Consider the following 115,343-nt stretch of genomic DNA (forward strand, 5'->3'; position numbering starts at 1 on the left):
GTGTCCTTAACCGTTTTTTTGGCAGTTTTTTGTACGGGGTAGACACAGGCATGAACCATCCGGCTCCCGCCCGGCCAAAAATAATTCTGGCAGGCAGGTTTCCACATCAGTTCCTTTTCAGCAACGCACGACAATAGCATTTCTTTGCCGATCAGAAATCTGCCGATGAGCGCCCTTTCTTCATGGCGGCATATCTCGCTTTTGGGAGACGAAGACGTCATCCCGCTCGTAAAAAAAAATAACGGGTTCTCCCGATGGTTTTTCTAACCCATAACGGTCCGGGATAAAAAATTTCATCAAAATTTACCGGAAATCGGCTGTACTGAGGAAAAACCGTAAACCGGTATGCCGACACAACAAGAGCACCTTGTTCCTTAGCAATTCATCTTTAATCTGAAATGAACTGGGAGATCACGCCGAAAAAAAGGCGACAACCGGGAACGTTACGATGACGGATGGATATCATTAAAACCCGTTAGTCCTATAATTCACCATACCGCCCGGACTGCCGGAATCCCACCTGCCGGAGAGCGGAGGATCATACCATGATTACTATCCTCCTTGTTGACGATCAGCCGGAATTGTTGGAAATTACCCGCATTTACCTTGAAAAAGAGGGGGATATTACCGTTGAAACTGCCTCTTCTGCCGAAGAAGCGTTCAAAAAACTGCGGGAGAAAAAGTACGATGCGGTGGTTTCCGACTATAATATGCCGGAGATGGACGGGATCGAGTTTCTCGATGAATTCATGAAACAGGCGATCGACAAGCCGTTCATCATCTTTACCGGCAAGAGCCGGGAAGAGATGGTCATCCGTGCCCTCAACGCAGGTGCCGATTTCTACCTCCAGAAGAGCGGGGATCCAGTCAGCCAGTTCGCCGAGCTCCGGAACATGGTGAACCAGGCCGTAATGCGCAAGCGCGTGGAGGATGCCCTCATCCGCTCGGAGATCAACCACCGGAATATTGTCGAAGCTATCGAAGATTCAATTTATCTGGTGGATAAAAACTGCCGTTATCTTTTCATGAACGCTTACCACCAGCAGCGCCTGGGTATCCGGGACAAAAACTATGTTGGCCGTCATTACCGGGAATTCCACACGCCGGAAGAGAGCGAACGCTTTGCACGGGCCGTCCATGAAAGCATTGAATCTGAAACATCCATCCAGGATGAATACAGCACGAACGGCCGCTGGTTTATCCGGCGCTTAAGCCCGGTCCGGAATGAGACCCTGGAGAGGGTTTTTGCCGTTACGGTCATCTCTGCGGAAACAACCGGGCGGAAACAGGTTGAAGAAGCACTCCGGGTAACTGATGAGAACTACCGGATTCTTGTTGAAGCAACGCAGGACTCAATTTATACCGTAGATCCAAAGGGAAGATACCTGTTCATGAACGGGCATCACAAACAACGTCTCGGCCTCAACGATGATGACTATCACCAGCGATCGTACGGAGATTTCCATACTCCTGAAGAAAACCGGGTCTTTTCTGATTCAGTCCGCCATGTGATCGAGACCAAATCCTCACATGAAGATACCTATACCCGGAATGAGCGGATGTTTCTCCGGAGGATGTACCCGGTTTTTGGATCATCAAAAGCTACAGTTGACGCGATTACCGTTATCTCTCTTGAGATTACCGGGCGTTAACCGGCCATCTTCTCCCCACAGCCGGATCAGGCGCCAAGATCCGGATCTGCCAGTTCCATCCGGATAAGCTCTGTCAGCGGTTCGCGCCCGCGAAAAGGCAAGATCCAGAAATAAAAAAACAGTCCGCTCTCCTGGGGAGAGTACCCGGTAAAAAATGGGAACAGGGTCTTGAGGGATTCATGGAGAAAGGAAAATCCGCTGGATGGCGCAGATACGGAAATCACGGGATGAGCAGGGTCGTTTCCGCGCAATCCTGACCTGCATAACGGAACGATCCTTTTGGCACCCGGATCTCAAACCGGGCTCCTTTTCCCGGCATACCGTTCTCGCTTATGGTAATTGCGGTAATCGAGAGAATCTCCCGGACAAGAAAGAGGCCAAGACCGGTATGATGACCAAACCCCTTTTCAAAGAGACGCTTCTTGTCTTCATGGGATATACCATTCCCGTCATCTTCGCAGACAAGAACCATCTCATCTCCGGCCGCTTCGGCATGGATTTTGATCAAAGTCATTTTCGTGCCACCATACCGCAGGGCATTGTCGATAAGATTGTAGAAGACTTTCTCAAAGAGCGGGTCTGCAAATACTTCGAGATCCCTGACGTCAGAAAAAGTGCGGACATCCCTCATAGGCAGAGAGGCAATTGACCGGTTAATGGACGCAGAAACAGCCTGCCAAACAGGAGAACTCATACCCATGGTCTCATAATCCTTTGTGAAGGTGATCTGTTCTTCGATAACCTCGGAAATCGTTTCCATCTTATCCAGGTATCCTTTCGGATCAGAATCACGAGGGGCATTCTTGAGGAGCTCGATATAGGATTTGAGGGCCGTGAGCTGGTTGAGAAGGTCATGGCGGGTGATACTGGAGAGCAGGGCTAATTTCCTGTGAGCCAGTCCCAGGGCTTCCCCGGCTTCCTTGAGCTTCGTTATATCCCGGCCAACCGACTGGTATTCAGTGATCTTCCCGTCAGCATTGAAAATTGCCCTGTCCGTCCACCTGACCCACCGGACCGATCCATTGGGAAGAAGGATGCGGTTGGTTGCCGTGATGAACGGTCTCTTGCGTGAGAGAGATGCAACCGTATCTCTTACCATATCCTTGTCATCGGGATGCACCAGCAGCTGCATTTTTTTTCCTATCACCTCATCACGCGTTCTTTCAAAAAAACGGCAATAGGCATTGTTGACAAAGACATGAGTCCCGTCCGGCAGGAATCTGCTGATAAGTTCGGTCTGGTCTTCCACAACATTCCGGTACCGTTCTTCCGACGCACGAAGGGCAGAGTCCCGTTCTTTGAGTTCGTGGAAAAGGAGATAGAACGGGTTGCTGATACCAACAACAACGATAGCCCGGTAGAAGAAGTAGAGCGCAACGAACCGTAAACAGAATCCCAGGAAATTGGTAAGAGCAAAACCCGACCCGGATATTGCAAATGCCAGTTCTCCTGCAATCATGAGAATCAGCGCAATGAAAAAATAGAACCAGACAGTGGAGTCAAAAAATTTCCGCTTTTTTACATGGATTGCGGCTATCGCTATGAAAATCGCGGAGATTACGTACTCACTTCCAATCTTGAACGGGGTATATCCATGGAGTTCACAGGCCGGGAAGTTATGCCAGACAAGGATACTCATCGTAAGAAGTAGTACGGTAACGGCATAGAGCGGAATAAGGATCGCAGTATCAAAGGATCCTTTTTTTGTCAGGTTTCGTCCTACAAGGACTGCCGCGATAAGCAGCGTAAACGCCTGGAAATACCGGGCAGCAATGCCGATCTGGATCGCATTATTAAAGCTGAATTCCTGGAGGACGGATGTGTCCATGATCGATATGGTAAAGAGGGTATCAAGAACTGCCGTGAAAAGAAACGAGAGGCCAAGGGCAATAAGAAACGAATCCCTCACATTCCGGCGACTGTTCCAGACCAGCATGAAAATGGAGACGCCGACTGCGATGCTGATTAGCTCAATGACGATAATCAGCAGGAGATTATTGTTGATGATCACAAGCAGAAGGATGAGAAGGAGAATGGCGATTGTAAAACTTACAAGGTACTGGAGTTTGATGGATTGGCGATAATTCTGCAATACTTCTGTAAACATGATCATCTCATTCAGATCTGATGCATCCAATACAGCGGATTGAGTGATAATATCACCAGGTGGGGATCGATAATAAAATCTCCTGATAATGGGAACAAACCAGAAACCCACGGTTTCCCCAACCGGTTTACAGAACTAACCGTAAGTAAGATTCAGTTCATCGTCCAGATTGGCAATGAACAGGACAAGAAAAGCATGTCGTTTCTCTGCAATCTCCCGTGCGGTACTCGTGTACATGATATCTTTTAAGGTCAGCAGCTTGACATCAAAATGGTGCCGGGCATTGGAAAAGCTCCCACCCGTCTCTCCTGCCCGCATGAATGTCCGGGCAATGCCTACTGCACCCATGGCATCCAGCTTGTCGGCATCGGATAGGATCCGGGCCTCCAGAGTTCCGGGTAATTCCGCTGAACTGAACCGGTGGGTCCGGATTGCCTGGACAATTCCAGGAATCAGATTCTCGTTATAATGGATGGACAGAAGGTAATCCTCAGCCAGTCTTGCTCCTTCCGTTTCATGGGGAATACCCCGGGCGGTCTCAACAGGACGTGCAATGTCGTGAAGAAGAGCTGCCGGGATGAGGATATCCAGTTCCGCATGTTCCCGCATCCCAATAATCTCGCAGAGCCGGGTGACCCGCATAATATGATCCATACCATGGGATCCCTCCGACTCAAGAACGCCCTGAACGTGTGCACAAATTCCCATAAAATTATTATTCATAATTATTGTCTCCTGCAGGAATTCTTGATCCGTTCCTGTATAAAATCAGGGCGGGTATCAGATCTGACGGGTTCCTGCCCAAATCATAAGGGTATTTTTTTATCTTGACATCTAATTATTCTTCAGGAATTAGGCAATTACCATGAATGAAACTGCTCGGTTCGCAGCCGATTCGCTGCACAAAGAGTACCCGGAACCAGATCAGCTCCCGGAGGATGCACTCCTGATCTTAGTTCTTGAAAAAGACGTATTTGCCCAGAAAGGAAACCGCCCGACACTGTTCATAAAAAACGCTCGCAGAATGCCAGTTCCAGCACAAGAGTATCTCCATTACCTTGGACATTACGGATCATTGCCCTGCTATGCGTGCGAAATTATGGAAAAAACACAGATCCCCGGGGGGTTCACGAGATCGGGCGTCCGTGAACTTGCGGATATCATTCCGGATGAGGAACTCGCAATTGCCGGACTGGCGGTACAGATCATTGATTATGACAGAACTACCCGGTTTTGCGGACGGTGCGGCACAAAAACCAAACCTGTCCGGACCGAGAGGGCAAAAGTCTGCCCTGCCTGCCACCAGATCACGTATCCACGGCTCTCGCCAGCTATTATCGTTCTTGTAAGAAAGGATAACACAATCCTGCTGGCCCGTGGGAAACATGCGCCGCCGGGAAGGTACAGTCTTGTTGCCGGGTTTGTCGAGCCAGGGGAAACAATCGAACATGCCGTGCATCGCGAAGTGCGGGAAGAGACGGGAATCAGTATAACGAACGCCCGGTATGTTGCAAGCGAACCCTGGCCGTTTCCGAACTCGCTGATGTTTGGTTTTATTGCCGATTATGCCGGGGGTTCCATAATGCCGGATGGCAATGAGATCGAGTCAGCGGAATGGTTTGACCGAAACCATCTCCCGGAGTTCCCGTTAAAACTCAGTATTACACGCCGGCTTATTGACCATTGGCTATCCGGCTGACCGGCCATGAAATCCCGGATTGCTCCCGGAAAAAATCGGGCCGCCCGGAGCACGAATCCTGTTACGGATTATCCGCAGGTTCTGGCAAATGGGGTGTATTTAAATGCACATTTCTTTCCCACAATCGGATGATAATGCCGGTGCCAGGGTATTTCCAAAAAATGCAGTCAGTATTTTTTTATATTATACTCTCCATTAACCACTATACACGAGGAATTGTCATGAAATGTACCCGTATCTGGATTGCGGCACTTATCCTGCTGCTCACGATTGCCTGTCTTCCTGTGACTGCTGCCGAGCCAATTGGCGGAAACCAGGGTTGGCTCAGCGTTCATTGTAATGTTGATGGGGCCCAGGTTTATTTTGACGGCAAGTATCAGGGTGAAATTACCGGGGGTATCCTGACCATTGCAGTCTACAGCACCGGAACACCGTACAAATCATATATCGTGAGCAAGAGCGGGTATAACACCTATACCGGCAGTATCCCCTACATGCCCGGCATTGGTGAGACCGAAAACCTGTTTGCAACGCTGAACCCGGTTGTCCCCACCACGCAGGCAGTCATTGGGGGAAACCAGGGATGGTATACGGTCAACTGCAACGTGAACGGAGCAACGGTAATGTTCGATAACCAGGTTGTCGGCACCATCACGCAGGGTACGCTCACGGTCCCGGTCTATACCACCGGAACACCCTACAAAACCTATACGGTTTCCATGAACGGGTATCTTCCCTACACCGCACCCATGCCCTCCGTCCCGGCTGCCGGACAAACGGTCACCCTTTACGCCACTCTCAACCTGGCACCAGCCACTTCTCCAGTACCTGCACCAACAAAATCCCCCCTGCCGATCTGGATCCTCCTTATCGGTATCGGGATTGCCGGTACTCTTGCAGTCCGGAACATGCGGAATTGATTGCATCCCCTTTTTTTGAACTATTTTCCTGAATTGGAAAAAACCGGAGTGTGGCGTCAGATCCGGTTGTCCAGAAAAAAAACCTCAAACACAAAAGGAAAAAATAGTATTTTTAGCCCCGCACGATACCGTTACAGAACCTGCTGGCGGAGCCGGGTTCCCAGCCAGGGCAGAAAATCCAGCTTTCGCGACATGACACCCTCAAGCCGGACCGGGAGGACATCCTTAAACAGTGCCTGGACGAGCGCGGGATCCGAAACACCATAGATATCGCTTGCATTTTCAAGGACATTGGTAACAAGAAGGAGAACAATATCTGCACCGGTTGTGCTCCTGACCCGTGCAAGCTCCTGGGCAATTGCATTGTTCCGCTCCCGGTTCCAGGTAAACGAGGGCACCATGACCTGCCCAATCTGGACCTTTTTCCCCGAGAGTTCAAAAACCTTGGTATCTCGGGCGAGAATGACATCAAGCGGGGCTCCCGACAGGTCCATTGCCCGTTCGAGCAGGGCAATTCCCAGTTTTTCCGGATCCTCACCGGCGAGAGGGGCCAGGTAGCTGACCGCTTTTTTATCCCGGTGCGTTGTTGTCGACATCTTAAGGGCCAGAGTATCCGACAGGATCCCACAGAGAAGCGCCCCGGCTGTTTCACGGGTTGGTGTAAGACCGGACTCCAAAAATTTCATGGCAATGATGGTTGACGTTGCCCCCACGGGTTCGTTGAGGAACCGGATAGGTTTGAGCGTCGTGATAGCCCCAAGCCGGTGGTGATCGATGATCTCAACTATTTCTGCCTCCTCGATTCCGTCAACTGCCTGCGAGGCCTCGTTGTGATCGAGGAGGATAACCGGTCTCCTCACGTCATCAAGGAGCGTGGTCCGGGTGAGAATGCCGGCAAGCGTCCCGCTCGCATTGACCACGCAGGCAGCCCGGAACTTTGAACCGGATACAACCTTGCGGGCATTGGCTACCGTATCGCTGCAGGCAAGGACTGGGACGTTGGCCTCCATCACTTCGCGTGCTGGCAGGGAGAGGTTGATCATCTTGCCCACACCAAAAGCATCGAGTTTTGTTGAAAGGACACAGACACCCCGTTGTCCCGCTGCTACGGCAACGCGATCCCCGACCGGAGCACCTTCGGCAATGATTAAGCAGGCAATACCTGCAGAGATAAATGCCAGCTGCGCCGGTTCATCGTCCCCGACAACAGCGATATCTTTCTGTGTCATCTTCCCAAGCGTTACGTGCAGGGCATCGATGGCAATATAGACCCGGCCTTCAAGCGGGTTTTGGGCAGCAACAACAACCTGTGCATCCAGGATCCGGGCAAGGGTACCGACCGGAATCGGGGTCACCGCAAATTCCGAGAGGCGGATGGTATCAATGCAGGTAACCGCAAGGGCATGCTCGCCAACCATGCCAACCGGTTTTCCCTCACTATCAGTAATGACAATATTCCGGATCCCTTCCCGGGCCATCAGGGTGGCCACATCGACCGTGGGCACATCCTCATGGAGGGAAAAGACCGGTTTATACCGGATGTCGGAAAGGTTGGGTTCAACTGATGCTATGTAAACGGGTTCTGGAAGAGAGAAACGCTCAAGCATAAACCGTGATTCCGGGTTCAGGTCCCCGCAGCGCGCGGGAATGTACCGGCCCGGCTCGGACCGGTTCCTGAATTCGGCATAGCCAATAACGCTTGCAATACTGTCCGTGTCGGGTTTCTGGTGGCCGAAAAGATAGATCTGGTTCATAAGCTCCCTGTGCAGGATAGTATCCTCAATCTCGCGATACATTTGTTCCGCAAGCTCATAAGGTACAGCAAAAAAAAATTTGCAATCCAGAGAGGAAATCCAAACACCATAGAAAAAGCGGTATTTGAATTCAGGTAATGATGAAACCCTCTTTGATCAGGACCTGAATGTTCCCGTACGGTCCCGCCCCTTACTGCGGTCAGTCCCTTTGGTCTGGTCCCTGCCATCAGTGAGTCCCCAGCCCCGGTCCCGCTCAATTCCCCGGGCCCAGTCCAGAGTATGGTACATGGACGGGCGTCTCTCGCGCGAATCCTGCCGGACCGGGGCTGGTTCGGTCAGATTCCTCGGAATTATCCGGGGCTCGGATTTCACGTCCGGTTTTTTGGGGGGCTGATACGCGGGCCTGTTTTTTGGACGGGGACCGGCTGCCATGACAGTACATGAGTAGTTCCGTCTTTAAATACTGTATATATTAACGGAAAAAAACAAAGTTCAGCGTACTTTTTTGTAGTTTTTTGACGGAAACAAAGAACTCATTTCAAAAAAAACTCATTTCAAAAAATGTGTTTTAGGAATTTTTTCCTGATTCGCGGAAAATGTATGGAAGTAATCATAGGATCCCCAGAAACCAGCTGACGGGGAAGCTGATACCCATTACCGATACCATCCTGCGATAAATTTGTCTTGCAGAATGTGGATTGCACTCAATAAATGGGAAATGTGCCGGGATCTCGTACCACTCACACAGTAAGTCGGGAGAAACTGCGTATATACGCAACTGCGTACACAATATCCACGGGGCGGGATTGCAGTGGACGGAAGAATCACGATTGTAAGGGACATGCCAAAAGCTGCCGGAAATATCGGGTTTGGCACATTCAGTCATCTCGCACACCGAATCATCAGTTATATGAAAACCGATCCGCAGACAAGGCCCGCAATTAATTTGCCAATTGCCCGGCAATCTCCCGATTGCTTGAAAAATATTGCTCAGCCAAAGGAAACCGTACGTTCAATTCCCGAATCAGGACAGGTACGGATAATAAGCGCAGCCGGTACCATCCCTCATGTAAAATGAAAAGGAAATTACGTATACTCATAATTCGAAATATAAACGGGAACTGATGAAAAAGAAAATTCTCGCAGCTATCGTCATATCGGTCTGGCTTATCATTATCAGTATCTTCATGCTCCTTGCCAGCCGGATAGACCTTGAAATTTTTTTTGTTCTCTGGCTGATAGGTCTTCTTGTCATTGTCGAACTGATGGATACCCGGTTCACTCTCCCGCCATACCTGCGATGCATAAAATATCTTGTTGCAGTCGGGATTGTCATATTTGGCGCGATTGTCACCCAAAAAATCCTGGAGATCCTGGTTAAATGAGATCGCTCGTGCGCTACGCGGTTCTGGTTCTGCTTGCGGCAGGTATTCTTGCTGCGCTTCTGTTTACCGTACATGCACCCCTTATTTATTCCCTTGAACAGGATTCCTTTGTCTCACGATACCACGATAATACTGAAGTTCTCAAAAGCCAGGCGGTTAACAGCACAACCGATTTTCTGCCCCTGATGCAGGATCTCCTGGATTATTCCGGGCCAATTACCGTGAATATCAACATGAACAACATGGATCAGGTAAAGCGGGATCTCAACAATTACGCAAAATACAATAAAAACCTGGATAATCTGATAGTCAAGCTCGATATGAGCCAGAGCGAAATTGATACCTTCGCAAAAAGCACCAGGAAACAACGGGAACTCTTAGCGGAACTGGCGAATTCATCTCTATCGCTGGAGGAACTCAAGACCCTGCAGGTCCAGTACCGGGATCAGAACAACCCGGACATGCTCGTGTCAGTCACGATCCAGCAGGAGACCATCCGGAAAAAAATACGTGAACTCTCAGCTGAATATAAAAATGAGACCGCAATCACCCAGGCAATTGGTAAAAAGAATAATCTGGATATCACAAAAACGGAAGAGAGCGTAAAGGAAGTTGAAAAATTTGTCGGAGCACAAAAAACGGAGAGCCCGCTCATCCAATCTCCAAAACTCACCCTCCTCCTGATACCCGATAACGGCCAGTACCTGGATACTATTGATTTCTCCGGCCTTTATTATGATGGAAACACGGTACGGAACAATTATCCTATCGTATTATCCGTCGATAACCGATTGGTCGCACAGATTACTACCGGAAAAGATGGTATATACCACTCGGCATTCCGGATAGAGCAGATATCAACCGGTCTGCATACGGTTTCTGCATCGTCAGGGGCATTAACGTCCGGCACAAAAACCCTGACCATAAAACCCGCAAATTCCGTAACGTCACTCATCATTACTCGGATAAATGATAAACCTGAGATCCAATGCACAGGAAAAGTTATTGCAAACAAGCCCGTGCAAAATGCACCCGTTGCAATATTAACAGATAGCCGCACGGTTCTGCCCATTACTACAAAAAATGACGGTACGTTCCAGACCAGGATCCGCCTTTCGTCGGGGATTCACCGTGTACAGGCACAATTTATGAATACAACCTATCCGATCTCATCCTCGAAAAGCCGGGTATATGAGATCGAAGCTGGCAGCAATGCAATTTCCAGCATCAGGCTTCTTGATACCGCGATGAGTGTAGATGACATCAGTCTGGCAATTACACCCACAAACGGTACATATAAAGATAATCTCAATTTCACCGGAATACTGACGGGATCAGATCCAAAACAAAAGAGAATTGACGTATTTATCGATGATGCATTGTATCGCACCATGCTGACCGATGCTATAGGTTCTTTCACGGAATCATACCCGATAGAAAAAATGAGAGCGGGAAACCATACCGTCTTTATCCGGTACAGTGAACCAAACATTGGGGAGATCTATTCTGAATCACTCCAGTTCATCGTACATCCCGTGGATTCGGTTACCACCCTTCACATTGAAATGACAGGTAATGGAACAAGACTAACCTGTACCGGAAACGTAACCGCGAATGCACATGGTGTCTCGTCTGCCCCGGTAGAGATTGTCTGGGATGATCGTAATGTAATCAACATCCGGACAGATGCAATAGGATCATTCCGACAGAGCATTGCACTTCCTGCGGGCAATCATAGTATCTATGCCCGGTTCGCGAGTGTGGATTATCCGGTAAAGGCATCCCGGAGCGGAAGTTATCCGGTTACCATTGTTCCTGCTCCGGAGGGATTATCCCTTGAAATTACCCCGGCATCGGTCACGTATAAGGATCGACTCACATTAAAAGGGGCGTTGATCAGCTCAGATTCCCGCGAGAGCACGGTTGATATATTCCTTGATAACAGGTTCGTTGCAACAACAAAGACGGATCGCACCGGACAATACTCGTATCAGATAACAATTGAACAAATCCCCAACGGAAAGCACACAGTTCAAGTGCGAACAGCAACACACTCATCGGGGGTTAAATCATTCCAGGTTCTCCTGGCAGAGTCCCGGACATCCATAACAATTGAAAAAACCAGTAATTCATCCATAGGAACCTGCAATGGATCGGTCATGGCCTTTGGCCGGTCTGGTAATACTATCAGAAAACCGGGAAACATACCGGAAGTGCTGGAGATCATTGCCACACTGGGAAGGGATCCGTTTGATGCTGAACTCATTCCTGTAAGTTCAGCCCCGGTTTTAGTCATAGTGAATAACCGGACTCTTTTTGAGTCATATACAGATCAAACCGGGAAATTCTCAACTCAGGTTACTCTCCCGCAGGAAGACTGCACAATTACCGCACGATTTATGAATGAAAGTTATCCGCTGTTATCCTCACAGAGTGCGGGGATCGTCATGAACCGGCCCTCGACGGTAATTTCACCCGCTCCCGTTATAAGAAAGAGTTTATCAAACGGGTTTCTCCTGCCTGCTGTTGCAGCACTCATCCTGATCCTGTTTGCAGGAGGGGCATACATCTACCTGAATCGGCGATCGATTTTTGTCAGGTCCGGAAAAACATCTGCGGAAAAGATCCCTGGACCGGAGGCATGGATTTCTCCCGATATCACGCAAGATGCAGTGATGGAACCAGACCTGTTTATCCCGCCGGTTCCCCAGCCGGAGGAGGATCCGGCATCCGTGGATCCGATCCTTCTCCGCTACCACCGTATTCTCCATGCGCAGGGACTGAGCACGGCTGCGCGGGAAGTCTACCTCCATTTCACCGGTCAGATCGCGCAGAAACTGCAGATCCACTGTCACCGGGCCCTCACCCCCCGGGAGTTTTTGCGCTCCTGCAACAAGAGACCTGTTGACAATGCACTTGCACCGTTTATTGCTATCTATGAAGAGATACGATATGGCGGAGCCAAATCCAGGGAAACGGAAGAGGAATTTAACGAGATGGTAAAGACAACCGAGAAATCACTGGGAGATGACGATCATTAAAGCAGAATTCTGGTTCTCGGGATTAGTTCTTCTCTTCGCGATTCTCATCCTTTTTGGGCATCTCACTACAAACAACCAGGAATTTTCACGGTATAATACCGCGTGGAACGGGACATCGCAGTTTTTCTCGGATCTCGACCGTGACCGGGTTGTGGAAATTTCCGGCCCGGATCAACTGTCGGCCTATCCGGCGAATGCTACACTTTTGATCATAGCGCCGGTCCGACTGCCAACGGATGAGGAACAAATCGCATACCGGACATTCATTGAACGGGGCAACACGATCATTCTCGCCGATGACTTCGGCACCGGGAATGCCACATTAAAAGCGGTTGGCAGCCGGATCTCAATACAGCCGCTCAGCCTGTCCAGCGTAGACCGGGAATTTGCAGACGCATACTCAATCGTTGTTTATCCCGTAACGAATGAAACTCCCGTAAAGGATGTAAATAAGCTCCTCCTGAACCACCCTGCCCCGTTAAACGGAGGAAACACACTTGTGCGGACATCTGTCATGAGCTGGATTGATGCCAACAGCGATCGCCGAATCAGTAAAAACGAGATGCTAAGTACATTTGCGGTGATCTCATCAGAGAAAATAAGTAAAGGCAGGATTATTGTCATTTCAGATCCGAGTCTCTTTATCAACTCAATGTATGCAGAAGATAACCGGTGGGACAACCGGCTTTTCATAAGGAACCTGGTAAATGAGCCGGGTCCGGTATTAATCGACCAGATGAACTCCCGGACCCGTGACGCGGAAGGACTCAACGAAATACTTCATGTCATAAGAACCAATGTAATAATAGAACTCATTATTTTTGCAGGGTTATTGCTCCTTGTTGCGGGAGTATGGAAGACGAAGAGGATATAGGTGGCCAGGATGGATGCGACTGCACAGGAAAACGGAATTGCAGAGATTGCCCGGTTATATTCAACCGTGAACGAAAAGATTGGGACATTTGTTGTGGGCAACCAGCAGCTGATCGATTTTATCCTGGTTGCCATGTTAAGCGAGGGGCATATCCTTATTGAAGGTGTGCCGGGCACGGCAAAAACTACGATTGCAAAATCCATTGCACTTATCACGGGCTGTGGGTTCAACCGTATCCAGGGTGCAATCGATCTCCAGCCTACCGATATGGTCGGTGTGCGGATCTATGACCAGGATAAAAAAGAATTTTCCTTACGAAAAGGCCCGGTCTTTACCAATATTCTCCTTGCTGATGAAATCAACCGCGTCAACCCGAAATCCCAGAGTGCATTTATCGAATCAATGAGCGAACGACAGGTAACGATTGACGGGATCACGCTGTCACTCCCGAATCCGTTCTTTGTGATCGCGACCCAGAACCCGTTTGAATTTGAAGGAACATTCCCCTTGATCGAAGCCCAGCGGGACCGGTTCATGTTCGGCATCAAGTCCTCCCAGCTGAACCCGGAAGAGGAACTCAGTATCATCCGGAGGATTAACTCGGGAGAGCTCCACTGGGATTCGTTTGCAAAATCACTCACCCCGCATCTCTCTCCTCAGAAGATCCAGGAGCATATCGGGATAGTCCGTAATGTCCGAATCGAGGATCCGGTCCTTGAATATATCCGCGACCTTGTTATCGCCACCCGCAACCATTCGGATATCGATCTCGGCGGGTCCAGTCGTGCTTCGATTGCACTCGTAACCGGCGCAAAAGCACTCGCAGCACTCCGGAACCGGTCCTACGTAATCCCGGATGACGTCAAGCATATTGCTCCCGCAGTGCTCAATCACCGCATCCTCCTCTCCCGGGAAGCGGAAATCGGTGGCGTTACTGCCCAGCAGGTGCTCGACGAGATCCTCAACAAAGTCGAGGTGCTCTGAGTCGTGCAGATGCGGCGGTGCGCGCAGGGACTGGCTCTTGTCCTTATCCTTGTATTCACCTGTGCGTATATCCTCGATGACATGGCGCTCCTCCTTGCCGGGGGAACTCTCCTCTGCGCGCTGTCAGGGCAGTATCTCCTCTTCGACCACCGGTTCCGGAAGGTTGTTACGTCCATTCAGGTACAGCGGACACCGGAGCGTTCCCAGGTACGAAAGGGCACAACCCTGCGAGTGTCAACAACGGTCTCCGTGACGGTTCCCCATCCCATGAGCGTAAAAATCACGGAACAACTCCCGCCCCAGGTTGTGATCCAGGACGGGAATACTGAAGCAGATGCCGGGCCGGATCCTGCGCCACAGACCTGCCAGTTCAGGTACCGCATAACACCGGTTGTTCATGGGAACGTGCAATTTCCCGGTATCAGTCTCTCGGTACGGAATGCATTTTTTGAGAACAGCATTGATCTGTTTTCCGAAGCGTTCAGCGGACCCGGTCTTGTTATCCAGCCGGTTGGCTTTTTCGAACCGTCATCCAGGAGATCATCCGCTGAATCGCGCGAAGTTGAGAAACTCAAGGTGGTAAGCGGGTTTGGCATACGAGCGCTGCGGGAATATTATGCCGGGGATGACTTTCGACGCATTGACTGGAAACTATCAGCTAAGCACAACAAGCTTTTTGTCCGGGAATATTCCGGCATGGTGACTATGCCACCATTACTCATTATCGATCTCCCGTGGCGGGGAGCACCCTATCCGGAACATGACCTGAACCGCATGGTGAGCGCAGTTACCGGTATGGCGGAGCATTCAATTCGATCGTTCCAGTACGTCTCTATCCTTATCATATCAGGACCAAATATCCTTCACTTTACCCCCCAGGAAAAAGATCTCCAGCAGGGAATTGCCGTACTCCGGGAATGGATGCACCCGGTGGAACGGACAGTACACCAGTACCGCATCCCGGACCGGGCGGATATCCGGGGAGCCGTCCGACATCTGGAAATGGTGATAATTGAGGGTAAAAACTCCCGGGTGAATGCCTTTTCCGATTCCCTGCGAAAGAAATATATCAGTATGCTTGCGCACATGCAGGTTCCGGCATTTGCCGGTCAGGTTGCCCGTACGCTCGCATCCATTGAGATTGATGAGATCTATCTCTTCACGCTTGGGTGCGGGGATTCGAGCCACATCCGGCAGGTTATCCGGCAGGCAAAGATCGCACAGATGGTTATTCATACCCGGATTCCCGATGCACGCGTGCACATCATCAATCCGGATTCAATCTATAAGGGTGCTGATACGCTGGAGACATTTACATGAAGCCGGTGATATGGGATTACGGGTTTCTGGCAGCGCTTGCAGTAGGAATTGCCGGCATCACCCTCATGAGTGCATCTCCTGTATGGTATCTCACCATCATATTTTTCTGCCTTATCGCAGGGGTCTGGTATGGAACCCGAACCTGGCCTGACCGAGCGTTCTATCTGGTATGTGCCGGAGAACCACTCATCCTAGCCTGTGGTTCGATTAACCTCTGGACAGGGCTGTTTGTCATATGGATGGTAGCCGGACTTGTCTGCAATGCTTTGAGGATTCTCGTATTACACGAAGAAATCCGGTTTTTTATCTTGTTCTGTGGAGCAACCGTGCCTGTTGCCGTACTTGCCCGGGTATCAAACCATGTTGTTCTGCCCTTACTTCTGCTCTGCACGGTCACCGGAATTATTATCGCAATCCAGGCAATTCGCAACTACAAGTTCAGGAAGCAGTACAGCGGAGTACGTCCATGAAAATTCCCCACCTCAATCCCTATTACCGTGCGGCCCTCATCCTCATTGCGGCTGCATGTGTTCTTATTGCTATCGCGGTCTTAACCAACCGTCGGGATATCACCACTGCGGCGGTCGTTATCTCCGGTGTCATCTGCCTTTTAACCGGCATATTCCTTGCAACCCTTTCCCGCAGTGAACCTCTCGATACCCGGTACGTGAGCCTGCTGTCAGTCCAGGGATCCATCAATCTCAGCCGCGTCTGCGCTGACCTGGGCATCCAGGGGAATGCAACAATCATTCCCAAAGGACGAGATGGCAGATCCGAGACGGTACAGTTCGTTCCGGTCGCAGAGTTTAAAGGGGCACCCTCAACGGCAGGATCCTTTGTAACCGGCGCAGATACTGCAGGGCTCCAGATAATACCCTCCGGTGACCCGCTCTTCCGGGAGATCAGGGACCTGGAGCAGATGATAATTCCGGAGGATATGCCGGCAATAAAAGATCTTATCAGGGAAGTAGCAGTAGAGGTTCTTGAGATTGCCGAACGGGTTGAAGTTACTGATGACGGGGATATTGTTTCCGTTACCATGAAGAACTACCGGCTGATTAACGGGTGCCGCGAGATATCCCGCGAATCCCCGCGTTGCTGTACAGCAGTCCCCTGCCCGGTCTGCAGTCTCTTTGCCTGTATCCTTGCCGAGGGAAGTGGAAAGGTTGTGCAACTGGAGCACTGCAGCGCAGAGCCCGCAACCGGATCCGTCAAAGCCGTATTCACGCTCTTACCGTGATCGGATCGTGACCCAGAGGTGAAGATCCCGGTAACTCGCGTTGATCCTGTCCATTCCCTGTACTCCTGCATCCGGGACAGCAGTATCGTTGAACAGGAGAAACTCGAGACGATTATATCCGGTTGTTTTGGGCGCAAATGAATACGGGGTTATTACGGTCTGGTTATGCGCAACCGGTACAATAAACCGATTGACCGGGGTCATGGCACTCACGGTTGACGTGTTGGTCTTTTCGTCAAAGTTCATCTGCACGAGATAGGTCTCGACCGTGTAGGAAATGTTGCGGTATTCGTGATTGCCGACCCCGATGAAGAGGGAACGGTTCTGCCCGACGATAAGGCTCGTGGGATAGTCGGCAGCTTTCTGTTTTTCCCCGAGGATAAAAAATTCTGTAAATTTTTCACCCTCCTTGGGTACTACGATCACGTAGACAGTGGTCGTTACTGCTGCAACAATTGCAAGGAGTAAAATTATGGAGAGCACCCGGTCCAGCTGTGAGGATTTTTCAGGGAAAAATTCAGCGACAACGGCTTTACGGATTGCTGGAAATGGGACTTCGAACCGGTCTTCCGGCGGCAGTAGTGCCCTGCGGTATTGCGCAACAACACCCATGGCAAGGGTAAAGATAGCAAGGCTGATAACGATTGGATCGAGCCGTATTCCCCAAGGGGTATAATTCAGGGCAAGCCCGATGAGTGGGACGACTGCGATCGAGAGCCCGAACGAAAGGGCAACCCGTTCAATACCATCAATATCGCTTTTTTTGCTGAAAAGTGCTGCAATGAGCGTATAGCCGGGAATAAACAGTACCACCGGAAGCCCGAAGAGGATCCGGAGGAATGTGTCATTGACATAGGGCACAAAAATGGCGAGAATTGCAGCAATTAGCCAGACGTAACAGACAGCAAGATCGAGAGGAATCCGGTGGGTAAAAAATGCGTCGATGACGGTATCGAACGGGCGCTTTTGCTCCATCTGTAGGAAATAATGGTTGCCGTTATTATTTATGCTGTATGAAAATTCCGGTTATCTGGTCTGTACCGGAGTCCGGGAGGAAAAACGAGAGAATAATACTGAGTGAATAGCATGAACAGACATATACCGGGAGTTTGGCTCATAAAGCACAATAAATAGCCAGAATGTGAAGGGTGACGAAGATTCATTCCAGGGTAAACCTTCAAAAAATTCGGGGAATTGTTGTTTTTACTACCGTAAGTGAGATGTGAAGAACAGATGTACGGTCATACTGGGGAAGTTTGCATTTGCTTACTGCATTTATGGTCTGTTGTGAACGATTTCTCCCGGACATTTAAAGGGAGCCGGAAAAAATTGCTGTGTACCATGTTCACGTGATTTCCCGGGAGCGAGTGAGGATCCTGGAGAGGGGAAGAAGTGAGATGCCGTCGCGACATGCCATTCCATTTTTCAGCAATGGTTTGTGTTACACGAAAGAATTAACTGAGGCCGCATTGAGGACTCACAAAAAAAGATTATTGATTATTACTGTTTTCTGCTGACAATGAAATACCCCACGAGACCTACAATTGCGATGACGGCAATTGAGGGCACGAATGGGCTCTTGGGCGTTGTTGTCGGGGATGCTTTGGGAGCAACCGGCGTTGCCTGGGCGCCGGGAACATTAGCAGTTGCCGGGGTTGTTTCCTGGATTAATGATCCATATGTCTGAGCGGATGTGCTGACTGGGGACACTGCACCGCTACCAACGCCGAAGACCTGGAAGACTGTGAAATGCGTGGTTGTACCGGAGATTGTGCGCCCGCTGGGAGCGTTCATCGTGATACCCTGCCATGCCTGGGTTGTCGGGTTAAAGTACTGGATAACGATGTTTGCCGGAACTCCGCCCGCCTTGGCAAGAGCTGTAGCATACTGAGCTTCTGTCAGGGTAAAGGAGACGGTAACCGGCTGGTTGAAGGTTGCACCGGCAGGAGAACATTCGATTGCTGCTCCCTCAATGGCAAACACGCCCGCTGCAGGAGCGGTCCCGGCTGTGACAGCGGCAACTTCAGTTGCGGTAAGAGGTGTAACGGATACTGAACTTATTGGCGTTGATGCACTTGTGAGTGATTTTGTACCCTGGGGGATGCTCACGGATGCAGCAACGGGGGCAACTGCGGTGGTTGCGATGTTATACGGTTCAAGGGTCTGACCCGTGGTAGTTGTAAGGAGAGGTTGTGTAACCATGCCTGGAACTGCTTGTGCAACTACCGGCGCTGCTGCAACTACTGCGGCAGATTTGCTGCCGGAAACACTTCCCCCGGAGGTGCTGTCGCCACCATTGATCGGTGCAGGGTTCGGGCGGGTTCCCCTGAAGGTAAGGGTTTTATCGAGCACGGTAGAGGCACCGTCTTTGACCTTGATCGTGAGGAGCCCGCTGTTGATGTTGTTGACGGTGAAGGTAAGATCCGAGGGATTGATTCCGGCATCTGCAACCGTGCCACGTTCTGAGAAGTCTACGGTCACTGCCTGGGTGGGAGTGACAGGATAGCCAATGATTGAGATATTCTGATAGGTCTGCTTCATGACATCGTTCGTTGCAACGATTTCATACGGAGCAGCCATGTCAGACAGATCCAGCACGGTTGCCGTACTTCCCTGGACATGGAGTGTCAATCCATTTGCTACATCAAGGTTGTCTGCAAGTAACAAGGTTGATGCCGGAGTCATTGAAAACGGCATCGCATAGCTGGTAATTGAGAACATTCCACCATTTGTATACAAGTTTGAGGACGTCATGTTCAATTGGAATGTATTCGTTGCCGCAAGTCCGGTTATCCTGACGGTAACCGTATCTCCATTGTAGACATTGTTGATATCCGAAGGGGATGTAAGCTCTGCAGTAAATGCAGATACCGAAGGGATCGCTACAAGAATCAACATTGCACATACCAGGAGCAACATTGATTTTCTCTGCCAGGATAAGGCACCAGTTTTCACATTCATGATCATAACCTTCCTAAGTTAAAGATACTGTCCTTTTTATTTTAAAAATATATTAATCATTCTGTCTTGAGGAGCACTAAAAGCGCGGTCTGGTGTAGTAATTCATAAAGTCAATCTTAAAACTCATATATCCCCAGGGGAATATTATTTTTACAAAATAGCATATCCGGTCTCTCGGGAATTGCCAGATACTATTCACTGAGTCAATGATAAATTATCACGCTCGCGAATATTCTAACAGAATTATGCCCAACTGCGAACCAGGATTCAAACTCAGCATTCTAAAAAAAGGTAGTGATTCTTGTTGTTTTTTATGAAAAAAAATTGGATCCCACACGTTCTGCATGATGATTTTTAAAAAAGACACATACCCATCAGATTGTTCAAAAAAAATCATTCAACAAAAAATTTTTACAGATCCAGAACTTCCCTAATTTTTCTTCATGAATCCAGGGCCGGTATAAATCAACAGCACTCACCAATCAATCGACATTTCGAAGAACCGGAATAACCGGTAACTAATTTAAGATTTTTATGAATCCCTTCCCGGATGAAGTCCCAAAAAAAGATAAGGACGGGACAAATCATCATCGGTTGTACTCTGTCGCGATCGAACCCGGGAGAAGAACATCCGTTGAAAGAGACCAGCTATTCTTTAAAAGAGATGAGATTATCTTCAGAAAAAACCGGATCACACTGTATCGGAAAACGGTTTGGCATCCACAATATTCCGCAAACGTTCTGAAAACATGACGGCAAAACGTTTCTTGCAGATTGGGTGGATCTCTCTTGGCATTCCATCAATGCCCTGCACGAAGTAACTGAGAGTCACATTTCCGGATTTCTTTTTTTTCCCTAAAGGGAATGGACATCAATAGCCTGGGTAAACTCAAACGGTTCTCCGGTAAAAGGGAGTTCCTGGCGGAAAGCGTTCAGTTTCTCCAGAGGGGGCGCGACTCAGATGTACCAAAACCATCAGTTGCAGCGGTTCACATCCGTTTATTTTCTACCACAGTACTTCACTAATTTTAGAATGGATCAATAACCCTAAATTTTCCTGCATATTCCGAATCAGGATTATCGCCCATGTTGGCCTCCTGGGACCCAGTCAGGTGCCAGATGATACAAAGTTCGACCAAAAAACACTCCTTTCAGAACACCGCTAAAGGGAAAAATAAAGGACCGCAATTTGACCGGTTTTGGATTTTCGGCACAAATTACGGGAATAATTTCCATGGTGGACAAAATAGTCCCATTTTTGTGTTCACCTCCGGACCCTGATGGGGAAATAAGCCCGTTTCTATCCCGGATTGATGAGCGTGAATGTATGTCTGATGGCAGGGCAGTTTTAGCCCATAAGGTGTGCGATTATTAAGAAGTACTATACCCGGGTAATATTCCAATCAATTCGGGATAAATGAAGATTCAGGGGATTTAAAAAAAATATCCTCACTAAAAAAGGAATGAGCCACTGAAATAATAATTGGGATCTAATCTTTTATGGTCCGGGTCAGAACACTCCCGTCAGAGCCGATGATCTGTTCGGGCAATACAATGCCGGGGTATCTCGGGTCTTCATGGGCGGGTACGAGTTTGAATTGCCGGATGATCTGTGCACCGCCCTGGGCGGTTGGAAGAACCTTGATGTAATACGACATATCCCCGAGGGTTACCCATGTGCCGGATGCTTCTGATACGATATTGGTGATGATGATATTATCGGAAATGGTTGTGATAAAGCCGATACGATAATCCACGGTTCCCCCCGGATAGAATTTTAATTCATGGCCCATGGGTCCGTCTGCCGTCATGTATTTGTAAACATACCGGTGAATGATGGGATCGGTTGGGGAGAACGTTGTAATTGCCGGTATAACAGGTGCAGCCGTTGTTGATGCCGTGGATATTTCAGGTTCGGGGGTGACCGTCACTGTTACGTAAACTACCTGTGGCGTAGATGTGACTGCCGGCGTAACCGCCGTGACCGGGGCCGCTGCTGTGCATCCGGCCAAAAAGATCAGACTAATGAGCAGAACAGGCAGGACCGCGGCATATATCCCTTTCATAGTCATCCATTAGGTATTCCAGCTCTTAAATCACTTCTCATCTCCCACGGAGTATCGCATCCTGCCAATATACCAGGTCTGCATAGCCCGGTTTCCCGGGCCGGCCTCATTGACCTCACAATGCCATTACTCATTGTCGAACAACAATCCGATCAAAGAAGATATTCTTTCCGGTTGCCGCAAGCGGGATTGCGTACGCAACCGTGCATTCTCCCCCGAGAAGGCCAAGGTCAACTGCAGCTACCCCGCCGGAGTACATAATCCGGTTGTCCACATTATGGATCTGGGCGGTTTTGACTGCAGAGCCGACAGCAATCCCCAGGTCTGTCATTCGTATCGCACAATTTGGCCCGGAAAAACGTGCGGGTGCCCGAGCCCGGCCACGACATGCAGTTTCGAACTCATCGCACGATGCGTACCCGCAGGCTCCGCAGTTGACGCCAACCATCATGGCTCCTTTCGATCCAACGATGAGACATGCATCCGATGCCGCGATATTCTGTGCGTCCCGCAGGAAGAACCCGATCTTATGCTCCCTGCCGAGAGATTCCAGGTGAGATGCAAGGAGATTGAGCTCATCGCCCGAGATTATTTTCAGGATAATAGTATCCACGCCTTTTCCCTTGGGAGCCGTTCTCGCTGCCAGTGCCATGAGGTCGGCCACTGCCAGGACTGCCCGTCTCATTTCATGCATAAACCAGTATTGGCTGGAGAACGGGAAAAAAGGTTCCGGATGTTCCTGACAGGCAATATTTCAGATTACCGGGATTCCCGAAAGTGAACGAGAAGAAAAAATTTGGCTTTTGAGGGGTTTGTATGCGGGGAAAAACTGATTCAGAATGGACATCCACCTTTACGCTATTCAACCCGAATGGGTGCGGGAAACTCATGATGTCCCATAATTACCGGTTGAAGGATTTTTGTTTTTTATAAACCGGTAATATGATGTTATCGCAATACGCTCCATCGCCAGCCAAGACTGGTGGCGAAGGAGTGGTAAATCGGATGAAATGATTATCAGAATTCTCTTCAAGGTGGGAATTTTTTAAAAAAACGCACCATGCACCGGGCGCACAGGAGCAGATCAATGGATGGTGATGGCGTGGTGCCTGGCGGGAGAATCTGGTCCCCGTGGCGGTAAAGCCGGATTAAAAGGACCTCACGTTCTCGGATTTCACCCAGCCCTTGTCAAGGCAGGTCACCAGGTTATTGATAATCACGATCTGCTCTTCGATTTTGGATGAATATTCACTTTCTGATAGTGCCACATATCCCCGGATTGCCTGGAGAGAATTTCGTATCTGGTCATTGAGAACCTGGGACTGCTCCATGTTACACTCGATCCGGGAAAGCCCTTCCACATTCAGCTCCGATTCTCACTTTCTCACTGTTTCCAGTCAGTGATATCATGGGACTGGATGGCATGGAGTATGATCACCCGATACAGGTTGAAAAGCATTCTGGAAAACATTAATGAGAATAGGGGAATTCAAGGATCGCAAATCACGCGAGGAGGATTATTCAAAAAATCGGAAATACCGGTTGGCAGTCACTTTTTTGTCGCCTTACCATTCGTGAACGGAACACGTCAGGGAAGTTACCTTGGCTGTTTTGGCCGATCAGACCCTGTTTTTCTCATAAAAAAGGATTTCAGCAGAATAGAGAATTTTTTCTCCTGCGTTAAGAATTTGTTAAACGATCTGTTTAACAGAATACTGGTTAAAGGAAATACAACTGGTTATTAAAAAAAAATACATTGTTAATCGAATTTTTTCTTTCCCATGGATTCGATGTACATATACTCTTTCCCAACCTCGATGACCCCTTTCTTCTCATCAGGGATTGCAACTTCGAAATTGGTATAGTCTTTCATGTCCATAAGTTGCGCCATATTGCCTGCAATGGAAAGAACCTGGCCGCTCTTGCGCTCAACAACCGGTACATAGGTTTTTGCCGATACGGGCTGGACAATTGAGCGCTTGACGCCGTCAAAGATCCCGACTGCATCGATACGGGCTTTTGCAGCGCCGTGTTTTCCGGGCTTGGACGTGGCAATCCCGACAACACGACAGGGTTCTTCTTCAATTACTATATAGCGGCCTTCCTTGATCTTTCCGATTTCTGTCTGTTCCTTCATTGTTCACACCTAGATTAACAATAACGTAACCGTGTTAGTAATTTATCTCTATTGCATTACATAAATACAGCGTTGATCGGGGAACCAGCTCCTTATGGATTTTTTCTCTGCATGCGATGAGATGGCAAATGACGTCCTTGAGAGTATTTCTGACCTTGTGGGGACCGAGGAAGGTGGAATTACGGTCAGGATGGGCGCAGATCTCACTCCGACAAAAAAAATTGATCAGGTTGCAGAAGATTGCATTGTTAAGTATCTGCAGGAAAATCCCCTCTGCTCTCTTCTAATCAGTGAAGAGGCCGGGAATGTTACAATGACCGGCGAACAGGGCACGATCTTTCTCGATCCTGTTGACGGCACCTTCAACGCCCTTGCGGGGATACCGTTCTATGCACTTTCCCTGGCCTATGCCGAAGAGGGCATAATACGAAAAGCATACGTGCGCAACCTTGCCTTTGACGAAACCTTTACTGCTGAGATCGGAGCTGGCGCGCGGTGTAATGGCAGGGTCATCCACACATCCACAGTTGCCAATCTCGATGAATGTGCTGTAAGTGTTTACGGCCGGAAGTTCAATCCCTCCGGAGTGATGCAGCTGGGACAGAAAATAAGGAGATGGCGTCTTTTAGGTGCATCTGCGCTCGAACTCTGTTATGTTGCGTCAGGCCGTATCGATGCATTCATTGACCTGCGCGGAACGCTCCGCATTACCGATGCCGCAGCCGGCATGCTTATATGCGCAGAATCCGGAGGTCGTGTAACTGATATAAATGGAAAAAAGATCCAATTCCCCAATGATGTCAGCGTTGGCCGGTGCCTTATCGCTACCAATGGAATACTCCACCATAAAGTGATTGAATACCTGAGGTGAATTGGTGAAAGCACTCATAGTTTCCCGGATTGATAACAGGGATGCTCTGGCGTTTGCCCTGAAAATTCAGAATATCCTGGAACAGGAAGGCTGCTCAACAGTTTTTGATTCTGATACAGCCGCAGCGCTTCATATGACCGGTACTCCCGTTCAGAATGTTGTTGCCGATTTTGGGATCATCGTTGGTGGAGACGGGACCATTCTCCGGACAATCCAGCAACTGGGTACCCAGATTCCGGTTCTCGGTATCAACTGGGGGGAAGTGGGCTTTCTCGCAGATCTTGAACCTTCAGAAGCCCTTGATTTTATCAAAAATATCCCATCCGGCTTTATGGTAGAAGAACGAATGAGAATCGCACTTGTTAAAGAGGGGACCTGCCTTGGTGTTGCCCTCAACGAAGCGCTGATTGTAACAACACGGCCGGCAAAAATGCTCCGGTTCACGATCGTAGTTGACAATGTAGCCGCTGAACGGTTCCGGGCAGATGGCCTCCTGATAAGTACCCCGACCGGCTCAACAGCATATGCGATGAGTGCCGGCGGCCCGATTGTCGATCCCCGCATCCATGGATTCCTGCTCGTACCCCTTGCACCGTATATGCTCTCTTCCCGCCCGCATTTGATCTGCAGCAACCGCGACCTGAGCATCCGCCTTGAGAGCTCCAAGTCCGCGAATCTTGTTATTGACGGACAACAGACCTTTGAACTGGGAACCCTTACAACCATCGATGTGATGATGTTTGATAAACCCGCCCTGTTTATCGATGTCAAACGCAATTTCTTTGAAAAAGTGGATGACAAACTTCGCCACTTATAACCACCCGGTATACCTGCCGGAACCTCCCGGACAAAGACGGGAGGTACGGAGAAAAATTTTCACCCAATTCTTCAGGTTTTTCTTCGCTGATTTTAATCAAGACAAGTCTGAATAATCCTGTGACGCGACAATCCGCATGGGGCTTTTTTCGCATTCATAATCCGGAAAAAGCCGCCGTTAATTCATACAATTTATCTTGAAAGCCGATCTACTACATGAAAGGTGGTTCCGTGCAGGTCTCCATGAAACTCGAGATGAAAGATTCACCGGGTCAACTTGTCGCAGCGTTGAAGCCAATTTCCGATGTGGGAGGAAACATCATCGCTGTCATTCACCAGCGGGAACCCGATTCGGATTCCGATACCCTGGATGTCCAGATCGTTCTTGAATTGCCGGAAGGGCGGCTGGAAAAACTGAAGGTTCTCCTCCAGGAACAGGGCGTCCGCATCCAGCGCATTGGTGAGGAACGCCTCCTGTATACCCGGACCGTTATCATGATCGGTCATCTGATGCATACCGATTTATCCGATACTGTCGGTCAGATCGATTCAACCGGGTTTGCCGAAGTCAGTGAACTTTCTATGAGCATGCCGGCAGTCAACGACAGATCATCCTCGCGCATAACCATAAAAGCAGTCAGCAAAGAGGATATGGCAGCGGCTCTTGCAATCCTTCGCCGGGTCGCACTCCAGAAATCACTCCTTCTTGTCGAACCCCTGGAGGATATCGCATGATGCGGGTTGCACTCATAGGTATGGGATCCGTTGGACGGGGGGTCTTAGAGACCCTGGTGAAAAAAGATCTCGGAATCGTGGTTACAGGTATTGCGGATTCCCGGAGCGGCTGCATGGATAGTACGGGTATCGATCTTCCTTCAGTCTTATCGGCCAAGAAAAATGGCAGGCCTTGTGGCAGCCCCGATATTTCTGCAACTGACGTTATAAAAAATGCAGATTACGATGCCCTTATTGAAGTTACTCCGACAAACGCATGTTCCGGGGAACCTGCTATCGGGTACATAAAAACAGCCCTTGGGCGACAGAAACATGTGGTTACTTCAAACAAAGGCCCGATTGCTCTCGCATATAAGGAGTTGCGGGGCCTTGCGCAGAAAAACCATGTGGCACTCCGCTATGAGGCAACAGTTGCAGGTGCGATTCCCATTATGCACACGCTGGAACACGGTTTAAGCGGCAATGAAATTTTCGGGCTCTATGGTGTGCTGAACGGGACCTGCAATTACATTCTTACCCGGATGGCAGCCGAGGGCCTGACCTATGACCAGGCCTTAATGGAAGCCCGCGAGATGGGATATGCCGAAGCGGATCCGACCTATGATGTGCAGGGAATTGATGCAGCGATAAAACTGGTTATCCTTGCAAACACGATCTGGGATAATGGCGTGACGCTCGATAATGTTGAACGTACCGGTATCGATCTCCTCACAGCCGATGCCCTTCGCCTGGCAGAAGAAGAGGGATGCACAATTCGTCTTATTGCAGAAGCGATTCCAAGAAAGAACATCCTTCGGGTCACGCCACGGATCATTGAGAAAAACCACCCACTTGTTGTTGAAGGAACCCTCAATGCCTTGACCCTTGAGACAGATCTTGCAAAAGAGATCACGCTGATTGGGAAGGGTGCCGGGTCGATTGAGACCGCAAGCGCAATCATCGGCGACCTGCTCTTTATCCGCGATCATCATGTCCAGCGTACTTGAGCACCGGCGCGGTTACCTGCGCCTGATGCGCCAGTTCACCCTGGACAAGGGTTTTTTTACGGTGACTGATGTTCAGCAGGCCGCCGGTATTCCCCGCAGTACAGCCCAGGACTGGGTGAACCGGTTGCTGAACGAGGGGTGTGTCCTCTTGCGGGAAGAGAAACGCGGGAGGAGTGCTGCCCGGTACGCTGCCATCAGTGCTATGCCCGCAAGCACCTGCAAGCGCATTTTTACTACGGTGGATGGAGATCAGGTTGCCATATATCACGACTGTATGAGCGGGGCCTGTGCCGCATTCTGCGGGTACCATCATTCGCTCGCCGGGGGTGTACTCTCCCGGGTCCAGCGGGACGGAACGTTACTTGCGGAATCCGCTGACATCGGTATGAAAGAGATCTCCGTAGGATTATCACCCCTTTCAGCCGTGGGTGTTTCCGGAGTTTTACGCGATGGCGATGCAATCGTCCAGCATATTCACTCCATTGGCGGGCCGGCATATTCTCTCTCGGATATGATGGCGAGAGCGGATGGTGTTCTCCGGGTTGAATCCCGGCATGACGGGCACCTTGTCAAAGGCAAAGTCTGGACCCGGGCCCTTACCCAGGTGACAATCGGCATTGATGACACGGATACGAAAGATGGCGGAGCCACATTTGCCCTTGCCCTGGCACTTCTCAATCACCTGTCCAACATACGGGGGATTCTGCCCATCAGCCACCATGTTGCCATGCTCAACCCGGATGTTATTTCCAAAACAGCCGGCAACTCGTCAAGTTTCATCGAAGTTGCAATCATGCCCGACCGGTACAATCTCCTCATCGAAAAAACCCTGAAATTTGTTGCGGATGAGGCCCTCTCAAAGGAATGGGGAATTGCGGTCATGAGCGGGCTTCGGATCCCTCCCGATCTCCGGTTATTTGGAAAGATGGTACGGGAGCAGGAGATTTCCCGGTCGGTTGCTGAAAAAACTGCAGAGTTATCAGGGATTTCACTCTTTGGCGGAAACGGTGTGATCGGTGCATTGGGGGCGGTGGCACTCGCCGGGTTGCCCCATGAGATCCTCCTGGACCCTGCGAAGAATGATTTTTAACCGGCATTTTCCTGCACCAAAGGCGGGTTTAAAACCCGTGATTTATTAAAAATGCGGGATATCTTTTTTCGTTATAACAACGGGATACTGATTATCTGGTTCTCATTCACGGCATCTTGGAATCACGAGAAAAGTATGGAAACCCTTCATTCCTGATTTCGGATTTTTTTCTGCATCAGATCAACAAAATCCTGAATTGTGTTGATCTTCATTGTCAGGATGAACAGTTTTTCTTCATCAATTCCATGATATTCATGAGAAAGAAGGTCCCGATAGGTTACCAGCTCGATCATATTGTGAGATCGATTGTCGCTGATAAATCCGTTTTTTCGAAGAAGCGTGAAAATTTCCCGATACGTTGAAGGGATTCCCATATTATGTGCAATGTTCACTTCGTTCCCCAAATCGAAGACCCTGTTTAAAAGGGAGAAGAGAATCATGGAAACCGCATAAAAATTGCGCTTGTCAAAAAGATCCTCTTTGGAGTGGATGTCAAGTCCGTTGAGATCTTCAATATACTATCGAATATCCGCTGATATGGATCCTATCCTCTCAATATTGTAACTTATTTTCTTTGACATGTCACTTACTCCCGGTAATGCCAAGGATGCGAATGCAGTTTCTTCGGATAAATGGAGCAATGTCAAGATATTCACGGACGGTGTCAGCCATGAGAGCTTGAAGGGTTGGTTTGTCCCTGCAGAACAGGATTTTTCCTTCATGAATCACCCGGAACCTGATTGCGATAGGAAGATCCTGGAAGAAACTCACATCAATTTTATCCGATCCAAAACTTAGCAGATACATTTTTACGGATTCGGAAACATTCTTTTTTGTAACAGCACAGAGATCTATGTCGGAGATCATCCGTGCCTGACCGCGAGCCAGAGAGCCGAACAGGATGATTGCAATAACTTCGTTACATAGTGCGAGTTCATCGATGACATATCCGGCATCTTTGATGTCGGGTATCCTGTTCTGTGGACCGGATATCTGCATGAGGCCTCGTTGTTGTATAGAATGACGATTGGTTTTTTATATATTCTGTGGTTGAGTTATGGTACTATTTATCTGGATGTTCCCGTTCCTGTAATTGTTGCTGCCCGCTCCAATGAATAGCAAGATCCTGGGGATTGTTCCCCCGTTGGATCGAAGTTCTACGGGTAAAACGAATGAAGGTACGGAAAACAGGGATCATGGGGTGGGGGGAGATGATCTGTTCCGGGTTCAAATCGGACCCGGATTCCCCAAAAAGGGATCGTGATCGTAGAGGAAAACCCTAAAAAACGCTCCGTTTTGGTTCCTGTGGAGAAAACGCTCAAATATCGGTTTGTTTGGCAAATACGGGCTGAAAACGACCTCGCCAAATGCCCCATAACGCCCTTTGGATTGAAACGGTTTTTGCCACATATTTCTGGTCATCTTTCATGAGAACCTCTGCCAGAATGCGAATATGGAGGTCTTTTTCTTTGGGGATGTTTTGTAACAACAGGGTGTCGCTACGTGAAATCCTGGATAGAGGATTTGTATTGGCAATTGTGTTGGTTTTCTGATAAAATATAGGTCTGGAGCGAACCGGCTTCTGGCAACGTGATGATAGATACGTGTTGTGAATAGATGCTCGGTTCCGGGCTTAAATTGGGCTCTGATTGTCAATAACCGGATCTTGATCGTATTGGTAATCACTGGAAAACGCTCCGTTTTGGTTCCTGTGGAGAAAACGCTCAAATATCGGTTTGTTTGCCAAATGCGGGCTGAAAACGACAGCACCTAATGCCCAATAACGGTCTTTGGATTGAAACGGTTTTTGCCACATATTTCTGGTCATCTTTCATGAGAACCTCTGCCAGAATGCGAATATGGAGGTCTTTTTCTTTGAGGCTGTTTTGTGAAGATGTGGGGTTGCGAAGTGAAACCCTGAAAACAGGGATATCACCGGTTGAGTGTCTGACAATGTCAATATCCGTACACGTGTCCATGATGGAGGGATACTCAGGAGATGAGGTATTCCGGGCTTAATCTTGGCCCGGATTACTGAAATCGGGATCATGATTCCGGGTTTTTGGGGTTCCAGTACTTCACTAATTTTTAGCCCGAACTAAAGAAAAGCGTAAAATCTCACCAGATAGGGCACGCCTGATAGGGTCACTATACGGCTAAAAAGTCAGCTGATTATCAAGACATCCTCAAGAAACGTTGCGATCCGGTACCTGCTGACCATCATTTTGTTCCTGCCCAAGAATATCCGGGAGTCACTTCAATGGATTTTCCAGGTTCCCATTCTACATGGTCCCGTAACAATTGATGAAGATGCGTTCCGGTACTTCGGAGGTTCTGGTGAATTGGATATTCTGGTAGATGTTGGCTATCCACTATGTACGGAGGAAATATAAGATACGTGCCGGACTCGTACGATTTGTCTGGATTAAGGTATTCTCCAGAGCATTTTTTTCAAGCAGACTCTGCTGAAAAATTTTCAATCGCGATCATGGGGTGTCAGTTGATTAGGCGATAATCGGATAATTATCCGACAAAATGCATGTACAAGCGACAAAATTTTTGATTCTACGGCGTTACTGTTCGGGCCTGCACGGCAAGGGTCGATTGAAAAAAGGTGAGCAGGGGGTAAGGGGTCGATTGAAAATTTTTTGCCGGAGATCGATTGCGATGCTGATAATGGTGTAACTATTCATTTCAGGTTTTTGGCAGGTAGTGCACAGTACCAAGAATAACGGAGGAATAATTAGTGAAGTACTGGGTTCAGATATCCACCGTACAAAAAAATCCTGAAATTTGGGGTTATTTTTCCAAAATGCCCGTAATTATGGTGATTCAAACCTGCACTATATTGGGCTTGTACGGGCACTTTGTTCTGCCATATAGTTTATGAGTTGGGAGGGGTAAAATGCCCGTACATGCAATCTATGGCCTGATCCTGAGATCACGTCGGAGAACTCGGATTTTTATTTGAGTGCTCTTTTTCGGGTTCTGATAATGGGGGGCTGTTCTTCCTTTTTACTTTGTGCAAAACCGGCTCTTTCCGGAAGATTGTATTGATCATTTCTTCTTTTCTTGGAACGTATTTTAAAAAAATCCTGTCATGTCAGAACAACCGGATTTTGTTGCGTCACCATTGTATTAACCCGGTTTTGATCTTTTGCGTACCGGATTTTTACATTGGGATGACTTCGTCCCTGCATCAGGAAAAATGCCGGAATTTTTGTTCAGCGCAGCTTATCTCAAGGGGATTGTTGGTATCAGTGATTTTCGGAATAGAATTTTTTCCCTTAATCCCTGATATGAATTATCCTCTTTCAATTTTTTAATTGATTTACGTATATCCCACTCGTAACCATATTTGTTTATTATTTTCGAAAAAAAAAATCCGGGTTTTGTAAAGAAAATATTACATTGCCGTGATATTCCACCATTATTTGTCTGTAATGCACCAGCAATCAAAAAAACGCAAACGCAAATCTATATATATCAAGATAAGGAATACTAGGTCATACAGTGTCGTGCCTCTCTGAAGGCATTATTTGGAGTATAGATATGGCGTTTACTAAAAACAATGACGAAGCAGTATCACCGGTTATTGGCGTTATCCTCATGGTCGCCATCACGGTGATCCTTGCAGCAGTTATCGCTGCGTTCGTGTTCGGTATGGCAGGAAATATCCAGTCGGCAAAAACCGTTGCGATCACCATGACCCAGAATTCAACAGGTTACGGGACTGCAACTATCAACGGTGGAGCTGATCTTCCGACACTTAGTTATGTTACTTACAGTATCAATGGTGCTAAAGAAGTGGATATGTTCCCAATCGGTAACACTACCGTTGGAAGATATAATTCTACCCAAACCACAGTAAAGGGTTCACGTGTAGTACTTATTGGTTACTTCACGGATGGTTCCACCCAAATGCTTGTTGACAAACAATTCTAATCTTTTTTGATTCATTCATATCAGTATTTGAGTAAGCCTCACTTTTCAAGCAATCCTTTCCGTGGATAATTCAATTCGGATGAGGATTGAATCGCCAGTTTCAATAATCCTCGCGATAATAGAGATGGACATATTATGATCCGTTCGAGAATCCCCCTTCTTCTTACGTGCCTTCCTCTCCTTATCCCATTGAATATTTATGTTATAGGGAGTAGTCTGGGATCTGGTATACAATGGGCCTTGTTCAGATTCCAACAAACGTATGGAGGAATTAGTTTCATACCCGTAACCAGCGAATTCGAGTATGTCTTTTCCGGTATGATTACCGGGCGCAGTGCATTTTCCCTTCTGGCAGGGGGGATTAGTACCTGCCTGCTCGTTGCAGCGCTTTGTTTCATTCTCTTGTCCTATGAATATGAGTCCGAAAAAGGAGTGAAAACCGCCGGGTTCCTCACCATAATGGCAGGAATTATCTCAATCCTCTCTTCGGCTCTCCAGTATGGCATTTTCCTGAATGGTCCGGCTGGGTTTGCATTACCCGTTGGAATTCCTCTGATTTTGGTTATCGGGTGGATGATGTTCAGCGGATTTTATCACAGAATTCTTACAGAGAATGTAGGAATTATTGAAGAGGATGATGAATCCGACCGCATATCCTGATACCCAGGGCGAGAAAAACCATCCGTTTTTGCACAAAAAAATTCTCAATCAATCTCCGGTAAAAAAAATTTCAATCCCTCCTCACCTCCTGCCCGAATTTTTTAACCGCACCTTGATTGCATTTTATGGAGGGTCTCTTCAAAGAATCAAAATTTTTGTCGCATATACCTGCCGATTATCGGATAATTATCCGATTATCACCTCATCAACTGACACCCCATGATCGCGATTGAAATTTTTTTAAGCAAGGTCTACAATGAAAATGTGCATTGGAAACGTGCAAGAAAAATGTGACACCAGGTCCAGTGAAGGCACTTTTCATCATTATTTTGATCAGGGTACTATTGATCAGACATCCTGGATTGTTGAGCAACACATCCACACATCTGTCATACATTTAGTTGTCCCTCAACACATGCGCAGGTCACGGATTTTTCCGCACGCTGTTGAGTGAATTCACCCTCATACTGAATATTGCGATTTTGTGAATTATCAAAAACCCGCGTTCCATGAATCGGATTATTTGTTCTTAAGTGAAAGTGGAACTCATCAGAATTTTTCAAAACAAAATAATTAAACCTCTCTCTTCTTCGCCATCCCAAGAATCTTCTCCGCGAGTCCCCGCACCGCAACCCGGGCCGGACTATCGAACGGGATCAATGAAACCGGCGTGGCAGCCAGATCCGCACTCTCCACCGCCGAATCTTCCGGAATAATGGCAAGAGGTGATTCTTCCCCGATATCCACCGGTGCCGTCCCGGTCTTGTACTGGTTGAAGACCACGTGGATCTTTTCCTTCTCAAGACCAAGCTGCGTTGCGATCTCCCGGATGCGGGCGATCGTCCGAAGACCCCGGGCCCCGGGGTCGCTCAAGATCAGAAGCAGATCCGGTTTACCGATCGTTCCCCGGCTGATATGCTCCATCCCCGCTTCTGTATCGATGATGATGAAGTGGTACTCACGTTCAAGCTGCACCATGCATTCCGAGAGGAGATCGTTTGCAAAACAGTAACACCCGCTCCCTTCCGGCCTTCCCATTGCAACAAGATCGAAGCCGTTCGATTCAACAAGGGATTGCCGGAAGCGGAACCGGACATAATCATGCCGGTTCATGCCCGGCGGGATATTCCGTGAGAATGCCTCCTCCCGCATGCTGCCAAGCGTCTCGTGGACCGAGACCCCGAGGGCCTCATGCAGGTTGGCATTCGGGTCGGCATCAACGGCAAGAACCGGAGCTTCCCCAAGGTCAATGAACGATCGGACGAGGAGCGAGCTCACAGTTGTCTTCCCGGTCCCGCCTTTGCCGGAGAGTGCGATGGTAAACGGATGGTCTGTCATGAGGATTTTCCCGGTGTCTGTTTCAGGCAGTTTTTGCCCGGATGCGCCGTGATATCTCCGCTGCCGCTCCCATGATGTCGAGCGAGCCCTGCCGGTCGGCAAACCGGATGCCGCAGCTTGGGGTGATGAGCGACTGGGCATCAAACAATTTCTCCGGCATACGAGCAGTGAGCTGCGTGCGGATCGCGAGGTATTTTTCGTAAAGCGAATCAACGGTTTCGGTAGCGAAGAGCTTGTAATCTGCAGGAACTATGCCCCATGCGACAACCCCGCCCCGCTCCATATACGAAATTATGGAATCCCGGTAGAGCAGGAACTCTGTTGCCGTGGCATAGGCGTCCATGGAAATAACTGCCGGGTTGAGGCTGATGACAAACTCCCAGTCCGTGTTCGAACAGCAGTGGACCCCGAGTCCGCCTTCAACAAGTGAGGCAATATCTTCCCACCCGGCCCTGACAGTCTCCTTGTCCACCGGGACTACCGAGGACCCGAGCGATGCGAGGTAGGGTTCGTTCAGCACAACCAGCGTCCCGGCAACGCCGGTATTCTTCTTCATCTCCTGTTCGCACCAGCGGGCCTTGAGCGCAATCATCTTGGAGAGAACGTCAGCCAGCTGTGCATCGTAATAGATAGGCCGCTTGTCTGTATCAACAACCTGCATGCCGAACGTAACCGGCCCCGTTACCTGGCACTTCAGCACCCGCGTGCCAGGGAGTCTGTGCCCCATCATCTCGATAAATGCCGAGGCGTATTCTTGGTGAAGCCCATAGCCGGTATAATTCTGCTCAACGAAATCCATGTACACTTTTTCCATGGCAGCGGTCTGGTCTTTCGTGCTGTCGAAGAGGAGCCGGTCTTCACGGATTACCCGGCCCGGGAGCTGTTCGGAGTCATTGAAGACAATGCTCTCAAGCAGGGCCCGGTCCGGTAGTGTCGGGATGTACGGAAACTCCGGAAAGATCTCAAGAACATCGCGGCAGGCCAAAACAGGATCGGTGTGCGGGAGTGCGCCGACACCGGTTGCGAGCGAGTGGGGAGAAGCGATCATCTTTGCCATGGCACTCACTCCTTCCTGAGCCGGCAGCTGTCCACGAGTTTCTCAACCATGGGAAAGAGCGAGAGATCCGTATGGGGGAGGAACGTGCTTGACGTGTATTCATCCATGAACGAATTTTCCGCATTGAGTTCGATATACGCTATCTTAAAGGCAATCTCGTCAAGTGTTTTGCGGGTCCTGCGGTTTATGAGCGCGATGTTTGCACCGGAAACGGCCCCGTTCCCCATATTCTTGATCTGGTCGAACGGGATCTCGGGGATGAGCCCGATGATGGTGGCGTTCTTCTTGTCAATGTAATTGCCGAATGCCCCGGCAAAGTAGATAGTCGTGATCTCGTGCCGGGTGACCCCGGCTTCCTTCATCAGCGTTATGCAGGCCGCGTGGATGGAGGCCTTGCTCATGATGAGGTTCTTGATATCGTTCTCAGTAATGACGATGTCCTTGTCAATCTCGGTCTCTTTTGCCCACGCAATAACATATTCCGGGAAATGACCGTTTGTGCGGATCCGGGGGTTTGCAATACTTGTGTTGATCCTGCCGGTCCGGTCGATAACGCAGGTGCAGAGGAGTTCTGCGAGCAGGTCGATGAGACCCGACCCGCAGATGCCCCGGGGGCGGATGCCATTGATGGTGGAGAACTTCGGGTTGAGGGTGACCGGGTCAATGGAGAGTTTCTCGATTGCACCCGGGTTTGCCCGCATGCCGAAGAGGACTTCCCCGCCTTCAAGGGCAGGACCCGCGGCACCGGCGCAGGAGAACATCCACTCGTTGTTCCCGAGCACGACTTCGAAGTTGGTGCCAATGTCGATGAGAAGGGAGATCTCTTCCCGCTCGCTCATGCCGCAGGCAAGGATGTCGGCAATGATATCCCCGCCAATAAAATCGCTGACCGCGGGAAAAACGAAGACCCCGCCGTTCGGGTTGACCGTGATGCCAATCCTGCTCGCCGTGATCGAGAGGGCCCGGCGCACAACCGGGACATAGGGCTCGGCTATCATGTAGGCCGGGTCGATCCCGAGGAGCATGTGGGTCATCACCGTATTACCGGCAACGATCACTTCGTAAATGTCTTCGCGGTCAATCCCGGCAGAGTTGGCGGCGGCAGTGAGGGCCTGGTTGATGCTCTCGGCCGCAAGGGCCTGGAGCCGGACAAGCCCGTTCTTCCGGGCGAAATTCACCCGGGCAAGAATGTCCTCTCCACAACTGATCTGCTTGTTGTAATTCGATGCCACATTAACGACTTTACCGGTGACAAGATCCCAGAGATAGACAACAACGGTTGTCGACCCGAGATCAACGGCAGCGCCAAAGACACGTTTCGAGGTATCATTCTCCTGGAGATCGATGAGCCGGTATCCCCCGGGCACAAGTCCGATGGTCCCGGTAACTTTCCAGTCGCTGTGCCGGAGGAGGCCCGGGATCACGCGGAGCATCTCAAGCGGGGCATACATCTGCTCGGCCACGGGCCCGCCGCTTTTCTGGATGCCCCAGAGAAGCCGGGAGAGATCCGGGGACGGGTCACTCAGGGTCGGGGGCTGGAGCTCAACGTAATATTTTTTAACCGATGGCTTGAAGTCAATGGCCTGTTCAAGCCCTTCGACAAGGATCTTCTGTTCCTGGATGAGCGTGTGCTCGGGAACGACAACATGAAGATCACCCTGGACCAGGGTCTCGCAGGCAAGGCAGGCGCCCTTTGCGAGTTCGGCCTCGGTGAAGAAGCGCCCGTATTTCTGCCGGTCAAACTCGGTTTTGCCGGACTGGATGTAGACCACGCACTTGCCACACTTGCCCTGGCCGCCGCAGACAACGTTCATGTTCAGGCCGGCTTTCTGGGCTGCATCAAGGACGGTAGTGCCCCGGGGCACCTCGATCTTCCGGTAACTCGGAAGGAATGTTACGGTGCGCATTTAGTTCTTCCACTCCTCGTGCAGGTACTCGCCGATCTCGGCAGCATCGCGGGGACCGACCAGCACTTTCCAGCCGGTGGCATCCTCAATCCTGCCGGAGAGGGGGGACGCGTACCCGGGGATGATCAGCTTCCGGTGGGAGACCTCGTTCTCCACGTCGAATTTTTTGACCGAGTCCCGCACCAGGGTCTCGTTGAGTTTACCGGCTGCAACAGCAGTCAGGACCGACAGCCCTTCCGTATCCACGATCAGCATGAAACATGGGATTCTTGTGGATTCGAGATACCCCTGGAGCGTGAAGAACGTGAGCGAGAAGTTCACGGTCATGAGGACCGGCGCATCCTTGCCCGGTGTTCCTACCCGGTACAGCCCGGGGTTCATCTGGATCGGTTTCTGAGGATCGGTGTAGATGTTCTGGCGAAGGGTCAGCGCGGCTTTCGCCGGCCCGGGGCTTAGCGGGCTAGTCACGATCACGGAGGCATACTTGACGATACCAAGCGCGATTGCCGCGTCCTCATTTCCTGCCCGGGTTGCATCGAGATAGACCGGGTACCCGAGATCCGGCGCGGCCCGGGTTATGGCAAGCTGGCGGATCGCTGTCGAGCGAACAACAAAGTCCCCGAGAGAATCCGGGGCTGGATCCAGGATGAGGTCTGACACTCCTTCCGCGGTACAGTCTTTCACCAGCCGGGCGAGCCCTTCGAGTGTTCCTGCCTGAACAACGAGCGGGCACCCGTGCTGCTTTGCCAGGGCACACATCTCATGGAAATTTTCTGCGGTTGCCGCGTGAAGAAGCGGGTGATAACTGCCGCAGTGGACAAGGGCGGCTTTGAGGGCTGCCGTATCACGGGAGATCAGTATGGGTGGAAGATGCGCCTCAACGCTCTCGACCATTGCAACCGCCCGGGCAAAGGTTTCCGGAGAACCGCTCTCGTTACGGATGGCAATGCCATTGAAGCGAAGATCGGATCCCACGCGGGTGAAGGTCTCGTCCCGCACCCGGCGGGTTACCGCTTCGATCTCCTCTTCTGTCTGCGTGTCGCTGACATGGAATACAATACCCGGCGGGTGGTAGAAGGTCTTGTCGTGCCGGTAGAGCACAAACTCCTCCCCTACCTTGAAGGAACGCTCCCCGACACCAACTTTTACGAGCCGGATTGGCGGCCGGGTTGTTGCCCCGAGCACGGATTTTGCCTCGTCACTCAGGTAAGGGCAGAGATCTACATCGGCTTTCCCTCCGGCCAGTTTCATGGCAAAGGTGAGACAGGTGGGATCGCCACATTCCTTGCAGTTTTTCTTGGGCAGGAGTTTGTAGATATCAAGGGCCTTGAGTGCCATCACTGCACCTCCGCTTCCGGACGGGTTCCCTTCTTCAGGTCTTCAAATGCCGCTCTGAGGAGAGGGATGGTCTTCGGATGCCGGACACAGATGATCTCGGCTCCGGCAGCCGCTGCGGCAATGCCCGTGAAGAATTCCCACCGGACTGCCATCTCGTCCTGAAGGCCGGGTTCTGCTTCCCGCACTTCCTTAATCGTGAGGGAATCCGCAGCCGAGCAGATCATTGGCATGGCGAGATCGGCATCGCCTTTGAGAGCAGAGAACCGGATCCGCTCCATTGCCGAGAACGAGTACTCGAATCCGTACCCGAGCGCACCCGTGTACGGGTCGATGACGATATGATCGTGCTGGACACCGATCTCCCGCAGGAGGATATTGAGTTGTTTTGCCAGGTTGATATCGATCGGCGACTGGGCAAGGACCGAATGGTTGTAGGCGAGGGCTGCTGCGGCAATGCTGCGGTAGCGGCCGGCTTCCGCGGTCCCGAGAAGGAGGCGTTCCCCCTGCCCGGCTTCCCCGCAGGCCTGGAAGACTTCGCTGTCGATCTTCGGTTCGTTGCTTCCTTCAATGATCAGGGGCAGGGCCGTTGCGGACAGAACGGTCTCGACCGTCTTTTTCACCGATGCAAAATCTGAAAAATTCCTCATCCGCGTACTGGTCAGGTAGAGCCGGACCATATCGGCGCCGTAAGCGGATTCCGCTGTTTTTGCCCATTCCGCCACATTGTTCGTGAGGTCCCCGCAATAGTTCCGGATGAGGGGCGGCCAGAAGACCGGGTTGTCGCAGATCTCAAACGCTATGAGCGGTGCCGGTGATACGGGACCGGTTTCGAGAAAGGGGAGTGTCTTTCCACCGCCAATCCGGTACGAAATCCTGCGTGTTCCCCCCTCGGATTTTGTTGCCCCGAGCACGACATCGCCAATGGCTCCGGTCCAGTCAAAAGGTATGGTGTAGGCCATGATGCACCGTCACATAAGGGGTTCCATACCAAGAGCCGGATGCTGGACACGTTCAAGGAAGACGATCAGATCCTCGATAGTTGCTGCCGTTGTCTCGTCGGCAATCTTTGCAAACAGGTCCGGATGGCCGGCCGCTGCAAGTCTCTTTTCGAGGCGTTCTTTGAGTTCTTCCTTGAGCTGGGACGGCAGCCAGACCAGCCGTTCTATCCCGCCCTCACCCTGGAGGAAGCGGTCTGAGAGGATATAATTCTTGGAGATCCCGGCAAAACCCGGGGTCTGGGCACCCCCGCCGATAGTTCCGGCAAGCGTGGAGAAACTCATGCCGGATGGTGTGATCCCTTTGAACTCGCGGTTCACGACCATGATACCGTTCACCTCGGGGAGCATCAGGGCAATGGCTTCGAAACAGCCGCAGCAGGTCATGGGGTATTCCATCACGCTGTAGAGAGAACACTGGGTGATCTCGCCATGACTGGCTTTCTTGACAAACCGGTTGACCCCTTCGAACTCCCCGTTCCGGGCATTAATGACCGCTCCTTTCTCAATGGGCTGGTTGGCACCGGACGGCGATATCTCGAATGCTATCTTGCCGTCAAGCCAGCTGATGGCTCCGCAGAGTGCGGGGCGCTCGGGCGTGATCACGCAGACATGGTTCGGGGCAAAGGTCTGGCAGAGCGTGCAGGAGTAATAGGTGCTGACATCGTTGTCCCGCATCCCCTTGATCCGATCATCGCGCTCGGCGTAGACCTTCTCGGCTTCTGCTTTTGCCGCGATCACTTTTGCAGCATCGGTTATCAGGGTGACGGCAACGGCATCGAGCAGCTGGGGGAAATCCATGCGGAATTTGCTTGCAAGGAGCTTGCCGATATGCTCGATCCTTACTCCCTTGGCAACCGCTTCTTTGGCAATTCTGACCCAGATGAGATCCCGCTGGGCAACATGCCAGGATCCTTCCCCGTAATTGACAAAGTTGTGGATCCTCCGCTCAAGCACCGGCTCATAATCCTTCTTCATGTTTTTGCCGGATACTTCGATGATGATCCCGAGCGGGTTTGCCGATCCCTCTTTCATGGATTCGATCTCGGGGCCGATCACGGTGACCTGACCGTCCGTGATCTCGCCCGGCTGCCGGAGGCGGAGCAGTTCGAACGCCGGCGACCTGCCCCCGCCAAATTCCACATACATCTCCTCTTTCCGTATGCTCTTCCCCTCAAACGCCGGGGAACATCCCATAGGAATGGGAATTGCCGTGACGTTGACGCGGATTCCTTTCTCTTCCATGCCTTTGCTGACTACCGTTTCTGCGTCAGCGGCTATCCACGACCCGCCCACGTAGTCCCCAAGGGAGAGGATGGGGAAGCCCAGCACCCGCATGCCGTCGGCAAATGCAATCTCCTCGTCGGTTAATCCGGGAAAGACGATGACAATGGCTTTTGCCCGTTCCGCCGCATACGTGAGCAGGCGGTGGGTGTCACCGGGTGTGACCCCGCCAAACATCATGGCTACCCGGGCAATAACATCGACAAAGTGGATACCGTAGGAGGGTGTGGAACCAAGGGGAATGAGACGATAATCGAGGCCAAGTTTCACCCCGGCACCGGACAGGGTCGGGATTACCTCTCCTGCAAGGAACGTGAGCATGTATTTTTCCTGGAGCTCGCGACAGATGGCTGCAGCACTCCCGGCGCCGGCAGGTTTCCCGATAACCAGCGCAAGGCCAAGAATGCTCCCGTCTACAAGCGAATACCCCAGCTTCCGGATAACCGTATCGCCTATAAAACCGGTATAGGGCTCGGGCTCCTTTCCTTTTCCGGCAGTTGTGTCCGCCAGCAGGCATTCCGAAGCAACGAGCGGGTTGTTTCCGGTCTTTGCGTACACATCCGCGGCAGATTTCTGTTCGTGAACAGCAATGCCGGTCAGCGCGTATGATATGGGAAGGTGATAGGCAGTTTCATCATAGGAGAAAGATCTCCCGATTGTAGAAATCTTTGATTTTTGGTGTTCCTCACCCTTTTTTCTGGCCAGTTCCACGTCAGTCATTGTCAGTATCCCTTTGATCATGGGTTACCCGGTAATCTACATATACTTTCGTTATAAGGTAAACGGACAAAAATCCCCTGAATAACAGGAAATAAAAGCGAAATAACAAAAATATATATCATTTATAAATGCAATTCTCATTAACGAGAGGTACAATGATGGGTATGAAGAGATATGCAAAGATCCTTTCTTTATCGGTATTTTTAATTATCGCATTGCTTATTGTCCAGCCGGTGCTTGCGGAAATCCCAAAAACGATCTCCTCAACAACGGATACGATGTCGATCGCCTATCGCGGTTCTGGCGGATTCTTTATTGGCAATACGATCATTTTCGATGGCAATAATTCCGTTGGGAACGTGACGGTCCTCAGACTCACCGGTTCGGGCCTGCCGGCAGAGGGGGTTCCGCTCTATGATCTGAATGGCGAGCCGGGTTCAGGAAATTCGGTTGATGTAAACCCGGACGGAACCTGGAGGTTTATCTGGTATACGTCGAACATCAAGGGTATTGAAAAGTTACAGACCCTGCGGTACACCGTTACGGCAATGGATCTCGCCCGCCCGGAGAATGTTGCGGCTACTTCCGTGTACTTAAGGAAACCTGAATTTTCCATTATCGCCCAGCCGGATACCGTGAAAAGCGGAGAGTACGTTCAGCTGGTAGGGAATGCGGAAAACGGTATAAGTACCGTTAAAATCGAAGTTACCGATCTCTCCGGGAATATTATGGGTACCTATGAGTCCGCGGTCAGCGCATCGGGGTACTTCAACAACGGGTTCCATGCAAATCTGCCTCTCGGACAGTATTATATTACCATAACCAACCCGGTAACCAAAAAGACATCAAAGACGATGCTCACAATAATTAAGCCTGAGCTGACCACAGCACCAACGATTGAAGTCACTCAGGTTCCCATGATCACGGTAACCCTGCCAGTAACACCGGTTTCCCCTACAGCAATGGTACCAGGTACTCCCGCGGGAAATGCCGGTACACTCTCGGTAACCTCAACCCCATCCGGTGCAGCAGTTTACGTTGATACACAATACGTTGGAGTATCCCCAGTTACCTTAACGACCCTTGCACCGGGTATCCACCAGGTGGAAGTCCGGAGCCCGGATTACCAGACCAGTTCCTTCTCAACTGAAGTAAAAGCGGGGGAAACTGCCAGCATATCCCCGGTACTCCAGAAAAATGCTGCTGCATGGCCATTCTATACCCTTGCAATCATCGGGGGTCTCATTGTAGTCTGCCTGATTGTTGTTGCAGTCCTGTTCATGCGTAAGAAAACACCATAATTTTTTTTGAGCGATATCGGTATTTTCCGGTCTTCCCTATCTGTATTCACCAGAACCTATTTTGGCCTCCAGTAATAACGCTAATACCACAACCGGTGGATAATCGTGAAGAAATTTTCCTTTGTCGCGCACATGCCGGACACCCCGGGTTCCCTTCACCGGGCGGCCGAGATCATAAAAAAATATGAGGGAAATATCAACCGTATCCAGTTTGACCGCCGCATCGATCCCGGTACCGTATTTTATGAAGTAACGGCATCGGACTCATCCTACAAGAAAATTACGGACGAGCTTGCCTTCATCGGGTACTTACAGTCCTCGTTAAAACCCCTGGACTTCTTAAAGTTCTGCGTCTATCTCCCGAACCGGCCAGGCGCCCTCTATGAATTCCTGGGTTTTACTACTTCAGCAGGGGCAAACATTGCCTTAATAGACTTCGATGACAAGGGGCGGCACCCGGACCGGCTTACGGTCAGTCTCAATCTCGAGCAGAGCGCAATTGTTGATCGCCTTCTCGATACCCTCAAAAGCCGGTACCGTCTCGAGATCATCGAATATGACAAGACCGGAAAACATCTTGACGATACCGTCTTCTATGTCCGGTTTGCGCAGGCGGTCCGCGACCTTATCGGGGAATCCGAAGATGCATTCCTGCTCTCGTTTCTTGCAGAAACCAACCATATTGCCCAGGAACTCATGGACCGGGGATGCAATCCCCACCAGGTTTTTGAGAGCGTTCTTGCCACCGGGCAGACTATGCGGGCAACCTCCGGTGAGCATTTTTATGCCGATGTCCAGCAGTTCCGGATCACCGACACAGCGACCCTGTTCTGCTTCCAGCCCCCCTGTGGAGGGAGCCTGTTTATTATCGACACCCCAAAGGAACGGGTCATGATCGATACCTGTTACGGGATTTACCATCACGACATCATGGCCATGCTCTCGCGCTATGGCCTTGGAGATATGTCCCGGATATCCCGGGTTATTGTCACCCATGCCGATGCCGATCACTGCGGGGCATCCGGTTTTTTTTCCGCACCGGTCTCCATGCATCATGCAACGCTTGAGATCCTCCGGACCAACAACCGGGCGTACGGGTCCCGTAGTGAAGGATCGGTTCTCGAAGAGTTCTATACCAAGATGGTGAACCTCTTCTCGAAATTTAATGTTCCTGCGGACGTCGAATGCTTTTCAGCCCCCACCGGAATTACCCGTGGGATCTTCCCGGTTATCGGGTCATTCCGGATAGGGGAGATCGAACTCGAAGTCCTGGACGGGCTTGGCGGGCATACCTGCGGGCAGGTATTCCTCTACTCAAAAGAGTACGGCCTGATCTTTGCTGCCGACAGCGTCATCAATTTTGGGAGCATGACAAAAGAGCGGGCGGATTACAGTTCGCTGGCTGCATTCCTGGTCACCTCCGTGAATGTTGACAGCGACCTCGCAAAACAGGAGCGTGTCGCGCTCATGGCTCTTGCGGAAGAAACCGACCGGGCGCTCGCTCCATCAGGCCGGCGCTGCCTTATCTGTGGGGGACATGGGGCGGTATCCGTCATGGCGAACGGTAAACTTGCCGTGTACGGGGATATCATGCGGTATGAGGCCGGCAGGGATTCGTGAGCAAAGCGGGGATGTTGGGAGCATTCTCTGCAAAAAACCCGTAAGGTACGCCCGAAACCATCATTTTTTTTATAGGGTAATGTACTATTCCAGCCCCTGAATCCAGGAAGAATTTACGGAGTGAAAAAAGGTAAAAAAATACATGCCTAAAAATTTAATGCAAAAAAGTAAATGCGTTTTGGAGCGGAAATACTGACGCTCCAGGGGCTTCGCCCCGCCGCTAAGGCGCCCCGGTTGCGATAGTGCTATATTACCTGAATCGAGATTTTTGGTAATACCGAGGAATCGCATGCGCCCCCGCCCCCAATGGGGGCAGGGTTGGCGCAAAGGGGAGGCGGACTATTGTAAAAGATAGAGGGAAGGGGCTGGATTGGCACGTTACCCTTTTTATAAAATATCTCCCCCATCGTAAAGATTCTAATAATTCGTAACAATGATTTCGTAGGTGCCGGTTCTCCGCTCGCCATTACAATTGATATACCGTTTTGCAGGAACCGTGGCAATCGAAAAGCCTTCATATAATTCCTCTATAGCTGGGACTTTCGAGTTACTCAGCATAACCTGGACTCCTTTATCAGATAAATTCCTGAATGTTGCTGCAAGGCGCTCCTGGTCGCTGAACCGGAACCCGGACGCATGGTAATCGGTAAAGCTGGCAGTTTTCGAGAGCGGGTGGTAGGGGGGATCGAAATAGACAAAATCCCCCTCTCTTGCCTTCAAAACAGTCCTCTCAAAATCGCCATGCATGATTCGGACCTGCTGGAGCATGGCATGGAATTTCCGGATGGTGGATTCCGCGGGGAGGCTCTTTTTGGCATGGTGGCCGTACGGAACATTAAACTCTCCCCTGCGATTCACCCGCCACAGGCCATTGTAACCTTGTTTGTTGAGATAAATGAGAAGAGCTGCTCTCCGGATCCTCTTTTTTTCAGAACCAATCAGGCTGTTGAATTCGGCTTTGAGTTTTTTGTATGATTCCTCGTTATTTTCATAATCGTTGCCAGAGAGTTCGTCAATCAGTTGTTCCGGCCGGGTTTTTACGGTCCGGTACAGGTTGATGAGTTCATAATTGAGATCCGAAATTACTGCCAGCGACAACTGGCCCCGGTTCTCGAGGTTGACAAGGAGAGCTGCACCGCCGACAAATGGCTCAAAATAGGTATTCCACCGGGGGGGCAGCCGGGCATTGAGTTCCGCCAGCAGCTGCCGTTTTCCCCCGGCCCATTTCAAGAGCGGTACTTTCACGAATATTTTTTTGTTGACAATCCTTAAAGATCCTTCCCGTCATTCTCAAAGGGCAAGCGTTCTTTTTTTAATCGCTTACGAAATTCTCATCTACTATGTGAATCCATCTTTTGTGAGAGAAGCATGAAGACTCACAGGGTACAGGAAATGATGCTCTTAATGGCATCAAAGATCCGGTCGATCACAAACTCCCTTTCATACCAGGATTGCGAAAAATTTATCGAAGAGCTCCTGAATGCAAAACGGATTTACGTTATTGGTGCCGGCCGGTCGGGACTTGTGGCAAAATCCTTTGCCATGCGCCTCATGCATCTCGGCCTCCAGGCATATGTTGTTGGCGAGACCATCACCCCGGCACTGAACAAGGGGGATGTTATGGTGATCTTCTCCGGCTCGGGCCGGACCAAGACGGTAGCCGATATTGCCGAGACGGCAAAGGAGATCGGTGCCCACATCTGTCTCATCTCCTCAAACGCCGATTCACGGATCGGGAAGATTGCAGACTGCATTGTTATCATCGAACACCACCGGGACGACGTGGAAGACGATGCGGTCGAGTTCGAAATCCGGCAGATGATGGGGGAGCACAAATCGTTTGCCCCGCTCGGGACACTCTTTGAAACTGCGTCCATGATATTTGCCGATGCGGTTATCTCGCGGATGATGGAGATCACAAAGACCGATGAATCAGCCCTGAAGAACCGGCATACCAACATAGAATAACGAAACGGAGCAGAACATGGGATTACAATTCTCAGACAGGGTTCTCGGGATCGAGATATCCGGCATCCGGAAGATCTTCGAGTCCGCAGGCCCGGACTCGATCAACCTCGGGCTGGGCCAGCCCGATTTTGATACCCCGCAGCACATCAAGGACGCTGCAATTCAGGCAATCAGGGCTGGAAAGACCGGCTATACTCCCAATACCGGTATTCCGGAACTCAGGGGTGCAATCAGCCGTAAATTCAAAACCGAAAATGATCTGGACTATACTCCCGATGAAATCATTGTGACCGCAGGTGCAAGCGAGGCACTCCATATCGTGATGCAGGCATTGCTCCGGGAAGGCGACCGGGTGCTCTGCCCGGACCCGGGATTTGTGTCCTATGCGTCCCTTGCAACCATGGCCGGGGGCCGGCCGGTCAGCATCCCGCTGACAAAAAGCCTCCATCTCGATGTCGAAGCCGCAAAAGAACAGATGGACGGGTCAAAACTCCTTGTCATCAACTCTCCGGGAAACCCAACCGGTGCGGTCGAGAGTAAAGAGTCCATAAAAGCACTCGTGGAATATGCTGGCGACAAGGGAGTTACCGTACTCTCGGATGAAGTGTATGAACATTTCATTTACGGCAAAAAGCACTGGAGCGCCGGCACGTTTGGCGACAATGTCATCACCATCAATGCCACGAGCAAGACCTATGCCATGACCGGCTGGCGTCTCGGGTACCTGGCGGCATCAAAAGAAATAGTCGGGCAGTGCCTCAAGGTCCACCAGTACTGCCAGGCCTGCGCAACGTCCATATCCCAGTACGCAGCGCTTGCAGCGTACGAAGGGGATCAGAACATGGTTGGTGTCATGCGCGATGAGTACCGGGTCCGCCGGGATCTCATCTGCAAGGGCCTCGCGGAGATGGGTTTCAGATTCCCGGTCCCGGAAGGTGCGTTCTATGCGTTCGTTCCCATGAAACCGGCGTTGACGCAGAAGATCATCGATAAAGGAGTGGTTGTCGTCCCCGGGACCGCGTTCGGGGAGAATGCACCGGAATATACCCGGTTCAGCTATGCCAATTCCCGGGAGAACCTGAACCGGGCCCTTGATAGGATAAAACAGGCAACAGGTGAATGATATGGTAAAAGATCTGTTAAAGAAATTATCCAATGCCCACGGTGTTTCGGGCAGTGAAGGCAGTATAGTCTCCGTCATAAAAAAAGAGCTCAAAGGCCATGTTGACGAAATCCGCGAAGACCCCATGGGCAACCTTATCGCGATCAAGCGCGGCAACAAGTTCAAGGTCATGCTTGCAGCCCACATGGACGAGATCGGCCTGATGGTCAAGTTTGTTGAAGAGAAAGGGTTCATCCGCTTCGTTGCCCTTGGCGGCTGGTACGGCCCAACGCTTTACAACCAGCGGGTTGTCCTGCATACTCCAAATGGCCCCCTTTTTGGCGTCATTGGCGGCAAGCCCCCGCACATGATGGATGATGACGAGCGCAAGAAAGGCGTGAAAGTCGATGACATGTTCATCGATGTCGGCGCTGCCAACAAAGAAGAGGTGGCGTATCTTGGTATTGATGTAGGGACGCCGGTTACCATTGACCGGGAGTTCGTCTCTCTTGCAAACTCCCGGGTAACCGGAAAGGCATTCGACAACCGTGCTGGTGTCGCGATGCTGATCAAGACCTTACAGGAAGTCAAATCCCCGCTCACCATCTTCGGTGTCTTTACCGTGCAGGAGGAAGTGGGGCTCAAGGGTGCACGCACGAGCGCCTATTCCCTGGATCCGGACTGTGCGATTGCAACCGATGTCACCATTCCGGGTGATCACCCGGGAATTGACATGAAGGATGCGCCGGTTGTTATGGGAAAAGGCCCGGTAATTACCATTGTTGACAGCAGCGGCCGGGGTCTCATTGCGAGCAGGAAAGTCGTGAAGTGGCTCAAGGATGCAGCAGATGAGAACAGTATCCCCGTCCAGCTCGAAGTCGGCAGCGGGGGAACAACCGACGCAACGGCAATCCACCTGACAAAAGGCGGTATCCCGAGCACAACGCTCAGCATCCCGTCCCGGTATATCCACTCCCCGGTGGAAGTTATCGATATGCAGGATGTCGAAGCCGGCGTGAAACTGCTCGTCAACGCACTGAAGCAGAAACCGGCACTGTAATTTTTTTGATTTCTTTTTTTTTTTGAGACACGGTCTCCACTTCTTGCAAAATAAAAGGGCTGAGTTAGTTCAACACGTATCCGGATAAACGGGGAAAAAACCAGATCCGGACGGCTATGCTGATTTATACACCGTGCCGGCTTTCATGACGAAACTGACCTTCTCCATCACCGCGATATCCTCAAACGGATTTCCCGGAACCGCAATGATATCCGCAGCCTTTCCCGGGGCAAGGACGCCCAGGTCGGGCCGCATCAGCATCTCAGCTGCCACGCTTGTTGCGGCGCGGAGGGCCCGGACCGGTGCAATGCCGTTTGTTACCATTTCGCCAAACTCGACTGCCCCGTTGATCGCATAGGACATAATGCCAAGGTCGGTTCCAAAGGCTATCCGTATGTTGCTCTTTGCAAGGTTTCTCGCGTTTTCCAGGAGCACATCCCTGTACATCCGCATCTTCATCTTCTCATACGGGTTGTTACCTATCGATTCCCAGTACTCCTCGCTGTCTGCAAACCGGGCTGACCGTACACCCGCGTACTGGGTCGGGATGAGAAAGACACCATTCTCCTCGATCAGCTGGAGTGTCTCCTTTGTTGCCATGGCCCCGTGCTCAACCGAACGGACACCGGCAAGGACTGCCATCCTGACCGCGTCGTCACCGTGGAGATGAGCAGATACCGGCCGGTGATACTGGGTTGCGGTCGCAACAAGGCACTCCATCTCTTCCTTGGTGTATCCGACATCGACAGGATTGTCAGACGGGGAGGCAAACCCTCCGGATGCCGCGAACTTGATCCATTCGGCTCCCCACTTGATCTCTTCCCGCACAAGACTCTGTATCTCTTCCGGGCCGTCAGCAAGATTGTTCTGCCAGGCCCTGCAATCCGGCGAGAGGATAGCCGTGGTATCCATATGTCCGCTTCTTGCCGATAGCATGTGGCCGGAATTGATCAGTCGGGAACCCGGGATGATCCCATGTTCTGCTGCCATCTTTACGTCCCGGACGGTATACCCGTGGAGATCCATATCCCCGCAGTCCCGGACGGTTGTGAACCCGTTCATCAGGTGTATCCTGACAGCCTCGGCCCCAAGGAGAGCCTTATACCCTCCTGAAAAACTCCAGAAACTGCCAATCATCTCGGGCCGTAAGGTGATGTGGACATGGCAGTCAATAAGACCCGGCATCACCATCCGATCCGGAAGATCGATGATCTGTGCACCAACGGGAACCTGCACGCTCTTTTCCAGAGCGGTGATGATCCCATTCTCGATAAGGATCTCGCGGGGGCCGAGCGGGGTTTCGGCAAGGCCGTCCCAGACATTTCCGGCCCGGATTATGATAGGAGTCATCGGATGTCCCACCCGGCGCCTGCGGAACACTTTGTCCTGGCTGCCAAAAGGACGTTTATACTGATCAGTGACGGTTGTTGTATCATCAGATTGCCTCCGTGAACGATTTGGGGTTTTAAAAACACGTATACCGTATTGGAGGGGTATTACAAGAATACATTTCCCTCACTCCCGGATGCTGGTACTCAGGAGGTATGGTAACCGGGACTGGGCCGGTAGATCTTCTGATTAGGTTGTCCAGTTCTGGCAGAACCGTAAAAATTACCGGATTTCACCCAGGTACAGAAGAACAATAGGATCTGGTATTCGCAGCCACTCCAGGATTACCCGGAGATGAGAAACAACGGGAACCCGAAAAAGCCCACCTTCCCTGCCTCATGGGGTTTTTACCCGGGAAAATGACCCGAGGATATCTCCTACAAATACCCCGCAGATGATGGCACCGGTTATACCGATCACCTGGAGCATGGCGCCGGTCCCGGCAATAATCCCGCTGGTGTTCAGCAAATACAGTGCCTGGATGAACGTATAGCCCGGAACAAGCATGAGGACCGCGGGGAGCAGGATTGTGGAGAGGGTTGTCCTGAACCGGTTGGCAGCTATCCTTGCATAGACCGTGAGGATGATCGCCGCAAGGAAGGACCCCTGCCAGAACCCGGACATATTTCCGGCCAGCAATCCGGCCCATAAGAGCAGGCCGCAGACAACCAGAAGCCAGAACCGGGAAGGGGATACGCCAAACAGGATGCCGTTACTTATCAACAGGAAGGGGATGAAAACCCAGACAATAACCGGGGAGATTCCGGCCAGGGGTCCGACTGCGGTTGCGGGAAGGAAGGTCTGGACAATACCAATGCCAAGAAATGTTCCGATCAGGAGTTTCAGGCAGACAACCAGTGCGTTCATGAAGTAGATAATCCCGGAGAGGGTATCTCCGAGAATGATCTCCCGCGGTGCTATCGTAAGGCCGAACCCGGGGATATAGATAGTGAGCGCACAGACCGTCACGGCCATGGGGTGGATGCCCGGCATGACCGCGGCAATGAGTGCTGCAAGGACTGCGACCAGCACGGAGATGACCACTTCCCGGGCGTGTTCGAGCCGGGATACCCGGGATACGAGGATCTCGATCCCGAATGCGAAGATCCCCAGAACGCCACCGATAAGGATCTCCAGCCCGGACATCCCCATAAGCGCCCCGAATCCCGCACCGGCAATAAAGAACGCGATCGCTTTTACGGGATTGCCATACATTGCCGGGGCCCGTTCAATCTCCTGGAGCCGCACGAGCCCTTCCGCCGGCCGGGTCCGGCCGGCTTCCACATCTTCGATGAGATCCCGCACCATCTCGAGCCGGGCCATATCGTAGGCGGGTTCCCTGGAGGTGGCAATATGGATTCTCTGGTGGTCGGTATTTTTCTCCCAGATGGCAATTGTCCGCGAGCTGGGGGTTGCAAGGATCTCGCCGTTCAGGCCCAGGGTCTTAATGACAAGGAGCAGGGTCTGGTCCATGTCGTGGGAATGTCCGCCGTACTGTTCGGCAGATTTGGCGAGTGCCGTGATAAACCGGACAGAATTGTCAAAATAGTGCAGATCATTTGGGTGAGGACTCATGGTAACAGCAGAACCCGGGGTTGTGATCTCCCCCGAAGCATTTTTTGGGCAGCGGGAACCCTGTGCAGGTACCCGGGTCCCAGGAATGATTGATTCATATTCCCGCTGATTCTATTAATCCTTCTGTCTCTCGGCGCTGCATAGCATCGGTCGGCCTGTTCAATCGTATCGGTAACGGATATCTGATTGTCAATGTCGCAGCTTCACGGGCGGTCTGTGAGTTGCCATGATCTCAATCCCCATGCCCCTGCGGAACCATTTTCCATCAGAGTCCGCTTGAAAAAAAATAATCAAAGCCTGCCGGAAATTTTTCAATCAAAGGTTGATTGATCCGGATCCGGTTTTCAATCGCGATCGTGATCGCGATAATTATTTTCCAATCAAAGTGTGCCTGAAATTTTTTAATCAAAGTCTGCCTGAAAAATTTCGAGCAGGGTGCGGTTAGCAAAAGTTAAGCGGGTTTGCACAAGGCTTCCAATCAATCCCTCGTCTGAACCGTCTGTTGCAACCGGTTTTTCAATCAGGATGCGGTTGAAATTATTTCATCAGAGTCCGCTTGAAAAAAAATAATCAAAGTCTGCCGGAAATTTTTCAATCAAAGGTTGATTGATCCGGATCCGGTTTTCAATTGCGATCGTGATCGCGATGATTATTTTCCAATCAAAGTGTGGCTGAATTTTTTTAATCAAAGTCCGCTCGAAAAATTTCAGGCAGGGTGCGGTTAGCAAAAGTTAAGCGGGTTTGCACAAGGTTACCGGCCATTCCACGGTCGTTAGTCATGAACCCCGGTAAAACAAGTTTCGAAAAAATTTTCAGGGCAACAGGGACTTTCGTGCTCAACAGGATCAAAAAAACCGGTCCAACAAAAGAATAAACGCCCCGGCCGGGATTCGAACCCGGGTCAAAAGCTCCGGAGGCTTCTAGGATGTCCACTACCCTACCGAGGCACGTTTACCTTACTTAATCTCTCTCTCACCCATATAAATCCAAATGGTTGAGGAAAAACAGGAAAAAATCAGGATTTCTTCATGTGATACTGGTGCCAGATCTTGCAGGCGCCTTCGTGGCTGACCATGCAGGGGCCAACCGGTGTCCTTGGTGTGCAGACTTTACCGAAGAGCTTGCAGTCGGATGGCTGGCATATCCCGCGCAGAATTTTGTCACAGGCACAGGCAGAGTGCTTGCTGATATGCTTGTACACGATATTGAACTTCTTTTGCGCATCGTACTGCTCAAATTCCTTCTTCAGCCGGAGGCCCGAGCCCGGTATGACGGGAAATCCCCGCCACTCAACATCGCAGGGCTCAAATACGTTGTACATGATCTGTCTGGCCTTCACATTCCCTTCACGGCTGACCGCACGGGGATACGCGTTGTCCACGCGGGTAGTTCCTTCCTTGACCTGCCGGACGAGCATCAGGAGACCAAGAAGGATGTCCTCGGCCTCGAAACCGGCAACAACCTGAGGGACCGGGAAATGCTCGTACTCCTCGTAGCCCATGATGGCGCAGACATGGCCGGGAAGCATGAACCCGTTCAGTTTTGCTTCGCCCTGTTCGAGCAGCCACTGCATTGCGGGCGGGACTATCCGGTGGCAGGAAAGGATAGAGAAGTTCTCCGGGGGCTTTCCGAGAATCGTTGCGGCAACGGTCGGGGCCGTGGTCTCGAAGCCGACCGAGATGAAAACAACTTCCTTGTCCGTCTTATGGGCTATCTCGACAGCCTTATGGACCCCCTGGACCACCCGGACGTCCCCGCCGCAGGACTCCATTGACCCTTTGGAGCCCGGCACGCGGAGAAGATCGCCGTACGTGGCAATGATGCAGTCTTTTTCCACAAGATCCAGGGCAGCATCGATCTCTCCCTGGGGTGTGATGCAGACCGGGCATCCCGGCCCCATCACAATCTTCAGCTGCTCCGGAAGCAGGCTGCGCAGTCCTGTTCTCGCAATCGCTGCTTCATGCGTGCCGCAGATGTGCATAAAGGTCATGTCGCGGTCAACCAGTTCATGCAACATGCCGGCTATCTCTTTTCCCGTCGCCATACAATCTCAAGATTATTTACCGCAAAATAACATAAGAGTACGTGTATGGCATTTGGCATTGCTGACCTGAACTACATCTATGCACTGGTTACCGTCATTTTCGGTGTACTCCTTGCGCTTATCGTGCGGTTCATTGTCCGATGGCTCGAAGCAAAAGCCGGCGAGACGGATACGAAACTGGATGATATCATCATTGCCGCGATTGGAACACCGGTCCAGGTTGCGATTATCGCTGTAGCCGTTTATTATGCAATCAGTTCTTTTGGCATCCTGCCCGGCACCCTGCAGTTCATTCTCGATCCGAAGTATGTCACCGCGTTTTACATCGTCATCGGGGCATGGATCATATCGTCTTTCCTCCACGACATCATTGCCATCTACGGTCATGAACTGGCAGAGCGATCGGAAGGGGACTGGGATGACCGGCTCGTGGAACTGCTCGAACTCATTGTGAAATGGCTTGTCTGGTTTGGCGCCCTGATGGCGATCCTGTCTGTGTTCGAGGTAAATATTACCCCGTTCCTCGCAGGTGCGGGTATCGCCGGCCTGGCCGTTGCCCTTGCGGCCCAGGACATCATCTCGAATTTCTTTGGCGGCGCCATCATCACGATTGACAAACCCTTCAAAGTGGGGGACCGGGTCAGGGTGGACCAGTATTACGGAGACGTCATCAACGTTGGCCCGCGCAGCACACGGATAAAGACGCTTGATTACCAGATAGTAACCATCCCGAACAACAAGATAACAACCAATGTCATCGTCAATTATTCGGAGCCGGATGAAAAGCTCCGTATTACAATCCCTGTGTCCGTGGCCTATGGGACCGGGGTGGATTTGGTAAAAAAGATCCTTCTTGAGATTACCCAGGACGTGATCAGGACAACGGATTATATCCTGGCTGAACCCACCCCCAAAGTATTTTTTGTTGAATTTTCAGACTCCAGCCTGAAATTCATCCTCTATGTCTGGGCCCGGAAATACAATCTTCCCGATGAAATCAAGGATTCCATCAACTCGCGGATTGCGGCCCGGTTTGCCGAAGCGGGTATCGAGATCCCCTTCCCCCAGATGGAAGTGAGACTGAAGAAATAATTTTTCCCATCAGCCTTTTTCATTTTCACCGGATCCGCGAGGATGCGGGGGGTCTTCTATGATTTCCGGAAACGTGGCCCGAAACGGGTTATTTTGGCCACCCGGGCCAGACCCTCTCCGCAATGTTTTATAGGGAGTACTCACAACGTAGTTAGGCAACTGCCACAAGGGCAGGAACGGCAAACAATCTACTCCCTGCAGGCGGGGAAAAGCCGGTATCCGATGTTGCTGAAGTTATCAGCCTATGTGACACAGCCTGGCAGTGTGCCTCCTTGGTAAGGAGGAAGTCGCGAGTTCAAATCTCGCCATAGGCTCTTTTGTCGTTTTTATAGTACCATCCTCAATTATTCCGCAAATCCGAGTAATGTTCACTCACGGTTTCTCCAGAGAAATGGTGATCTTTTCCCTCCCGATTTCTCCGATACAGGAATTCATTTCTTGCGCCAGGTAGTTCCTCAACAGCGCAGCGAAGAGTAAACAGGACGCGCTATTGCCCCACCAGCTTCAAGGTGCCTCGCAGGTTAAGAGCGATATTGAATGATATGCGGGCGGATTTAACCTCAAAAAAATGAAGGGATTGCCGTTTTGTCTGCGAATAATCGGAATGAATTTTAGCTCCATGGAATCGTTCGCAGGGGTATGACACCCATTTTGAGGTAAAACGTTCCCGTGGGAAAAAGGATCCGGTATTGGTTCCACAGGTCAGATGAAAAAAGGGCTATTTCGGATTGAGCCGGAGGCCCCGCACCATCGAGATATTCCCATTGGCCCCCCCGATAATCATAGAATCGCCAGCGATCGTGATCAAATTGAGGGGTTGTGTCGTGACGGTGTATGAACTGTTTGAATTTTTCACCCATGTTACAGGTACGGACATTGTGCCCATCATGGATGAATCGGTAACGGCCCAATCCGCGGTACCATTGGAATAAACATCAAGAGACAGGTACATGGAACCCATTGGGCCGGCCCAGTGATCAACAATAGGATCTTGTGCCGGGAGTGTGGGAATGACAGCGGTTGAGCTGCCGACTGAGGCACATCCGGCAACCAGGATAAGAGCAATGCAGGATGCGAGGATCAGATAATACCCGGTTTTCATGATACCGGGTCTGGTTATTTTCACCATATAAATGTGCCGAAAAACGTGAGGTGAGGGCAATCCTGCGGGGCAGGATCTATGAGTGTCTGAAGATTATCCCCCTTATATAATATCCCATATCAGGTGCGGGGTACTTCAATCCCGGAATCAGTTACTTAAAAAACTCCAACCCATGTTGACCGTGGCAGTTCCGGTTTAAATCAAGGGCTGACATGCTTTTAACCGCTCACTTTATCCTTTTCTTTTTTAAATAACTACAGAAGAACTTTGGTGAATCATGAGCCAACCGATACCTACTGGACCTGGCCAGCACCAGGTCACTGGCAGAAAATACACGTTTGCACCGCGGATGGCAAAAACCCCGAAATCCTTTATCCGGGAAATTCTCAAGGTCACGGAAGATCCCCGGATCATCTCGTTTGCCGGGGGACTCCCTAGCCCGGCGCTCATTGATGTAGACAATATCGCAGCTGCAGCTGCATCAGTCCTTGCAAAGGACGGGCAGGTGGCACTCCAGTATTCCACTACGGAAGGTTACCGCCCCCTCCGGCAGTTCATTGCCGACCGGTATAAAAAACGTCTCGGTCTCGAGGTCTCCCCGGACGAGATTCTTATTACCAACGGATCGCAGCAATGCCTCGATTTGATTGGAAAGGTCTTTATCGGTACCGGTGATCACGTTGCAATGGAGCGTCCCGGGTATCTTGGTGCGATCCAGGCATTTTCCCTGTTCGAGCCAATCTTCCACCCGGTTATACTTCATGAGGATGGCCCTGATCCGGTGCAGCTTGCACATACCATCAGGAACTATCCGGTCCGGTTTTTTTACGGCATCCCGAATTCCCAGAACCCCTCCGGGATCACGTATTCCGCAGAACGACGAATGGAGATAGCGGGCATACTGGAGAAGAGCGAGACTCTCTTTATCGAAGACGATGCTTACGGGGAACTGAATTTCAATGGCAAATCCCTGCCATCCCTGAGGCAGTATATTCCTGATCAGACCATTATCACGGGATCGTTTTCCAAGATTCTTGCCCCGGGCATGCGGATGGGCTGGGTTGTTGCGCCACTGCCGATTATGGAGCAGCTGGTTGTTGCAAAACAGGCTTCAGACCTCCATTCTAATTACCTGTCCCAGAGAATTGCTTTTGAATATCTCCAGACCCAAAATATCGATACACATATTGAGAAGATCCGGGCCTCCTACTGTCACCAGAGGGATGTCATGCTCAGCTGCATGGCGGAGTTTTTCCCGGATACGGTCTTGTTCACCCGCCCGCAGGGGGGCATGTTCATCTGGGTCACCTTACCGGAAAGTGTCTCCTCCATGGCCGTCTTCGATGCTGCGATTAAGGAAAATGTTGCGGTCCTGCCCGGTTCGCCGTTCTATATTGATGGCGGGGGCAACAACACGCTTCGGATAAACTTCTCAAATTCTACAGAAGAGAAGATCCGGACCGGTATCGAGCGGCTTGCATCCGTGATTAAAAAGCAGTGCAACCAATGATTTTTTTCTTTTCTCAAGTGGCGCAGTATAAAAATAGTATTCATAACTCAATACTGATCATATATTATACCGGAAAAGGTATATGCGGCTTATAAGTAAACTGTATACCTGAGTAATTGGCAGAGTTGAAAGGCAGGAGAGCAGGACAGATTAATAACAGCTCATGCCAGCATGCGCTGAATGGGCACGGATGAGGTAAAAAATTGATGAATAATAAGGGTGATGCTGAAGCATTAATGCGACAGGGTATCGAACTGTATGACCTTGGGCGTTTCCAGGAAGCCATTGTCATGTTTGACCGGGGTCTTGCCCTGTACCCCAATCTTGCAAAAGCTCATTATTTCAAAGGAATCGCGTTATATGACCTGGGAAAATTCGAAGAATCAATCCAGGCATACGATCAGGCCATTGCAATCGATCCCTCTGATCCGAATGCCTGGTACAACAAAGCTGCAACTCTCGCCCAGATTGGCAGGAACGAAGAAGCCCTCGACGCCTGCGATCGCCTGCTCTCAATAAAATACGATAATGCCGAGGCCTGGATCCTCAAAGGTATTGCCCTGTATGAACTTGGCCAGTTCAAGGACGCAATCTCTGCCTACGACCATGCGCTGATGGTTGACCCGCGCCATGCAAAAGTGTACTACAACAAGGGTATTGCACTTGCAGATCTTGGCCGTCACCAGGATGCCATCAATGCCTATAACAAAGCCATAGAAATTGTCCCGGATTATGCCCGGGCATATTATAACAAGGGGATCTCCTTTTACGATCTCGGACGGTATCAGGAGGCCCTGTCGGCATTCGATAAATCCTATTCCATTGATCCCAGCGATATCTGGGTCTGGTACTACCGGAGTTTCATCCTTGCAAAGCAGGAGTTGTTTGAGGAAGCAGTCGAGGCTTCAAATCAGTTTCTTGGGCAGGAACCCGGCCATGCCGATATCTGGACCATCAACGGTATCTCGCTCTTTAAGATCGGACGGTATGAGGAAGCAGTCGATGCACTCAAAGAAGCGGTTTCCCAAAATCCCGGACTGACCGATGCCTGGTACCACGAAGGGCTCGCTTTCCAGAACCTGAAAAAATACCCTGACGCCATCGGGGCGCTTGACAAAACACTCGAACTCAATCCGGCGAACACGGATGCACGGGAACAGAGAGGTATAGCAAACTACCGGTTGAAGAAATACCGCGAGGCAGTTGCGGATTTCGATCAATGCCTTGCCCAGGAACCGGAGAATCTCGATGCCTGGTTCAAGCGGGGAATTGCAAGTATCAACCTGAGCCGGTACGAAGATGCCCTCGAGTCGTTTGAACGATGCCTGGAGCTTCAGCCGGATCATGCCGGATCATTTTATTTCCGGGGCATGGCACTCATCCGCCAGGGACGCCATACTGAAGCAGTCGAAGCCTTCGAATCAGCGCTGAAGTATGATTCCCGGTGTTCCCTGGCAGCGTACCAGGAAGGATTGTCGTATGCCAGCCTGGGAAGGTTCCAGGAGGCAGTCAGTGCTTACGACCAGGCACTGCGCATCAACCCGGCATTCACGGAAGCCCTGTACCACAAAGGTTTTGCCCTTGCAAAACTGGGCAAAAATGACGATGCAATCCAGGAATATGACCGGACTCTTGCATACGACCCCGGCAATGCCCAGGCCTATCACCAGAAAGGCCTGCAGCTCGCAAAACTCGGGCGCAATGATGAGGCAGTGGAAGCGTTTGACCGGAGCATTGGACTCAAACCGGCCTATGCCCAGGCATTCTACGATAAAGGCATTGCCCTTGCCAAACTCGAGCGGTTTGATGCGGCACTGGATGCATTCGAACAAGCAGTGACAATCAACCCGAATTACGTCTATGCCTATTACAACCGGGGTCTGGCATTTGTACAGCTGGAGCGGTTCGAAGAAGCGATCCAGGAATTCGACCGGGCTGTGGATATCGATCCAACGCATGCGCTGGCACTTTACCAGCGGGGTACTACCCTTGTCCGTCTCAAGCGATACTCTGAAGCCGTGATCGCGTTTGATGCGGTTCTTGCATTCTCACCCCAGAATACCGGGGCATTGTATGAAAAGGCATTTGCGCTCTTCAACCTGCTGCGCTACCAGGAATCGGTTGTGGCATTCGATGAGGCCCTTGAACAGAACCCCTCGCTCACGGATGCCTGGTTATACAAAGGTGTTGCTCTTGCCCACCTGGGCCAGCTTGACGACGCGATAGCGTCCTTTGACAAATCCCTGGTTCTCAAACCCCGCTTAACCGAAGCCGCAGTCCGGAAAGGTATTGCCCTGCATAACCAGGGGCGGATGGACGACGCCATCGCCGTCTTCAACCGGGCGCTCAACGAAACCCCCCGCGACATCTGGGCCTGGTGCTACAAGGGACTTTCCCTCTCGGCACTTGGCCGCTATGATGAAGCTATCCGGGCATTTGACAAAACCCTTGAGATCAACCGAAAATGCGCACGGGCGTTTTACGAGAAAGGAAATGCATTATCCCACCTTGGAAAACCGCTCGAAGCCGTAGTCTCCTATGATCAGGCCCTGGAGATCTCCCCCGATGACCCGAAAATCCTCTACAACAAAGGAGTCGCGCTCGCCCAGAGAGAGCGTTACGATGAGGCTATCCGGGCGTTCGAATCAGCTCTTGCACTTGAACCCGAGAATGCTTCCGGTTATTATTACCTGGGGATCTCCTATGCCGGAAGGGAACGGTTCGATGACGCCATCCGCTCTTTTGAGAGCTCGCTGACACTTGAACCCGGCAACGCCCTGGCTTATCACTACAAGGGCATAGCCCTGCTCCAGAAAGAGCGGTACGAGGAAGCAATTCGCTCGTTCTCCAGTGCACTCCAGCTGGATACCTCGAACGCCTCGTCCTATTATTATATGGGACTTTCTTATCTCCAGGCCAAGGAATATGAAAATGCCCTGAGTTCGCTTGAAACGGCAACCGGGATGGACCCGTCACTGTCGGACGCGTACATGTACCAGGGATTTGCCCACTATTCCCTGGGGCGCTATGCTGAAGCTATTCCGCTCCTTGATCGCAGCCTTGCGCAGAATCCATCCCTTATCGATGCCATGATCTGCCGGGCCGGATCCCTGTATTTCCTTGAGCGGTATATTGAGACTATCGAGACTGACGACCGTATTTTGTCGTTAAACCCGACTCTTCTCGATATCTGGATGCAGAAAGGCAACTCCCTCTATAATCTGGGCAGGAAACAGGAATCGATCAATGCTTATACAAAAGCTCTTGAACTGAATTCGAACCTGACGGAAGCCTGGATCAAAAAAGCCTCGGCTCTCTCGGACCTGGGGAAAGTGCCGGATGCGATCGCTGCCTATACCCGGGCCCTCGATATAAATCCCTCACTCACAGATATCTGGATGAAAAAGGGCAATGCCCTCAACCAGCTGGGCAAGACCGAAGATGCGATTAATGCGTATCACAAGTCCCTCCAGATAAATTCCGACCAGGAAGATGGCTGGATCAAGATCGGCCGGGCCTTCTTCGATATCAGCCGCTACCAGGATGCCATCGATGCCTTCGATAATGCCATCTCCCTCAACCAGAGAAGTATCGACGCATTCTACTACAAGGGACTGGCCCTTGAGAAAGTCAGACGTACAGAAGAAGCAATCCATGTCTTTGAGATCCTCCTCGAGATCGATCCCGGGAACGGTGATGCACAGTACCACAAGGGACTCGCGCTAGCCGGTATGGGTGATTACCGGAACGCCGCCCTATCCTTTGAGCGGACGGCAGAGATCCGTCCTGATTTTGCGCCTGCCTGGTATAACAAGGGAAAAACGCTCATTGAGTCCGGGAAATACCAGGATGCCATACTTGCCTTAACACGGGCACTGTCGCTTGAATCCTCGTATACCGAGGCCAATTATTATCTCGGTTTTGCGCTGCTCAAGACAGGTAAATTCGAAGAAGCGATCCAGGCATTTGACCGCAACCTCTCCAAGGATACGAGCAATGCACCGGGCCATTTCAACCGGGGGATAGCTCTTGAGAAACTGGGCCGTTTCACTGTAGCACTCGAAGCCTTTGACAAGGCACTCATCTTTGATCCGGATAATGCCCTTGCGTTCTACCACAAAGGCAAGTCATTCGCTGACCTGAACCGTCACGCTGATGCGGTTTTTGCCTTCGACAAGACTCTCCAGCTCAAACCCAAATATACCGATGCCCGGCTCAGGAAAGGCATTGCCCTTTATCACATGGGGCGGTTCCAGGATTCGGTGATCGACTTTGACCGTACTCTCCTTGAGAGCCCCAAGAACTTCCTGGCGCATTACTACAAGGGCAGGGCATACGAGGATCTGCGGGAATTTTCCTTTGCCATCGAATCCTTCAACAATGCGCTGGAGATCGATGCCAACTACCGGGATGCGCATTTCCACAAAGGACTCTCGCTTCTTGAGCAGTCTGAATTTGCCGAAGCACTTCTCTCCTTTGATCTCACGCTGGATATTGACAGGGAATTTGCACCGGCACATTATTACCGGGGCTTTTCCCTGCTGAAACTCGGACGGAACAAAGATGCGATAACGTCGTTTGATCGCTGTCTTGCCTTAACCCCGCTCTATGCCCCCGCTCACTTCCAGCGCGGACGAGCCCAGTATGCCCTGGGGTTATACCAGGACTCACTCCTGGCATTCGATGCTGCGCTGGAATATGATCCGAGACTCGCAGATGCAGCACTCTACAAAGCCTTAGCCCTGCATGAACTTGGGCAAAACGAAGAGTCCCTCTCGGCAAGTGTGGCGGCCCTGGATATACGGCCTGCCTTTACGGAGGCATGGTACAGCAAGGGGGTAGCCCTTTTCGAGCTTGGAAAGTATGATGAAGCGGTTGCTGCATACGACCGGTCCATTGAGCTGGACCCGACAAGTGCCCAGGCAACGTATGATCGCGGTCTGACTCTGCTCCGACTCTCCCGCAACCAGGATGCCGTGGAATCGTTCGACCGGGTACTGGCACTTGTGCCCGGTTTCCCCCCGGCATTTTTCCATAAGGGTATTGCCCTTGCAGCCCTCAACCAGCAGGAGGAGGCCGTCCGGAACTACGACAGCGCTCTCGCTCTTACGCCATCAGATGCGGCTGCATTATACCAGAAAGGTATCTCCCTTGCCCGTCTGGAAAATTTCGAAGAGGCCATTGCCAGCTTCGATGCAGCAATTGTGCAGAATCCACGCAATGCCGATCCGTCTTACCAGAAAGGATTATGTCTGGCTGCACTGGGCCGTCAGGATGAAGCCGAGACGGCATTTGGCCGGGCCCTTGAGCTCGATCCGGCCAATAATGATGCCCTGTACCACCGGGGTCTCGCCCTTGCCGAACTGGGGAGATTCTCAGATGCGATAGATACCCTGACAAAAACCGTTGAGATCAATCCTGCGATTGCCAATGCCTGGCTGATTCGTGGTTTCTGCCAGTTTGCCCTTGAGCAGTTCACAGAATCGGTGGAGTCTTACAATAAGGCGCTGGAACTGGAAACAGAAAATCCCCACACATGGTTCTACAAAGGCCGGGCCCAGCTCAGTCTTGGGAGAGATGATGATGCGGTCGAGGCTTTTAACCGGTCCCTTGCCATTATTCCTGAATTTGGCGAGGCCTATTACTACAAAGGGGTTGCCTTGTTCCGTCAGAAGCGGATGCCTGATGCCGAGATGGCTTTTGAAGAAGCCACCCGGATAATGCCGGACTTTACCGATGCATTCCGCGAGAACGGCAGAACCCTTGTTGCACTGGGACGGTACCGCGAAGCTGCCGATGCCTTTGACAAAGTGCTGGCGGTTTTGCCGAAAGATCCGGTTGCCCTGTATGGCAAGGCCCGGTCACTCGACCACCAGGGGTTATATGCCGAAGCTATTCCCGTATATGCCTGGGTCAATCATGTGGATCCCGACTGCGAGCGTGCATTTCTCTACAAGGGCTTTGCCCAGATGCTCACGCACCAGTATGAGGATGCCGTTGACACGTTTACCTCCACCCTTGCGATCAACTCTGCTAATGCCGAGGCCTGGATGGAAAAGGGAAAAGCGCTTGTCTTTCTGGAGAAATACGAACAGGCCGTAGAAGCGTTTGACGGGTATTTATCCATACAACCGGATTCCTGTGAGATTCTCTTTGAAAAAGGCTTATCCCTCACGCAACTGGGAAAGACCATCGACGCACTGGAATGTTTTACCCGCAGCATATCCCTTGGACTTGATACAGCCCGGGTTCATGCTGAGCTGGGGTATTCCCTCTACAGTCTGGGAAGATATGAAGAGACCATTACCTCGCTCGATCGTTCACTGGCTCACGATGCCAGGAATACCCGGGCTCTTGTAGTCAAAGGCAAATCCCTCTCGGAACTGAAACGGTATGAAGATGCAATAACTGCATTCGATGCTACGCTGATACTTGACCCTGAAAACGAACCGGCGCATTCCGGCAGGGGATTTGCACTTGCAAAACTGGCGCGGTATGAAGATGCGGTTATCGCTCTCGACCATGCTCTCGAAAGCGATCACACCCGCCCGGAACTGCTCTCCTGCAAAGGGTATTCCCTCTACCGCCTTGGCAGGTTCAAGGAAGCGGTTGAAGCATTCGGCAAATCCTTGAAACGCAAGCCGCAGAACACATTCTCCCTCCTTTTCAGGGGAAAGGCATACCTCCATACCGGCCGACCCGAAGATGCATTGTCGGCCCTTGACAAGCTAATCTCCCTTGACGGGAACAATGCAGTTGCCTGGTATTATAAGGGAACCGGCCTGTCCCGCCTGATGCGGCACGATGCGGCACTCGCAGCATTTGACCGGGCGGTTTTTCTTGAAAGTGACTGTTCTTCCGGGTGGTTCAACAAAGCCTGTGAACTGATCGCCCTGGAACGGTTTGAAGAGGCGCTGCCGGACTTTGACCGGGCACTCGAGATCAAACCAGACTTTTACGACGCGATCTACCAGAAAGGACTCGCCCTCCTGACCCTTGAGCGGTACGCCGATGCAGTCTTTGCTTTTGACCGGGCACTCAAGCTTGTTTCCGGCAGCGGACCTCTGTTCTATTACCGGGGCCATGCCCAGAAGGAGCTGCAGCGTGACGGGGAAGCTCTTGAATCATTTAACCGGTCGATTGAATTCGAACCCGCCAATCCTGTTACCTGGCTGGAAAAAGGGGATGTATTATCCCGGCTCGGGAATTATTCCGAAGCGGTTTTAGCCTATGCAAAAACCCTTGAATTCGATTCCCGCTCAGCAGGGGCAGCCCTGAGCCAGGCGGTTGCGCTCACAACGCTTGGGAATGACGAGGATGCAATCCGGTCCTTTGACCGGGCACTCGGGATCGATTCAACGCTGACGGAAGCAGCATATCTCAAGGGATGTGCACTCCAGCGGCTCAAAAGATTCCCCGAATCCATCAGCTCGTTCGATTATGTCCTGGAACAATCCCCGGCTCATGCGAAAGCGCATTATCATAAAGGGCTTGCACTGCAGGAACTGCAGAAATATGAAAAAGCAATCCGGTCCTACAAGCAGGCACTCACGAACGATGCCACGATTACCGATGCCGTCTACCAGACAGGTATTTGTTATGCAAATCTCGGGAAATATGAAAATGCCCTGCGGGCTTTTGATAAGATACTGGAGATAACACCCCATGATGCCGGTATTCTCTTCCAGAAAGGCCGGGCCCTGTCGAAACTGTTACGGTTCGAAGAAACCTTAACGGCTCTGGATGATGCCCTGAACAGCGAGAACAATAACGCCGGTGTCTGGGATCTCAAAGGCCTCATGCATTATGAACTGGGCCAGTTTGCTGACGCTCTTGTCGCATTCGACCGGGCAATTGCTCTTGAGCCGGACAACAGTACCACATGGTATCGCAAAGGCAAATCGAACCTGGAACTTTGTAACTACGAAGAGTCAATTGCCTGTTTTGACCGGGTTCTGGCTGCAGATGAGCGCTGCGCTGGTGCATGGCTAAAGAAAGGCAGCTCCCTCATATCTCTCGGACGTTTCGAACCTGCTATCGAATCCCTGACCCGGGCCCTCGAATTAAAACCCCAGAATGCCAATGGCTGGTACGACCGTGGCATCGCCCTTGCAGAACTGGGTCGTTTTGAAGAAGCAGTTACGTCCTTTGACCGCGCCATTTCCATCAACCGGAAGTATACCAACGCATGGTATGACAAAGGTCTGGCACTCGCGCGGCTTGGCAGGGATCGCGAGGCAATTGCAGCATTTGAGAGTACCACAACCATCGATCCCCGGTTCCCGGATGCATTTTATGAGAAAGGTCTCGCCTTTGAACGACTTAACGAATACAAGGATGCCCTTGCATCGTTCGAGAAGGCAATATCGCTCAATACCTCATTTGTTGAGGCCCTGTATCACAAGGCACTCGCCTTGTTCAGCCTGAAGCAGTACAACTCCGCGGCAGGTGCATTTGGTCTCGCGCTCGATCTCGACCCGGAGATATTCGATGGATGGTACCGACAGGGGTTATCCTATGTCCGTCTCGGCAACCTTGACGAGGCAATTGCTGCATTCAGCCAGGCTATCCGCATCAATCCGGGATCCTACGGGGCACTGTTTGAGACCGGTCTTGTCCTGTCCGAAAAAGGGCAGTATGAAGAGGCTGTCCGCGAGTTTGACCGGGCCCTGGCAATTGATGATGTGCAGGGGGACGGCCATTTTGCCCGGGGACTTGCTCTCCTTGCACTGGAGCGATTGGATGAGGCGCTTGCCGCATTCTCGCGGGTGATCGAAGTTGATCCCGATTATGCAGAGGCGTATTTCAACAAGGGAATTGTTCTGGAAAACCTCGGACGCTACGATGAAGCCGTCATCGCTTTCGATGGGTTTTTACGGCGGGTAGCGGACCGGTCGGAGGCCTGGTACCACCACGGCAGATGCCTGGAGCAGCTTGGCCGGGATGAGGATGCGATTTCATCATTTGACCGGGCTATTTCCATCAACCGGAAGTATACCAACGCATGGTATGACAAAGGTCTGGCACTCACGCGGCTTGGCAAGGATCGCGACGCAATTGCTGCATTTGAGAGCACCACAACCATCGATCCCCGGCTCCCGGATGCATTTTACGAGAAAGGTCTTGCATTCGAGCGCCTTTCTGAATATGAGGATGCCCTTGCATCGTTCGAGAAGGCAATTTCGCTCAATACCACATTTGTTGAGGCCCTGTATCACAAAGCACTCGCCTTGTTCAGCCTGAAACAGTACAACTCCGCGGCAGGTGCATTTGGTCTGGCGCTCGATCTCGACCCGGAGATATTCGATGGATGGTACCGCCAGGGATTATCCTATGTCCGTCTCGGCAACCTTGACGAGGCAATTGCTGCATTCAGCCAGGCTATCCGCATCAATCCGGGATCCTACGGGGTACTGTTTGAGACCGGTCTTGTCCTGTCCGAAAAAGGGCAGTATGAAGAAGCTATCCGCGAGTTTGACCGGGCCTTGGCAATTGATGATGCGCAGGGAGACGGTCATTTTGCCCGGGGACTTGCTCTCCTTGCACTGGAGCGATTGGATGAGGCGCTTGCCGCGTTCTCGCGGGTGATCGAAGTTGATCCCGATTATGCAGAGGCTTATTTCAACAAAGGAATTGTCCTGGAAAACCTGGGACGCTACGATGAAGCCGTCACCGCTTTCGATGGATTTTCCCAGCTGATTGCGGACCGGTCGGAAGCCTGGTACCACCACGGCCGGTGCCTGGAGCAGCTTGGCCGGGATGAGGATGCAGTAAAATCCTATGAGAAAGCCCGACAAAAAGATCCCCTGAATACCGGGATCCTCTTATCCGAGGGAAAAACGTACAACCGTCTCGGCCAGTACGAGGACGCGATCCGGATCCTTGATATTGCGCTTGGTATCGAGCCGGAATCTGGAGAACTCCTGTTTGAGAAAGGATTTGCCCTTGCCCACCTGGACCGGCATGAGCAGGCCGAATCCATTCTCGGAAAAGCCGACACATTACTTCCGGAACGTTTTGAACCCGCATACTTCCGGGGATTATCACTCATGCATCTTGGCAGGTATGCCGACGCAATCCCGGCATTTGACACGGCCCTTTCATTAAACGAGGATAATGCCGAGATCTGGTACAACAAAGGGCTGTCGCACTCGCATCTCAGGCAATACGAGAAATCTATCGAGTCATGTGATCAGGCAATCCGTATAAACCCCGGTCACTACGAGGCATTGTTTGAGAAGGGGCTCGCCCTGTTTGAACTTGCACGATATGAAGACTCTGTTCACGAGCTTGATCGTGCCCTTGCAATAGATGATGCAAAGAGGGACGGTCATTATGCCCGGGGACGTGCTCTCCTTGCACGGGACCAGCTTGAAGAGGCTCTTGCCGCATTCTCACGGGTAATTGAGATTGATCCGGATTATTCCGAGGCTTATTTCAACAAAGGAATTGTCCTGGAAAACCTGGGACGCTACGAAGATGCGGTCACCGCTTTCGATGGATTTTTCCGGCAGGTCATGGACCGGCCGGATGCCTGGTACCATCACGGCCGGTGCCTGGAGTACCTTGGCCGGGATGAGGATGCCGCGGAATCCTACGAGAAAGCCCGACAAAAAGATCCTCTGAATACTGAGATCCTCTTATCGGAGGGAAAAACATTTACCCGCCTCCGCCAGTACGAGGACGCGATCCGTATCCTGGATATTGCCCTGGATATCGAACCTGAGCACGGGGAACTCCTGTTCGAGAAAGGATTTGCTCTAGCCCACCTGGACCGGCATGAACAGGCCGAATCCGTTCTCGGGCAGGCCATTCATTACCTGCCGGAACGTTTCGAGCCGGCCTATCTCCGCGGTTTATCACTTATGAACCTGAGCCGGTACGAAGACGCGGTCCGTGCTTTTGACACGGCTCTTGAGTTCAGCAGGAGAAATCCCGATATCTGGTACAACAGAGGGATATCCCTCTCCCGCCTGGGACAGCACGAGGAAGCAGTCGAGTCCTTCGATCATGTCCTAGAGGAGCGGGCCATGGATGTAGAGGCACTCCTTGGGCGGGGCCGGGAATATTATACCCTGAAGAACTTTGGCGAAGCGGTCCGGTCTTTCGATTCAGTTCTTGAGACAAATAATAATCATGCGGCTGCCTGGTACGAGAAAGGGCTCGCCCTCTATCATCTCAAACAGTATACTGATGCAATCGGATCCCTGGATCACGCCCTCACCCTTGACCCCGGGAACTATGATGCAATGTACCACCACGCTCTTTCCTACTCAGCGCTGGAACGGTATCCTGAAGCAATTGAGTCATTCCACCAGCTGCTCACCCTGACTCCGGACAATGCAGATGCCTGGTATGAGCAGGGCCTTGCACTTGCTCACATCGGACGCCATAGCGATGCTGTGTCAGCATTTGATCAGGCAGTTGGGATCAGGCCGGATTATTTCGACGCATTATACTTGAGGGCACGTTCGCTGGATCTCCTTGGGAAGGATGAGAACGCGATTGACGGGTATAACCGGGTCCTAGCCCTCCAGCCCCTGCATGTCCCCTCCCTCCACTTCAAGGGTGCGGCATTCGTGCGGCTGAACAAGAATGAAGAGGCCATCAAGATTTTTGACCGGGCGCTGGAGATCGATCCATCGTATGTCGAGGCGCTCTTTGACAAGGGTCGTGCGCTTGCTGTCCTGAAAATGTACCGTGAAGCCGTCAAAACCTTCGACAAAGCGCTCAGTATCGAGAAGAATTATGCAGATATTTATTTCCATAAGGGGCTCGCCCTTGCGAACCTCGGGCGTCATGACGATGCAATTATTGCCCTGAACAAGAACATCGATCTGGACGCGGAGAACGAACTGGCATATTACCACAAAGGCCTTTCCTTAAGCGAGATCGGCCGGCATGCCGATGCTACGGAAGCTTTTGATCGGGTTATTCAGATCAGTCCCAAATTTATCGAAGCCTGGCTGCACCGGGGGATTGTCCTTGCACAGATCGGGAAATACAACGACGCTATAGAATCCTATATCAAAACCCTTGAGATCGATCCCATGAACGCTGAGGCATGGTATCTCAAAGGCAGTTCCCTCTATGCCCTGAACGCTTATGAGGATGCCATCGAGGCATTCAACAGGGCATTGCAATTACGGCCCGATTATGTATCCGCCCATTACGACAAAGGCCGGGCGCTGTATGACCTGAAAATGTACAAGGAATCCGTTGTATCCTTTGATAATGCCCTTTCATTCCAGGAGAAATTTGTAGAAGCCCTGTACCACAAAGGCATAGCATTGACCAAGCTCGTCCGGTACGACGACGCACTCAGTGCTTTTGATCAGGCCCTGAAGATCCGCCCCAACTTTGGTCATGTCTGGACCGGCAAAGGTATTGCCTTGTCCCTGCTGGGAAAAGACCAGGATTCAATCAGTTTCTTCCACAAGGCGCTTGGTATCGATCCAAAAGATGCCCTTGCAAGTTATTATCTCGGAGTCTCGTACCTCCGGCTTGGCAAGTATCATGATGCCATCAAGAATTTCGAGAATGCACTCCTGCAGCGTCCCAAGTGTGCGGAGGCGTTTTACCAGAAAGGCCGTGCCCTTGCCATGCTTTCGATGAACCACGAAGCACTTGCCGCGTATGACCGGGCGCTCCTCATCCGGGAAGAGTACTCCGAAGCCTGGCTGTACCGGGGCATATCCCATGCAAGCCTGAACGATTTTGACACCGCGCTCGAGGATTATAACCGCGCCCTCTCCCTCAACAGCCAGTACGCAGCCCCGCATCTCTTCCGGGGAATCGCACTCATCCGGCTCAAGCGGTATGCAGAATCCATTGAGGCGATTGACAGTGCGCTTATCCTCAACCCGGAGTATGCAGAAGCCTATTATTACCGGGGTCTTGCCCTGCTCCAGCAGGAACAGTACGACACGGCTATCCAGGCTTTCGATCAGGCGCTTGGCATCAACAACCGTTACTCAGAAGCATACTACAACAAAGGAGTTGCCCTTGCCCATACCGGCCGGTTTGAAGAGGCCATCACCGCGTTTAACCTGACCCTGGGAATCCAGAACGAATTCACAGAAGCTATCTATGAACGCGGCCGGGCACTGATCCGGACGGGTCGTTTCAAGGATGCAATAGCATCATTTGACCAGGTACTTTCCATCAACCCCGGGTATGCCGATGCAATTTATGAGAAAGGGCGTGCGCTCGTCTCGCTTACCAATCTCACTGCGGCCATTACGGCCTTTGACCGGGCCATTGATATCAACCCGTCCTGCTGGCAGGCGTTTTTCTGGAAGGGTAAGGCCCTCTCAGAACAGGGTAGCTTTGATGCTGCAATCACCGCGTTCGACCGGGCTATCGAGATCAAACCCGGCCTTTCAAGTCTCTATGCCCAGCGGGGCCTCGCATATGCCGCTCTTGAACAGTTCAGGGAGGCGATACGCTCATATGATCATGCCCTGGAGATCGATCATCCTGTAGAAGTCTTTGCTTACAAAGGTGCCAGCCTCTCGGAACTGGGAATGTACCGGGATGCCATCGAAGCCTTTGACAAAGCGCTGGAACAGAACGAGGAACTGGCAGAGGCCTGGCTCGGCAAAGGGAACGCCTATTATGACCTGGGAAAATACTCTGAAGCCAGGACAGCGTATGACCGGGGGCTCGCGCTCGACCCGGAAAACGCGGTCGGATGGACACGCCACGGCATGGTACTGTCCGCCCTTCACGAGTATGACAGTGCAATCGAATCCTACGATAAGGCGCTCCTCCTCGATCCGTCCTTCTCCATTGCATACTTCACCAAAGGCAGTGCACTCATTGCACTCGAACGTTTTGAAGATGCAGTGGAAGCATTCAACGCCATGATCTCAATCCAGCCGGAGTTCGTGGATGCATGGATCCACAAGGGCCGGGCACTGCTGGAACTCGGGCAGTACCAGGAAGCGCTCTCATCCTACAAGCGTGCGCTCGAGATTGAGCCGGGCAGGAAAGAGATCTGGAACGATATCGGCGAGATCCTTGACAAGATCGGAAAACACGAAGAGGCCCGGATCTGTTACGAGAAGGCCAAGTAATTCCATTTTCCCCCATTTCTTACGTTTTAAGAGCATTGTCTCCTGAAGCATTCCCATTCTTCCGGCAGCTTTTGTAAAAAACGGTATGATATCCCGATCTATTCCGGGGAAGATTTCCCAATTATTATCTAGTACTTCCCATTAATTTACCATTGAATGTCCCCGGTCCTGCAGATTCATCGGAAGAGAACCGGCACTGCGGATGTGATCTGCCTTTCCGGGAGGCTCGATTCCAATACTTCCGCAGATCTGAATATCCTGCTGGGACTGGAAGCTGATGAGGGCAATCTCCGGATTGTTCTTAACCTTGCCGGACTGGATTACCTCAGCAGCTCCGGCCTCCGCGTCATATTGATCTGGCTCCGGAAACTGAAAAGAAGGCAGGGGGATCTGAAAATTGCCTGTATGAATCCCAGGGTGCAGGAAGTCCTGTTCCTTGCGGGGTTCAACCGGATATTCCTTCTCTACGATACCGAGAGCGCGGCACTTGACAGTTTTTCCTGCGGGGAACTCGATGAACAGGAGAAACGGATACTGGATGCGGTTGCCCTGACCCTTGATATCGAGGAGGACCGACGGCAGACCGAAGAGCGTCTTGCCCGGTCCGAAGCCATGTACCGGGCAATCTTTGAAAGTTCCGGAACAGCCATGGCGATTGTTGAAGAGGACTTAACCATCTTTCTTGTCAACGCAGAGTTTGAGAAACTGGTGGGGTACTCAAAGGTGGAACTTACGGAAGTCTTCACCCTGCTGCCGTTCATTGTCCGGGACGACCTTGCCATGGTAACGGAATTCCACGATCTGGTCCGGAGCAATACCGGCACACAACCCCGTCATTACGAATGCAGGTTCAAGAGCCGTGAGGGCGATATACGGAATATCTACGTCAATATCGATATGATTCCGGGAACTACCCGCAGGATTTATTCTCTTCTCGATATTACCGAGCTGCGGAAGATTGAAGAGGATTTACGGCACGAACTGACCCGCAAACGGGAATTTATTATCCTTACGGCCCATGAACTCCGCACGCCGCTCCAGCCCATCATGGGATACCTGCATATGATCCTTGAGGAACCGGATGCATACGGCCTCAACGACAATGCCCAAAAACTCCTTGGCAAATGCTCAAAAAATGTGGATCAGATGCGGGAGATCATCGAACACATCATCAAGCTCAGTGACCTGGGGTATGGCCCCGAACAGATGCTCCCCCGGTTTAAACCCCGGTATCGTGAGACATCCCCGAAAAATCTGCTCAATACCTATATTTCAGTAATCCGGAGCTCAAGCGATATCGCGATCGATATCCGGATTCCTGACAATTTAAAGATAATAACCGATCACGAATATTTTTTCTTGATCGTACAAAGCCTGATCTTCAACATTATCCGGTATTCTGCAATGCCCGCAACCATTGAAATTACTACCAATGATGATGAGAAGAACAACCGGTTTATTATCAGGAGTCCATCTGCCGTCATCTCGCCGGATATCATGCCAAACCTCTTCAAGCCGTTCACTGTAACAAAGGAATCCAAGCTCCTCGAAAAGATCGGGTTTATCGGGATCAGCCTGCCGGTTGCAAAAAAAATGGCAGAGCTTCTTGCGGGGGATATTACCGTAACAAGTGAACCGGGATGCGGGAGTGCGTTTACCCTCTCATTACCTCGCTTGCGGCCAACTGACTGATGGCACGAAACCCGTTTTTTCCATTGATAAATGTCAGATAATTGATTGGCAGAATCTACCGATTTAATGCGCAGTCACTATAACATTATTCCATGAAAACCGGATCCGTTCTCATATCAGTTTTTCTTATCTTCTCACTCCTGCTTCTCGCAACCGGCTGCACCCGGCCGGAAGCCGCGGGCGTTCCGGTAATTCCAGCACCTTCATCAACAAACGAGACAATGGTTGCGTTTGTCAAAGAAGCGGTTGCATATGCAAACGCTCATGGAAAAGAGGCTGCACTGTCAGAATTTTCAAAGAAAAACGGATCGTTCTTCCGGCGGGATCTCTATATTTATGCCTATGATCTCAACGGGACTACTATCGCCCACCCGGTCAACCCGGAAAAGATTGGCGTGAACCGTCTGTATGAACCCGATGCAATGGGGCACCCGTTCATCTATGAACTCCGCGATGCAGCCCTGAATGGCACCGGGTTTGTTGAGTATTATTACATTAATCCGGTGCACAACAATTCCATAGAAAAGAAACTCGGGTACGTGGAGAAAGGCGGGGATGACTGGTGGCTGGGTTCCGGCATATACTCCGGGCCGATTTTGCCAGCCATCACGTCACCGGCAACAACCCCGTAATCAGTTCATGAAACCCGGGGATTTGCAGATTGATTCCCGGACAATACCGCGGGTATCCCCAAAATTTCTTCCCCGGCTTCGTTCAGCCGCATATCCGGGTCTTTTTACCTCACGTGTACCTTCTTCCCAATGAGTGCCCGAAACGGTCAGGTTCTCGTACGTTCGTAATCCCGATTATGGATGTTTCAGGAATCCCCGGCGGTCTTAAACGGGGATTCTTCCTCCCCCTTCTGCTGGTGGTATTCGAGAAGCCGTCTCACTTCATCGTACGCTTTCTGCTTGTCTTTAATACCCGTAAAGAGGATCCGGACTTCATCGATATCGTCCTTGATGTAAACCGCTTCATCATATGCGATCAGCAGGATCTTTCCCTCGGGACCAAACGTATGCTCCTCCCGTTCCCCGGTCATATACCGTTTGCGCTGCTCGGCGGTCGGAGCCGAATATTTATTCTCGTACCGGAAGACTCCCATATAGATTCCTTAATAACAGTTCTCCACGCGGGCGGCATTAAACATACCCGCCCGTGAAACAGATGCGATCACGAATCCGGATTTATGTTTTTTCCGGAACCTTGTATAAAGAGAAGAATATTCATACCAGTCTGAACTTATTCTTGCATTGGAGCAGGATGATGGAAACCCCGGGTGGATCATTTCATGATGCAGTTATCGACTTTTTACCGGACGCTACGTTTGTCATCGACATTGAAGGCAAAGTGATTGCATGGAACAGGGCCATGGAAGAAGTGACCGGGGTTCTTGCAGAAGCAATGCTCGGCAAAGGGAAGTATGAGTATTCGGTACCGTTCTATGGCGAACAGAAACCGATGCTCGCTAATCTCATATTCATGCCGGAAGTGGAGATCGCAGAGCGGTACGATACGATAGAAAAAATCGGCGATACCCTTGTGGTCGATATCTTCATCCAGAATTTCTGCCCGGGTGGCGTCTTCTTCTGGGCAAAGGCAAGTCCACTTTATGATCCGGCGGGTAATGTGTGCGGGGCTATCGAAACTATTCGCGATATCACCGACCGGAAGCGGGCCGAGCAGGAGATGGTGAAAAAAACACGCCAGATGTCGGAGATCATCGATTTCCTCCCGGACGCAACGTTCGTGATCGATCTTGAGGGCAAAGTTATCGCATGGAACCGTGCGATGGAGGAGGTGACCGGTGTTCCCGCGGAATCGATGCTTGGGAAGGGGAAGTATGAGTATGCAGTCCCGTTCTATGGAGAACAGAAGCCGATGCTCGCTAATCTCATATTCATGCCGGAGATTGAGATTGCAGAGCGGTACGATACAATAGAGAAGATTGGCGATACCCTTGTGGTCGATATCTTCATCCAGAACTTCCGGCCGGGTGGCGTGTTCTTCTGGGCGAAAGCCAGTCCCCTCTATGATCCGGCAGGAAATGTCTGCGGGGCTATTGAGACTATTCGCGACATCACCGACCGGAAGCGGGCCGAGCAGGAGATGGTGAAAAAAACACGCCAGATGTCGGAGATCATCGATTTCCTCCCGGACGCAACGTTCGTGATCGATCTTGAGGGCAAAGTTATCGCATGGAACCGTGCGATGGAGGTGGTGACAGGTGTTCCCGCAGAATCGATGCTCGGGAAAGGGAAATACGAATATTCGGTACCGTTCTATGGCGAACAGAAACCAATGCTCGCTAATCTCATTTTCATGCCGGAAATGGAGATCGCAGAGAGGTACGATACAATTGAGAAGATCGGCGATACCCTTGTAGTAGATATTTTCATACCGGAATTCCGGCCGGGTGGCGTGTTCTTCTGGGCAAAGGCAAGTCCTCTCTATGATCCGGCAGGAAATGTCTGCGGGGCTATTGAGACTATCCGGGATATCACGGACCGGAAACGAGCCGAGCAGGAGATGGTGAAAAAAACCCGCCAGATGTCGGAGATCATCGATTTCCTCCCGGACGCTACGTTCGTCATAGACCTTGAAGGCAAAGTTATCGCATGGAACAGGGCTATGGAGGAGGTGACCGGGGTTCCCGCAGAATCGATGCTCGGGAAAGGGAAATACGAGTATTCGGTACCATTCTATGGCGAGCAGAAACCAATGCTCGCTAATCTCATATTCATGCCGGAAGTGGAGATCGCAGAGCGGTACGATACAATTGAGAAGATCGGTGATACCCTTGTAGTCGATATCTTCATACCGGAATTCCGGCCGGGTGGCGTGTTCTTCTGGGCAAAAGCCAGTCCTCTCTATGATCCGGCAGGAAATGTCTGCGGGGCTATTGAGACTATTCGCGATATCACGGCCCGGAAGCGGGCCGAGCAGGAAATTGTCAGTTCCCGCCGTAGCCTGGCCGACATCATCAGCTTTTTACCGGATGCTACCCTGGCTATCGACCTCAATGGCGTGGCAATCACATGGAACCGGGCTATGGAAGAACTGACCGGTATATCGGCAGAGACCATGATCGGGAAAGGAGATCTTGAGTATTCCCTGCCCTTCTACATGGATCGCCGGCCTATGCTCGCAAATCTTATACTCATGCCAGAAGCAGAGGTTGAGAGCCGGTATACCCATGTAAAACGGGAAGGTGACACGCTCGTTGTCGATACGTTCATTCCCCATCTTGGCAAGTCGGGCAGGTATTTCTGGGCAAAGGCAAGTCCCCTGTATGATCCAAAGGGAAAGATCACCGGGGCAATTGAGACCATACGGGATATTACCGAACGCCGCGAGATGGAGGGGAGGCTCGCCCGATCGAATGCCGAGCTCCAGATTGCTGCCGAGATCCAGCAGAGTTTCATGCCGGATGTCATACCCCAGATCAGCGGGTTCGACATTGCCGCCAAGAGCGTTATGGCAAAAGAAGTTGGCGGTGATTTTTTTGACGTGATACCGTTCGAGATAATCCCCCTCGCGAAAGGAACGCTTGGCCTTATTATCGCCGATGTGTCCGGAAAAGGCGTACCCGCAGCACTCTTTATGGCATTGTCGCGGATTGTGGTCCGGGTAAATGCCCTCTGGCACCGCGATCCGGCGAGAGCTATCTATGATTCCAATAATATTATTGCGCAGGATTCAAAGGCCGGCATGTTTGTTACGCTCTTCTATGGAACCCTCTCGGAGAAGGACCGGACCCTCACCTATGTCAATGCCGGCCACAATCCCCCGATTGTGTACCGGAGTCTCACTGGATCCCTGGAGGAACTCATGCCCACGGGCATTGTCCTTGGCGCTGTCGAGAACCGGAATTATTTTTCCCGGACCGTTGAGATAGGACCTGAGGATGTCATTGTCATGTATACGGACGGTGTCACGGAGTCCATCAATAAGAACGAAGAACTGTTTGGCGAAGAGCGGCTCTATTCCATAATCCGCAGGAATGCCCATATGCCCTCACGGGATATTCTTGAAAAGATACTCGATGCGGTCAGTACGTTCACAGGCGATATGCCCCAGTTTGACGACATCACGCTGATGGTGATAAAAGGATCGGATGGGTTACTGAATAAAGGATCAACCGGGTGAACCGGTTTTTTATCCGGTAAATGAATGCCGGATAACGATCTCCGGAATGTTTTCTGAGAATAACGGATCTTCCCAATTCAACTCTGGTAAGAGTTGATCAGATGATAACCTGCCGGACCTGGGGCAGGGCCCGGATCTCCTCTATGACGCCACGGGGGAGTGGATCCTCAACAATGATCACGAGCTTCGGCTCTTCAGAGAATTCCGGGTCGGTAACAAAGATCTGCCGGATAGAGAGCAGGTGATCGGAAAGGACCCGTACTGCGGCACCGACTATCCCGCGCTCGTTCGCATTCTTGGGAAGGACCGTTATCACCGTAAACCCAAGCGACTCGGCAACTTTGGACAGGTCCGGTGTTGCCCGCATGTTGAGAAAAATATCCCGGAGCATCGGGCGTTCGAGGATACGCCGCGCTGTGGAATCCACAACCCGCCGGTCGGATCCGATGGCTTTTGCCACGGCAGTTGCGGGCATCTCTATGCCGTTACAGCTGATCCGCCCGTCATCCGTGACGCCGAACCCGTTCTCGAGAAGGAAACGGACTACCCGGCTCTGGGAGGGGGAGTCTGCAAACTCTTGGATGATATCAGACCACATACTCACCACTGGGAAAGACGCCTATTTATATACAGCGATGATGGTCCGGGATCATTGATGTCGTTGGTTTTCTTAACAGGGATCTGGCGCTCCCTGCCCGCCGTATTCCGACAGGTTCCGACGTGTCACCGATGCGGGACCTGCAGGAACTCCCCGAAAGAGAGAGAGATCTTGCACAACATTTTATAAGATTGACAACCTCTTTGTTATGGCACAAACGCGAGGGTAGCCAAGCCAGGTCAAAGGCGCTAGGTTGAGGGCCTAGTCTCGTAGGAGTTCTTGGGTTCGAATCCCATCCCTCGCATCTGGATGCGAAGTTAGAATCGTTCAGTCTTCTTTTTAAACCCGTTATTTCAGACACTTCTCTATGACTTACCCAGTCGCTCAGTTGCTTACGAGCAGCTCTTTTCATCCGGTCAGAACTGATCTGGCAGAAAACGCAATCAAAGCCGCCCTTCAGGACTTTACCATCACGACGGTGGATGCCGCACAGGTCCGGGAATTCATTGCAGAACTCCGGTCCTGCAAGAACATCAGCACCGGGCGGGCGAACAAACTCACCTTCACGCTGATCTCCTGGCGCCGGTTCATCGGGCCGTATGCTGACAACACCATCGGCGATCTATACGCGGCAATCCCTGAGCTGAGAAATGCAAAGAGCAGCCGTGAGAAGCCATTCAAGCAGAACACCATCAGCGATTTCATCGCCATCCTCAAACAGTTTTACCTCTGGATGATTGACAACAAATATTCCCCGCTTACTGAAAGCAAGATCCACAAACTCCGGACGCCCCCCAAGGACACCATGACCAAAGTCGCCGCTGACCTGCTGACTCCCGATGAGATCACCGCGATGATGAAGGCGTGCACACGCACCATGGACCGGGCGCTCATCATGATGCTCTATGAAGGCGGGTTCCGGATTGGCGAGATCGGAACCATGACCTGGGGCGATCTCACGTTCGATAAATATGGCATCATCGCGAACGTGAACTTCAAGACCAACATGCCCCGGTACGTCCGGCTCATCATGGCCCGGGAATACCTGGCGCAGTGGCGGGCCTGCTACAAGCCGGACCCGAATGGGGAGCGGCTGGTGTTCGTGAACGAACGCAGCAAGCCCCTCATCCATGCGACCATCAACAAGCGGCTCAAGTGTATCGCGAAGACTGCCGGCATCAGCAAGCACATCACGCCGCATATCTTCCGCCATAGCCGGATTACGCATCTGATCAAGGAGAAGGTCCCGGAGAGCGTGATCAAGCTCATGATGTGGGGCAACATCAGCACCGATATGTTCCGGACCTACGCCCATCTCACCGGGCAGGACATCGACTCCGCGATGCTCGAATCCTACGGCATCAGCGTCACGGACAACGACAATGCCACGACACGGCTGGAGCCGGTCCAGTGCCCACACTGCCGGAAGATTAACCCGCCTGTCTCGAACTACTGCTTCTCGTGCGGCCAGCGGTTAACGGACATTGTGATTGATACTGATGAAGGGATCCAGCAAAGCGTCATCCGGGACAACCCGGATATCCTGCGGCAGCTGATTGATGAAAGGATCGCGGAGATGAAGAGGAAAGGGGAATTTTGAATTTTTACGGCTACGGGAAAACTCGGTCTCATTTTAAGAACAATTAATTATTGCCTTTTTGGTCGCTCAACAACGAATATATTGATCGGAAATGAAATGGCAAAATTTAAGGTGATTAACTAAAAATTAACAAAAATGAAAAAAAGTATTTTTTTTGTTCTGTCGATTCTTTGTATATTGAGTATTATTTTTGCTGGGTGTACTTCTGATAGCGGTAATTCAAATGTTGGAGCATCAACAACACCAACACTTACTCAGCAAAAATTTAATGCCGGAGATGTTTTAGCGAAAGCGGATTCATCTATCACAACCACGGTCGCTGTTGCCAGTTACGATGCTGCAACAGACTCCTACAAAATTTACGATGTTTCGAAAAGTTCTGATGGTGGATGGCAGGCACTAACAAATCCATCACAACGAACATTATCCCGTTCTGCTGTTGAAAAAATTTACCTGAAGAAAATAGCGAGAATCGGTGGTACATCAAATACAGTCCAAAATGCCGTTCAAAACACATATTCAACGGCTTCTTCCCCCACTTCAAGCTCAGCCTCAACCGGAGTTCAAATAAGAATTACATATAGTGGGGTGTGGTCCGGAGCTTATGGAGATGCAGGAGCGATGCAGTCCATTGATGGTACCGGATCGAAAACAATTACACTCGATAACCCCAGTAGCATCATTTCAACGTCATTCCAGAAGAAAGATAATTCACAAGATGAATTAAAAATTGAAATTCTTAAAAATGGTCAGGTTCTGAAATCAGGTAGCACAACCGCAGCATATGGAGTCGTTGCAGTTGCTTCATCAATTTATGGAGGAGCAAGTAGCTATCAGCCAGTCTCATCATCATCGAAAAATGTTCAAATCAAAGTATATTATGATGGATTGTGGCAGGGTTCATACGGGGAAGTTGGGGCATTGCAATCTGTAGATGGTTCCGGGCCTCAAACATACACTTTAACTAATCCGAATTATGCTGTATCAGCATCATTCCAGAAAAAAGATAATTCCAATTCGGAATTAAAGGTAGAAATTGTGAAAGATGGGAGTGTCATTAAAACAGGGAGCACAACCGCCGCATACGGTCTTGTTCTTGTATCTTCTACAGTTTAATTTTTTTGAGGCAGAAAGCAATTTTAACATCGGTTATTCGATGTTTGATTCAAACCGGGGTAAAATTACGGATAATCAATACAACTCTCCAAATTGTCAGGGCGGCAACGATAAAGTCTATTCCAGGTTTTCCTAATACCTATGAAAACGCCGTACTTTTGAATTGCCAAAATTCCATAGTTTGAACATGTCGGATGAAAACGACATCGCACACCCCGTTTCCTTAAGTGTGGGGATAAAAAAAATTGATAGAATGTTATCAAATAAATGCAGATAAACACCGGTATTTCATTCAACTTCATGGATTATTTGTTCCTTTTTTACTGCTTTTGAACCACAACGTGGACATTTTCCCATATCCGTTTGTTCCCGACCCATATACGACATTGGCCAACAGCAACATGTGGCTCCAGAAATATTTTTTCCTGCGTTTCTTAGTATTTTAGAATAATTTTCATAGACCTCTTTCTTACCAAAAAACCAAACATTTCCACAAGCAGAACATGTGCATCGGGTTTCTTCAATCTTTTTGGTTGCAATTCCCCTATTTTTGGGTAAAGTCTCGATTTTATTGAAAGTAATCTTCTCATCTTGAGGAGCATCGCTAAATGGATTCCCGCATCGGTTACAAAACACAGCTTGATCGTCAATTGCGGGTGTTCCGCAATTATTGCAAATGGGGAATTCGTTAAATGGTCCTTCAGGGATTTTAGAACCACACTTATTGCAAAAAAGTGCTTGATCGTCTTTTGCGGGAGCACCACAATTTGTGCATTTTTTAACCATTTTCGCTCATTAAATGAATCATTCAATAATGGGCTTAAATCCTGCTATTTAATCGTGTAAAACAAAAATGGCTTCGTTTCGGAATTTTGGCTGAGGTTTGTAAAAAAAAAGGATATTGAAATGTTAAATATTCTTGATTCGGTTTTACGACTAAAACAACACCTTCATATTGAATTATTCGCAATTTAGAGTTTGCAAGCATGACAAATCCTAATTCTGATACAGATGAGCAAATTATTTTGGACTCTTCGTCAATTTCGATAAAAGGGGTTCAATTTCGTGTAATTTTAACAAACTATCGAATTGCCCTCTATAATTCTTCCACTCAAAAACAAAACGACATCACATTATCCGAAGTTCAAAAAGTAAAAGCAGAATCTGGGCTTGTCGGAGATCCAACCATCCTCCTATTCATTCTCTCACAATCTGGTGAAAACAAGAAAATGATTTTTAATTTCTCTCCAGACCATGAAAATGAACGAAATCAATGGATCACAGAAATTAATAACTTAATCCAGTCAAATAGCAAAATACCCTCAAATGGAATTATAGGTTCTCCTGTAAATTCTGATGTAATTGATCAACAATCTGATACTTTTTTTTGCAGCCGGTGTGGGAATAGAGTAATCGATGGTTCGTCGTTTTGCAATCGTTGCGGCACAAAAATCAGTCCTCCCGCCCAACCAATTGTAAATTATCAGAATAATGGAAAAGGAAAATATGCTGAAGAATCTTCAAAAATATCAACTGAAAAAATTACCTTACCTGCTCGGAAAACTCAATATGCAGATACTAATATTCCTTACACAAAAACTAAAGAATCACGAAATATCCCTCTCAATAATGAACAGGTTGGAAAAAAATTTAATTTCACGTTACCGACAATATCAAATCAAAAACCAAGCGTTGCGGCTCTTTGTTGTGGTGGAATAATTTTACTCATTGTAATAAGTGCGATTTTCTCATCAATAACGCATGGATCTACATCTTCAACCACTAATTCCAATTCATTGACAAATTCAGCGTCATCTGAGGTAAGTTCAACAACGGCAAAATCTGGTGAGCCTGGAGAGGCATTAAGCACATATTTATTCGCGTATCAGCATGTAGGTTCGACCTTTCCAGTGAAAATTTCTGCTGATTCGTTATATGATTATTTATCAAAAAATGCAACCTCAACCATGTCGAAACAAGAGGTTGGTATTGTGGTTTCTTCCGTGAGATCAGAATGGACAATCTTTGATTATAAAATTGGGGAAACAAAAAAACAGGGGAAATATGCCACAGTAACTGTCGATATAATTTGGCAATCGAAGAATGGCATTCAAATTAGTCGTACTGAGCAAATACCCTTGGTTTTTGAAGATAATAAATGGAAATTGGATAAATTTTTTTACAGTATGTAAGAAATTAAAAAATTGATCAACAATGGCAAAGCTAGACCGAAACCAAACCCGGTTATTAACCGGATAAAATTATTACTTTCCCGAAGAGAAAAAAGTTGCAAAAAACCATCAATAAGCATTGGAATCATTAACAAAATCAGTAATATTAGTGGTATTTCAATGCGAATCCACATCAATAGTATTCCAAGAATCCCCCCGAACATAAGCCCCATGCATCTTGAACAAAGATAATTTTCAAGACCAAAAAAATTTATAGTGCGGTCTTTTCTTCGATGGCAGAAACACAATCCATATCTTCGATTTCGTATTTGAATATACATGATTGGACCCAGTTGCTCATCCAACGCATATTCATATTTCATAGAAAACTGTTGGTTTTTAAGAATAAATTTTACACGGATAAAAAATTTGTTTCTAAAATGCAGTACTTTTTTTCTTCATCTTCAAAATATTTTGATATCAATGTGGGTGAATTTTTTTTGCGGCACCCCCCACCGCTCTAAAACTTCCGACCACAATATTGATGAGAGCCTGAACATTTTTTAAAAATTCCAGCCGCGCACCACTTTTTTTTGAACGAAAAACCGCTATTTTCGTTTAACTTGTACGACAAAAAGCGGTCAGCTAACCTGCTGGTTCAGAAAACCCTTTAAACAACTGCGAATTTATAAAAGTATTACAATGCTCTGGGAATTCTTCAAAAAGACGAGCGTTCGGATTAAGGCAGCGGCAAAATCCGTCAAAACAAAATTCCTTGTTTTGATCGGCCAGCCTGAACCCGAGGCTCCGGAAAAATGCCCGGTCCAGAAGAACCGATACAAGTCCAAAACCGGACGTGCGATGAACAAGGGCCAGTGGTGCAGACTGACGAGCAGCCACGCCCCAATCTTTTCGCTCTTCACCTACTTTGGTGATCGTCAGTAGTAGCTGATAACCGATAGTCGGGTTTCTGTCATGGCGATTGTCCGATAGGTCACCTGCCGTTTCGACAAAAACGGTCGTTTACCGGACGATAGCCGTGGCTCTGATCAGACCCGGAATTTTCAAAATTCATGGAATGTGGCTGAACAAAACACACAAACAACGGTGAAAAAATGCAGAACGGTATTGCTCGCGAACCCCTGCGAGTCACTCAGGAAGCCGTGGACGCTTACGAGAAGCGGTCCGGTTTCTACGGCATCGGCAAGAAGATGGTTGAACACGGTCGCTGGAAGATCGTCACAAAAGAGGAGGCACCATGCAGGCACAGTTAAGTGGCAGCTCACAAGCGAAACTTACCCAGTCATGCCGTGAGACTGCCATACATAATTTTGTTTCTGACTTTAAATCCCTCACTGAATCGGCGGGAGTTACCGGAGGAAAAGCATGAGCCATTTTTCCGCCGGTCTCGTCATGACCGGAAGCGATGGGTCCGTCCATGTCCGGATCTGGGGCGAGCGATATTATATCTGCCCCGAGGAACTGGGAATGCTCCTCTTCGTTGGCGACCACGTTCCGGTGCTGAAGAAAGGGCCGGTCCCGGAGGGAATCCCCCCGGTAGCCGGTACTGCATATCTCAACCCGTCAGGTCGGGCCGTCATCATCGCGGTCGGGAAAATCCGGTATATGCTCCCTCGCGACCGGTTTATCGCGGTCGCGCTCGGCGAGGATGTGTCCTGCATCCTCTTTGAGGTCCCGTCTGATGTGCCGGAGCCGGAAATAATTTCTCCGCGCAAGGGAGGTGCGACCTCATGACCAGCCGTCGCGGTACGCTGGTCGAGGAAGGAGCCCGCGAGCTGCTCCAGATGCACGGTTACACGGTTCGGGTCATCCCGCCCGGGTTCAACAAAAAATTCCCCCCTGCTCATCTCGTCGCAACCCGGCCCTCGGGTGAGACGCGGTTCATCCGCATCCGTAAATTCTCGCACCTCCCCTCCACTGTCGATATAATCATGGCAAAGTGCGGCCTTGACCTTGCGCAGTTCCGTAAGCACATCGCCCGCCACATCGGGGAAGCAGGGTTCCATTACGAGATCTGGATTTACTCGCTGACGCACGGGTTCCGGTGCTTTGAGATCCTGATGGATACCGTACGGGAGATCCCGAAACTCTCACTGAACGGCCCCGTGGTTTCCCGGGCCGGAGGTGTGGCATGACTGCCGTCCACCGTATAAGCACGCTGGAACAGCAGGCCGGCAACATTCTCCTGGACCTGGGGTATGAGCCGGTGATCGTGAGCGACCTTGTCCGGAATTCCCGGTACATCCCCTATCACCTGACCGCCCGCAAGGAACTGGACGACGGGACCATTGACAACGTGATGGTAAAGCTGAAGATCGCTCTGCATCCTCTGGCCTCATTGATGGAAGCTGAAGAATTCTGCCGGGACGAGATGAGACGCATGAAGAAATTCTTCGCGCAGCTCCCGCAGGGCCTCAAACCTTCCCGGTTCGAAGTCTGGATTTCAATTCCATCGGATCAGTTCCAGCAGTTCGAGATCACCCGCGATGGCATACGGGAAATTTTTTCACCTAATGAAAAGGCCGGTCGGGCCGGAGGTGCGGAATGATTGCCCAGAATGCATTCATCGCCTCAAAAGAACGGGCAACTGAACTGCTCGTCTCCCGGGGCTACGAGCCGGTCCTGCCGGTCGAGAGCAGTTTCCTTTCGCGCTATATCCCGCTCCATCTTATCGGGCTGCGGGGCAATTACGAAGCACTCTGTGTGAAGATCAGGATTGCCTACGGTTCGGTCAGTGCGCCTTACGTCGAATCGTTCTGCCGATTCGAGATCTGCCAGTTCCGATCGTTGCTGACAATGTACCCGGGCAATGTTTTCATCCGCTGCGAGGTCTGGGTCGTTTCCCCGAACGGTTCAATCCACTGTTTCGAGGTGCTGCCTTCCGAGATTCGCGAGGTGGCAGCCTATGCCCGATGAAGAGAAGAAGCCGGCAGTCACAACCGAGAAGATTGAGGGCATCCCGCTCTACCTGATCCCGAAAGCGATCGCGGACCAGATCAAGAAGAAGGGCGAAGCGGTCTTCCAGATTCTTGTCGAGCGAAAATTCCATCACCGGTACACCGTAAAGGTCGAGACCTTCGATGAGCACGCCGAGCGGGTGAAGCAGGAGGAGCCTGCACCCGAAGAAGGCGACGGGCATGGCTGACCTGGCAATTTATTCGCCGCAGACCGCAGCAGGGACCCGGGTGGTGACGTGTGGATGGTCTGCTTCGTGATGCAGTCGCCCGATTAGCCGGGCCCGGGCAGGTCGTCGAGGTCCGGGCACTCACCGATCAGTACACCCACAGCGGCTACTTCAGCGATCCTGCCGCGCTCGTGCGGGCCGTGGAGCCGCTCGATACCGACAGCTCAGTACACGGCATCTACGTCACGCTGAACGAGGTGAACCCGGCCCTGCTCTCGCGCCGGGCGAACCGGATCAAGATGCGCCTGGGCAAGAAAGACAGCACGACGAGCGACGCGGATATCCTGCGCCGCTGCTGGCTGCCGATCGACATCGACCCGCTGCGACCGAGCGGCGTGTCAAGCACTGACGAGGAGCACGGGCTTGCTCTGGCGAAAGCTGATGAGGTGGCCCGCTGGATTGCCGGGCTCGGCTTCCCGGACCCGGTCCGGGCTGACTCCGGCAACGGGGCCCACCTGCTCTACCGCATCGATTTGTCGAACGATGAAGCGGCGACGGGCCTCGTCAAGAGCTGCCTTGCAACGCTCGACACGCTCTTCTCGGACGAGCGGGTGAACGTAGACACGGCCAATTTCAACGCGGCCCGTATCTGGAAACTCTACGGTACGATTTCGCGGAAGGGTGACAATACCCCGGAACGTCCGTACCGGAGAAGTCGGATCCTCTCGGCTCCTGATGATCTGAGCGTCGCGAAAATCGATCATCTCAGGGATCTCGCAGCCAGGCTCCCAACCGAGCAGCACGCACAACCGCAACAAGGTGCTGCGAAAGGCAAGGGCTTCAACATTCGCAATTGGCTTTCGGATCATTGCGTTGGGGTGCGGGCCGAGAAACCGTATAGTGGCGGCACGCTCTTTACCCTCGACCAGTGCCCGTTCTCTTCAGCGCATAAGGACGGCGCTTTCGCGATCCAGTTCGGCAACGGTGCGGTTTTTGCCGGCTGCAAACACACTTCCTGCGGTGGGGGTACCCAGCGGTGGCAGGAACTCCGCGAGCGGTATGAACCGGACCGGGCTACGAAGCGGAAGGACTGGGAGCAGAAACAGAAGACCTGGCGGAAGGACCGGGTGAAAGCAAAAGCAGAGCAGGAAGGGACTACGGATCCGGGCCCGGTGCCGGCAAACCCCGATGCCCGGGCAGCAGCTCTCGATGTTTTGGAACACGGCGACCCGGTGGCGCTGATGCTCCGGACCTTTGCCCAGGAGCATGTCGGCGACGAGATCCTCGCCCGCTGCATGATCCTCTCGATGGCGTCACAGGCCGTGAAGAATTCGGACGGGCTGCATGTCTCGGTGACCGGTGACTCCGGCAAGGGCAAAACCCACGCCTTCCGGAAGATGATGCGCCAAGTGCCCGACCGGTATAAAGTGAAAGGCACAGTAAGCAACAAGGCGCTCTATTACATGAAAGATCTCCAACCCCGAACGGTCCTGATGAGCGACGACACCGAGCTCTCAGATGGCATTCAGGAGATCCTGAAGTCCGCGACCTCGAACTTCCACGAGCCGATCACGCACACGACGGTTACCAAGGACCTGACCTCGCGGGTCTGCACAATCCCCGAGCGGTGTGTCTGGTGGATCGCAAAGAAGGAAGGGACCGGTGACGATCAGGTGATGAACCGGATGCTCACCTGCTGGATTGACGAATCAGCTGAGCAGGATGCCCGGGTGCTTGCGGCGAAGCAAACCCGGGAGATGCTGGACCCGGACTCTTTCATTGAGGAGTCCGATGAGCTGATAACGTGCCGGTCCATCTGGGAGATTCTGCACGAGCAGACGATTTGGGTAATCATACCCTATTCAAAGCGGATCAGGTTTAACGCCATCTGCAACCGGCGCAACCCTGACATGCTTTATGACCTTATCAAGAGCCACGCGGTCCTCTTCTTCATGCAGCGGCAGCAGAAGACGAGCGAAGACGGAACGCTCTGCGTGTATGCAAATGAAGCGGATTTTGCGGCAGCTAATGATGTTTTCACCCTTCTGAATGGAACTGCAGGCGGGCAGGAATCGAAGATGACAAAGAAGGAATCGGACCTGCTCACTGTAATCGACAAAGCTGGCCGGGACGAGTTCACGATCCAGGACCTGCAACAGCTCACCGGCTGGTCATACTCCAGCATCTACAAAACGGTGAAAGGCTATGACAGCCGGGGCAGGAACTACACCGGGCTTCTCGAAAAGTGCCCGGCCCTCTCATTCACCGACCGCACAGTGACCGTAACAGAGAGTGACGGGTATGCGGTCCGCCGCAGGACCGAGGCGTTCGAATGGAACCGGGAATTGTATCGGCAGTGGAATGGCGGCGGGGCCTGCTGGCTCGATCGCGATCCGAAGGATGGCGATGGAGGTTCGTTTGCTGCATTGCGGCAGGTTTCCTGCACTTTTGCTGCAACTGCAGCAAATGAAAAAGGCGCTTCCGGTGCGTCCGCTTCCTGCAATGGTACTGATATTGATAATAATTCTGTACTAAGAGAAGGTGATTTGCTGCAAAACCGGAATTATACTGCTACTCAGCAATCAGGTCCGGACACATCACAGTGTCTCCATAATTCCGCAATTGCAGCAAACGAAAATCGATCTCCGCAAAAAACGACCGGATCGGAAAATATCACACCCCATCATCTTCCGATTGATTGCTGCACTTGCAGCAAAAGTGCCGCACCGGTGCAGCAAACGACCACTCCTGCAGCAAAACAGTACCGGACAATCGGGGCCGGTGATTACAAAAAACTCGAGCCCCCGGAGCCGAAGACCCCGTGCTGGTCCTGCGGGAACAAAGGCTCCCGGTATATTGAAAAATATACCAAAGAGCGCCGGGCCCGGCCCAGGGACCAGCAGGAGGCGCGGCGGATCTGCCGTTCGTGCTATAACGATGCGGTGAAAGCGGAGCAGATGGCATCGGTCCCGCTGCCGGGAACGGTTGATGTTTCCCGGTGTACAAGGGTTACGGCAGATGTGGGGAAGTGCTCGGTGTGCGGGATTGCGAAGGCGGTGTGGATCGACCGCGAGGCTGGCGTGAAGCTCTGCGAGCACTGTTACGGGAGAGGTGTCCGGGAGGATGCACGGGGGGTGGGATTGGGGTAATATCGACGAACTAATACTTTTTCTCGTGTATTTTTACAGTTGATCAACGGTCGGTAAATTTTCTTATCCAGGAAAAAAACCGACCAATTCGATCTTTTTTGATGCTCGATGATGATGAGATTTCCCTCTGATTTTTTTCCGGATCGATTTTTCCGTACAATTCAGAATACAGAGGACGAAAAGATCCCTCATAATTTTTTAATTTAAACTGAGCACGCAATTCGATCTCAGTCTCATCCTCATTTTTTTCCTCTCTTTTTAAAGAATGCGTTACGTCGAAAAACGGCAGTAAATCTTCATTAATTGAACTTAAAGGAGAATTTGTTAATATCACTGAAAAACGATTTTTAGCATCTCCCGATGAATGATAGGATTTGTGGAACAAGGTCTCAATTTCTTCTGCGGGAATATTCAGGCAATCTAATACTGCTTTTTGAAGTGCTTCTTCAACAATTGGAATATTTTTTCTTGCAGTTTCCTTGATTTCGTCTATTGATTTGAGTCCATGTAGGATATCTTTCCTAACCCCTACGCATTCTTTCCAAAAATCCTGTGTTTGATTCATCCTTTTTACAAAAAAGAATTTCAATCCATTTAATTGGATTAGCTTGGTAGGCTTATCAGGTAGGTAAAATTGTGTGTCTCCAACAATATCATCGCGATGTTTTTCAGAAATAATGGGATTTAAGACTTCTAATCCGGTCCACAATTGAGTGAATCGAGAGATAGGATCGTTTTCTGCAATTCCTTTTCTGTACCATCGGATAGCTCGTTCAATCCGATGAGGATGATTCAAAATATGCGGGATATCTGTCCTATTAAGATGTTGAAAAAACACTTGGAATTCATCTAAATTCAAGGATCGTTTGGTTCCCAAATTGTACGGAACACGGATGTTCTGGATAAATGGCCTGTCTTTTGTTTCTTCAGATATATCGATAGCTCTATCAAAAATGGGAAAATCAATCGTTACTCCTGTTTGAAAAGAAAGTAATCCCACAACGCCATCCACATATTCGAAAGCCTTAGTAACTGCGTCTTCAATTTTTTCGTCGGAAATTTTAATTTTAACAATTAATTTTGATAGCCATCCGCTACAGGTATCGTCGTTGTAAGAAGGATCTTCCGAAATTTTAATTTCAATGTTATCTTGCTGAAATTTAATCGGTCCAGTTAGGGATATGTTTGTTTGGACATGATAAATGACTAAAAACAGATTGCTCACAACATCACCATTCCTGTCTGCATCAGAAATTTCGTATGTAATATCTCCCTGCTCTGGGATTATTTACATTCCTCCTGAAAATTTCTTTTGAATTTATTCATTTATTTTCCATTCAGCAATACCTATCCACCCAATTTTACAGATCATATCATCCGATGACTGTCCCGCCAGCTCTTCTCTCGCACGAAAGCACGGAGCATTACACTCCGCAGTACATCATCGATGCAGTGATCGCCTGCATAGGCGCGATCGATCTTGACCCGGCCAGCAATAGCCGGGAGATTCCGAACGTGCCGGCAGCGAGGCATTATACAGCTCAGGACAACGGGCTTTTACAACTGTGGAATGGTCGGGTCTTTCTCAACCCGCCATTCGGACCCGGTGTTGAGCGATGGTTTTCGAAATTATTCCAGGAGCGGTCCGTAGGCCGGACCACAGAAGCGGTTGTGTTATGGAAGGCAGCGACCGAGACCGCAGCATGGAAGACACTGACGGCGATATCATGCCGGGTGTGTTTTCCATCCTCCCGAATCCGGTTTGCCTGTCCTTCCGGAGAAGCGGGTCCCGGACCGACGTTTTCACCGGCACTGTTCTATGTCGGGGATGAGCCGAAGCGGTTCGAGAGCGCATTTGGCGGTATCGGAGCGGTGTGGGTTGTGCCCAAATAATCCCCTTTGTTGCCCCTTACAAATTGGGCAGACACGGTCTGCCGAATTGGATTTTTTTCCCCTTAATGGTTGTCCCCGATTCTGATTGTAAACATGTATCGCTCTCTCTCCCTCCCTTCAGTAAAACCTAAGCCCCCCGTCCTATAGAGTAATATTCAGCCCAAGGGCCCAAGGGCGGGAGCCAAAGAGAACAATGGCAGATTTCGTACAGAGTGCAAATGTCAAGAGTGCAACCCGCACCCTTGCTGAACCCATTGTGGATGTTGCGACGTTCAACACGATCGTCCAGTCGGTCATTACCGACAATCCCTTTGAGTGTGTAGCGTATATGACTGCCGGTCAGAGCCACCCCCCGGTCGAGAAGACCAAGGAGGCATACACCGCGAAACTCGTCTATCAGGACACCGATGCCAAGACCGTTGGCACGGGCAGCCACAAGTTCGACACGCTGGCAAAGTTCAACGCCGGTGTGACCGCACTGCTCGCTGCCGCTGCGGTCAGCACGGCCCACGGCGGGTCTGTGGTCCATGATCTCGGGAAGGACGCATTCTCTGCGACCCTGAGATGCCATGATGCGAACGGTGAGCTCTATATGGTGAACTTCAGCCGCGACCGGGTCACCATCACCTCGTACTCGGATGACGCAATCCGGACGAATGTCGAGACCTGGGCGGACACTGTGGCAGCTCTCGCCTAGAACTGTTTTGACGAAACGACCCGGAGGGGAGGAGACCTCCGGTCCCCTCTCTTTTTGGTCCTCTCGTCACTTTTGCGGAGGACCGCCATGGAAATTGAAGTTTTAGGGATTGTGCTCGGGACCGTTCTCCCGCTCTATCCCATGTTGTTTGCCATCTATCAGAAGATCGGCAAATATGATGAGATCGTCGAGGAGTTCAAGAAACTCCGGGACGAGCACGAATGCTACAAGGAGGAGTATCATGGAAGCTGATAACGTGATGAAGCCGGTCGCAACGGTGACCGGGCTGTACCGGGGAAAGTTTGGCGGTCTTGAACCGCTCACACCGGATATACCGCTCACCCGCGATGAGGTGCGGCGTAATCCAATCTTCTATGAACTGGACCTGCACCCGGAGCAGGATGATGAGAACCTGATCATCGATGTGATCTACGACAACATGTCACCCCAGCGCCTGCAGGACCTGTACCGGGGAACCGATATCCCGCGAGGGGTCCGGTTCTGGCCGGACTGGTTCGACATCCCGCCGTATATGGACATGCGGGATGTGGACGGGCGACGGGTGTTCCCCCGGGCCCCGGGCATCCACACGGTCCAGATCCGCACGGGTCGGCGCAAGTTTGCCCAGATGGGCCGGGTCCGGGATTTCAGTCCGGCAAATGGTGGATATACCAGCCCGGTCTTCGAGATCAGGATCGCGGAGGACCGTGATGTTTGAGAACGAGATGCAGACCCGGTGCGCCATCTGCGGGACCGGGATCCTGCTCGGGCTGGTCCTGCTGCTGGCCCAGCTTCCCCTTCTCCTGCTCATCGTACCGATCGCAATCCTCTTCCTTGGGCTCGTCGCCGATCCGGAAGAGACGCACGCGGTCTGGTACGGGATGCTGAACACTCTCGGCATCTTCGATCTGTCTGAGCTGACAGATATCGAGCGGCTGACCTATGCCGAGAAGCGGCATTACTTCTGGTTCGGCGAGGTCGGGATGGCCGCGATCCTGGCCGGGTTGTTTGCGGTTCCGTTCGGGATCTTCATGGCAGGCCGGACGGCGATCTCCCTTGCGTTCATCGGGGCAGCGGTCCTGTTCCTGCCGCTCTTCGTGTTCCTGCCAAAGCTGATTCAGCAGGCGATGAAGGCAGATACCGATGCAGCGATCGAGGCGTTCGGGAAGAACGAGCAGGTCAAGAAAGTTTTCTGGACCCTGTTTATCTCGATGGCTGGGCTGGTCCTGGCTCAGGTCCTGGACCCGGCAACAGCTCAGCAGATTGTTGGGATGCTTACAGGGGTGGGGATGTAAAAAGAGAAATGAGATAGTTATGATAATAAAACACTGATTTTTTTCTTAAATTCTTCCTTGATGAGTCTCACTCGTTCATCGAAGAATTTTTCAAAGTTATGAATTCCTAAATCAATATCTGGGATGTAATTTTTTTGAAATGTATGTATTGCTAATTTGAAAAGGGGATTATCGTTTTACAATCAGCACCAGTCCAGCAATACCAAGAGCAAATATACTAACTGCAACTTCAGTTGGTGATTCAGGCGTCGGTGTGTTTGTCGGCCATTGTGTGGGGATGACTTTTGTTGTTGATTTTTTAGTAGGAGTGGAAGTATACATTGAAGTGAGCGGGATTGTTGTGGTTTCAGGTGTTGGCTCTGTTGTGGAGATTGTCGTCAGAATTTTAGTTACTTCTGTTGTAGGATTGGGCGTTACAACCGTTTTGGTTGTTGCGATAGTTGTTATTGGTGCAACGGGCATTTCAGTTACAGAACTCATATATGGAATTATGTTACCATAAGTATCGTTTTGGGAAATTTGTAGTAATTTTTGACTTGGATTTGGATCGGAAGGAACTGACCCAGTTAATGTAATACTACAAATTGCGCCTTGTTTAGCAGCTGGCCAATCCAATTGGAATTGACCAACATTCCGATTTTTACCTGTGGATATTTCAGGTTCGGTCGATGCAGGATGATCATCAACATAAGTCATTATACTCCACTGTGGATTTGCAAGATCAGTTGTCATCTTGATTGAATCGCCCGAATACATTTGTCCATTTACCTTAGGGCAGTTGATATCATACTTAACTGTCAGTTGTGTCCCAGATGTTACCGTTCCCGAGGGATTGACTGTAACTGATGAGATGGAACATTCTGCAGAAACCAGAGTTGTTGCGCAAATCAGGAAGAGCATTATTGAAAAGAAAAACAGTCGTAAATGACTCATGGTTGTACCTAATTCATTAACTACATAAAAATTATACGAAATGATTGTGTTAATTGAAGGGAATGAGGTTTTAAATTTAGGATAATCGTTTTTTTTGGGTGTGAGAAACTTTTCAATTTTTGGAGTAACTCTTAATTAAATGATCCGGGAAAAATAAACACATAAATGAGGAAGTTCGGCCCTGATAGTCTTAACCAGATCATCTCCCTTCTTTGCACACTCAATAACCCTTTAAAATAAGCCCTATACGGGCTCCTTTTCCTGTCTCTACCTCCGGCCCACTACCGTAAAAGCCCGGATTATCCTCTTTTTTAGTTCCTGTGGAGAATATCCTTAAATTACGCTCCGTTTGCCAAAATACGGCAGAATCGCACCTCGTATAACCGCCACCAAAGGCCCTTAAACCGTGCCGGGTTTTGCCACCTATTTTACCCCATCCGAGCCCCGAAAAGGCCACCGGAACGCGATTATGAAGGTCGATTTTTCCGACGGAGGTTTCAAAAAATAGGGGAAATATGAGGGAAGGACGGAAAACAGGAATTTCCCGTAATTCCAATCAGATGTAACTTCGCATCTTTCTGATGAGAGCGAGCTGATTGTTAGCCTCAGTCTTTTTCTGCTTCTCAATGCTGGTCATGATCTCCGGGACCGGTACTGCCAGTGCGTAGTTCCAGACCGGGCGGCCTTTTTTATCAGATGGTGTTTTCCAGCTTTTGATCCAACCCTGTTTCTCCAGGTATTTTATCGCTGTGCTGACTTCCGGCTGGCGCAGGTCGGTCCCGCGTTCGAGATCCCGGGATGTTGCTTCCTTGGTATTTGCAAGGAACACCAGCGCCTTTGCGATCGTTCTCTTTGTGCCAATCTCGATGAGGAGGTTGACAAACTCTTCTTCCTTCTCGGTGAATAACTGAATGGTTTTCGTTAACATTGGTCACTCCGTTTCCGAGTTTTGAATCCCAAAGGGATAAGACAAGAGAAGAATCCGCAAGGATTCTTCGAATTGCTTCAATCGCGTTATTATTATAACATTAAATGCATTCTGGTCGAATAGGGAAAAATTGACGGTGATACCAGCTTTGAGTCAACCATCATCCGGGAAATGTCAGAAAGAAATTGCACGCAATTTTCGCGCAATACGCGCAATATACGGGGTGTGAAATTTGAGAAACCCGGATGGTTTTTAAAAGAGGATTTTTAAAAACAGGGAAATTCAATAACCGTCAGAAAATGTCGGGATTGTCGGGATTATGTCGGGCTAATGTCGGGATTGTCGGGATTCTTTTTCACCAGGACATACTCAGTGGCCCTGCCCTTCTTATCCCGTTTCAGGAAAATCCCTTTCGTGCAAAGATCATTCAGGTCCCGGAGAGCAGTCCGATCAATTGCACCGGTAAGTTCCCGATACGCTTTGTTCGTGATTACGCCCTGCTCTCTGACATACCGCACGGCCTGAACCTGCCGGTCGGAAAGTCCCAGTGCGAGGAGTCGCTCATCCGTGTAGAAATTTTTGTCAAAGGTCACGCTGAACCAATCCGGATGTGCAGAAAACTCCGGCTCGGGAATCCCGTGGTTCTGACAGAGGGTAATCATGCGGCTTGTCCCCGTGCCCCACTTCTCCAGCAATTCACCATAATAAAAGACCTGGGCGAGCAGTGTATTCCGTGGCAGTGAACGATGGCCCTCCTGCCGGAGTTCATCGACCGTCATCCCTCCCGTAAGCCCACCGGGGTTCGTAATAATCACATGGTCATCATAGACGCGGATCTGGATCTCGGCGCCGGTCTGGAAATAATCACGGTGGATAAGCGCATTGATCACCGCTTCACGCAGGGCTTTGATCGGGTAATCCCAGATCTCGGTTCGTTGCATTGCAGACAGCGGCTCCGTTTTTTCCGGCTTTTCGCCGAATTCATACCGGACCTGAATATATTGCTGGAAGAGTTGCACTGCTGCATCAACCTGCGCGAAAAGGTTGCCTTTCAGTATTTTATCATCGATGATGGTAATAGCGTCCTTGAACCTGCCCATATGAATCTGGGCAGAGGTGAACGATGCCTGCGGGTTTTTCCCGAACAACAGTATCGCACCACGGGTAATTTTTCCGTCCCGGATTAACTCGAGTTTTTGAAGGAGGTTCTCAACAGATTCATCATCGCGGGCAAAAGGGAGCCGGTTTTTTGCAAGTTCGAGGAAGCGTTTGATTGCTGCGGGATCAATCTGCTCAAGCGTATAGTTGTCAGCGATGCTGTCCCACTGAATACCAAGTTTTGTGATGAAGTACCGCCCGAGCTGCTCAGCCGGGATCTCACGGGTTGTGTTGCCGATTCGCTGAAAGTATCTGCCCCGGCATGTGGCGAGGGTTGTACCGGGCTTTACTTCAATAACAAGGACAGGCTGATCGTTGTGCTGCTGGACAGAGACCGCTGGCTGGACCCGGAGGATCTCCACAATCTGGTTAATGATAACCTGCTGTGCCCGGTCATCACCAGTCCAGCCGATAACAGTACCGTTATCCCTCACCCCGATAAGGAGTGTCCCGCCTTTGGTATTGACGAATGAGGCCAGTGCTTCAAGGCCGTGGTCGTTCCACTGCTCCTTGAATTCCACGTTTTCGCCTTCGCCTTGCCGGATAAGTGCAGTGAGATTGTCCATTGCGCAGGTACTCCCTCTTTTGGAATCCTGTTTTCAAGATACGGGTTGGTGTGTTATTGATTTATGCATAATTACTGGAAAGTATGAAGCCGGTCGCGGAGCGGTGCGAGCACGGCGAAGTCGTGCGAAGCGTGCGACGCGGGCGGCGATCTGCATGTATGTAACTGATATGTACTGGAGCCGATGAAAGGGGGACAAATTGCTGTGATTATCCCGTTTGCTCGTCATAATGATGCAGTAGTTTATGTAACGGGCATGTAACTGTGCGGGAATAATCTCCCGGACCGCCCACCCAGGAGTCCCGCCCACCACGCCGAGGGCGGAAACCATCGGGTCCGGTTGGCACGCAGACGCTCGGTCATGTTCGTCTCCACGGGCTCACGCCCGTTCCGCTCACATCACCTTGCTGTTTTCCGGAGTTTCCTGTTGGTAGGATGACGCCCCTGGCTTGTCGCGTTGCTCCGGCGCCAGCGGCTGCCCCGGCCCGCTCCTCACACCATGCTCCGCATCGTGTTCGTCGCTGTTGATGCGAAAACGCAGACGCTCAGTGACTCGCTCGCACGACGCACAGGGGGCTCGGACTCGCCGCTGATGCGGCTCCTTACCTTCGCGCCCCTGTCGCGGTGCTCGCTCGGGCCGCTGGGCCCCGGACCCGCCGCCCGCTTCGCTCCTCCCGCCCTTGAAAGGGACGGGCAGTCATAGCGATAGGAACGGAGATCGGTTTCAGGGCAGGGGAGGGAGGACAAAGCGACGGTTACCGGACGCATCAGCGGACGGTCGCTCGCTTTGTCGGGCGGGTTCAACCGAAGCGATCGCGTACCAACAGAACACCGAGAGGGCGGGTGATGGTCACACGGCGCGGTTACGGGACGCATCAGCGGCCTGTCGCGCTGTGTGCCTGGGCGGGCCTTGCGTAAAAAATAAAATTAAATTCTACGCAAAATGATTGATTCTCAAATCGGACAACGCACCGCTTTTACTTTCACCCTGCGCACGGCGGAGAGTTATATGTGCTAACGTCGATAGATGTATGGTGAAAAACACCATGATGCCAACAACAAAAAATGATGTAAAGTTCGAGCACATAGGGGCGGCCCGCCTCTATCAGAGCTCGGTCCGTATCGATGTCAAGACAATGCAGGCAGTTATCCCAACCAGCGAGGTCCACAAGCTTGAACAGCACTGGCCCGCTTCGGTCTATGACATATCGGACGTTATGAAAAACGCGGACGCGGCCCCGGTCGGGAAGGCATGGATCACCCGGTCCGGTAAAGCCGTGATGATCTCGATCAATGATGTGCAGTACGTCTCCCCGCTCGCGCAGGTAAAAGGAATGCTCAAGGGCGAGCGGAAATATGCGAACGTCTCGACGATGCAACCCATGACCACAACCCAGCCGGCAGGGGCGACAGCATGAAAGCCGCTGATGTGAAAATACAGATCAACGAGCGGATCATTAAGGCGCTTTCGGAAGGAAAGATCCCCTGGCTGAAACCGTGGACCGAGAACGGCCCGCGAAACCTTTTCAGCGGCAGGGCATACACCGGGCTAAACCGTTTGATTCTCGGACTCAGTCCCTATCCTCTCCCTTTTTGGGCAACCTATCGCCAGTATCTCGCCGCAGGGCTACAGGTACAGAAGGGCGAGCACGGCACCGGGATTATCTACGCGGGCCGGACCGTCAAGACCGAGACGAAGACTGATAAGAACGGCGAGGAGACCGAGAACAGAAAACAGATCCGTTTCCTGAAAGCCTTCGTTGTCTTCAACATCGCACAGACGGACTATAAAGAAAAAGGGTACAAACTGCCGGACCTGAAAGAGAATCCTCACCTGCTCGGATGCGATACCATCATTCAGGACTATACAGGCCGGCACTCAATAAAAATCACGGCAGGAGACCGGGCCGCATTCCTCCCGCAGATGGATATTATCACAGTCCCGGATATCTGCCGGTTCAGATCATCCGAGCACTATTACGCCACGATGTTTCATGAGTGCGTCCACTCCACCGGGCCACGGCTCGACCGGTTCAAGCGGACCGATCCGGTCTGCTTCGGTTCCGACACCTACGGACGCGAGGAACTGGTCGCCGAGATAGGGAGCGCATACCTGGCTGCACTCACCGGCATCGACTCATCAGCTATTGTTCAGAATCAGGCAGCCTATCTCCAGAACTGGGCAACGGCGATCAAGGCTGATGCGGATCTCGTGATGTATGCAGCGGGCAGGGCAGAGAAGGCAGCGGATTTTATGATCGGGGTTCCTGCCCCGGTCCCCACCGGCGCAACTGGAACGGATGCAGCGGAAGAGGTGACGGCATGACCTCGATTTATGATGCTATGCCGATCAAGATCCTCGAAGAACTCGAACGCATCGAAACCCGGATACCCGTCATAGAGCGCCGGGCATTCATGCTGGCGGCTGAAGCGCAGGATCTCCGCTACAAGCACGATGAGATCATCAAGTCGTGGACAGATAAGGCTGCATGGGAGGGGCTCGACAACCTGATCGCTGAACGGCACCGGCTTGATATGATCGCGTGGCACTGCGATCCACTGCCGAGCGGGATCCCCACTCAGTAATGAGGTATCCCATGATCAGCAGGCGCGAACTCTGGGAGTACCGGAAAAAACGATCAACCATTTTTGGGATGTGGAAAAGTTTGATCTGGTGGCTGCACCGGATAAAGAAAAAAATTCTCCTGCACTGGTAAAAACGGTGGCCCGGACAGGGACACCATGATGCCAATCAAAAGGCCCTGCCCGGGTTGGTACAATATCGACGCCTGGCATTATCTTTCTTGGCAAAGGTTGGCCCACCCCGAAGGCTCACGCGACGGGCCCGCTCTTGCGGTCCCGTATCCGGCTCGCCTTCTTCCCGCCCGGACCGCTGACGTGTGCCGGTCCTGTTGAGATGCCCTGATCTTCCTCTTGCCCGCCCGATGCTCACGCGACACGGCGAAGGTCGCCGTGTTCCGGCTCGCATCCTCCCACCCCCAACCGGAAACCTTACCCGTGGTTATCCTAATAACTGCCCGCCCTTTCAAGGGCGGGAGGAGCGAAGCGGGCGGTGGGTCGTGGCCGCAGTGGCCCGAACGAGCACCGCTTCAGGGCGCGAAGGTAACGAGACGCATCAGCGTCGAGTCCGAGCCCCTGATGCGTCGCGCGAGTGAGTCACTGAACGTGCGACGTGAGTACGATCAACAGCGACGAACACGATGCGAAGCATGGTGTGAGGAGCGGGCCGGGCAGCCGCTGGCGCCGGAGCAACGCGACAAGCCAGGGGCGTCATCGTACCAACAGGAAACTCCGGAAAACAGCGAGGTGATGTGAAGCGAGCCGGAGCATCAGCGAGGACGAGTGAACATGACCGAGCGTCTTCATCTCTCTCGATCAGCTGGGGGAGGATCGCCGCCCCGCTCCGCACGCTTCGTGCACCTTCGGCGCACTCGCACGCGCTACGCGGACCGGCTTGCTTTGTCCTGTACAGCTGAGGGGAAGCCCACGCGGCAAGGGGCCAAAGCCCCGTTGAGCGTAAGGTCTCTGAAAAAAATGAGTTGATACTGTGCGCGGTCTACGTTTTTTATCATTTTTTTGCTGAACGGATTTCAGGAAAATATTTATTTATCGTGCGTGACAAATAATTTCAAATCAGTTTTCGTTTCAAAATTCAGCAAAAATCCGCCGTTTGCGAATCGCACTTAAGGTCCAGAATCCCATCCCTCGCATTGCTGTTTTCAGGTTTTTTTTAGGAGAGCACCGGCACTCTTCCGGCATATATTCCGTTCCCCCAAATGCCTGCTGATAAGCGGACTGCTATAAGCCGTCAACCGGTTCCTCCCGCGGGAAGAAAAGCCCGTATGAAGCCCAGAGAAAAAACATCCCGGTTTATTATCAATCATCGACTACCTGAAAACATGAACCGGAAAATTACCATTATCATTCTCATTTTTATTCTTACACTTCTCCTTGTCGCTGCCGGATGCACCCAGCCGGCGTCAACGACAATACCCGCTCCCGTTCCCGCGTCCTCCGGGAAAGCAGGTGCAGTCAATGTGACAACCAACGAGACGCTGGTGGCCTTTGTCAACGAAGCCGTCACGTACGCAAGAACCCATGGCAAAGACGCTGCACTTGCCGAATTTTCTAACCCGAACGGAACCTTCGTCCGGGGCGAGCTCTATATCTATGCCTACAATTTCAACAGCACCACCCTTGCCCACCCGGTCAGCCCGGAAAAGATCGGCGTGAACCGGCTGACCGAACGGGATGCGCTCGGCAACCTCTATGCCCAGGGTTTTATCGATGCCGTGAATAACGGGCCGGGCTATCTCTGGTTCTATTACAAGAACCCGGTGCACAACAACGCAATCGAGAAGAAACTCGGGTATGTTGCAAAAGTCGATGATACCTGGTGGCTTGGCTCCGGCGTTTATTACGGGCCACTCGACCCATCCCTTGCATCTTCAGTCGGAACTCCCTCTACTTCGCAAGAGATAAAGGACTTTGTGGATTCTGCTGCAGCCTATGCAGGGAAGAACGGGAAAGATGCAGCTCTTGCAGCGTTCAATAACAAATCCGGTCCGTTTACCCGGGGCGATCTGTACATCTACGCCCTTGATTATACCGGCAATGCGCTCGCGCTCGCACACCAGCCGCAACTGGTTGGTACCAGTTTCTATAACATCAAAGACTCATCGGGCAGGTATTATACCCGGACCGAGATCCATCTTGCACAGGATGGCGGGGGGTATCTCATGTACCAGTATCCGGACCCGGCCGAGAATTTTACCGTGAGATATAAGATCAGTTACGTGCGTCCCGTTGATGACACGTACTGGATCGGGGCCGGCATCTATACCCGCGAGGACAAGCTCATTGACCAGGAACTCCGGCAGTTTGTCGCGGATGCAAAGACCTATGCAAAAACCCATGGGAAAGAGAAGGCACTCGCTGAATTCAACAACCCGAACGGCTCGTTTATGAGGAATGGCCTCTATATTTTTGCCGACGATTACAACGGAACCGTGCTGGCATGGCCATACCGCCCTGACCAGGTAGGAAAAAACCTGTTCAATGAAACCGACTCCATGGGGACTCACCATATCCAGGCGATCCTCAACAGCGCACGGAACGGCACCGGGATGGTTGAGTATTACACGGAGAACCCGCTGACCAACACCACCCGGCTCAAGATCAGTTACGTGACAGATGTTGACGGGACCTGGGTGCTTGGGGCCGGCAGGTATATGGAGCCGGGCACGGTCAACCTGCGGGGATAATGTCCGGGCCTGCGGGATCACTTCCTGCGGCACCCAGGACAGTGTCCTCGCGGCATCGGCACCAAAAGCCGGGAGAGTCGGGATCATCACGGGTGCGCAATCCCCGCGGAGTATGATTCCTGCGGCACATATCATATAAAAACCATTAACTCCCCGGAGCACTTGTAAGAGATTGGTGATACTCCTGGAAAGACAGCCCGTTAAATCCCGGATTCTGCGATCGGTTGGCTATGATAGCAGCACAAAAATTCTGGAGATCGAATTCCAGACCAAGCTCGTTTACCAGTATCTGGGAGTTCCTCCAAAAACCTTTGCGGATCTCATGCATTCCGATGAGATTGGAAAATATTTCTCCGAGAAGGTCCGACCCAAGTTCCAGGCAAAAATGGTTGCTGCATAAATCAATTTCGCCATAGATACCCTCGCGAGGGTTGCGGTCTACATCAGGACCGTGTAGCCTGCTCCGGCCAGTTCATGGATAACCCGTTCGTCCCATGCAGCATCGGTAAGCCCGGAGAGGGTGTTTATCCGCTCCTCAAAGAGCCGGGTCAGCCGCTCATCCTCCGATGCAAGGAAGCTCTGGCACATGATCCGCCCGGCCCGTTTTCCTTCTTTGTCAAGGATCAGCATGCGCCAGCAGCCATAGTCCCGGCAGATCTCCGGCCGGGTCAGGTGAACAGTACAGTACCCTTTTTCCTCATTCCGGTTGTACCGGAAGAACGGGCAGGCCTCAGGGCGATCAGCAAAGATGCTCCGGTCACAAAACAACAGAATCTTGTCCGGGTCAACGGAAACCGTTGTTTTCTCACCGGTATACTCGTTGTTGACAAGATACCGGTAGTCCCCGTACTCCTCCCGTATGGTATGGACAAGACCGAGATGGCTGCAACATTCCCCGCACTGGCTGCATTCAAAGGGCATCTGGAATCAACCTGAAGGTATACCGGTTATTATCGTGCAGGTTCTTAACGGCACCGGAACGTCATCGTTCCGGGGATCAACGGGATGACAAACGAAGTGCCGGGCGGACACCCGATGCAGCCCGCATTGCCGGTTCTGTACCACCTTTCCCGCAAGCATTATTATTTGAAAACCCGCAGTTCTCCCGTATGGCACCGGCAAAAAAGCGCAGGGAAAAACACTGCAAGCCACTGGCCGGTGAGCTGCCAGAACTACTCGAAACGGCGATTGCAGAGAACAGGGATTTCATCCTGACCACAGAGACGGATCCTGATACCGGCAGGAGGATGCTTCACGTCATGAGCGGGAAATTTGTTTCACCCTGCATGCTCCGGAAACTGATCGGGCAGGCCGAGTCGCAGCGCGATGAGGGGGGCACGCTTATCAGCAGGGAATGGTAACCGTGAAAAACCATGGCGGAAATTTCTTATCCCGAACTCCCTGCCACAATGTGAGGTTTTCTCACTTTCACCCTTCGCCAGCGCTTTCTTAATACGCCTCGTTGTCAGTTGTCTTATCATGGAATGCCTTTACACAAGCTGCCGTATCACCTGCCATCGCTGCGGGCACACGTGGACATATATGGGAAACCGACTCTTCTCACTCCAGCGATCCAGACGGCCGGTCAAAGTCGGCTGCCCCCGGTGCTATGCTAAGGTGGTGCTGGATGCCCGGGAGGCCCGGTAAGGTGCAGGGTATAGGAAAACCATACTGTCCCTGACCATTTACCAGGGAATGCCCTTGCCCGCAATGCGGGCAGGGTGCAACCGGAGCCCAAAGGAACGTCTGAAGTATTGAAATGGTTCCTCCGGGACATTTTTCCTGCAGGTAGCCGTGTGAGTGGGGGATGCATCACCATAAGCAACACAGATTTTTCGATTGCAATCGATCTCCGGCAAAAAAATTTCAACCACCCCCCAACCCCCTGCCTGAATTTTTTCAATCAGCCTTTGATTGATCGGCCGGATGGCTCACGCCGGAAAAAATGATTTGCTGTTGGATAATTATCCTACAAACGGATAATTATCCGATTGTAGGCAGGTTAACTGACACCCTGTGATCGCGATCAAAAAAAAATTCAGCAGATCCTGATTTGAAATACCTGCCGGGTGGTGCACATGTTTCCAGAATCCCCGGAATGAAAAAACCGGATACGAAATCACGGTTTAATCCTGAACTGCCCGGCGGGGATCTGAATCTCGAACCGGACCCCTTTCCCCGGCACACCGCATTCCCGGATCGTCATACCGGTTATCCCCAGGATCTCCCAGACCAGGAACAACCCAAGGCCGTTCTCCGTGCCAAACCCGCGCTGGAATATTCTCTCTTTATTGGAAGTCGGAATACCGGTCCCGTTGTCCTCATACGTGACCATGAGACCTTCGGCGGTTCTCTCAGACCGGATCCGGATCGCAGTGACATGACCCCCGTGCCGAATAGAATTGTCCACGAAATTAAACGAGACCCGTTCGAGCAGGGGATCACCAAACACTTCGATCTCTTCTTTAAGGATATCCAGTGCAATACCATGGTCTGCCATCCGTGAACGGAGATCATAAAAATTGCGGGTCAGATTGATCCACTGCGGTGGAGAGACACCCAGGCTCTCGTAATCCCGGGCAAACTCGATCTGGTGCCGGATAATAGTCACAGCACGTTCCTGTTTTTCCAGCCATGCACGGATCGCCGGTTCGTTCTGTTCATCCTGGGCAACCTCGATATTCAGGAGCAGGGCCGTTACCTGGTTCAGGATATCGTGCCGGGTGACGTTCGAGAGCAGCGCAAGTTTCTTTCTCGCAGCGGAAAGTGCCAGCTCCGTCTGTTTCTGGCCCGTAATGTCGCGGACCATGATAACGCAGCCCTTTGTCCCGCTGCCCCGGGAACGCAGGGGAAGATAGCGGATCTCGAAATGCCGCTTTTCACCTGCAATGGTCCGGATAATCTCATGAATCTGTTCCGCCGCGGTTAAGGATCCATCCGCTCCGGAAAATCCCCGCGGAAGATCAGGCAGGATACCGGTAATGGGAACACCGATTGCTTTTTTGTGCGATGTGCCAAGGAAGCGCTCGGCCGGCGAATTGAGAATGATTACCCGGTTCATGATATCGATGACAATAACCCCGTCGCTGATATTATCCAGGATCTGTTCGTTTGCAATGGGTGTTATGTCGAAGAGCTGGAACCGGATCATGCCAAAAAGGACAATAAAGCCGGATAGCATCAGGGCAAAGGGGGTGGGATCGATAAGGCCCAGGTGACCCACCCTGAGGACAAGTGCGAGATTGAAAAGAAGAGGGATTAAGGTTGCGACAAGGATGGTGACGATCTGCCTGCGGTATACCGAAGGAGAGATCATGAACCTCTGGAGGATCAGGAGGATCGTGAGGTAGATGAGAGCATAGGAGTAGAGGGCATGAACCCAGAAGGCCGGCCCGTAGGCGATAACGTGGAACGCGAGACCGTCCACCATTGTTTCCGTAACCGTTGAATAGAAGAGATGATGAAACGGATTTGTTGCCACCATCAGGACGGTAAACGTAGGAACGATACAGAGCAGCGCAGCGGTTTTTAAGGTAACCCATTCATCATTCCCGGTATACTCAAAGGCAAACAGCAGCCAGGCTACCGGAATAATTGCCATGGCCGGATACTCGATCAGGATTGCCAGCATCTGGGTCTGCAGGTCGGCACTCGATAGTTCGAGCGCGGTGCAGAACGCCCAGAGACTTCCCGCAAACATCAGGAGCGAAAAAGAACGGGCGCAGACACAGGACCGGTTGCGCACTCCCGTGATCCCAAGGATTGCAAGGATCAGCCCGCAGGCAATGAAGGGAATAACATAGGGAGAATATTGCCAGATCATGATTTCAGAGCCGATTTTACCGGAAAACCCGTTGCATGACAGGCGCCAGGTACTGGTAAAAGTATGTGTGTGATCGTTAGGATATACACATTGTTATACCCGGTTTACTTTGGCTCATTGTTATCCCCCCCTGCAACACTCTTCGGATATGGGGAGAGCCGGTTTCACCGTTCGATTAGGTGAATATGGTCGTCCGTCTTTTTTGCCAGGTCTTCTTTTCCCTGGAGCCGGGCCACATCGGATATGGCTTCGAGCACATGCACGGACTCTTCAAGGAACGAGAGCAGGTCGGTCGGGAAGACCTCGATCCCGTATTCATCCAGCAGGAAAACGGCAATCTGGCGATGGTCCAGGCCATTCTCCCGGAGTTCTATTACTTTCCTTGCAAACTTCTTCTCCGGGCACCCGCATAGCGGGGCTTCCCGGCAGTCACAGCGGAGGAACTCGTTGAAAAAAGCAAGGATCTGTTCCCTCACACCATAGTCAAGGGCGTCGTAATTTATGTGCGAGCTGAGGGTTTCGAGCATGGTTCCCGAGAACGCAAGCTCCGACAGGCGATAACCGGCGAGTCTCTCCAGTTTTTTTGCATTGCGGAACCGCGCCCGGTCAGCGATCAATCGTCTTCTCCGGTGGACTCATCGAAGTTCTTGAGCGAGGTCATGGCCTCGTTCATGCGCTCGCACTCGATAAGCCATTCGTCAAAGAGTGTCGGGTTCTCCAGGTCTTCCTTGACATACTTGCCACAGCAGGCTGCCCCTTCAATCACGCTTGCCCCGATATTTGCAGCGGATTCAAGCGCAAGTTCCATGTCTTTTTCTATCTGGGCGCGGCCGGTCTTGACAAGAGTCTTGATATCCTTGTCAAATTCCCCGGCAAGGTATTTCCGGCACCCGGCAAAGAGCGCGAGTTTTGGGAGCTGGAGGATCTCGACCAGCTCTTCTAAGTCTCCCTTCGGGGGTGCGGACATGACGATCGCTTCTATCTGGGAGAGCTTGTCCAGGGTCTCATCCTTGGAGAACCGGTTGTTCTGGTAGAGCTTGATTATCTTGAGGACCGAGAGGGTGATATCGACCGAGAATCCGTCAAGGATCCGGAAGCCTTCCGGCAGCTCTTCGCTTTTTGGGTCAACCTCGAAGCTCGCTTCCCCGAGGGTCTTGAGCCAGTTATCCCATCGCTCCTGGTTGTAAAAGATGTAGAATAACTTGAGCGGTTCTTCTTCGGTTTTCTTGCTCGCCTTTTTCGCCATTTCAGTACACTATTCTTTCTCCTGATTAAAGTATTTCGTTGCCGGCCGGGTTCAAGGGTTCAATACCCGGTTCCGGGAGAACTGCCTTAGGCCGGATACGGAAGTTCTCTTCCGGGTCATTGTATCCATGAAAAAAACACCGGTTACCGATATGATCTGGCGGGCACCTTTCATCAAAATACGCTGCACATCGCTCATTTCAGTCCGCAGTAAAAACGCGCTGTAAAAAAACAAAATACCGAAAATGTCCCCTCCTCACGGCATACCCGTTCCGGTTATCCTCATGCCCCCTTTGGTTTCAGGGGCACTGAACTCCAGGTTTCCTCTCGTGTTTTTGTATCCCGCATTCTCTCCGGGCAAGAGTGGATTATACAGAAATTCTCTCTGCCTTGTAAAAGCCCCTGCTTGCATAGGACATCCGGTCGGTAAACGGATTTGAGACGATTCGGAACTGCCAGACCACCTGTTTGTCTTTTGTCACTTCAACGATCCGGTCTGCCTCGGTTATGAGAATGTTCCCGTTTGGGAGCAGGTTTGCATCCCGGACCGGTATGGAAGTTTCTATTCTTACCGGGAACCTCCACAGGATTGCCGAGGTAGCCGGGTCGAGCTCCAGCACCTCATGCGGTTTTCCATGGTTGATGAGCAAAAGTGTGCCGTTTACAAGAACCAGGGGATCGTGCTGTGCCTCGAGAAGACCTTTACCAATTGTCCGCACGAGTTTGCCGGAAGGATCGACTTCCACGATGACATTGAAATTCCTCAGGCTGACGAGCGTATTTCCTGAATCCAGCCGGGTTACCGCATTGGTATGCGACCATCCCTCATCCTGGATCTGCGAATATTCAGGGCCGGTGAACAGATCCTTTGCGTGCCAGGACCAGACAATTTTTCCGGCGGAATCGATCTCTTTTACCTGCGCATCGGCTGCAGTGTCCATGGCCCCGAAAGCGACAAGGGTATTGCCATTTGCGAGACGGTCCGCATCGTGGGACACCTTTGAGTCCAGGTATTTCCAGACAACCTGTTTATCCCGGTTGATCTCGTACACCCCGTTCCTTGGAAGAAGCATCAGGATATTGCCACCGGGCAGCACCTCAACATCCCATCCCGGGTTCGTGTAGGATATCAGTTCTGGGGGGAGGGGATATTCCCATACAATCTCCCCGAGCCGGTTCACTTCGATGACCCGGGGTCGGGCCGCATTATGGTTGTCCGGGAAGATCGTTGTTCCCGGAGCGATCTTTTCCGGAACCGCGATATCGACAACAAAATCCGGATCCATTGTTCCGCGGGGCCTAACTTCGGTAACGGTTACTGTTGGGGTACTTGGTGCAGCGGTTTGCGGAGAGGTCGCCTGGATGGCAATATCCGCAGGTGCCGGACTTGCCGTGCTGGCCGGCAGTGGAACTCCCGGTGTTTTTGTTTCCGGGCCGGACTGGGTGCAGCCGGCAGCGAGCAGTACCAGGATGAACAGGATGAACAGCAGAAGAACAGCGGGACCTTTCATACTAGTGGAATAATAATAGACTATCATTAACCTGTTGGTCCCGGTCCGGAAAACGAGAACCGGCAATACGTAATTGAGCAACCGGGTAAGTCATAGAAAAGGTTCTGGAATGACTGCTTAAAAAAAAGAATACGGAACGCTTCGAACGTTTGTGTCCAGATGCGTGGAGCAGGATTCGAACCTGCGAACGCCTTCGCGACGGGACCCTAAATCCCGCTCCTTTGGCCGGTCTCGGATATCCACGCACTTTTTAAAAACTTTGAATAATGAACAGGATGACGACACCGGAAATTGTTCCGGAACGCTTCGTTTTTCTGCCCGGTATATTTGTCCGGCAGCGATAAGAGCATATCGCCGGATCCATTCTTAAAAAAAAGAAGACCGGGTGCTTACGCTACATATCCACCCGGGATACGACCCCGTGGATCTTATCGGAGGGAAGTTTGTAGAACTGGACCACCGATGGAGACAGGCGTTTGATTGCGGCAAAGACCCGCCATATAGCGTGGGTGGTGATGATATCCTCCATGCCGTAAAAGATCGTTTTCTCATCAATCTCTGCTTCTTTTAAGATTGAGCCGATATCGACAATCTCCATATACCCGAGATAGATCTCAAAGATCGAAAGGCCCGGGGTGATCTCCCGGGTGACACCCCACGTCACGCCAAACGGTTGCTCGGTCCTGACGATCGAAATCACGATATTATCGTCATAGACGATATTGTTGGTGAACATAATCCTTGAAACGTACTTGGGAAGTTTCCTGAAGTCGCGGGCAAAGAAGAGCGCGGTTCCCGAGATACGGTTGACCGAACGGTACACTTTGTTGAATTCCGGGATGAACTCCTCAAGGGGTATCGGCGTCAGTGCGGCGGCGAGTTTCTTCTGGCCGCTGACGTATATCATGATGATGGCAAATGGGATGAGGGCTATCAAAAGCGACCAGTATCCCCCGGAGGGTATCTTGTGGAAGTTGGCGATGAGGAACGCCATCGCCACAATGAGGACACCGGATGCGATCACGGTCTTGACAATCTTGCCCCGGAGGACATAGATCCACAGGATCATGACTGCCGTGATTGCCATGGTACCGCTGACTGCAAGTCCGTATGCATGAGTAAGGTTATTGGAGGTATGGAAGATCGCAATGACCATCAGGACTGCAAAGAGGAGGAGCCAGTTGACAACATCAATGTAGATCTGGGATCGCAGGTGGGGAGATGTATATTCAACCCGCAACAGCGGCATGATACGGGTGGTAAGTCCCTGGTACACGATCGAGAAGATCCCGGAAATCATGGCCTGCGAAGCTATGATCGATGCGGCGATGCTGAGAACCAGGAACGGAATATACAGGAATGCAAACTGGGAATAGATCATCTCGAAGAGAATATTGTGGGCATCAGGATGGGTCATCAGGAAGGCACCCTGTCCCAGATAATTGATTGCAAGGGCCCCGAATACCAGGTACCACGCCCGGATAATCGGCTCCCGGCCGAGATGTCCCATATCTGCATACAGGGCCTCGCCACCGGTTGCACAGAGAATGACGGATGAGAGGATCAGAAACCCTTCCAGCCCGTGACTCAGGAGATAATTTATCCCGACCATGGGATTGAGGGCTAGCAGTACCTGGGGTGCAGCGCACAGGGCAATGACTCCCCCAATAGCAAGGGCAGAGAACCAGATCACCATGACCGGGCCAAATGCCCACGCAACGCGTTCCGAGCCTCTCTTCTGGAATGCAAAAAGACTGATTGCAATGATCGCTGCAATCAGCATCAGGATCATCTGGGGTGTATTCTCAAGGCCCGGTACAAGGAGGATACCTTCTACCGCTGAAAGAATACTGATGGCAGGAGTGATGACGCCATCGCCAATAAACAGGGAGATACCGATAATGGCAAGCAGGGATACGAACGCCACCCGGTTGCCGGATTTGAGAAGCGGGAGCAGGATCTCCTTGAGCACGATCGTGCCGCCTTCACCTTTCTTACCAAGGTGCATGGCAAGATAGGTATATTCAATCGAGACCAGGATCGTGAGCGTCCAGATGATGAGCGAGAGAATCCCCATTACGTTCTGGGGCGTGGGGGGAATCAGGAGGAAGATGGCGGTGAAGGTGTAAATCGGGCTGGTCCCGATATCGCCGAATACGAGACCCATCGACTTGACGATTCCGGGCATGGCAAAATAATTTTTCATTCGTTCATTACCTGTCGTCAGAAATAAGGTATAATCCTTTCTCTTTCACTGCCAGTACAGGGGGGATCTGGAGATCTTATATATCAGACCCGGCGTCTCTCTCTTTTTTCTCTTCCGTATAGATACGATAGCTGGTTATGATGAGGACGATTATCAGCGGACCGAGCACAAAGCCGGCCAGTCCCATGGTCATAAGGCCGCCAACGATCCCGATGAACATGATGAGGAAATTGATCTTCACCCGCCTGCCCACGAGTGCCGGGCGGATATAGACCTCCGGCACCAGCGATACGACAAGGTATCCCAGGAAAAAGAGGATCAAAACGCCCCGGGTATCTCCCAGTGCAAGGGCATAGGCCCCGATAATGATGAATGCCACCGAAGATCCGAGAATGGGGATCAACTCGCAGAAGGCGGCAAAAAATGAATAAAAGAGGATATTGCCATAACCGAGCAGCCAGAACACGGGAATGGCGATAAAGAATGTCAGAAGCGCAATTGCAATCTGGACCACATAGATCGTGTACAGGGTATCGGTGGTAACCCCCGATAAGCGATCCACGTATTTCTGGACGGGCTCGGGCACATGGCTGAAGAGCCGTTCCCGGATCTCCTCGCCGCGGATGAAGAGGACAAAGAGCGTGAAGAAGAAGACGAACATCTTGAAAAGGATGGTCGGCAGGTATGTGACGAGCGTTGCCTTGTAATCGATGAAGAGGGCAAACGCCTCATCGAGCAGGATGGCAAGGTTTCCCTTGTTGATGGGAACCCCGTAGGCCATGGGATTTGTTGCAGGGTTGTTGAGCCATACCCCGATAGTTCCGAACATTTCCGAAAGGCTGCTGGCGTTTGCAGAGAAGATGGCGAGCGTGACAAGAATCGCTGCGCAGGTGCCGGCAAGAACCAGAAGGGTGAGGGCAGCAGCTGCAAAGACCGGTTGGATGCGGGCGGCTATCCGTTTATATATGGAAAAGAGGACAATTGCAAGGGATGCCCCGAGCAGGACCATATCCATGACCGACCAGAAGATGATTATTGCCCCAAGGCTGAGCAGGACCAGGAGGATGAACGGGTAATACTCCGGGCGGACTGGGGTCATAGCGCACTACCTAGTGGGAGGTAGTGTGTCTTAATTAATCCTGCGACTTTGCCCCCCGGAACCCGGAAAACGATAGCCATAACAATTTATCCCTCCCAATCTCCTTGGTTATCCGATGAAGCGCTTCGAACATATTGCCATGATCGCGCATGACATGGGACTCATCTTCGAGTTCCTGGGCCTCGTGTCGCTCGTGCCGTTCGTTGTGCTGGTTATCTTCCAGGAATGGGATCTCGTCCTCCCGCTTGCAACAGCCCCGGTCATTTTTCTTGTCCTCGGCGGAATCATCTCCAATATCCCCCACGAAGACCTGGAGCCCTCGTTCTCGGTAACGCTGAGCGCCGTTGCCCTGTCGTGGCTTGCCATCGCATTTATCGGGGCGCTCCCGTTCGTCTTTGGCCTGCACATGTCCTATACCGATGCGGTCTTCGAAGCCATGTCCGGCTGGACCGGCACCGGTTTTACCATGCTTGCCTCGGTCGACACAACTCCCAACACCCTCCTGTTCTGGCGATCGTTCATGCAATGGATCGGTGGCATCGGGATCATCGCGTTTGGCATCTCCCTCCGGCGCAAGACCCGCGTCTCGCTCTTCCGCCTGTACCGGGCCGAGGGCCGGGAAGAAGAGCTGGTGTCCGCATCGGCTTCATCGAGCCGCAGGATGTGGATGATCTACCTTGTCCTGACATTTTTCTTCACCGGCCTCATCATGCTCGTGGGCATCCCGCTCTGGGACGCGCTGAATCTTGTGATGGTGGCGATCGCCACCGGCGGGTTCACGATCCATACCGGGGGTGTCTCCTATTACAACAACCCGTACCTTGAAGCGCTTCTCATCCCGGTCATGATCGCCGGGGCCATTCCCTTCAAGGTCTTCTTCTGCCTCTACTGCGGCAAGATCTGGGATATGTTCCGGGACCGGACCGTGCGGGCATTTCTTCTCATTGCCCTTGCCGGCTCCATCATCACGTCCCTCGACCTGTTTATTTTTGGCAACATAACCATAACCTCTGCATTCCGGCAGGGGGTATTTATGGCAGTATCCGGCCTGTGTACCTGCGGGCTCCAGAATTCAAATCCCCATTACTGGGTAGTGATTCCGCTTGCGGTCGTCACGCTGCTGATGTTCATCGGCGGTGCAATGGGAAGCGCAGCCGGAGGTGTCAAGGTCAACCGGGTCATGCTCGTCTATGAAGGGGTCAAATGGTGGTTCCGCCGTTTTTTTGTCAGCAGCCGGGTTCTCGTTCCCTTCCGGTTTGGCGGAAAGACCGTCTCGAAAAAGATCACCGATCTTGCGATCTCCAACAACCTGCTCGTTATCGTTATCTACGTGCTCACGATCTTTATTGCAACCCTTGTAACGCTTCACCTGTATATCACCTCGTTCCGGCTGGAAGAGGTGGTCTTTGAGATAGTTTCCGCGCTCAGCAATGTCGGGCTTACCACCGGGTTCATCAGCGCGGCGAGCCCAATAACCATAAAATGGATCTTTATTGCCCTGATGTGGTTTGGAAGGCTCGAGATTGTGCCGATCATCATCATATCCATGGGCGTGGTAAAAGCCTTCAGCAGCGATATCTCCCGCGATGAAAATGATGACAGCGAGGATGACCGGCAATCCCTGTAATACCTCATCGCTTATCTTGGTGCAGAGCGTACAGTTGAGGATACACGGTGATCTATGGCTGAGGTAAACATTCTCGGGACAGCGCATGTCTCGCAGCAGAGCGTTGATGAAGTGCGGACTGCGATTGCAGAGTATAAACCGGACGTTGTGGCCGTAGAACTCGATCCTTCCCGCTTCCAGGCCTTAAAGCGGCAGGCCCGGGACCCGACCGTGGACGATGTCCTGGAAGTAAAAAATTTCAACTCCCTGCTCGTCCAGTGGCTCCTTGCGTACCTCCAGCGAAAGATCGGGATCGATGTCGGCGTTGACCCGGGCGCGGAGATGAAAGCGGCGATCGAGGAGGCGGAGAAGAACAATATCCCGATTGCCCTTGTTGACCGCGATATCCGTATCACGCTGATGCGCTTCTGGCACTCGATGGGCATAATCGAGAAGATCAAGATGATCTGGGCGCTCATCATCTCCATTGCCGAAGTTGACAATGGCCAGGAGATCGACATCGAGTCGCTCAAGGAACAGAACGTTATCGATATGGTGATGGAGGAGTTCCGCAAGTTCTCCCCGAACGGAGCCCGGGCCCTCATTGATGAGCGGGATGCGTTCATCGCCCATCAGCTGATTATTTTAAAGGCGCAGCGCCCCGAGGGAAAGATCCTTGCCGTTGTTGGCGCCGGCCACCGCCAGGGAATCAAGAACTACCTGGATAATCCATCAGGGCTCCCCCCGTTCGATTCCCTGACAAAACAGCCAAAATCGTTCCCGTGGGGCAAGATCTTCGGCTTTGCCGTCACCGCACTGTTTGCCTTCCTGCTTGCTGCGATTGCGTTCTCGGGAGTTGGCTGGAATGTCCTGCTCTATGCGTTCCTCTTCTGGGTGGTAATCCACGGGGTCCTTGCCGGCCTCTTCACCCTGCTTGCCGGGGGGCATCCCTATTCGGCCATTACCTGTTTCTGCGTTGCGTGGATGACGTCCTTAAACCCGATGCTCCATGCCGGGTGGATTGCCGCGTATGTTGAAGCCCGGGTAAGAAAACCGCCGATCACGGATTTCCGGAGGATCTATGAATGCGAGACCATTGGCGAAATGGCTAAGGTGCCGCTCTTCAAAGTCGTGCTCGTGGCAGCCCTCGCCAACCTTGGCAGCCTGCTCGGGACTATCCTGTACTTCATCTTTGTCTTCCCGGTGCTCGGGATAGACCCGGGTGTGGTTATCTCAACCGGTATCCAGAACATGTGGTCCTGGTTTACCGGTCTCTTCTGATTTTATCCGGTTGCCGTGTCTCCCCGCGGTTGCCTGACCTTAAGAGCCGGGTCATACTATTGTCATCACCGCTCACAGACCGGGGATCCATAACAAACCACAACAACCATTTATGCCAAGTACTCAAACTCTTTCCAGTGAGTTGTAGTATGACGAATCATTTTGCAAAATCCTTGCGGGGGATGATCCCGGTTGCTGCACTGGTCTTCCTTGTGGTATTCGGGCTTACCCTTCCGGTATCCGCTGTGGAGTATTCCATATCCGAGTACAACGGGAATATTCCTGCCGGGGGTACCATCAGCTATGCCGTCCTTGCCGGCAATTCCTGGACCGATGAGCCCGTGGATCTTCTTGTCGATGTTGTCGGGATCGGCCAGACAGAGGATCTGAAGTTGATTCCGGTGGATCCGATCAAGGACACGTATACGTATTCCGCCCGGAAATTCACGTCCGCTGATGGAAATACCATCCACGT

The 115,343-nt window shown here is 51.3% G+C and carries 95 protein-coding genes, 4 tRNA genes and 1 pseudogene (1 of these 100 only partly in view); 58 read left to right on the forward strand and 42 right to left on the reverse strand.

Going from position 1 to position 115,343, the window contains the following annotated elements:
- Window positions 1-545 precede the first annotated feature (545 nt).
- On the forward strand, window positions 546-1,652 hold the full coding sequence (locus WC598_RS03690; protein WP_372960124.1) for a response regulator: 1,107 nt from the start codon (window positions 546-548) through the stop codon (window positions 1,650-1,652).
- Between the two features lie 220 nt (window positions 1,653-1,872).
- On the opposite strand, the gene WC598_RS03695 is transcribed toward WC598_RS03690, so the two are convergent.
- Window positions 1,873-3,759, reverse strand: a complete 1,887-nt coding sequence (locus WC598_RS03695) for an MASE3 domain-containing protein (protein ID WP_372960125.1) — start codon at window positions 3,757-3,759, stop codon at window positions 1,873-1,875.
- 135 nt (window positions 3,760-3,894) lie between these two features.
- Window positions 3,895-4,413, reverse strand: coding sequence for an HD domain-containing protein (locus WC598_RS03700; RefSeq protein WP_372960126.1), 519 nt, complete (start codon window positions 4,411-4,413; stop codon window positions 3,895-3,897).
- A 211-nt stretch (window positions 4,414-4,624) separates the two neighbouring features.
- Between WC598_RS03700 and nudC the strand changes: the two genes are divergently transcribed.
- Together nudC and WC598_RS03710 are read left to right on the forward strand one after the other, a co-directional pair.
- Window positions 4,625-5,458, forward strand: coding sequence for an NAD(+) diphosphatase (nudC, locus tag WC598_RS03705; protein ID WP_372960127.1), 834 nt, complete (start codon window positions 4,625-4,627; stop codon window positions 5,456-5,458).
- Window positions 5,459-5,679: 221 nt separating this feature from the next.
- On the forward strand, window positions 5,680-6,378 hold the full coding sequence (locus WC598_RS03710) for a hypothetical protein (protein WP_372960128.1): 699 nt from the start codon (window positions 5,680-5,682) through the stop codon (window positions 6,376-6,378).
- A 131-nt stretch (window positions 6,379-6,509) separates the two neighbouring features.
- On the opposite strand, the gene WC598_RS03715 is transcribed toward WC598_RS03710, so the two are convergent.
- Both WC598_RS03715 and WC598_RS03720 read right to left on the reverse strand, forming a co-directional pair.
- On the reverse strand, window positions 6,510-8,174 hold the full coding sequence (locus WC598_RS03715) for a putative manganese-dependent inorganic diphosphatase (RefSeq protein ID WP_372960129.1): 1,665 nt from the start codon (window positions 8,172-8,174) through the stop codon (window positions 6,510-6,512).
- Window positions 8,175-8,288: 114 nt separating this feature from the next.
- Window positions 8,289-8,420, reverse strand: coding sequence for a hypothetical protein (locus tag WC598_RS03720; protein ID WP_372960130.1), 132 nt, complete (start codon window positions 8,418-8,420; stop codon window positions 8,289-8,291).
- Window positions 8,421-8,895: 475 nt separating this feature from the next.
- Here WC598_RS03720 and WC598_RS03725 point away from each other — a divergent pair.
- The 8 genes and pseudogenes from WC598_RS03725 to WC598_RS03760 all read left to right on the forward strand — a co-directional run.
- Window positions 8,896-9,210 (forward strand): annotated as a pseudogene (locus WC598_RS03725) (thiamine-phosphate synthase family protein); the annotation flags it as partial.
- Between the two features lie 46 nt (window positions 9,211-9,256).
- Entirely contained in the window at window positions 9,257-9,517 is a 261-nt protein-coding gene (locus tag WC598_RS03730; RefSeq protein WP_372960131.1) for a hypothetical protein, read from the forward strand.
- Window positions 9,514-12,558, forward strand: a complete 3,045-nt coding sequence (locus WC598_RS03735; protein ID WP_372960132.1) for a DUF4129 domain-containing protein — start codon at window positions 9,514-9,516, stop codon at window positions 12,556-12,558. The genes WC598_RS03730 and WC598_RS03735 overlap by 4 nt, the downstream gene beginning before the upstream one ends.
- Window positions 12,545-13,432 carry a DUF4350 domain-containing protein gene (locus WC598_RS03740; RefSeq protein WP_372960133.1) on the forward strand — a complete coding sequence of 296 codons (888 nt, stop codon included), beginning with the start codon at window positions 12,545-12,547 and terminating at the stop codon, window positions 13,430-13,432. Before WC598_RS03735 ends, WC598_RS03740 begins: the two co-directional genes overlap by 14 nt.
- Window positions 13,433-13,441: 9 nt before the next feature.
- The gene (locus WC598_RS03745) at window positions 13,442-14,416 is read left to right on the forward strand and encodes an AAA family ATPase (RefSeq protein ID WP_372960134.1); all 975 of its coding nucleotides are present in this window, start codon (window positions 13,442-13,444) and stop codon (window positions 14,414-14,416) included.
- A 9-nt stretch (window positions 14,417-14,425) separates the two neighbouring features.
- Window positions 14,426-15,736 carry a DUF58 domain-containing protein gene (locus WC598_RS03750; protein ID WP_372960348.1) on the forward strand — a complete coding sequence of 437 codons (1,311 nt, stop codon included), beginning with the start codon at window positions 14,426-14,428 and terminating at the stop codon, window positions 15,734-15,736.
- Complete coding sequence (locus WC598_RS03755) at window positions 15,733-16,206, forward strand: hypothetical protein (protein ID WP_372960135.1); 474 nt, start codon at window positions 15,733-15,735, stop codon at window positions 16,204-16,206. The genes WC598_RS03750 and WC598_RS03755 overlap by 4 nt, the downstream gene beginning before the upstream one ends.
- Window positions 16,203-16,976 (forward strand): hypothetical protein, encoded by a 774-nt coding sequence (locus tag WC598_RS03760; RefSeq protein ID WP_372960136.1) that lies wholly within the window; start codon window positions 16,203-16,205, stop codon window positions 16,974-16,976. The genes WC598_RS03755 and WC598_RS03760 overlap by 4 nt, the downstream gene beginning before the upstream one ends.
- On the opposite strand, the gene WC598_RS03765 is transcribed toward WC598_RS03760, so the two are convergent.
- The 6 genes from WC598_RS03765 to WC598_RS03790 form a co-directional block, all read right to left on the reverse strand.
- The gene (locus WC598_RS03765; RefSeq protein WP_372960137.1) at window positions 16,968-17,951 is read right to left on the reverse strand and encodes a DUF1616 domain-containing protein; all 984 of its coding nucleotides are present in this window, start codon (window positions 17,949-17,951) and stop codon (window positions 16,968-16,970) included. The genes WC598_RS03760 and WC598_RS03765 overlap by 9 nt on opposite strands.
- A 525-nt stretch (window positions 17,952-18,476) precedes the next feature.
- On the reverse strand, window positions 18,477-19,874 hold the full coding sequence (locus WC598_RS03770; protein WP_372960138.1) for a hypothetical protein: 1,398 nt from the start codon (window positions 19,872-19,874) through the stop codon (window positions 18,477-18,479).
- Window positions 19,875-21,427: 1,553 nt separating this feature from the next.
- Window positions 21,428-22,003, reverse strand: a complete 576-nt coding sequence (locus tag WC598_RS03775; RefSeq protein ID WP_372960139.1) for a hypothetical protein — start codon at window positions 22,001-22,003, stop codon at window positions 21,428-21,430.
- Between the two features lie 130 nt (window positions 22,004-22,133).
- The gene (locus WC598_RS03780) at window positions 22,134-22,697 is read right to left on the reverse strand and encodes a ferredoxin domain-containing protein (RefSeq protein WP_372960140.1); all 564 of its coding nucleotides are present in this window, start codon (window positions 22,695-22,697) and stop codon (window positions 22,134-22,136) included.
- A 454-nt stretch (window positions 22,698-23,151) separates the two neighbouring features.
- Window positions 23,152-23,364, reverse strand: coding sequence for a hypothetical protein (locus tag WC598_RS03785; RefSeq protein ID WP_372960141.1), 213 nt, complete (start codon window positions 23,362-23,364; stop codon window positions 23,152-23,154).
- 398 nt (window positions 23,365-23,762) lie between these two features.
- Window positions 23,763-24,140 (reverse strand): translation initiation factor IF-5A, encoded by a 378-nt coding sequence (locus tag WC598_RS03790; RefSeq protein WP_372960142.1) that lies wholly within the window; start codon window positions 24,138-24,140, stop codon window positions 23,763-23,765.
- Window positions 24,141-24,234: 94 nt separating this feature from the next.
- Here WC598_RS03790 and WC598_RS03795 point away from each other — a divergent pair, with 94 nt between their 5' ends.
- From WC598_RS03795 to WC598_RS03815, 5 genes are all read left to right on the forward strand, one after another.
- Window positions 24,235-25,011, forward strand: coding sequence for a bifunctional fructose-bisphosphatase/inositol-phosphate phosphatase (locus WC598_RS03795; RefSeq protein ID WP_372960143.1), 777 nt, complete (start codon window positions 24,235-24,237; stop codon window positions 25,009-25,011).
- Window positions 25,012-25,015: 4 nt separating this feature from the next.
- Window positions 25,016-25,828 carry an NAD(+)/NADH kinase gene (locus WC598_RS03800; RefSeq protein ID WP_372960144.1) on the forward strand — a complete coding sequence of 271 codons (813 nt, stop codon included), beginning with the start codon at window positions 25,016-25,018 and terminating at the stop codon, window positions 25,826-25,828.
- Window positions 25,829-26,070: 242 nt separating this feature from the next.
- Window positions 26,071-26,562: an amino acid-binding protein gene (locus tag WC598_RS03805; RefSeq protein WP_372960349.1), complete on the forward strand. Its 492-nt coding sequence runs from the start codon at window positions 26,071-26,073 to the stop codon at window positions 26,560-26,562.
- Complete coding sequence (locus WC598_RS03810) at window positions 26,562-27,548, forward strand: homoserine dehydrogenase (protein ID WP_372960350.1); 987 nt, start codon at window positions 26,562-26,564, stop codon at window positions 27,546-27,548. The genes WC598_RS03805 and WC598_RS03810 overlap by 1 nt, the downstream gene beginning before the upstream one ends.
- A complete protein-coding gene (locus WC598_RS03815; protein WP_372960145.1) occupies window positions 27,532-28,638 on the forward strand; it encodes a sugar-specific transcriptional regulator TrmB in 1,107 nt (368 codons plus the stop codon). Before WC598_RS03810 ends, WC598_RS03815 begins: the two co-directional genes overlap by 17 nt.
- A gap of 146 nt (window positions 28,639-28,784) precedes the next feature.
- Here the strand turns inward: WC598_RS03815 and WC598_RS03820 are convergent, their stop codons facing one another.
- Both WC598_RS03820 and WC598_RS03825 read right to left on the reverse strand, forming a co-directional pair.
- Window positions 28,785-29,153, reverse strand: coding sequence for a DUF86 domain-containing protein (locus WC598_RS03820; RefSeq protein ID WP_372960351.1), 369 nt, complete (start codon window positions 29,151-29,153; stop codon window positions 28,785-28,787).
- A gap of 67 nt (window positions 29,154-29,220) precedes the next feature.
- Window positions 29,221-29,637, reverse strand: coding sequence for a nucleotidyltransferase domain-containing protein (locus WC598_RS03825; protein WP_372960146.1), 417 nt, complete (start codon window positions 29,635-29,637; stop codon window positions 29,221-29,223).
- Window positions 29,638-32,190: 2,553 nt separating this feature from the next.
- Here WC598_RS03825 and WC598_RS03830 point away from each other — a divergent pair.
- Both WC598_RS03830 and WC598_RS03835 read left to right on the forward strand, forming a co-directional pair.
- Window positions 32,191-32,583, forward strand: a complete 393-nt coding sequence (locus tag WC598_RS03830) for a type IV pilin (RefSeq protein WP_372960147.1) — start codon at window positions 32,191-32,193, stop codon at window positions 32,581-32,583.
- A gap of 459 nt (window positions 32,584-33,042) precedes the next feature.
- Window positions 33,043-33,243, forward strand: a complete 201-nt coding sequence (locus WC598_RS03835) for a hypothetical protein (RefSeq protein ID WP_372960148.1) — start codon at window positions 33,043-33,045, stop codon at window positions 33,241-33,243.
- 573 nt (window positions 33,244-33,816) lie between these two features.
- Here WC598_RS03835 and WC598_RS03840 read toward each other — a convergent pair.
- From WC598_RS03840 to acsB, 6 genes are read right to left on the reverse strand one after another with little or no spacing between them, the layout of a single operon-like run.
- The gene (locus WC598_RS03840) at window positions 33,817-34,581 is read right to left on the reverse strand and encodes an AAA family ATPase (RefSeq protein WP_372960149.1); all 765 of its coding nucleotides are present in this window, start codon (window positions 34,579-34,581) and stop codon (window positions 33,817-33,819) included.
- Window positions 34,582-34,603: 22 nt separating this feature from the next.
- Complete coding sequence (locus WC598_RS03845) at window positions 34,604-35,638, reverse strand: hypothetical protein (RefSeq protein ID WP_372960150.1); 1,035 nt, start codon at window positions 35,636-35,638, stop codon at window positions 34,604-34,606.
- A gap of 5 nt (window positions 35,639-35,643) precedes the next feature.
- Window positions 35,644-37,545 carry an ASKHA domain-containing protein gene (locus WC598_RS03850; RefSeq protein ID WP_372960151.1) on the reverse strand — a complete coding sequence of 634 codons (1,902 nt, stop codon included), beginning with the start codon at window positions 37,543-37,545 and terminating at the stop codon, window positions 35,644-35,646.
- A complete protein-coding gene (gene acsC / locus WC598_RS03855) occupies window positions 37,546-38,883 on the reverse strand; it encodes an acetyl-CoA decarbonylase/synthase complex subunit gamma (RefSeq protein WP_372960152.1) in 1,338 nt (445 codons plus the stop codon).
- Window positions 38,883-39,842: an acetyl-CoA decarbonylase/synthase complex subunit delta gene (locus tag WC598_RS03860; protein WP_372960153.1), complete on the reverse strand. Its 960-nt coding sequence runs from the start codon at window positions 39,840-39,842 to the stop codon at window positions 38,883-38,885. Before WC598_RS03860 ends, acsC begins: the two co-directional genes overlap by 1 nt.
- A gap of 9 nt (window positions 39,843-39,851) precedes the next feature.
- The gene (gene acsB / locus WC598_RS03865; protein WP_372960154.1) at window positions 39,852-41,903 is read right to left on the reverse strand and encodes an acetyl-CoA decarbonylase/synthase complex subunit alpha/beta; all 2,052 of its coding nucleotides are present in this window, start codon (window positions 41,901-41,903) and stop codon (window positions 39,852-39,854) included.
- Window positions 41,904-42,046: 143 nt separating this feature from the next.
- Here acsB and WC598_RS03870 point away from each other — a divergent pair, with 143 nt between their 5' ends.
- A complete protein-coding gene (locus WC598_RS03870; protein ID WP_372960155.1) occupies window positions 42,047-43,183 on the forward strand; it encodes a PEGA domain-containing protein in 1,137 nt (378 codons plus the stop codon).
- A gap of 105 nt (window positions 43,184-43,288) precedes the next feature.
- Window positions 43,289-44,803 (forward strand): MBL fold metallo-hydrolase, encoded by a 1,515-nt coding sequence (locus tag WC598_RS03875; protein WP_372960156.1) that lies wholly within the window; start codon window positions 43,289-43,291, stop codon window positions 44,801-44,803.
- 417 nt (window positions 44,804-45,220) lie between these two features.
- Here WC598_RS03875 and WC598_RS03880 read toward each other — a convergent pair whose 3' ends face one another.
- The gene (locus tag WC598_RS03880) at window positions 45,221-46,048 is read right to left on the reverse strand and encodes a DNA adenine methylase (protein ID WP_372960157.1); all 828 of its coding nucleotides are present in this window, start codon (window positions 46,046-46,048) and stop codon (window positions 45,221-45,223) included.
- Between the two features lie 123 nt (window positions 46,049-46,171).
- On the opposite strand from WC598_RS03880, the gene hxlB reads away from it, so the two are divergent.
- From hxlB to WC598_RS03895, 3 genes are read left to right on the forward strand one after another with little or no spacing between them, the layout of a single operon-like run.
- Window positions 46,172-46,771 (forward strand): 6-phospho-3-hexuloisomerase, encoded by a 600-nt coding sequence (hxlB, locus tag WC598_RS03885; RefSeq protein WP_372960158.1) that lies wholly within the window; start codon window positions 46,172-46,174, stop codon window positions 46,769-46,771.
- 16 nt (window positions 46,772-46,787) lie between these two features.
- Window positions 46,788-47,894, forward strand: a complete 1,107-nt coding sequence (locus tag WC598_RS03890) for a pyridoxal phosphate-dependent aminotransferase (RefSeq protein WP_372960159.1) — start codon at window positions 46,788-46,790, stop codon at window positions 47,892-47,894.
- A 1-nt stretch (window position 47,895) separates the two neighbouring features.
- Window positions 47,896-48,933, forward strand: a complete 1,038-nt coding sequence (locus WC598_RS03895) for a M42 family metallopeptidase (RefSeq protein ID WP_372960160.1) — start codon at window positions 47,896-47,898, stop codon at window positions 48,931-48,933.
- A gap of 114 nt (window positions 48,934-49,047) precedes the next feature.
- Here WC598_RS03895 and WC598_RS03900 read toward each other — a convergent pair whose 3' ends face one another.
- From WC598_RS03900 to hypD, 4 genes are all read right to left on the reverse strand, one after another.
- Entirely contained in the window at window positions 49,048-50,283 is a 1,236-nt protein-coding gene (locus tag WC598_RS03900; protein ID WP_372960161.1) for an amidohydrolase family protein, read from the reverse strand.
- A 375-nt stretch (window positions 50,284-50,658) separates the two neighbouring features.
- Complete coding sequence (locus WC598_RS03905; protein WP_372960162.1) at window positions 50,659-51,897, reverse strand: threonine/serine exporter ThrE family protein; 1,239 nt, start codon at window positions 51,895-51,897, stop codon at window positions 50,659-50,661.
- 875 nt (window positions 51,898-52,772) lie between these two features.
- Window positions 52,773-52,844: transfer RNA gene (locus WC598_RS03910), tRNA-Arg, on the reverse strand.
- Window positions 52,845-52,912: 68 nt separating this feature from the next.
- Window positions 52,913-53,941: a hydrogenase formation protein HypD gene (hypD, locus tag WC598_RS03915; protein ID WP_372960163.1), complete on the reverse strand. Its 1,029-nt coding sequence runs from the start codon at window positions 53,939-53,941 to the stop codon at window positions 52,913-52,915.
- A 45-nt stretch (window positions 53,942-53,986) separates the two neighbouring features.
- On the opposite strand from hypD, the gene WC598_RS03920 reads away from it, so the two are divergent.
- Both WC598_RS03920 and WC598_RS03925 read left to right on the forward strand, forming a co-directional pair.
- Window positions 53,987-55,033: a mechanosensitive ion channel family protein gene (locus WC598_RS03920; RefSeq protein WP_372960164.1), complete on the forward strand. Its 1,047-nt coding sequence runs from the start codon at window positions 53,987-53,989 to the stop codon at window positions 55,031-55,033.
- Between the two features lie 240 nt (window positions 55,034-55,273).
- A tRNA-Thr gene (locus WC598_RS03925) sits at window positions 55,274-55,347 on the forward strand.
- Window positions 55,348-55,751: 404 nt separating this feature from the next.
- On the opposite strand, the gene WC598_RS03930 is transcribed toward WC598_RS03925, so the two are convergent.
- Window positions 55,752-56,135 carry a hypothetical protein gene (locus WC598_RS03930; RefSeq protein ID WP_372960165.1) on the reverse strand — a complete coding sequence of 128 codons (384 nt, stop codon included), beginning with the start codon at window positions 56,133-56,135 and terminating at the stop codon, window positions 55,752-55,754.
- Between the two features lie 277 nt (window positions 56,136-56,412).
- On the opposite strand from WC598_RS03930, the gene WC598_RS03935 reads away from it, so the two are divergent.
- The 4 genes from WC598_RS03935 (at window position 56,413) to WC598_RS03950 (ending at window position 74,047) form a co-directional block, all read left to right on the forward strand.
- On the forward strand, window positions 56,413-57,645 hold the full coding sequence (locus WC598_RS03935; RefSeq protein WP_372960166.1) for a PLP-dependent aminotransferase family protein: 1,233 nt from the start codon (window positions 56,413-56,415) through the stop codon (window positions 57,643-57,645).
- 206 nt (window positions 57,646-57,851) lie between these two features.
- A complete protein-coding gene (locus WC598_RS03940) occupies window positions 57,852-71,723 on the forward strand; it encodes a tetratricopeptide repeat protein (RefSeq protein WP_372960167.1) in 13,872 nt (4,623 codons plus the stop codon).
- 156 nt (window positions 71,724-71,879) lie between these two features.
- Window positions 71,880-73,415 carry an anti-sigma factor antagonist gene (locus tag WC598_RS03945; protein WP_372960168.1) on the forward strand — a complete coding sequence of 512 codons (1,536 nt, stop codon included), beginning with the start codon at window positions 71,880-71,882 and terminating at the stop codon, window positions 73,413-73,415.
- 92 nt (window positions 73,416-73,507) lie between these two features.
- A complete protein-coding gene (locus tag WC598_RS03950; protein ID WP_372960169.1) occupies window positions 73,508-74,047 on the forward strand; it encodes a cache domain-containing protein in 540 nt (179 codons plus the stop codon).
- A 185-nt stretch (window positions 74,048-74,232) separates the two neighbouring features.
- Here WC598_RS03950 and WC598_RS03955 read toward each other — a convergent pair whose 3' ends face one another.
- Entirely contained in the window at window positions 74,233-74,520 is a 288-nt protein-coding gene (locus tag WC598_RS03955) for a hypothetical protein (protein ID WP_372960170.1), read from the reverse strand.
- A 158-nt stretch (window positions 74,521-74,678) separates the two neighbouring features.
- Here WC598_RS03955 and WC598_RS03960 point away from each other — a divergent pair, with 158 nt between their 5' ends.
- Window positions 74,679-77,564, forward strand: a complete 2,886-nt coding sequence (locus WC598_RS03960) for a PAS domain S-box protein (protein ID WP_372960171.1) — start codon at window positions 74,679-74,681, stop codon at window positions 77,562-77,564.
- A 97-nt stretch (window positions 77,565-77,661) separates the two neighbouring features.
- Here WC598_RS03960 and WC598_RS03965 read toward each other — a convergent pair whose 3' ends face one another.
- Window positions 77,662-78,162, reverse strand: a complete 501-nt coding sequence (locus WC598_RS03965; protein ID WP_372960172.1) for a regulator of amino acid metabolism, contains ACT domain protein — start codon at window positions 78,160-78,162, stop codon at window positions 77,662-77,664.
- A gap of 219 nt (window positions 78,163-78,381) precedes the next feature.
- Here WC598_RS03965 and WC598_RS03970 point away from each other — a divergent pair.
- The 3 genes from WC598_RS03970 to WC598_RS03980 all read left to right on the forward strand — a co-directional run bounded on the left by WC598_RS03970 (window position 78,382) and on the right by WC598_RS03980 (window position 80,878).
- Window positions 78,382-78,466, forward strand: a tRNA-Leu gene (locus WC598_RS03970).
- A gap of 63 nt (window positions 78,467-78,529) precedes the next feature.
- On the forward strand, window positions 78,530-79,762 hold the full coding sequence (locus WC598_RS03975; protein ID WP_372960173.1) for a tyrosine-type recombinase/integrase: 1,233 nt from the start codon (window positions 78,530-78,532) through the stop codon (window positions 79,760-79,762).
- A gap of 135 nt (window positions 79,763-79,897) precedes the next feature.
- Window positions 79,898-80,878 (forward strand): hypothetical protein, encoded by a 981-nt coding sequence (locus WC598_RS03980; protein WP_372960174.1) that lies wholly within the window; start codon window positions 79,898-79,900, stop codon window positions 80,876-80,878.
- Window positions 80,879-80,943: 65 nt separating this feature from the next.
- Here WC598_RS03980 and yidD read toward each other — a convergent pair whose 3' ends face one another.
- Both yidD and WC598_RS03990 read right to left on the reverse strand, forming a co-directional pair.
- The gene (gene yidD / locus WC598_RS03985) at window positions 80,944-81,180 is read right to left on the reverse strand and encodes a membrane protein insertion efficiency factor YidD (protein WP_372960175.1); all 237 of its coding nucleotides are present in this window, start codon (window positions 81,178-81,180) and stop codon (window positions 80,944-80,946) included.
- Entirely contained in the window at window positions 81,167-81,664 is a 498-nt protein-coding gene (locus WC598_RS03990; RefSeq protein WP_372960176.1) for a zinc ribbon domain-containing protein, read from the reverse strand. Before WC598_RS03990 ends, yidD begins: the two co-directional genes overlap by 14 nt.
- A gap of 200 nt (window positions 81,665-81,864) precedes the next feature.
- Here WC598_RS03990 and WC598_RS03995 point away from each other — a divergent pair, with 200 nt between their 5' ends.
- Window positions 81,865-83,070 carry a zinc ribbon domain-containing protein gene (locus WC598_RS03995; RefSeq protein WP_372960177.1) on the forward strand — a complete coding sequence of 402 codons (1,206 nt, stop codon included), beginning with the start codon at window positions 81,865-81,867 and terminating at the stop codon, window positions 83,068-83,070.
- On the opposite strand, the gene WC598_RS04000 is transcribed toward WC598_RS03995, so the two are convergent.
- Window positions 83,058-83,432: a DUF2085 domain-containing protein gene (locus WC598_RS04000; protein ID WP_372960178.1), complete on the reverse strand. Its 375-nt coding sequence runs from the start codon at window positions 83,430-83,432 to the stop codon at window positions 83,058-83,060. The two genes, WC598_RS03995 and WC598_RS04000, sit on opposite strands and share 13 nt — an antisense overlap.
- Window positions 83,433-83,751: 319 nt before the next feature.
- Here WC598_RS04000 and WC598_RS04005 point away from each other — a divergent pair, with 319 nt between their 5' ends.
- The 8 genes from WC598_RS04005 to WC598_RS04040 all read left to right on the forward strand — a co-directional run bounded on the left by WC598_RS04005 (window position 83,752) and on the right by WC598_RS04040 (window position 89,343).
- Window positions 83,752-83,994 (forward strand): hypothetical protein, encoded by a 243-nt coding sequence (locus tag WC598_RS04005; protein ID WP_372960179.1) that lies wholly within the window; start codon window positions 83,752-83,754, stop codon window positions 83,992-83,994.
- Window positions 83,995-84,164: 170 nt separating this feature from the next.
- Window positions 84,165-84,323, forward strand: a complete 159-nt coding sequence (locus tag WC598_RS04010; RefSeq protein WP_372960180.1) for a hypothetical protein — start codon at window positions 84,165-84,167, stop codon at window positions 84,321-84,323.
- Between the two features lie 112 nt (window positions 84,324-84,435).
- Entirely contained in the window at window positions 84,436-84,804 is a 369-nt protein-coding gene (locus tag WC598_RS04015; protein ID WP_372960181.1) for a hypothetical protein, read from the forward strand.
- Complete coding sequence (locus WC598_RS04020) at window positions 84,801-85,205, forward strand: hypothetical protein (RefSeq protein WP_372960182.1); 405 nt, start codon at window positions 84,801-84,803, stop codon at window positions 85,203-85,205. The genes WC598_RS04015 and WC598_RS04020 overlap by 4 nt, the downstream gene beginning before the upstream one ends.
- On the forward strand, window positions 85,202-85,618 hold the full coding sequence (locus WC598_RS04025) for a hypothetical protein (RefSeq protein ID WP_372960183.1): 417 nt from the start codon (window positions 85,202-85,204) through the stop codon (window positions 85,616-85,618). The genes WC598_RS04020 and WC598_RS04025 overlap by 4 nt, the downstream gene beginning before the upstream one ends.
- Window positions 85,615-85,986 (forward strand): hypothetical protein, encoded by a 372-nt coding sequence (locus tag WC598_RS04030; protein WP_372960184.1) that lies wholly within the window; start codon window positions 85,615-85,617, stop codon window positions 85,984-85,986. The genes WC598_RS04025 and WC598_RS04030 overlap by 4 nt, the downstream gene beginning before the upstream one ends.
- On the forward strand, window positions 85,976-86,215 hold the full coding sequence (locus tag WC598_RS04035; protein ID WP_372960185.1) for a hypothetical protein: 240 nt from the start codon (window positions 85,976-85,978) through the stop codon (window positions 86,213-86,215). The genes WC598_RS04030 and WC598_RS04035 overlap by 11 nt, the downstream gene beginning before the upstream one ends.
- Before the next feature lie 50 nt (window positions 86,216-86,265).
- Window positions 86,266-89,343, forward strand: a complete 3,078-nt coding sequence (locus WC598_RS04040; RefSeq protein WP_372960186.1) for a hypothetical protein — start codon at window positions 86,266-86,268, stop codon at window positions 89,341-89,343.
- A gap of 43 nt (window positions 89,344-89,386) precedes the next feature.
- On the opposite strand, the gene WC598_RS04045 is transcribed toward WC598_RS04040, so the two are convergent.
- Window positions 89,387-90,568, reverse strand: a complete 1,182-nt coding sequence (locus WC598_RS04045; RefSeq protein WP_372960187.1) for a hypothetical protein — start codon at window positions 90,566-90,568, stop codon at window positions 89,387-89,389.
- 155 nt (window positions 90,569-90,723) lie between these two features.
- Here WC598_RS04045 and WC598_RS04050 point away from each other — a divergent pair, with 155 nt between their 5' ends.
- The 5 genes from WC598_RS04050 (at window position 90,724) to WC598_RS04070 (ending at window position 93,228) form a co-directional block, all read left to right on the forward strand.
- Window positions 90,724-91,236: a DNA N-6-adenine-methyltransferase gene (locus WC598_RS04050; protein ID WP_372960188.1), complete on the forward strand. Its 513-nt coding sequence runs from the start codon at window positions 90,724-90,726 to the stop codon at window positions 91,234-91,236.
- A gap of 193 nt (window positions 91,237-91,429) precedes the next feature.
- Window positions 91,430-91,933 (forward strand): hypothetical protein, encoded by a 504-nt coding sequence (locus WC598_RS04055; RefSeq protein ID WP_372960189.1) that lies wholly within the window; start codon window positions 91,430-91,432, stop codon window positions 91,931-91,933.
- 87 nt (window positions 91,934-92,020) lie between these two features.
- Entirely contained in the window at window positions 92,021-92,185 is a 165-nt protein-coding gene (locus WC598_RS04060; RefSeq protein WP_321504671.1) for a hypothetical protein, read from the forward strand.
- Window positions 92,175-92,651, forward strand: a complete 477-nt coding sequence (locus WC598_RS04065) for a hypothetical protein (RefSeq protein WP_372960190.1) — start codon at window positions 92,175-92,177, stop codon at window positions 92,649-92,651. The genes WC598_RS04060 and WC598_RS04065 overlap by 11 nt, the downstream gene beginning before the upstream one ends.
- Window positions 92,644-93,228, forward strand: a complete 585-nt coding sequence (locus tag WC598_RS04070) for a hypothetical protein (protein WP_372960191.1) — start codon at window positions 92,644-92,646, stop codon at window positions 93,226-93,228. The genes WC598_RS04065 and WC598_RS04070 overlap by 8 nt, the downstream gene beginning before the upstream one ends.
- 168 nt (window positions 93,229-93,396) lie before the next feature.
- Here WC598_RS04070 and WC598_RS04075 read toward each other — a convergent pair whose 3' ends face one another.
- The 4 genes from WC598_RS04075 to WC598_RS04090 form a co-directional block, all read right to left on the reverse strand.
- Window positions 93,397-94,161 (reverse strand): hypothetical protein, encoded by a 765-nt coding sequence (locus tag WC598_RS04075; RefSeq protein WP_372960192.1) that lies wholly within the window; start codon window positions 94,159-94,161, stop codon window positions 93,397-93,399.
- 220 nt (window positions 94,162-94,381) lie between these two features.
- Window positions 94,382-94,717 carry a hypothetical protein gene (locus tag WC598_RS04080; RefSeq protein WP_372960193.1) on the reverse strand — a complete coding sequence of 112 codons (336 nt, stop codon included), beginning with the start codon at window positions 94,715-94,717 and terminating at the stop codon, window positions 94,382-94,384.
- A complete protein-coding gene (locus WC598_RS04085) occupies window positions 94,718-95,089 on the reverse strand; it encodes a MarR family transcriptional regulator (RefSeq protein ID WP_372960194.1) in 372 nt (123 codons plus the stop codon).
- A 317-nt stretch (window positions 95,090-95,406) separates the two neighbouring features.
- Window positions 95,407-96,813 carry an ATP-binding protein gene (locus tag WC598_RS04090; protein ID WP_372960195.1) on the reverse strand — a complete coding sequence of 469 codons (1,407 nt, stop codon included), beginning with the start codon at window positions 96,811-96,813 and terminating at the stop codon, window positions 95,407-95,409.
- A 1,045-nt stretch (window positions 96,814-97,858) separates the two neighbouring features.
- Here WC598_RS04090 and WC598_RS04095 point away from each other — a divergent pair.
- The 6 genes from WC598_RS04095 to WC598_RS04120 all read left to right on the forward strand — a co-directional run bounded on the left by WC598_RS04095 (window position 97,859) and on the right by WC598_RS04120 (window position 102,497).
- Complete coding sequence (locus WC598_RS04095) at window positions 97,859-98,230, forward strand: hypothetical protein (RefSeq protein ID WP_372960196.1); 372 nt, start codon at window positions 97,859-97,861, stop codon at window positions 98,228-98,230.
- Window positions 98,227-99,138: an ArdC family protein gene (locus tag WC598_RS04100; RefSeq protein ID WP_372960197.1), complete on the forward strand. Its 912-nt coding sequence runs from the start codon at window positions 98,227-98,229 to the stop codon at window positions 99,136-99,138. The genes WC598_RS04095 and WC598_RS04100 overlap by 4 nt, the downstream gene beginning before the upstream one ends.
- Complete coding sequence (locus tag WC598_RS04105) at window positions 99,135-99,398, forward strand: hypothetical protein (protein ID WP_372960198.1); 264 nt, start codon at window positions 99,135-99,137, stop codon at window positions 99,396-99,398. The genes WC598_RS04100 and WC598_RS04105 overlap by 4 nt, the downstream gene beginning before the upstream one ends.
- A gap of 607 nt (window positions 99,399-100,005) precedes the next feature.
- Complete coding sequence (locus tag WC598_RS04110; RefSeq protein ID WP_372960199.1) at window positions 100,006-100,143, forward strand: hypothetical protein; 138 nt, start codon at window positions 100,006-100,008, stop codon at window positions 100,141-100,143.
- A 589-nt stretch (window positions 100,144-100,732) separates the two neighbouring features.
- Complete coding sequence (locus WC598_RS04115) at window positions 100,733-102,097, forward strand: cache domain-containing protein (RefSeq protein WP_372960200.1); 1,365 nt, start codon at window positions 100,733-100,735, stop codon at window positions 102,095-102,097.
- A 175-nt stretch (window positions 102,098-102,272) separates the two neighbouring features.
- Window positions 102,273-102,497, forward strand: coding sequence for a KTSC domain-containing protein (locus WC598_RS04120; protein ID WP_372960201.1), 225 nt, complete (start codon window positions 102,273-102,275; stop codon window positions 102,495-102,497).
- A 38-nt stretch (window positions 102,498-102,535) separates the two neighbouring features.
- Here the strand turns inward: WC598_RS04120 and WC598_RS04125 are convergent, their stop codons facing one another.
- On the reverse strand, window positions 102,536-103,018 hold the full coding sequence (locus tag WC598_RS04125) for a YkgJ family cysteine cluster protein (RefSeq protein WP_372960202.1): 483 nt from the start codon (window positions 103,016-103,018) through the stop codon (window positions 102,536-102,538).
- Between the two features lie 188 nt (window positions 103,019-103,206).
- Between WC598_RS04125 and WC598_RS04130 the strand changes: the two genes are divergently transcribed.
- Together WC598_RS04130 and WC598_RS04135 are read left to right on the forward strand one after the other, a co-directional pair.
- On the forward strand, window positions 103,207-103,458 hold the full coding sequence (locus WC598_RS04130) for a hypothetical protein (protein ID WP_372960203.1): 252 nt from the start codon (window positions 103,207-103,209) through the stop codon (window positions 103,456-103,458).
- Window positions 103,459-103,576: 118 nt separating this feature from the next.
- Window positions 103,577-103,744 carry a hypothetical protein gene (locus WC598_RS04135; RefSeq protein ID WP_372960204.1) on the forward strand — a complete coding sequence of 56 codons (168 nt, stop codon included), beginning with the start codon at window positions 103,577-103,579 and terminating at the stop codon, window positions 103,742-103,744.
- 472 nt (window positions 103,745-104,216) lie between these two features.
- Here WC598_RS04135 and WC598_RS04140 read toward each other — a convergent pair whose 3' ends face one another.
- From WC598_RS04140 to WC598_RS04170, 7 genes are all read right to left on the reverse strand, one after another.
- Window positions 104,217-105,920 (reverse strand): histidine kinase N-terminal 7TM domain-containing protein, encoded by a 1,704-nt coding sequence (locus tag WC598_RS04140; RefSeq protein WP_372960205.1) that lies wholly within the window; start codon window positions 105,918-105,920, stop codon window positions 104,217-104,219.
- A gap of 164 nt (window positions 105,921-106,084) precedes the next feature.
- Window positions 106,085-106,537, reverse strand: a complete 453-nt coding sequence (locus WC598_RS04145) for a DUF5814 domain-containing protein (RefSeq protein WP_372960206.1) — start codon at window positions 106,535-106,537, stop codon at window positions 106,085-106,087.
- The gene (locus WC598_RS04150; protein WP_372960207.1) at window positions 106,534-107,166 is read right to left on the reverse strand and encodes a DUF2150 family protein; all 633 of its coding nucleotides are present in this window, start codon (window positions 107,164-107,166) and stop codon (window positions 106,534-106,536) included. The genes WC598_RS04145 and WC598_RS04150 overlap by 4 nt, the downstream gene beginning before the upstream one ends.
- A 367-nt stretch (window positions 107,167-107,533) precedes the next feature.
- A complete protein-coding gene (locus tag WC598_RS04155) occupies window positions 107,534-108,676 on the reverse strand; it encodes an aryl-sulfate sulfotransferase (RefSeq protein ID WP_372960208.1) in 1,143 nt (380 codons plus the stop codon).
- A gap of 160 nt (window positions 108,677-108,836) precedes the next feature.
- Window positions 108,837-108,921: transfer RNA gene (locus WC598_RS04160), tRNA-Leu, on the reverse strand.
- A gap of 149 nt (window positions 108,922-109,070) precedes the next feature.
- The gene (locus WC598_RS04165; protein ID WP_372960209.1) at window positions 109,071-110,882 is read right to left on the reverse strand and encodes a KUP/HAK/KT family potassium transporter; all 1,812 of its coding nucleotides are present in this window, start codon (window positions 110,880-110,882) and stop codon (window positions 109,071-109,073) included.
- Between the two features lie 76 nt (window positions 110,883-110,958).
- A complete protein-coding gene (locus WC598_RS04170) occupies window positions 110,959-111,981 on the reverse strand; it encodes an AI-2E family transporter (RefSeq protein WP_372960210.1) in 1,023 nt (340 codons plus the stop codon).
- A gap of 115 nt (window positions 111,982-112,096) precedes the next feature.
- Between WC598_RS04170 and WC598_RS04175 the strand changes: the two genes are divergently transcribed.
- The 3 genes from WC598_RS04175 to WC598_RS04185 all read left to right on the forward strand — a co-directional run.
- Window positions 112,097-113,608, forward strand: a complete 1,512-nt coding sequence (locus WC598_RS04175; RefSeq protein ID WP_372960211.1) for a TrkH family potassium uptake protein — start codon at window positions 112,097-112,099, stop codon at window positions 113,606-113,608.
- A 54-nt stretch (window positions 113,609-113,662) separates the two neighbouring features.
- Entirely contained in the window at window positions 113,663-114,868 is a 1,206-nt protein-coding gene (locus WC598_RS04180) for a TraB/GumN family protein (protein ID WP_372960212.1), read from the forward strand.
- Window positions 114,869-115,017: 149 nt separating this feature from the next.
- Window positions 115,018-115,343 carry the 5' end (the start) of a hypothetical protein gene (locus WC598_RS04185; RefSeq protein ID WP_372960213.1) on the forward strand. The gene runs 646 nt beyond the window's last position, so the window shows 326 of its 972 coding nt (coding positions 1-326); its start codon is at window positions 115,018-115,020; the stop codon falls past the right edge of the window.

Source organism: Methanoregula sp., assembly GCF_041645475.1.
Taxonomy (GTDB): Archaea; Halobacteriota; Methanomicrobia; order Methanomicrobiales; family Methanospirillaceae; genus Methanoregula.

What these genes read in the sequence shown, in the direction of transcription:
- WC598_RS03690 (WP_372960124.1), top strand. Translation starts at nt 546, where the DNA reads ATGATTACTATCCTCCTTGTTGACGATCAGCCGGAATTGTTGGAAATT.
- WC598_RS03695 (WP_372960125.1), bottom strand. Translation starts at nt 3,759, where the DNA reads ATGTTTACAGAAGTATTGCAGAATTATCGCCAATCCATCAAACTCCAG.
- WC598_RS03700 (WP_372960126.1), bottom strand. Translation starts at nt 4,413, where the DNA reads ATGGATCATATTATGCGGGTCACCCGGCTCTGCGAGATTATTGGGATG.
- nudC (WP_372960127.1), top strand. Translation starts at nt 4,625, where the DNA reads ATGAATGAAACTGCTCGGTTCGCAGCCGATTCGCTGCACAAAGAGTAC.
- WC598_RS03710 (WP_372960128.1), top strand. Translation starts at nt 5,680, where the DNA reads ATGAAATGTACCCGTATCTGGATTGCGGCACTTATCCTGCTGCTCACG.
- WC598_RS03715 (WP_372960129.1), bottom strand. Translation starts at nt 8,174, where the DNA reads ATGTATCGCGAGATTGAGGATACTATCCTGCACAGGGAGCTTATGAAC.
- WC598_RS03720 (WP_372960130.1), bottom strand. Translation starts at nt 8,420, where the DNA reads ATGTACCATACTCTGGACTGGGCCCGGGGAATTGAGCGGGACCGGGGC.
- WC598_RS03730 (WP_372960131.1), top strand. Translation starts at nt 9,257, where the DNA reads ATGAAAAAGAAAATTCTCGCAGCTATCGTCATATCGGTCTGGCTTATC.
- WC598_RS03735 (WP_372960132.1), top strand. Translation starts at nt 9,514, where the DNA reads ATGAGATCGCTCGTGCGCTACGCGGTTCTGGTTCTGCTTGCGGCAGGT.
- WC598_RS03740 (WP_372960133.1), top strand. Translation starts at nt 12,545, where the DNA reads ATGACGATCATTAAAGCAGAATTCTGGTTCTCGGGATTAGTTCTTCTC.
- WC598_RS03745 (WP_372960134.1), top strand. Translation starts at nt 13,442, where the DNA reads ATGGATGCGACTGCACAGGAAAACGGAATTGCAGAGATTGCCCGGTTA.
- WC598_RS03750 (WP_372960348.1), top strand. Translation starts at nt 14,426, where the DNA reads ATGCGGCGGTGCGCGCAGGGACTGGCTCTTGTCCTTATCCTTGTATTC.
- WC598_RS03755 (WP_372960135.1), top strand. Translation starts at nt 15,733, where the DNA reads ATGAAGCCGGTGATATGGGATTACGGGTTTCTGGCAGCGCTTGCAGTA.
- WC598_RS03760 (WP_372960136.1), top strand. Translation starts at nt 16,203, where the DNA reads ATGAAAATTCCCCACCTCAATCCCTATTACCGTGCGGCCCTCATCCTC.
- WC598_RS03765 (WP_372960137.1), bottom strand. Translation starts at nt 17,951, where the DNA reads ATGGAGCAAAAGCGCCCGTTCGATACCGTCATCGACGCATTTTTTACC.
- WC598_RS03770 (WP_372960138.1), bottom strand. Translation starts at nt 19,874, where the DNA reads ATGTTGATTCTTGTAGCGATCCCTTCGGTATCTGCATTTACTGCAGAG.
- WC598_RS03775 (WP_372960139.1), bottom strand. Translation starts at nt 22,003, where the DNA reads ATGAAAGGGATATATGCCGCGGTCCTGCCTGTTCTGCTCATTAGTCTG.
- WC598_RS03780 (WP_372960140.1), bottom strand. Translation starts at nt 22,697, where the DNA reads ATGCATGAAATGAGACGGGCAGTCCTGGCAGTGGCCGACCTCATGGCA.
- WC598_RS03790 (WP_372960142.1), bottom strand. Translation starts at nt 24,140, where the DNA reads ATGAAGGAACAGACAGAAATCGGAAAGATCAAGGAAGGCCGCTATATA.
- WC598_RS03795 (WP_372960143.1), top strand. Translation starts at nt 24,235, where the DNA reads ATGGATTTTTTCTCTGCATGCGATGAGATGGCAAATGACGTCCTTGAG.
- WC598_RS03805 (WP_372960349.1), top strand. Translation starts at nt 26,071, where the DNA reads ATGAAACTCGAGATGAAAGATTCACCGGGTCAACTTGTCGCAGCGTTG.
- WC598_RS03810 (WP_372960350.1), top strand. Translation starts at nt 26,562, where the DNA reads ATGCGGGTTGCACTCATAGGTATGGGATCCGTTGGACGGGGGGTCTTA.
- WC598_RS03815 (WP_372960145.1), top strand. Translation starts at nt 27,532, where the DNA reads ATGTCCAGCGTACTTGAGCACCGGCGCGGTTACCTGCGCCTGATGCGC.
- WC598_RS03825 (WP_372960146.1), bottom strand. Translation starts at nt 29,637, where the DNA reads ATGCAGATATCCGGTCCACAGAACAGGATACCCGACATCAAAGATGCC.
- WC598_RS03830 (WP_372960147.1), top strand. Translation starts at nt 32,191, where the DNA reads ATGGCGTTTACTAAAAACAATGACGAAGCAGTATCACCGGTTATTGGC.
- WC598_RS03835 (WP_372960148.1), top strand. Translation starts at nt 33,043, where the DNA reads ATGGCAGGAATTATCTCAATCCTCTCTTCGGCTCTCCAGTATGGCATT.
- WC598_RS03840 (WP_372960149.1), bottom strand. Translation starts at nt 34,581, where the DNA reads ATGACAGACCATCCGTTTACCATCGCACTCTCCGGCAAAGGCGGGACC.
- WC598_RS03845 (WP_372960150.1), bottom strand. Translation starts at nt 35,638, where the DNA reads ATGGCAAAGATGATCGCTTCTCCCCACTCGCTCGCAACCGGTGTCGGC.
- WC598_RS03850 (WP_372960151.1), bottom strand. Translation starts at nt 37,545, where the DNA reads ATGCGCACCGTAACATTCCTTCCGAGTTACCGGAAGATCGAGGTGCCC.
- acsC (WP_372960152.1), bottom strand. Translation starts at nt 38,883, where the DNA reads ATGGCACTCAAGGCCCTTGATATCTACAAACTCCTGCCCAAGAAAAAC.
- WC598_RS03860 (WP_372960153.1), bottom strand. Translation starts at nt 39,842, where the DNA reads ATGGCCTACACCATACCTTTTGACTGGACCGGAGCCATTGGCGATGTC.
- acsB (WP_372960154.1), bottom strand. Translation starts at nt 41,903, where the DNA reads ATGATCAAAGGGATACTGACAATGACTGACGTGGAACTGGCCAGAAAA.
- WC598_RS03870 (WP_372960155.1), top strand. Translation starts at nt 42,047, where the DNA reads ATGAAGAGATATGCAAAGATCCTTTCTTTATCGGTATTTTTAATTATC.
- hxlB (WP_372960158.1), top strand. Translation starts at nt 46,172, where the DNA reads ATGAAGACTCACAGGGTACAGGAAATGATGCTCTTAATGGCATCAAAG.
- WC598_RS03890 (WP_372960159.1), top strand. Translation starts at nt 46,788, where the DNA reads ATGGGATTACAATTCTCAGACAGGGTTCTCGGGATCGAGATATCCGGC.
- WC598_RS03895 (WP_372960160.1), top strand. Translation starts at nt 47,896, where the DNA reads ATGGTAAAAGATCTGTTAAAGAAATTATCCAATGCCCACGGTGTTTCG.
- WC598_RS03900 (WP_372960161.1), bottom strand. Translation starts at nt 50,283, where the DNA reads ATGACTCCTATCATAATCCGGGCCGGAAATGTCTGGGACGGCCTTGCC.
- WC598_RS03905 (WP_372960162.1), bottom strand. Translation starts at nt 51,897, where the DNA reads ATGAGTCCTCACCCAAATGATCTGCACTATTTTGACAATTCTGTCCGG.
- hypD (WP_372960163.1), bottom strand. Translation starts at nt 53,941, where the DNA reads ATGGCGACGGGAAAAGAGATAGCCGGCATGTTGCATGAACTGGTTGAC.
- WC598_RS03920 (WP_372960164.1), top strand. Translation starts at nt 53,987, where the DNA reads ATGGCATTTGGCATTGCTGACCTGAACTACATCTATGCACTGGTTACC.
- WC598_RS03930 (WP_372960165.1), bottom strand. Translation starts at nt 56,135, where the DNA reads ATGAAAACCGGGTATTATCTGATCCTCGCATCCTGCATTGCTCTTATC.
- WC598_RS03935 (WP_372960166.1), top strand. Translation starts at nt 56,413, where the DNA reads ATGAGCCAACCGATACCTACTGGACCTGGCCAGCACCAGGTCACTGGC.
- WC598_RS03940 (WP_372960167.1), top strand. Translation starts at nt 57,852, where the DNA reads ATGAATAATAAGGGTGATGCTGAAGCATTAATGCGACAGGGTATCGAA.
- WC598_RS03945 (WP_372960168.1), top strand. Translation starts at nt 71,880, where the DNA reads ATGTCCCCGGTCCTGCAGATTCATCGGAAGAGAACCGGCACTGCGGAT.
- WC598_RS03950 (WP_372960169.1), top strand. Translation starts at nt 73,508, where the DNA reads ATGAAAACCGGATCCGTTCTCATATCAGTTTTTCTTATCTTCTCACTC.
- WC598_RS03955 (WP_372960170.1), bottom strand. Translation starts at nt 74,520, where the DNA reads ATGGGAGTCTTCCGGTACGAGAATAAATATTCGGCTCCGACCGCCGAG.
- WC598_RS03960 (WP_372960171.1), top strand. Translation starts at nt 74,679, where the DNA reads ATGATGGAAACCCCGGGTGGATCATTTCATGATGCAGTTATCGACTTT.
- WC598_RS03965 (WP_372960172.1), bottom strand. Translation starts at nt 78,162, where the DNA reads ATGTGGTCTGATATCATCCAAGAGTTTGCAGACTCCCCCTCCCAGAGC.
- WC598_RS03975 (WP_372960173.1), top strand. Translation starts at nt 78,530, where the DNA reads ATGACTTACCCAGTCGCTCAGTTGCTTACGAGCAGCTCTTTTCATCCG.
- WC598_RS03980 (WP_372960174.1), top strand. Translation starts at nt 79,898, where the DNA reads ATGAAAAAAAGTATTTTTTTTGTTCTGTCGATTCTTTGTATATTGAGT.
- yidD (WP_372960175.1), bottom strand. Translation starts at nt 81,180, where the DNA reads ATGAAGTTGAATGAAATACCGGTGTTTATCTGCATTTATTTGATAACA.
- WC598_RS03990 (WP_372960176.1), bottom strand. Translation starts at nt 81,664, where the DNA reads ATGGTTAAAAAATGCACAAATTGTGGTGCTCCCGCAAAAGACGATCAA.
- WC598_RS03995 (WP_372960177.1), top strand. Translation starts at nt 81,865, where the DNA reads ATGACAAATCCTAATTCTGATACAGATGAGCAAATTATTTTGGACTCT.
- WC598_RS04000 (WP_372960178.1), bottom strand. Translation starts at nt 83,432, where the DNA reads ATGAAATATGAATATGCGTTGGATGAGCAACTGGGTCCAATCATGTAT.
- WC598_RS04005 (WP_372960179.1), top strand. Translation starts at nt 83,752, where the DNA reads ATGCTCTGGGAATTCTTCAAAAAGACGAGCGTTCGGATTAAGGCAGCG.
- WC598_RS04010 (WP_372960180.1), top strand. Translation starts at nt 84,165, where the DNA reads ATGCAGAACGGTATTGCTCGCGAACCCCTGCGAGTCACTCAGGAAGCC.
- WC598_RS04015 (WP_372960181.1), top strand. Translation starts at nt 84,436, where the DNA reads ATGAGCCATTTTTCCGCCGGTCTCGTCATGACCGGAAGCGATGGGTCC.
- WC598_RS04020 (WP_372960182.1), top strand. Translation starts at nt 84,801, where the DNA reads ATGACCAGCCGTCGCGGTACGCTGGTCGAGGAAGGAGCCCGCGAGCTG.
- WC598_RS04025 (WP_372960183.1), top strand. Translation starts at nt 85,202, where the DNA reads ATGACTGCCGTCCACCGTATAAGCACGCTGGAACAGCAGGCCGGCAAC.
- WC598_RS04030 (WP_372960184.1), top strand. Translation starts at nt 85,615, where the DNA reads ATGATTGCCCAGAATGCATTCATCGCCTCAAAAGAACGGGCAACTGAA.
- WC598_RS04035 (WP_372960185.1), top strand. Translation starts at nt 85,976, where the DNA reads ATGCCCGATGAAGAGAAGAAGCCGGCAGTCACAACCGAGAAGATTGAG.
- WC598_RS04050 (WP_372960188.1), top strand. Translation starts at nt 90,724, where the DNA reads ATGACTGTCCCGCCAGCTCTTCTCTCGCACGAAAGCACGGAGCATTAC.
- WC598_RS04055 (WP_372960189.1), top strand. Translation starts at nt 91,430, where the DNA reads ATGGCAGATTTCGTACAGAGTGCAAATGTCAAGAGTGCAACCCGCACC.
- WC598_RS04060 (WP_321504671.1), top strand. Translation starts at nt 92,021, where the DNA reads ATGGAAATTGAAGTTTTAGGGATTGTGCTCGGGACCGTTCTCCCGCTC.
- WC598_RS04065 (WP_372960190.1), top strand. Translation starts at nt 92,175, where the DNA reads ATGGAAGCTGATAACGTGATGAAGCCGGTCGCAACGGTGACCGGGCTG.
- WC598_RS04070 (WP_372960191.1), top strand. Translation starts at nt 92,644, where the DNA reads ATGTTTGAGAACGAGATGCAGACCCGGTGCGCCATCTGCGGGACCGGG.
- WC598_RS04075 (WP_372960192.1), bottom strand. Translation starts at nt 94,161, where the DNA reads ATGAGTCATTTACGACTGTTTTTCTTTTCAATAATGCTCTTCCTGATT.
- WC598_RS04085 (WP_372960194.1), bottom strand. Translation starts at nt 95,089, where the DNA reads ATGTTAACGAAAACCATTCAGTTATTCACCGAGAAGGAAGAAGAGTTT.
- WC598_RS04090 (WP_372960195.1), bottom strand. Translation starts at nt 96,813, where the DNA reads ATGGACAATCTCACTGCACTTATCCGGCAAGGCGAAGGCGAAAACGTG.
- WC598_RS04095 (WP_372960196.1), top strand. Translation starts at nt 97,859, where the DNA reads ATGATGCCAACAACAAAAAATGATGTAAAGTTCGAGCACATAGGGGCG.
- WC598_RS04100 (WP_372960197.1), top strand. Translation starts at nt 98,227, where the DNA reads ATGAAAGCCGCTGATGTGAAAATACAGATCAACGAGCGGATCATTAAG.
- WC598_RS04105 (WP_372960198.1), top strand. Translation starts at nt 99,135, where the DNA reads ATGACCTCGATTTATGATGCTATGCCGATCAAGATCCTCGAAGAACTC.
- WC598_RS04115 (WP_372960200.1), top strand. Translation starts at nt 100,733, where the DNA reads ATGAACCGGAAAATTACCATTATCATTCTCATTTTTATTCTTACACTT.
- WC598_RS04125 (WP_372960202.1), bottom strand. Translation starts at nt 103,018, where the DNA reads ATGCCCTTTGAATGCAGCCAGTGCGGGGAATGTTGCAGCCATCTCGGT.
- WC598_RS04130 (WP_372960203.1), top strand. Translation starts at nt 103,207, where the DNA reads ATGGCACCGGCAAAAAAGCGCAGGGAAAAACACTGCAAGCCACTGGCC.
- WC598_RS04135 (WP_372960204.1), top strand. Translation starts at nt 103,577, where the DNA reads ATGGAATGCCTTTACACAAGCTGCCGTATCACCTGCCATCGCTGCGGG.
- WC598_RS04140 (WP_372960205.1), bottom strand. Translation starts at nt 105,920, where the DNA reads ATGATCTGGCAATATTCTCCCTATGTTATTCCCTTCATTGCCTGCGGG.
- WC598_RS04150 (WP_372960207.1), bottom strand. Translation starts at nt 107,166, where the DNA reads ATGGCGAAAAAGGCGAGCAAGAAAACCGAAGAAGAACCGCTCAAGTTA.
- WC598_RS04155 (WP_372960208.1), bottom strand. Translation starts at nt 108,676, where the DNA reads ATGAAAGGTCCCGCTGTTCTTCTGCTGTTCATCCTGTTCATCCTGGTA.
- WC598_RS04165 (WP_372960209.1), bottom strand. Translation starts at nt 110,882, where the DNA reads ATGAAAAATTATTTTGCCATGCCCGGAATCGTCAAGTCGATGGGTCTC.
- WC598_RS04170 (WP_372960210.1), bottom strand. Translation starts at nt 111,981, where the DNA reads ATGACCCCAGTCCGCCCGGAGTATTACCCGTTCATCCTCCTGGTCCTG.
- WC598_RS04175 (WP_372960211.1), top strand. Translation starts at nt 112,097, where the DNA reads ATGAAGCGCTTCGAACATATTGCCATGATCGCGCATGACATGGGACTC.
- WC598_RS04180 (WP_372960212.1), top strand. Translation starts at nt 113,663, where the DNA reads ATGGCTGAGGTAAACATTCTCGGGACAGCGCATGTCTCGCAGCAGAGC.